The sequence below is a fragment of the Bradyrhizobium sp. USDA 3256 genome (genome assembly GCF_054058275.1).
The window spans coordinates 789,437-904,779 of sequence record NZ_JBSSAE010000002.1; the positions used below are offsets into that span (position 1 = coordinate 789,437).

Below are 115,343 nucleotides of genomic sequence, written 5' to 3' on the forward strand. Positions count from 1 at the left end.
CGCTGCGCGTCGGCCAGGTAGGCTTCGCTCCGGCGCAACTGCTGTTCCACCTGCTTTGCCGCCGTGATATCCGTCGCCGCGCCGACAAACTCGGTATCACCAGACGCGGTTCTCGTGGCCCGTGCCAGCGCGTGAATGTGCTTTACCGACCCGTCAGGCATCAGCAGTCGGTATTCGTGCTCGAAATCCTGACCTCGAAACGCTCGATCCTCGGCTCGATACGCTCGATCCATAGTCTCTTGGACCGAGGCCCTGTCTTCTGGGTGGACGCGATCCAGGACGAGTTGCGCTGCTGGTTTCATTTCCGGATCGTACTGGAAAAGCCGAAAAAACTCCTTGGACCAAAAGATCTCGCCGGTGACTTCGCTCCAGCCGAAGCTGCCAGTATGGCTCAATTCCTGCGCCTGAGCCAGATGGGCCTCGCTCCGCTGCAGAGCAAGCACGGTCCGCTTTCGCTCAGTGATATCTTCGCAAGCGATGAGGACGATGGGTTTGTCATCCGCCCACAGCATGGCTTTGGCGTTTTCGCGCACCCAAAGCACCGAGCCGTCCTTCCTGACCTTCTGGATATCCCAGGTGTGCGATTGGCCGATATTTGTAAGGCACTCTCCTATGCATTTGCGGACAACCTCGCGATCTTCGTTCCGAAAGACATTCAGCACGGATAGGCCGACTATTTCCTCGGGCGCATAGCCGAGTTGTGTCGCACCGAAAGTGTTGACGTTGAGGACCGTTCCGGCTTCATCAACCATGAAGTACATAACCGGATTATGCTCAAAGATCGCGCGCCAGCGTTTCTCGCGGTCGCGCAAATCAGCCTCGCTCTGCCGTAGCTTTGCTGCGATCTCACGTGCAGTCTCCCTTTCGTGGCGGACGTTTCTGATCAGGTGCGTTCCGACAATTGATGCGGTAAGGAAAGCGACAAGCGCCAGAAGGTCTTGGGGGTCATCGATCCGGAGACTGAATGTTGGTGGCGTAAACAAATAGGTCAAAACCGCGACGGAGATGATGGAAAGCGCGGACGATGAAAAGAAGCTGCCCATCAGCGAAAACAGCAATATCACCACCAGATAGGCAAACGCTGTCGCTGCGAAATGGCTGTGAACGTATACGGAAGTGAGCGTCACAGCCGCCAGCGTAACGCTACCGAAAATAAGCTGGGTTGCTGAATTGCCGAATTTGGTGAGCTGGTTATACATGCTTGTAGCCGTCCACCATTCTCTGGCGAAAGAGGTTAACATGTTGGGCAAAAATGCGGCAATTCCCTTCGCAGCGAACAGTACTTTGGAGCGGTGCCGAGAACGGTCGGCGGTCACTGAACTCAGCATGAGCCGTAGGAAGGCGCATTACAAACGTTCGTATAGTTCTTTTAAACCTTTCAATATCGAATGCTAACAACCGTGTCCGAGCTATGTGCCTCGAGCTTCTTGGCCCTCATATCTCCTTCCCACCCGATCGATTGCTGGAACGGATCGTCGTGAACTCGCCTGCTGTAGGCGAGGACTCTCGACTCTTCCAGACGACAAGCCGGTCAAGATCACCGTCGGACTGCCGGCCGCCGTTCACCGTGATCTTGTTGCTTATGCCGAAGTTTTGGCGAAAACCAATGGTGAAGCCACAGCGCCCGATCCGATCAAACTCATTGCGCCCATGCTGCAGCCCTTCATGGCAACGGATAAAGGATTCAGAAAGGCGAGGGACAGCGCGTTTGATCGGTCCTCTGTGGTCATCTGCTGTTGTTCGTAGCGCATCACTCACGCGCCAAACCGGGTCAGTCGCCGCCGTACTTCCGTCGTCGGAAGCCGGCATCGAGGATGCGTGGAAATGGCAGTCAACCCCGCGTGCAGCCGGTTGAGTTCGCAGTGGTTGCCGTCTGCGAGCTGATCGAAAATCCATAGCACGCCGTGCATTTGCAGACCGACCGAGGTCGCCAACTCGCGCAGACCGCCGTCGCCGGTCAAAAGAGTCCATTGGCGTGCCTCTGCGATGGCAAATGCGAACGTGTCTGGGGTGGCGAACGCCGTGGGCGCGGCGGTCGGGGAGATCGCGCTGACGCGCGGCGCGACGGAGGCCCTGCAACTCCTCATCGATGGCTACAATAGGTTGAAACCCGGCGACACGATCTCGACTATGATTCGACGCAATATGCGATGAACGCGCTCAAGATCCGGCGCGGGTCGAGGTCGTCAAGTTCGACGTGCCGGAACCAGCGAGCCGACAATCCGCTCTCGACGCTTACGCCCGCGCACTCGAGACAAACCCGAGCACGCGACTTCTGCTGCTCACCCATGTCAGCAGCCGGACGGGCCTCGTAAGATGATGACTATCGTGCCCAGGAGCAGCCTTTTCATCCTTCTCGACCCAATCCGAGGTCAACGGTCTTGAGGGGGGCACGGACGCAGATGCATGCCACGTGTCTGTCTTCTTGATCAATTGATAAGGTTGGTACGTGACTGGAAAAAATGTGTCCGGCTCTGCGAGTGAATGGCTCGTCTTCTTCTGTGCGGATTCACATGAGTTTGTCGCGGCAAGCCGTGTTGCTATCGTCGATAGGCCTGGCAGCCATCGGATACACTGACGGGATTTCGCGTAGCTGACATGTCGGACGAAATCGGCTCGGGTCGTCGCCAAGTATTTCGGCGATACCCGCAACAAGCCGTGAGCCTGCAGGAACCAGTCATCCGCAACGCGGCTGGAATAGATGCCTAGTGCAGGCCGCAAGGGCTCACAGTAAAGGCATTCCCGGCGGTGCCAGGGCGCACCAGGGACGGTGATCGTTCCTCTTATTGGAATTCAATTGATTGAGTTCGGCTCTTTAAAGGCCGACATTGCTGTTCAGCCGGCTTGACGCGTCATGGGTTGCGAGGTGATCCACTCGTCTAGCTCCGAGCGCCACTGCGGAGAAGCTGCCGATAACCGTCATCTGCTATCCACTTCGCCCGAGCGAGATGGCTGTCAAAAGCGCGACGCGCCCGATCCCATTCGTGAGCAGGGTCAACGTGAAGAACAACACGCGCTACCTCGCGCCAATCTGCACCCTCAGCATCAGCGTCAAGTAGCCGCCAGTATGTAGCCAAGTGTTCCTCGTCATAGACCGTCAGGCTCGCACCCGATGGTGCAATGTCATCGACGGTCAAATCGAGCAGCGGTTCCTGCACTGAAAGGTCTCCCGGGCAGCCTTAGGGGCAACGAAGGGGATTGTCGCGAGCTTGGAGGCGCAGTCGCAATATCCTCCGATTGTGGAATAGTTTTGGTGATGCCTGAGACACTTCAGGTGATGCGCTTTACGCAACGACATCTGAAACGCTTCACTGTTGCGCGCTTGTCACTGGACTGGTTTGGCATGCCACCGATCATGAGCTTGAGATGCATGTGATGATTCTCGAGGTTGAGGGATCAACCAATAAAAGCGGATTGAAACTCGCGGGCCGGCGTTATCCAGGTGATATGGCCGGTAGCTCCTGGCTCCTCTATTGCGTCGAGGACCATTGAGTCTCGACACGTCAGCAATGCTTCGCTTGCATCGGACTGAAGCGAGGAAACCAAGGTCGTCTTGCCTCAAAATCCGAGATTCGGCAGCTCCTTCCACGACCTCGCCTCCGATCTTGGATGAATAAAGCAGTCTGGCCACTTGGCGCGACTGGTCAGCTTCCCGAAAGCCAGCCCTGCCATCCTGGCGTTGTGGGGATATCTCTCGGGGCTGATCTGCGACTGAATCAAACGCAAACATCGTCAAACGGAGTTTTGAGATGGTTCGAATTCATGATGCGCTCGACACGGCAACGTTGGCTTATGGCAGTACATCAGGCGCTGCCCATCAAGATGAAACCATAAACCAGCACGCCTTTGACCAACAGCTGGACGAGATACCGCCGGAGCTGGATGAACCAGGCGGTGCAGGTTCTGCCCATTTTATTGCCTCGGACGAGGCGGCAGATGTGGTCAACCTACAACCTGATCTGAAGCTTGTCGTCATTTCGAACCGCATTGCACCCTTCGATCCCAATAAACCACAGACCGGTGGCCTTGCCGCCGCCCTCGAGCCGGTCGTGCAACGGTCCGGCGGGGTGTGGGTCGGCTCCTCGGAAAACCGCGGCGACGGGACCCAGGTGCCCCTGCCACTGGTCGAGACTGGTGCGGGATTTGTCGCCAGGCTCGATCTGCCGGCCGCTGACCATGCTGGCTATTATCGTGGTTTTTCGAATTCGACGCTGTGGCCGGCATTGCACTCCCTGCCAGATCGGATGTCGGTCTCGGAAGACGATTATGAATGCTATCAAAGGACCAACAGTTATATTGCGGGTGCGGTCTACGACGTACGAGATTGGGACGTATTCTGGGTGCATGACTATCATTTGCTTCCGCTCGGAGCCCAACTGAATGAGCTTGGCATCGACCGGCCAACCGGCTTTTTCCTTCACACGCCGTGGCCCGAGCCCGATATGGTCGACCGCGTGCCCAATCATCGCGAACTGATGAAATCGACGCTGAAGTATGACCTGGCCGGATTCCAGACGAACCGAGATCTGAACAACTACTCGGCGTACCTCCGAACCCATTTCGGACTGGAAACCAAGGATGGCGTCGTCACCACGGAGCGCGGTCAGACGCGGCTGAAAAAGTTCCCAATCGGGATCGATCCCAAGCAGTTCGCAGACTATCTCGCTGCAGATCTCTCTCCTGCAGAGCAAGAAAAAGTCTCACCACTGTTGCAAAACTTCGAGGGATCCAAGTTTGCGATCGGCGTCGACCGGCTCGATTACACGAAGGGTATCGACAAGCGGGTCGAAGGGTTCAATCAGCTTCTAAGGACGGAGCCCCACAGCATCTCGCTGTTGCAGATCGCACCGTCCTCACGCGCCGATGTCGAGCAGTATCAGAAATATAAAGACGACGTGGAGAGCGCGATCAACCGCGTCAATGCCGAGCATGGCACAGACAGGTGGAGCCCGATCCACTACAGGAACGATTCGTTCAGCCAGGCGGCACTCGCGCGTCTTTACCGCGCCGCCCATGTCGGCGTCGTAACCCCGTTGCGCGACGGCATGAATCTCGTGGCGAAAGAATATGTTGCGGCACAAGACCCGAAGGATCCCGGCGTGCTGGTCCTATCCAAGTTTGCGGGCGCAGCTGAAGACTTCAATGAGAACGAAGCGCTTCTGGTGGATCCAAACCACCCTGAAGAGATCGCAGCCGCTATTTCGAAGGCGAGTCACATGCCGCTTGAGGAGCGTGTCACCCGCTGGCGCTCGATGATGGACAAGATTGAATCCTATACTATCCACGACTGGGCGGCGGACTACGTTAGCGAACTGGACAAAAGCCGCGTCACTGTTCCGGCTGATCAGTTCCACCATCTCGGTCTTGGCTGGACCAACGAAGGTCAAATGCCGCTGTACCAGAATTATACTGAGGCTCTGACTGCCTTCAACGATGTCGACCCCAGGGATGCCGCCTTGAAGGAGGCTGCCTATGCAGATGTTAAGTCAAGCTTTGAGGCGCTGGCGGCTCCACTGATGCATACGCAGAACAGACTCTGGGTCCTGCCGGAACCGGACAGCTTCGCCTAGTTCTGCTCGCCTAACAGTCCGATGCCGAGGAGGCCTGACGGGGCGAACAGCACACGGCGGATTGCGCTTCTGGTGCAGGCGAGAGGCACAATACAGGTCTGGCGGCTGGCGCGATTCCTTCGGCCCGCGCTGGCCCGCATGACGAATGGAACGTCTCAGCGGATCCTTACAGTCACGAATCGGAGATCGCCATGCGCACTGCCCTCAGCTTGATCGCGATCTGGCTGCTGATCAACGTACTGCTCTATGTCATGCTGACGCGCATCGACAAGTCTGTCCGATGATATAGCTCGGAAGATTGTACCTCGCATTTGGAGGTATGCGTTCTGACGGCGGGTGGCGAGCGGTCCTCTGTTCCGGAACTTGGCCGCAAAAGATCAGACGGTGCTGTCTGACACTCGGTCCTGCCGACATCGCCCTGTCTGCTTGGCAACCAATGTCGACAAGCGGACATCGTGGTGCACCCTAAGCGGCTGAAACTTGCGGCGCTTTGGTCGGCATGCAGCTTGCAGTGGACGGTCCGGGAGATAGCGCGAGCCGAGCCATGTCATGCGTTGCGTACTTTCCGCAGCTTCTGCTTGACGCGCCAGGCCCGCGTGGCCGCACGACCTCAGCCGGAGCAAGTCCATGAACACGTCAGTCCTCTCCGCAGCGCTGCTTTCGATTGCCTGCTTCCCCTCCGCTGCGCTTTCACAGGAGCGTTCACTTTCACAGGAGCGAAAGGCTGCGACGGTCACCGAAGATCCATTCCTCTGGCTCGAGGAGATCGAAGGACAGGGCGCATTGGCATGGGCCCGTGCCGAGAACGAGAAGACACTCGGGGTACTCCAGGCTGATCCCCGCTATCGGGTCTTCTACGAACAGGCGCTCTCTATCTTGCAGGCCAAGGATCGAATTCCATACGTCTCCCTGGGACGTCACGGGTTGGATAATTTTTGGAAAGATGAGGACAATGTGCGCGGCATCTGGCGGCGCACCAGGCTTGAGAGCTATCGTCGCCAAGACCCACGGTGGGAAACCATCCTTGACGTGGACGCCTTGGCGGTTGCCGAGAACAAGAACTGGATCTTTCAAGGCGCCAGCTGCCTTCCGCCTGAAGAGCGCCTCTGCCTGATCAGCCTTTCCGACGGCGGCAAGGATGCCGCATCCATGCGCGAGTTCGACCGCGAGACAAAGAGCTTCGTTGCGAACGGCTTTTATCTTCCAGAGAGCAAGCACAGCGTCAGCTGGGTCGATCGTGACACGCTCCTTGTTGCAGGCGACTGGGGCGAGGGCTCTTTGACGCAGGCCGGCTACCCCTTTGTTGTTAAGGAGCTCAAACGCGCTCAGCCGTTCAGCGAGGCGCGCGAGGTCTTTCGCGGCGAGCCGAACGATGTTCGGGCGATGCCCCTGGTACTTCGAGACAGTGAAGGTCGTGTTCATGCGACGGGGGCCATTCGCGCAATCGGGTTTTTCGAGCATGAGTACGTGCTCTTCCGCCCCGATGGGGTCGTCAAACTCAATCTGCCGAAGAAAGCGGAGATCGTAGGCCTCGTGAATCATTGCCTGCTTGTGAAACTTGACGAGGAGTGGACGCCGTCGGGTGATGTCAGCTTCAGTGCCGGCTCGCTGATTTCGTATGACCTGACCGAATGGAAACAGGATCCACTGAACGCCAAAGCCTCGCTTGTCTTCAAGCCTAGGCCTCGTCAAGCCCTGAGCGGGCTAAGCTTCACAAAGAACCTGTTGATCCTGACGATCCTGGATAACGTTCAAAGCAAAGCGTTCGTTTACAAGTACGATCAGGGAGCCTGGTCGGCGACGCCGATCCAGCTACCGGAACATACCAATGTCAGCGTGACAGCCGCTTCCGACGAGGCGGACCAGGCCATGTTCGCCGTCTCAAGCTATCTCAGGCCAACGTCAGTCTGGTATTTTGATGCCGAAACTCAAAAACTCGAGGAATTGAAGACGACACCTACTGCGTTTGATGCGTCCAAGCATGTCGTAGAGCAGTTCGAAGCGACTTCGCGTGATGGCACGTCAATTCCCTATTCCTTGGTGCTACCGAAGAACGCAAGATTTGACGGCGCCATTCCGACCCTTCTTTATGGCTATGGCGGGTTCCAGGCTTCGCTTCTGCCCTCTTATCTAGGCCCTGTGGGGCGGCTCTGGCTCGAACAGGGTAATGCCTATGTCGTTGCAAATCTGCGAGGGGGCGGCGAGTTTGGCCCGCAATGGCATCAAGCGGCCCAAGGCGCAACGAAGCAGACGACGTGGGATGATTTCATCGCCGTTGCCGAGGACCTGATCCGCCGCAAGATCACAAGTCCGCGTCGGCTCGGAGTCATTGGCGGCAGCCAGGGCGGGCTACTCGTTGGCACCGCAATCACTCAACGTCCCGAGCTCTTCAACGCGGCGATCATTCAGGTACCGCTGTTTGACATGCTTCGATACACCAAATTGGGCGCCGGCGCCTCCTGGATCGGCGAGTACGGTGATCCAGCTTTTCCCGACCAGCGCGCGTGGATCGACGGCTACTCGCCCTATCAGAAACTGGTGGCGGGCAAGCCATACCCGGCGCCTTTAATTCTTACCTCCACCAAGGACGACCGTGTGCATCCCGCGCACGGCCGCAAGGCTGCAGCAAAGCTCGCCGCCCTGGGCCAGCCTTACTTCTACTACGAGAACATCGATGGGGGGCACAGCGCGTCGGCCAATCTCATCGAAATGGCGCGTCGACTGGCCCTTGAATACACCTATGCATCGAGGCGGCTTTGTTCTGAATAAAATCGCTGCACGGGCTGATGAACCGTGCCCACCATTTATGATCCCGACGCCACCACGTCCGTCAGCTGAATCATCGAGGCGAGATGCCAGGCGATGAACAGAACCAGGCAATCGACGGACAAGATGCCACAGATTTCAAGGGGAACTGGACGAATTCCCACCACGCTGAAGGTGTTCGAACGCAAGCCCGCAATTTCCAGTTCGTCATGCAATATGGCTGGCCAGGCGCCTGCCCATGAAGGGTCGGCGTTTTGCTGAGCCAAATTGACCCATGAGTTGGCGTTCTAAATCTCAAGCTCCACTCAGGCTTTCTGGAGAAATCGCGCAGCGATCGACCCTGCATCGAATAATATGGAATCTAACTGTGCCTCAGGGATACCGGATCTCAAGTGGTTATGTGCCAGATCGATAGGTCGACCGGCTGGGGCAGGGAGCCGGGCCGTTGAGTTCGCCGTGACAGGCAGATCCGAAAGAAATCTCAGTCGTGGGCGGTCCCGGCAGTAAGCGATGGCGGTCGTCGAAGCTGCAGAAAATCGGCGCACACTGCAGGGCCCCACAACAGCTATCCCAGTGAGAGGCAGGAAAGAAAGATGCGCAAGCTACCGATCCTAAAAAGCCTCCATCTGTTTGAGGCGGTCAGCGAGTTTCCAAGCTTCTCCAGGGCGGCCGAGCGACTGAATATGACGACCGGCGCGGTAAGCTACCAGATGCGCCTGCTTGAGGATTGGTTCGGCAGGAGACTATTCGTGCGCCATAGTTCGGGCGTGCGACTGACATCCGACGGCGAACAGCTCAAGCGCAACTGTGCAAACGCGTTCACCATACTCGAGAAGGGATGCTACGAGCTACGAAGGCGCCATGCAGGACGTTCTGTGGTGGTCGGATGCTCAACCACATTTTTGTCGCACGGCCTGTTGCCCCGTATCGGTCGGTTCCGCAAACTCTATCCGGACATTGACCTTGTCTTTGAAACCGGAGCCGATCTTGACGCGCTCGCTGTTGGTGCGTTGGACGTATTGTTTGTCGCCGGCCCGCTAAAGCGGCCGCTTCCCGTCCGCGAGGCTCACGCTTCAAATGAGATGATTGGCCCAGTCTGTGCGCCAGCTACGCTCGAGGCGATCAAAAGCCCGGAAGATATTCTGTCTATCTCTCTGTTGCACGAGGCCGACAGGCTGGACGCCTGGAGCGAATGGGCCAGCGCAGCTGCAATATGCTTACAAGTATCGCGCAAGGTCGTGTTTGACACATTTTCCTTAGCTTTGGAGGCGGCAAAAAGTGGGCTGGGAGCCGCCATATCCTCGCAAATTCTGGTCAGAAGCAACCTTGAGAAGGGAGAGCTCGTAGCTCCATTCGGCTTCGTGCCGGTCAATCGCTCAATCTACATGTTTGTCAACGGGCAAGCCCGCAATAGCGCGGCTGTCAAACAGTTTGAGCGCTGGGCGATGTTAGAAATACTGGACCGGGATCATCAGCGGTCGCCCTTCGCAGCCCCAACCCGGCAGGTCAAGCAAGCCGCTCAATCGAAGCTTCCCGATCGGCCCCTGCTGGCGTCAAGTCGTTGATGACCATCATGGACCTACCAGCTGCGGACTGTTCGACGGTAAGGCGCAGGAAATCCGTGGCGCGCAGCCAGAAGATCAAGGATTGCAAACACATCGTCGACATAGGCGAGCCCATTCGCGTACTTCGCATCCACTGGTAAAGGCCTTTCCTTCTCCAAAATCAGAACGGGCGCGGATTGATGATCCTGCCCAAGCCTCTCGATGAGCGCGGATCGTGGTCTCGCCCAGGAAATTCGACGAACATCGAGCCTCGCAGCGCGGCTTGGAAACGCCGACAGCAACCCGTCCAACAGCAAGCATTGCCAACAATAGAATTGCCGTCCCGGCAAGGCTGGCTCCTCAAAAGGGCGTTCTAACAAGAACAGCTGATCCCAAGGCATGGTGTGGATCCTTGATCTAGCGATCGGCAGGACATGAAGCTCGAGAATCCCTTGATCTGACCACCGCGAAGGTCGCAACGGCGAAGGCAACAAATGCGCTCGCCGCACATAAAAGAACGATCGTGCCGAGAGCAAGCCAATCACCTAGAAGCGACAAGGCAATGCCATTTCCCGCAACGCCGCTATAGGTGCAACATTGAAATAACCCAGAAAGGCGACCGGCCCGATCCGGAGCCACTGAGGACACCATGTGCGCGTGAGCGGCAGCCGCAAATATCTGGCCGAAACCAAGCATTGCGCTGCTGGACACGATGACCAAAGTCAGGCTGGCATCGAGTGACATCATTGCAAGGCATGCCGCGAGCAGCATTGCAGCCCCGGCGATGGTCGGCAAGGCGCCCAGCCGGTCGTAAATCGGCTTGACGGCTAGGGCCCCCAGCAAGGCAAAAACGCCGTTCGTCATGACGATCGTCAACAGAACGCTTTTGTCGAGAACCCCGTCAGCTGTGGCATGGATCGCAGGATAGACATTGATGATGCCGGCGCCGAGGTTGAGCAGAAAAACAGCCAAGAATGCGGGATAGAGGGGTGCCAAGTCCAGGACGGTTCCGGAAGGCCGCGCCTCAAGCGCGGCTGGCGTCCTTCTGAACTGCTGCTTGATGCCAAGGAGCACAGTCAAGGACAGGATGATCGCCGATATGTTGAAGGCCAAAACGCCAGGCAAGTGCAATTGATCGGACAGCATGGCACCTGCAAACATTCCCAAGAGATAGGTGAGCCAGTCGATATTGGCGATATTGCGTAGCACCGAGATCATGCCGTCTTCCGATGTAATACGACGGAAGAAAGCAACCTCTGCAGACAAATAGACGGGCTGGACCAGGCTCAGGACGGCCATTGCGGCATAGCTCTGAAAGGAATCGGCTCCGTCGCTGCCGAAGATGGCGAGCAGCGCGCATATGCGAACAGCATTGACGATCATCATGGCGGAGATCGGATCGCCCCTGTCGACCAACGGCGACAGCAAGAGGCTGCCAAGCATGATCGGCGCAAAAGTGACCGCAATGCCGAGGCCCGCGGCGCTCATGCCGGATTGCAGAAGGCCGATCAGGATGCCGATACGGAATGCCCATCCGCCGATCTGAATGATCAAATGCGAGAGGTAGACGAACTGCCGTGTGCTCGACCCGCTCATTGTTGACTCAACTCATCGAGGATCATCGGATCGCTTGACGCGGAAGGACAGGTGGATGGCACTGGTTTTGTGACGCGACAGCGGTGCGACGAGCCCGCAAGCCACGACGAACGTTCTCGCAATATGACGGCTTGGCAAAAGGCATCTTATTTACCTATATACCTCCCTTTACTCATGTGGCGTTCGGCCATTCGCGACTATGCCGGCCAAGGCGCTTGCTTTGCCGGTCAGCCCGAGTTGCAGCGCTTGCCGCAACAGCATCCGCTCAACCCCGCCGGGCTTGGAGGTGCAGCACCCATGTCCTTAGCGATCCCCTCTCACGCCGCTCGGGCTCGATGGCAAGAGTGCTATGAGCCGCTAGCTCACGTCGCCTTCGTGGAAGATGCAGAAGCTCGGTCCCGCCGCGAAGCCAGGTCAGCTTGCAGGCTTTTCTCGATCTGCTCCCGGGTGAGGAGGTAGTCTGGATCTCCCCCGATCTCGACAGCCACAGTCGCGTGGTTCAGTGAAATATCTGGCCGGCCCTCGTTGAAGTACTCGATGGCGAGATTGTTGTGGGTGAGCGCATGCAGTGGGTTGAGTTCAAGGGCTCGAACATAGTGCGCGATGCTCTCGTTCGCCTTGCCAAGCTCGGAATAGGCAAGGCCGATATTGCTCTGCAGATCTGGGTTTTTGGAATTGATCTCAGCCGCCGCCAGATAGGACTCCAAAGCAGCGTTCGGCCTATCTTGGCGCAACAAGATGTTGCCCTTCTCGAAGAGAGCTCGCCATTCGTTTGGCTTGATGACAAGTGTCCTGTCGAGATCGGCCAGTGCGCCAGCGGCATCTCCCATTCTGTTGCGAAGTGCGGCCCTGTTCAGGTGAGCCTCATAATAGGGTGGGCAAAGTTCAATGGCACGCGCATAGGCCTCCAAAGCCTCAGCTTCCCTCCCAGCCACTTTCGAAAGCAGATTTCCTAGGTCGTTGTGATACTCTCCATAGTAGGGATCATAGGAAATTGCCTCACGCAACTGCTTCTCAGCCCGAGAAAGTTCGTCGATGAGTTCATAGACCTGACTGGTGTTGTAGATCAGAATTGATTGATGAAGCTTGAAGCGCTCGTCGCCATACGCCTTGAGCATCTTGCCAAGGCCTTCCGCGCAAAGGGCGAGGGCTTCGTCGTACTTCTGCTGTTTGGCCTTGATGTAAGCATAGGCGTTCTCTGCGAACACCTTGATGTAGTCGTACTTGTCGTGCTCCCTGAAATCCCGCTCGATGGTCTCCAGGTTCCGTAACGCGTATCCTTCGGCCAGCGTGAGGTTGACCGGCTGCTGATAGCGTCCATACGTCATTGATTGGGCATAGAGAACCGTTGGCGTGTATCGGCTCGTTGGGAAGGTTTTGTAGAATTCGTCCAGATAGGGAACCGACACCCGCCCGCAGCCGAGTGAGTACAGCACAAAAGCCGCGTTGATGAAGGCGGCATTCACGTTAGCATCCCCGGAGCCGTAGGTGCGAAGCGCAGGATCGGCGAAAATTTCCCCGAAATAGCCAAACCAAAGATCGTACAGGCCAATGCTCTGGAGGATCTGACTTGGTTCTGCAAGCAGCTCCAGACGCTTGTACTTGTCCCGTACCGAGAGCGCATGAATCATCACGAGAGGCGCCTTGCCCGCTAGATAGCGCTCCAGGCATGCGTGGTGCAGCTGCTCGTGCAGATGATCTGCGGTCGCCGGCTCGAAAGTTGCATAGTTTCGCTGCGCGATCAGATCGGACGTGGTGCAATCGGATTCAATGTAAGATTTGAGAAGGCTATGCCGTTCCCCGGTGTTGAGGCTGGCCAGATAGAGATCCACGGTCGCGGTCGGGTCGAGATAGCCGACGACTGGTAATCCTGCCGCTGCGCATTTGCTCAAAGCCTCCGCAATCAACGGATTGCCGCCGCTTGCCTCATAGATCTGCCGATGCTTCTCCGCGGCGAGATCCGGATCAAAGGTTGATCCCAGCTCTTGCGAGCTATATCTGCCGAAATGAACCTCGCTGGCGTCCGGGAAATAGAGGCGTTGTTCATAATCGATCAGAACGAAGCGAAACAGCCGCGCATCGTCGTCCAGCCTGACGAGCAGCTTGATCAGGTTCTTGGCCGAGCCGGACAGGGCAGCCGCCCGATCGATAACGATAATGTGACGCTCGTTGAGCTGTTGGGCGCAGTTGATCAGGAATTCGGCTAGTCCGACCAGGAGCTTGTTTTGATATTCATGATGATAGAACCGGGTACGCTCCTCCTTGCTCGAGGTATTCGTGAGATCCTTCGGCACGGTAAAGGCGTCGCTGTTTAGGAGGGGGAATAGCCGCTTCAAGGATTGTTGTGCCGCCTCAACCAGTTTGGGCCTAGTTTCTTTGGCCCACCTTAATTCGGAGTCAATGAGCGCTTGCAGCCCGGCAAGATAGCCGCCGGTCCGCCAGTCGCCGTCAGTGATAGAGAAGTTAGAATTGGAGCTCGCGAGTGCCGATTTGATCGTTGGCACCGGTGCCATGCCCGCTTCCGTCTTCAAAATCGTAATCGGACTGAGCTCGACGGATGCTGATATGGCTGAAAGCACGCGCTGCTGGATCAGATCAACCATTTTACTCTCCCGAACTGTCACAAAAGAGGGTGGTCGAAACGACCACCCTCCGATGCCGCTATGCTCTCATCAGGTAGATGCATCCAAGGCATCCGTCGTACCAACCTAGAGCGTACCCGTGTACGGAGTGGTGGTGCGGATCGTGGTCTTGATCTCAGCGATCTTCTTTTTCATCACATGTTCCTTTCCTTCTCTGGCACGCCAGACCCAAGCGAAATCGCGGCCAGTCGTGCAGGACAAGAATAGTAAATTGCTGCAGCAATCCGCAGCGAGATTCCTTGGCCGTCGCTGTCAAAAAGATTGAACGCCCGGCTCGGATTGGCTGCCCGTTCCGTTTGCGATGCGTTCAGGTAGCGATCTCGCTCTCGGCTGCCTTGGGCCGGGCCTAAGGATGAACCTCGTCGCAAGGAGTGTCGCGAGGATAGGCACCTTGTGCGCTCCGCTGCTGCACCTGAACCTCCTGGTGGCTGGCTGATGACAGCCTTGAACTGGTGCATGTATCCGTTGTGAGGCTGCCAGTGACGGCAGCGTGTTGCTCTGAGCCGGGCTTTCATCGGGTACTTGCGCCGCAAGCTCCCTTCGCAGAGGGAGCCAAATTGGCTGGCGCCAACCATTCCGGAAGGCTTCCGGTGAGACAATGGCGCGGTTCAACGTATAACAGGTGGGGGCAGGTGTTGGGCCAGAACCGGTCAAATATGGACCTCGATCCGAGCAGCCCTACCAGAAGTCAGAGTTTCAGCGCTAGCCGACTTTCCAATAAGGTGCGCGGGCGCTCTCATTTCGGATTTGAGCAACCGCAGGAGTTTGGCTGATCGCATGGCACACTCGCGCGATGCGATCAGTCTTCCTGCCTTTAGCGGTCTGTCCAGCCGCCACCTTTGGTGCCATCGATCGCCACGATCTGTACCTACCTCGCAAATGACGAACGACATCGATGGCTAAGCAGATACCCGCGCTGACCGGTATCCGGTTTGTCGCGGCAGCAGCGGTGGCATTGTCTCACGGCGGCGGCCTGTTCCTGCAGGGACCCAGCCTCGGACTCGATATCAGCGTCGGGACACTCGGCCTGCTCGGAATGTCGGTCTTCTTCACGCTGAGTGGCTTTGTCATTCAATATAATTATGGCGGCTCGATTGTGGGCAGCCCGCGGAAAGCGATCCCGGACTTTCTCGTGGCGCGCATAGCGCGAATCTATCCTCTATTCATTGTTCTCTTTCTCGTCGAGTTGCTGACCGGACCGATGGTCTGGCCATGGCTTCTCGGAACCAAGGCGCCGGCCGAAGGATTCTCAGCGCACCTCGTCCCGTTTCAACTCGGGATGGTTCAAACCTGGTTTTTCGCAAATGTCGCCGGTGTAGCGCCCGTCTGGCAGTACGAGGAGGTCGGCATCGTCTCCTGGTCGGTGAGTACCGAATGGTTCTTCTATCTCGTGTTCCCGCTCGTTTGCCCTCTGCTTGCGCGGATCAGAACTGTGCCCGCCGCGGTTTTGTGCGCCATTGGAGCCGTCGCAATCGAGCTTGGCATCGACCTTATGGTGCTCATGCTGCAGGACCGCATCAACCTGTTTGCGCTTCATGCCTATGGAACGGAAGCGGCTCTGCCGAACTGGAAGAACACGCTGATCCTCTGGATCGTTTACTTTTCGCCGTTTTGCAGGGTGTGGGAGTTCGTTCTCGGCTGTTGCTTGGCAAGGCTCCATGAAGTGTGGTCGGCGCAGGATCTCAGGCCGTCTCGCGCTCTGCTCGACATCGCAACGGTTGTTGGCGTCGGCGCGATCGGCTGGGTGTTCTGGTTTACCGCCCACAAGCCGCCATTTGGGGCTTCCATGAGCCTGTTCGATATTGCACGCAACAATATCGCCCTATCGGCGCCGGTTGCGCTCATCCTTGTCGCGGCGGCTCAGCCCAGCAGCACTGTAGGACGGCTGTTGTCAGCGAGGTGGCTTGTCTTTCTGGGAGAGGCCAGCTTTGCCCTCTACCTTATACACATCATCATCTTCCGGCGTTTTCCGGTGGTGCGTTGGGAAACGGCGAGCCAACTGCTTGGTCATCTCGGTGCGCTCGCACTTGCTTTCGCCCTGGCGACGTGCGCCGCGATCCTGTTGCATTTCGGCTTTGAGGTACCGGCTCGCAGGCGAATTCGCGGCGCCTATCAGGCGGCCTCGGCGGAACAGCGCAGGCTCCTGGTGCGATTGGGAACCGTCGGCTTTGCCGCACTTGTTGGTGCGGCGGCCGCGTATGCACTGCGGAATGCGACCGGAGATGCCATCACGCAATCGGGTATTTCGGTCGTTTCCGGTACGTATGGCGGCAATTGCCGCTGGATGTCAGCGCGCGGCAACACCACGGATGCGCTCGCAGAAGCGTGTAATGGCAAGAGCGAATGTACGTTTCGTACAGAGGTGGCACGGATTGCCGATCCTGCGCCGGGTTGCGCAAAGGAGTTTGTCGTCGCCTGGTTCTGCAAGGGAGACCGCAGCATTCGCGCAAGCTCGGCTCCAGATGCGCATGCGACGTCGTCGGCTCTGCAGCTCTCTTGTAACAACGTGCGATGATTGAGCCGCGGGCTGAACGCCCATCCGGATCCCGCCCCTGAAGCGAAGATCTGCGACGTCAGGGTCTTGCTGCCGGCCGTCGCACAAAAGAGTCAGCACTTTGTTCATCGGGCAAGAAAGTTGCAACTGCCGCGGCGGACGAGCGTCGTTTTGCCGCCCACCTTGATGGCTGCGAGAGTCTTCGCTAGATCACGAAGGTTCACTGATGGAGATGCCGCCGTGGCAATGGGTATTGTGAAGTGGTTCAATTCGACCAAAGGTTATGGCTTTATTAGGCCGGAGGACGGAAGTGCCGATGTCTTCGTGCACATAAGTGCCGTCGAAAAGGCCGGTTACACCACCCTCGAAGAGGGAGCCCGGGTCAGTTACCAACTCAAGACCGGACGTTCGGGCAAGACGTCAGCCGAGGATCTTAGGGTTGGCTGATCCAGTTCACCTCTGGGAAACTTCTGCCTGCAAGGCGTGTTCTCGCACCTGCGTCTGACGATGTCTTGTTCTGGCGGGCCGGGCGTTTGCCGTACGACTTCCAACCATCAGGCTGTCTCGCATACGGCGTGACAGTTTGATCTTTTCGAGCCATCGATCTCCATCACACAGTTCCAGGCTTTGTCAGCCTGCTACAGTGTGGGCATGGCAAGGTCGGCAATGAACGGTACGAACTGTACGCTCGTGCCCAACAGGCCAAGAGGTGTAAGCCGCACACGCCTCGCCCGAAGTAACGATGCACCAGCCGGTGATCAAAGCGTGATGCCGTCGCGTATGAAGGAGTTCGCAAAGCTGAGTTCGCCCGTTATGGACGATGCTGTCCTGCGGCGCCGCGGCTGCAGGTCTGTTCTGCTACGCGACGTCCGGGATCGAGACTGGTCCGCATGAGCTTGATGCGTCGCGGCGAGGTCAAATTCCAGGAAGCCGGGCTCGAGGTTGGCCAATATAGTTGAGGTTAACGGCGCCATGTTGTTGACGATGCACCCCTGACCTTGATCCATTGCAGGGGAACTGCACACACAGCCCATCGGAGACACGGAAAGTGTCCTTCCAGCTGACCGTCCTGAAAGTGCTGGCCGGTCAACCCACCGGGCGGGCCTCTATTGCCGAAGTCCGGCGCGCCGTGGAGATCCTGATGAACAGCGGCCATGATTGGACCGATCGCATGAAGCGGTTGGCTGAGCATGCGCCGGATCTGAATATCTTTTCGGCGAAATTCGTCTTTCGCGATGCTCTCGGTTGGGAAATTACGGAAGACGGGCGGCAATTTCTCTCCGCGCTCGAAAAGGCCGTTGCCGATCAAAGAGTGCTGCCTCGATCAACGATCAATACCTCGCGCAGCGAAGTCGCTGCGCCAGCGGACACGGACGCCGCAAGTTCACTCGTTCCGCCGCGCGGTCGCCGTCAGAGGCCGCGGCGACGTCGCGGGAAGAGCGGATCCAATCGACGTACAGCATGAAGTGGCGTGGCTTTAACTGTCACCCATGCGAGGCGCGCGGCACTTAACTTGAGGCAAAAATGTCATCGTTCTCGCGCAGCATCGATCGGATCTACATAGGTTGTTGATGGCCCGGAATGATTGTCTTTTCCGACCGGTATGCCTGGGACGAAGTCGAAACCCTTGCTGTTGTCGACGACAACCATCTGCCGTACCTGTCCATACCGAAGTCGAGCGGAAGTCCATACGCGGCGGAGGCGATTGACGCCTTTATCGTGGCGCTTCCCGAGAAGGTCTACTACCCGGCGGACGCCGTTGATCGGCTGGCTCCTGCCTTGTTAAAGCTTGGCCCCGCTATTGGTCTGCCGCCAACCAACGACATCATCATCCGCTACTTCATCACCACGGGCTCTTCTTATCGCCATTTCGCGCGAGAGCATGCCTCGGAATTTGATCCGAAGCTCCTCCAGTACATCATGACCCTGCCATACGCCCAATTCATATGGGTGGTGGAGTTTTCGACGGAGGAACAGTGGGCTAATGCAAGGGTTGAGGCGCGAGCGGTTATTGACGCGACGGCCAGCTTGCGCGAGCCAATGCCCCTCTGGTTGTTCCACAGCCGCGACGGTGCTTCAACCGCAAGAAGGCTGGCCAGACCGCTGCCGGAATGGGTGGCCTGAAACTTGCCGATGCCGGTCATGCAGGGTTCTCGCGGATGGACCGCGACTTGCGACCGACCCAGAAGAAATAGCGTTATCGACGGTGGAAGAGCCCGTTTTGGACTTCAGGGAGATCACGATGGCTGGCGATGCAGACGACAAGACCAATGAAAGACCTGAAGTGCTTTAGGGGCTTGCGCCCGTCGACGCCGCGCTGCTGCAGGAGTTCCTCAAGGAGATGGACGAGAACGTGATTCCCGACATCGTCAAAGTCGTGGAGGAGAGGCGTCTGCAGGCGGCTGAAAGCCGTCAATGGCAGCTCAAATGCTGACGGAGCGGCTTACTTGGGCTTACTTGAGTGGTTTCTTCAGCCGCTCGTACGATCGCTTCCACTGCTTCTGCAGCGTCCGCGTCCAGGGCCGGATCAGCCCGCAAAAGGCTGGAAATTTGTACCATTGGCTCCGGCTGGCTCGCGCGATAGGGCGCGTTGACAAAATCCGAGGGGTTAAGTCCAGAAGGAAGGTTCCCAGCACAGGCACCTGATCAAGGTCAAAGTGAACGAGCGCCCCGTGAAGCTGCTGGGTCCGCATGAAACTGGCGAGCAGATCAAGCTCACTGCGATCAAGCAGGCGTTGAAAGCGGCAAGCACTATCTGTTGGATCTCGTCCTCGACGATGGCACCCATCGCCGCATCGAAGACCATGAGCGGGTAGAGCTTCACGATCACATGGTGTTCGTGGCGCGCAAGCCCGAACATATCGTCACCATCACCGTCAATGAACAGCCGGCGAGCCTCGAGGGCCACTCCGCCACCGGCACAGAGATCAAGGTCGTTGCAATCGCTCAAGGCGTGGCGATCCAACCCAACTTTGTGCTGCAGGAGGAGCTGCCCAACGGCACCAGCCGTATCGTTGGCGACAACGATATCGTCCGTCTGCGAACATCTTCGGTTCACGGCGATTGCGCCGGACGACAACTCTCAGGCAGAAATTGCCATGAAAGTGGAAGTTTCTGCCGCCATCGAAGATCTGAGGAAGCAGTTTCCCGCTGCCACCCTCAACACGCGAGACGATGGGCAGGGGGGCGTATATCTAACGGTCGAACCGTCGCGTTGAGCGACCGGTTCGTCCCGAACAAGACATGGGTGGGGTTTCATATCCCCGCGCAATATCCTTATGCCGACATCTATCCCATGTTCATCGGTGGGGACGTCCGGCGCGCGGACGGTCAAGGCTTTGCGCCGCCGGTCACTACGGGGCACGCGTTCGAAGGAAGGTCGGCTTTGCAGATCTCCCGCCGCAACAGCATGGCCCAGAACGGCAAGCAAAAAGTTTGCGCGAAGGTGCTCAAGGTTTTGGATTTTTTGGAAAGATCATCGTGATGTCCAAGTGCAGGCTCCACATTGCCCGTTCGGACTACGAGTTACTCTGGCATCATCTCTATCAGGAGGATAGAGATGAGCACGGAGCCATCTTGCTTGCGGGTCTATCCGAACTCGACGCGATCCCGCTCCTCACCGTTCGTGAAGTGCATCTGGCTAAAGACGGAATCGACTATGTCGCGGGCAAATTCGGTCACCGTGCTCTAACGCCCCAGTTCATCCATCGGTTGATTACGCGCGCGCGACGAGCGGCTTGTCTATTTGGCCGTTCACAATCACGGTAGCGATCGGCAGGTCGGATTCAGCGATATTGATCTCGATCTCATGAGCGGGGCTATCCCGCTCTGTTGCAGATCGCCAAGGGCATGCCGGTCGGCGCTCTGGTGTTGGGTCGGCGGGCTATGCAGGCAGATCTCTGGATGCCAGACGGCAGCCGTCGCGAACTCGACCAGGCGAGCGTCATTAGTATGAAGATTGATCGCCTCGCTCCCCATCTGTCGAGAAATCTGGGTTCGACGACCAATATGACCGCCAGATTCGTATGTTTGACCGTATGGGCCAGCAGACCTTATCGCGCCCACGTTGCGGTGGTCGGCCTAGGCGGCATCGGTAGCCTTCTTGTGGAATATCTGTCGCGCCTGGGCGTCGGCCATTTCACGCTGGTTGACGACGATACGGTTGAAGCTCCAACCTCGCACGGTTGATCGGGGCATCGCAATCCGATGCTGAAAATCGGACGCCCAAGGTTCAATTGGCACGGCGCCTGATCCAACAGGCCAACCCAAGTGCGCACATCGAGCACTTCGCCGCGGATGTGGCGAAGGCTTCGGTCGCGGGCCGCCTCAAGGGTTCCGACTATATCTTCCTTGCGGCGGACTCGATGCGGGCACGCCTGGTCGTGAACGCGTTGGTCCATCAATATCTCATTCCAGCCGTTCAGCTGGGCTCAAAAGTCCGCGCCGATGAGCAGGGGCAGGTCGTCGATGCGTTCAGTGCCATTCGTCCTCTTCGTCCAGGTGCAGGGTGCCTTTGGTGCAATCAGCTCATCGATCCCAATCTCCTGGCCAAAGAAGCCAAGACGGATGCGGAACGCAAGGCGCAGGCCTATGGCGTTGAGGAGCCAAATCCCAGCGTGATAAGTCTTAATGCGGTCTCCGCAGGGCATGCCGTGAATGATTTTCTCATGGATTACCTCGGTCTACGCGCTGATCGCCCGTTGCACTACCAGCACATCAATGCCCTGACCGGAAAGCTGCAGCTGGTCGAACCGCGTCAGGATGTTGATTGTCCGGGATGCTCGACAGGCGGGATGCGGTTCGCGCAAGGCGATGGCGTAGATCTGCCATGTATGGAAGGCTAGCGCGCGTTCCGCCGTGTTGATCTAGATCGTAGCCAAAGCAGCCATAGGGCATGCCTTTCGTGAAACGCGCTTCGCCTGTTGAATATTGGCGGGCGATAGAAAGCTTGAGGCAAACCCGATAGCGCCTTGAGTGCGTCTCTTGGCAGCGAAGGGCGCTTCGCGTTTCGAGACTCAGCCGATGATTGGCGCCGCGCAGCATGGGGATCGGCAAGAGCCTGCTGCTTGCAGGCGATCGGGACGCTTGAAATATCGCGCAAGGGCTGCCGCGCACATTCGCCGCGAGAGCAGGCCTTTGTCGGATATTTGCTGCGCCGGATGTCGGCATTGAAACTCAATGCCAGAAACCTCACACTGCGCGGCGCTACGAAGTGCCTGCTGAGCCTGCCGAATTTCCTTCGGCACGCGATTTGCTCTGTTTACGGCATCATCACCAATCGCAGTGCGCTGGTCTTCGGGACGGACACCGCGTCGCTGTTCGCGTCTGGCCCGTCCGACGACAATGACTTGGCGCTCGGTTGTGGACCGAGAAAATGCAGGGAAGTGTTGGACGCGATCTAGAGTGCTTGTTTTGGGTGCCACAACAATTGCGCTCGTCGCGCGCGGTGCAACGAAAGCGGCAGACCTTGAGCTGAGCCAGGAATGAAATTGCCACCGGCGGCGTGGGACAGGCCCGGAGCTATATTGGCGGACACACGTCGGTGGCGGGTAGGCTCGAACCTCGTTCACCTATCCTTGCGGTCAATCGATCTATGACGATGCCGACACGTTCGATGTCACCCAGCGGCACAACCCGCACCTGTCTTTCGGCTAGGAGCCGCATGTCTGCCTGGGCGCTGCGCTGGCGCGCCTGGATTGCGATGCGCCTTCGCTTCTTCGCTGTTGGTGCGGCTGGAGGATCTGGCGCTGACCATCGCCGCGCAGGACGTCGTCTCCATGTCGTCTTGCTCATTCGCTGCCCGCAGCACCTGCCGCTACCTTCCGCCCTTCCATCGCTCAGAGAGTGAAGTGCCAACATGTCCGAACAACCCTTACCGACGCTGCCGATGTGGCGCGTCGATCACATCGAGCCCTCGCCCGAGATGTTGGCGCTACGCGCCAACGGTCCGATCCACCGCGTGCGTTTGCCGTCCGGGCACGAAGGCTGGTGGGTGACAGGCTACGACGAGGCCAAGACGGTGCTGTCTGATGCGGCGTTCCGGCCAGCGGGAATGCCGCCGGCGGCATTCACCCCCGATTCGGTGATTCTCGGTTCGCCGGGGTGGCTGGTCTCGCACGAGGGGAGCGAGCATGCGAGGTTGCGCACGATCGTGGCGCCGGCCTTCAGCAGCCGCAGGGCGAAGCTGCTCGCGCAGCAGGTCGAGGCGATCGCCGCGCACTTGATCGAGACGCTGGCGGCCCAGCCCCAGCCCGCCGACCTGCGGCGCCACCTCTCCTTTCCGCTTCCGGCCATGGTCATCAGCGCGCTGATGGGCGTGCTCTACGAGGATCACGTCTTTTTCGCCAACCTGTCCGACGAGGTGATGACGCATCAGCATGAAAGCGGCCCGCGCAGTGCGTCGCGCCTGGCCTGGGAAGAACTGCGCGGCTACATTCGCGACAAGATGCGGGACAAGCGCCAGGATCCGGGCGACAACCTGCTGACGGACCTGCTCGCGGCGGTCGACCAGGGCAAGGCGACCGAGGAAGAGGCGCTCGGCCTGGCGGCGGGCATGCTTGTGGCGGGGCACGAGAGCACCGTCGCGCAGATCGAATTCGGCCTGCTGGCCATGTTCCGCCATCCGCAACAGCGCGAACGCCTGGCCCGCGATCCGTCCCTGGTGGACAAGGCGGTGGAGGAAATCCTGCGCATGTACCCGCCGGGCGCGGGCTGGGATGGCATCATGCGCTATCCGAGGACCGACGTGACCATCGCGGGCGTACATATTCCCGCGGAGAGCAAGGTGCTGGTCGGCCTGCCGGCGACGTCGTTTGATCCGCGCCATTTCGACGACCCGGAAACCTTCGACATCGGACGCGACGAGAACCCCCATCTGGCGTTCTCCGACGGGCCGCACCACTGCATCGGCGTGGCGCTGGCCAGGCTGGAGCTCAAGGTCGTGTTCGGTTTGATCTTCCAGCGCTTTCCCGCGCTGCGCCTGGCCGTGGCGCCCGAAGAACTGAAGTTGCGCAAGGAGATCATCACTGGCGGATTCGAGGAGTTCCCGGTGCTCTGGTGATGTGCGGACGCCGCAGGGAAGCGCGATCTTCTTTCGCAATTTGCTGGCGCGCCTGGCGCTCGCCGGTCAGATCAGCCAGCCAACAGGTAACCAAGATGGACGTGCAAGAAACCACGGCAGTATGCCGGGACGCCTTTGCCCAACTGGCGTCACCAGCGTGCATCGATGACCCGTATCCGTTCATGCGGTGGTTGCGCGAGCACGATCCGGTGCATCGCGCGGCATCGGGGCTCTTTCTGCTGAGCCGCCACGCCGACATCTATTGGGCGCTCAAAGCCACAGGCGATGCGTTTCGGGGACCGGCGCCGAGCGAACTGGCGCGCTTTTTCCCGCGTGCGGCGAACAGCCTGTCGTTCAATCTGCTGGCGTCGACGCTCGCGATGAAGGAACCACCGACGCATACGCGTCTGCGCCGGCTGATCTCGCGCGATTTCACCATGGGCCAGATCGACAAGCTGCGGCCGAGCATCGCGCGCATCGTCGCGGCGCGCCTCGACGGCATGGCGCCCGCGCTGGAACGCGGGGAGGCGGTGGACCTGCATCGGGAATTCGCGCTGGCCTTGCCCATGCAGGTCTTCGCCGAGCTGTTCGGCATGCCCCAGCACGACATAGTCGGGCTCGCCGCCGGCATCGGCGCCATTCTGGAGGGCCTGAGCCCGCACGCCAGCGATCCCAAGCTCGCCGCGGCGGACGCGGCCAGCGCCAAGGTGCAGGCCTACTTGGGCATCCTCATACAGCGCAAGCGCATCAATCCCCGCCACGACATCGTGTCGATGCTGGTCGGCGTACACGACGACGATGCCGACACGCTGTCGGATGCGGAGTTGATCAGCATGCTGTGGGGCATGCTGCTGGGCGGCTTCGCCACCACTGCTGCGAGCATCGACCATGCGGTGCTGGCGATGCTGGCGTATCCCGAACAGCGGCACTGGCTGCAGGCTGACGCCGTGGGGGTTAAGGCATTCGTCGAAGAAGTCCTGCGCTGCGATGCGCCCGCCATGTTCAGCTCCATTCCGCGTATCGCCCAGCGCGACATCGAACTGGGCGGCGTGGTGATCCCGAAGAACGCGGATGTGCGCGTGCTGATTGCGGCCGGCAATCGCGACCCGGACGCCTTCGCCGATCCCGATCGCTTCGATCCCGCGCGGTTCTACGGCACCAGTCCTGGCCTGTCGACCGACGGGAAGATCATGCTGAGCTTCGGCCACGGCATCCACTTCTGCCTCGGTGCGCAACTGGCCCGGGTGCAGTTGGCCGAGAGCCTGCCGCTGATCCAGGCGCGCTTCCCCAGGCTGGCATTGGCCGAGCAGCCGACCCGGGAGCCCTCCGCATTCCTTAGGACGTTTCGCGCACTGCCGGTGCGGCTGCATGCGCAGGGGAGCTGAGATGCGCGTCGTGGTCGACCAGGATCTGTGCGGAACCACCGGGCAGTGCGTGCTGACGCTGCCGGACACCTTTCGCCAACGCGAACCGGACGGCGTGGCCGAAGTGTGCGTGGCGACGGTCCCGCAGGCGCTGCACGCCGCCGTGCGGCTCGCGGCCAGCCAGTGCCCGGTCGCCGCCATTCGGGTCATCGAAAGCGACGCTGGCGATGACGAGCGCGCCAGCGCCGACCCTGCGCCTTCTCAGGCCGAGGCCGAGCGGCATGCCGCGAAAGACCAACGCAATCCCAGGAGGACACGATGAGACGGTTTGAAGGCAAGGTGGCCGTGGTGACGGGCGCCGGCGCCGGCATCGGCAAGGCATGCGCCCTCGCCATCGCGCGCGAGGGCGGCAGCGTGGTGGTGGCCGACATCGATGGCTCGGCGGCCATCGCCTGCACCGCGCAGATCGCGGCCGAAGCGGGCCACGCGCTGGCCCTGACCATGGACATCGCCGAAGCGCGGGCGGTGGCAGCACTGTTCGAGACGGCGGAGCGGCACTTCGGTGGCGTCGACCTGCTGGTGAACAACGCGAGCGCCATGCATCTGACCCCGCGCGACCGCGCGATCCTCGAGCTGGACCTGGCGGTCTGGGATCAGACCATGGCAATCAATCTGCGCGGCACGCTGCTCTGCTGCCGGCAGGCCATCCCACGGATGATCGCCGGCGGCGGTGGCGCGATCGTCAATATGTCGTCGTGCCAGGGGCTCAGCGGTGACACCGCACTGACGTCCTATGCCGCGTCGAAGGCGGCGATGAACATGCTGTCGGCCTCGCTCGCCACCCAGTACGGTCATGCACAGATCCGCTGCAACGTGGTTGCGCCGGGTCTCATCATGACCGATCGTCTCCTTGCCAAGCTGGACGAGGGCATGCAACGGCATCTGCGCCGGCACCAGCTCTTGCCGCGCGTCGGCCGCCCCGAGGACGTGGCCGCGCTGGTGGCGTTCCTGCTCTCCGACGATGCTGCGTTCATCACCGGCCAGGTCGTGTCCATCGACGGCGGAATGCTGGCGCATGTGCCGACGTACGCCGACGGCGGCAACAGCCGCGCGGCGCGGCCTGCCAGCGACACCGCCGAAGCGGCCGCGGCGCCGCACGGCTGATGAACATGCTGCTCAACCCGCTGAACCGCCGGCACCGGCTGCGGCACGACATCCCGGTCGTGCCCGGCGCTTTCCCGCTGGTCGGGCATCTCCCCGCCATCGCCAAAGACCTGCCGCGCCTGCTGCGGCGCGCGGAACGGACGCTGGGCAGCCACTTCTGGCTGGATTTCGGCCCTACCGGACACCTGATGACCTGCATGGATCCGGATGCGTTCGCACTGCTCCGGCACAAGGACGTGTCCTCCGCGCTGATCGAAGAGATCGCGCCCGAATTGTTCGTTGGAACGTTGGTCGCACAGGATGGCGGCGCGCACCGGCAGGCGCGCGATGCGATCAGAGCGGCGTTCCTGCCCAAGGGCCTGACCGAGGCCGGTATCGGCGACCTGTTCGCGCCGGTCATCCGGGCGCGGGTGCAGGCGTGGCGCGACCGCGGCGAGGTAACCATCCTGCGCGAGACCGGCGACCTGATGCTCAAGCTCATCTTCAGCCTCATGGGAATCCCCGCGCAGGACCTGCCGGGATGGCATCGCAAGTACCGGCAACTGCTGCAGTTGATCGTCGCGCCCCCGGTCGACCTGCCCGGACTGCCCTTGCGGCGCGGCCGCGCCGCCCGCGACTGGATCGACGCGCAATTGCGCCAGTTCGTCCGCGACGCGCGTGCGCATGCCGCGCGCACCGGGTTGATCAACGACATGGTGAGCGCCTTCGATCGCAGCGACGATTCGCTCTCAGATGACGTCCTAGTCGCCAATATCCGCTTGCTGCTGCTTGGCGGTCATGACACCACCGCTTCGACGATGGCCTGGATGGTGATCGAGCTGGCGCGGCAGCCTCTCCTGTGGGACGCCGTGGTCGAGGAGGCGCAACGCGTCGGCGCAGTGCCGACCCGGCACGCGGACCTGGAGCAGTGTCCGGTCGCCGAGGCGCTGTTCCGCGAAACGTTGCGCGTGCATCCGCCGACCACGCTCCTGCCGCGTCGCGCGCTGCAGGACTTGCAACTCGGCCAACGGCGCATTGCCGCGGGCACCCATCTGTGCATCCCGCTGCTGCATTTCTCGACCTCGGAGCTGCTGCACGAGGCGCCTGACCAGTTCCGCCTGGCGCGGTGGCTGCAACGCTCCGAACCGATCCGTCCGGTGGACATGCTGCAGTTCGGTACCGGCCCACACGTCTGCATCGGCTACCACCTGGTATGGCTGGAATTGGTGCAGTTCTGCATCGCCTTGGCTCTGACCATGCCCAAGGCCGGGGTGCGGCCGCGATTGCTGAGCGGCGTCGAAAAAGGCCGGCGCTATTACCCGACCGCACATCCGTCCATGACAATCCGCATCGGATTCTCATGAGCTGGCATCGCATGCCCCGTGTGGCGAGGCAGCGGCGCCGGCGACGCGCCGCATTGCTGCACGCGGTACGCGCGCTCCATGCGACGCCGGCAACACGGTGGCGGCTCGCCGCTCGCCATGGCCGTCTCCTGTCAGGTACGAGGACATGAACAACAAGCAGATCGGTTCTACGCGACACGACGAGCGAACTGGCGTTTCCGCGATTGGTGGTTTGGGCGCGCAGGCGCGCGGCACATCCGGCAGGCTGCTGCCGGAGATCTGGATGCAGGACAGCGCAAATCGGGTCGAACAGGCGCTGGCGCGACTTCTCTGCGCCGAAGACGACGGTGAGACAGAGCTTATGGCGGCGATGCGCTACGCCACCTTGCAAGGCGGCAAGCGGACCCGCGCCTTGCTCTGTCTGGCTGCCGGCGCACTGGCCGACACGCCGGCGCACATCCTCGATGACGTCGGCGCCGCCATCGAGATGATGCACGCCTGTACCCTGGTCCACGACGACCTGCCGGCGATGGACGACGACGTGCTTCGCCGCGGCCTTCCGACCGTGCACGTCAAGTTCGGCGAAGCCACTGCGATCCTGGTCGGCGATGCGCTGCAAGCGCACGCCTTTCTGACTCTGGCGAGCCTGGATGCGCCAGGCGACAAGCGTATCGCGCTCGTGCGCGAACTGGCGCAGGCGGTGTCCGCCGAGGGCGCCGCAGGCGGGCAGGCCATGGATCTGTCGCTGGTTGGAAAGCACGTCGAGCTGGACAGGATCGTGGCGATGCACCGGATGAAGAGCGGAGCGCTCGTGCGCGCGTCCGTTCGCATGGGGGCGCTATGCGCCATAGCGGAGGATACCGCGCACGCTGCACTGTACGGTGCGCTCGATCGCTACAGCGCCTGTTTCGGGCTGGCGTTGCAGGTGATCGACGACATTCTCGACGCGACAGCGGATGCCGCGACGCTGGGCAAGACCCCCGGCAAGGACGCAGCGGCGCAGAAGCCGACCTGCGCGTCGATCATGGGGCTGCAGGCAGCGCGCCAGTTCGTGCCGGATCTGTTGCGCGACGCCGCAGAGGCCATCGCCCCGCTTGGGCCGCGTGCGGAACGCTTGGCCCAGCTCCTGCAGCGGGCCAACGCGCATCTGCTCAAGCACGCGCCATGCGCATGAGCGCTCCCGTCCGCAGGAGCCGCAACTGTGCCGGAGTCCGCGGCGCCGATCGCAGCGGTTGCCCAGCACGGCTGCGGCGCACTGCGCGCAAGCCTATGCGGCGGACCGGCGCCAGCATCGGGGCGCTTAGCCGGCGGAGCAGGGCGGCCGTCCGGCGCTGCCCATGCGACGGGCCTGCGGCGGGCGACGTGCGCGGTCCTGGCCGATCCTGGTCCTCGTCAACCCTCTGCAGAAGGAACATCCCGCGTGAACGCGCTGTCCGAACAGATCCTTTCCGAATTGCGCCACCTGCTGAGCGAGATGAGCGATGGTGATGGCGGCAGCATCGGTCCGTCCATCTACGACACGGCGCGAACTCTGCAGTTCCACCGTAACGTCACCGGTCGGCAGGACGCATACGCCTGGCTCATCGCACAGCAAGAGGCCGATGGCGGATGGGGAAGCGCGGACTTCCCGCTGTTCCGCCACGCGCCCACGTGGGCGGCTTTGCTGGCATTGCGACGTGCTGATGCTCTTCCCGGCGCTGCAGACGCAGTTAAGGCTGCAACCCGCTTCCTCCAGCGCCAGCCCGATCCCTACGCGCATGCGGTGCCGGAAGACGCGCCGATCGGCGCGGAGCTGATCCTGCCGCAGTTTTGTGGCGAGGCCTCATCCTTGCTGGGCGGCGTGGCGTTTCCGCGCCACCCGGCGCTGTTACCGTTGCGGCAAGCGTGCCTGGTCAAGCTGGGGGCGGTGGTGATGTTGCCGAGCGGCCATCCGTTGCTGCACTCCTGGGAAGCCTGGGGGACGTCACCGACCACCACATGCCCTGATGACGACGGCAGCATCGGCATCAGTCCGGCGGCGACCGCCGCGTGGCGTGCGCGCGCCTTGACACAGGAGAGCACGCCGCAGATCCGGCACGCCGACGCGTATCTGCAGGCGGCGTCGCGAGCGACGCGCAGCGGCATCGAAGGTCTCGTTCCCAACGTCTGGCCGATCAATGTGTTCGAGCCATGTTGGTCGCTGTACACCCTGCATCTAGCCGAGCTGTTCGCGCATCCCGCGCTCGCCGAGGCGGTGCGCGTGATCGTCGCGCAGCTCGACGCCCGCCTGGGCGTGCGCGGTCTGGGCCCGGCCTTGCACTTCGCTGCCGATGCGGACGACACTGCCGTTGCGTTGTGCGTCCTGCGCCTTGCAGGCCGCGACCCGGCGATCGATGCGTTGCGCCATTTCGAGATCGGCGAGCTGTTCGTCACCTTCCCTGGCGAGCGCAATGCCTCAGTGTCGACCAACATCCATGCCCTGCATGCGTTGCAACTGTTGGGAAAGCCCGGCGCCGGCACCCGCGCCTACGTCGAGGCCAATCGCAACCCGCACGGTCTATGGGACAACGAAAAATGGCACGTTTCGTGGCTGTACCCCACCGCGCATGCGGTCGCTGCGCTGGCGCAAGGCAAGCCCCAGTGGCGCGACGAGCGCGCACTGGCGGCGCTGCTGCAGGCGCAGCGCGACGATGGCGGCTGGGGCGCCGGTCGCGCGTCCACATTCGAGGAAACCGCCTATGCGCTGTTCGCGTTGCACGTGATGGACGGGAGCGAAGACCCGACAGGGCGCCGGCGCATCGCGCAGGCGGTGGCGCGTGCGCTGGAGTGGATGCTCGCCCGCCATGCGGTGCATGCATTGCCGCAGACGCCGCTGTGGATCGGCAAGGAACTGTATTGCCCCACCCGGGTCGTGCGCGTGGCCGAACTCGCCGGGTTGTGGCTGGCGCTTCGTTGGGGGCGGCGCGTCCAGGCCGAGGGAGCAGGAGCGGCGCCATGATCCAGGCCGAACGCGCGCTGCAGCAGGTGCTGGAGTGGGGGCGTTCCCTGACCGCCTTCGCCGACGAGCATGCCGTGGAAGCGGTCAGGGGGGGCCAGTACATCCTGCAGCGCATCCAGTCGAGCCTGCGCGACACCAGCGCCCGCACCGGCCGCGATCCGCAGGACGAAACGCTAATCGTGGCGTTCTATCGCGAATTGGCGCTGTTGTTCTGGCTCGACGATTGCAACGACCTTGGCCTGATCGCGCCGGAGCAGCTCGCCGCGGTAGAGCAGGCGCTCGGGCAGGGCGTGCCATGCGCGCTCCCCGGATTCGAGGGCTGCACTGTGCTGCGCGCTTCGCTGGCCGCGCTCGCCTACGATCCTCGCGACTATGCTCAGCTTCTCGACGATACCCGGTGCTACTGCGCGGCGCTGCGCGCGGGACAAGCGCAGGCGGCAGGGGCGGAACGCTGGTCCTACGCCGAGTACCTGCACAACGGCATCGATTCGATCGCCTACGCGAACGTGTTCTGTTGCCTGTCGTTGCTGTGGGGGCTGGACATGGCGAGTTTGCGCGCGCGTCCGGCGTTTCGCCAGCTCCTGCGGCTCATCTCCGCGATAGGGCGCTTGCAGAACGATCTGCATGGATGCGACAAGGACAGGTCGGCCGGCGAGGCCGACAACGCAGCGATCCTGCTGCTGCAGCGCTATCCGGCTATGCCTGTGATGGAGTTCCTCAACGACGAGCTGGCCGGCCATACGCGCATGCTGCACCGGGTGATGGCGGAAGAACGCTTTCCCGCGCCGTGGGGACCGTTGATCGAGGCCATGGCGGCTATCCGCGCGCACTACTACCAGACCTCGACCAGCCGCTACCGCAGCGACGCTCCGTGGGGAGGCCAGCGTGCACCGGCCTGAACGCGCGGGAGGCAGCGGCGTGCGCGCGCTGCCGTCGGTCCGATCCGACGCAACATCCTCGCCCGATGCGACGAATGGAGGGAGCATGAGCGACATCGCCCCAAGCCGGCGCGAGGACGACCGTCCGGACTTCGTGCTGGATCGGCGAACGGCGCCGGGCACGGTCGCCGCTGCAAGACGCGAGCTGTCATATTAGAGACGACGGCGCCAATTCTGGCTCGGCCTCGATGCTCACCAGCAGGCTTGGATTGTCTCGAGGGCAGTTTGCGAGGGCGAAGATGGAGTCCTTCAATCGAGCTTATAAGAGGCCTGAAAGAACGTACCCAGTGCTCCTTGCTGTACTTTGCAAATGGCGAGTGAGCGATGCAGCCGTTGCGTGACAGCCTATAGAGTGGCCGCGCCATCGGTCCACATGGCCCGATAGCGGGCGCCGAGGTTGATAGTTTGGTGAGGAAGTAGGACAAGCACGCTTTACCTGGACTCCGCCGCCACCATAGCCGCGTTAGAGGCAAGCAGGGTGTCTCTGAATTGGTGCGAGGAGGACGCAAAGCCGTACAGCGGCAGCGGTTTCGCCGGATCTATGGCGATATCTTCGCAAGATTCTCGACGTTTCCTTCCTTGCCGGGCCTCACGCGCATATCGCGCTCGAACGCCTCGCAGCCGAGGCGCTGATTACGCAGGAGTTTGCGACGGCGCTCAAATACGCCGATCGACTCATTCGAGTTTCACCTCCACCAGCAGCTCACTGCTTCGTTCTCCGCGCCGAAGCCGCTTGGAGGCTTGGACGTAGCGAAGCTGCGCTGTCCGATCTTGCGCGGGCCTTCTTGTCGATCCTTACGATGTCGGCGCCAACCGCCGGATGCTGGCGTGGGCTGCCGACGAACGGCGACTGGCCGCAGCCAGTAGAACGGCAAAGGCCTATGCACAAGCAGGTGGCCCGGTCGAAAGATCATGCTGGGTGACTGGCCCACATGTTCCCTGACACTGCCGCCAATTTCACAAATCCCTTATAATCGTACCCTCGATGCCAACGCTCGCATCCCTGCACATAATACAAATAATGGGCGACCGTCTGTGGCGGCGCGAACCATCGTTACCGATCGTCATCGCCGGGGCGACCTGCGGCGATGATCGCCTGATGCCAGAGCCCAATGCCAGAGCCATATCTTCGTCACGGGCACGATGGCTGCGGACGAACTGGGCGATGTCCCGAGACCGCATAATCCGGGCTGGATTCTCACCGATTTTGAGCAGCCCATCTTCGGCCAAACGAACGGCTGCGTATTGAAGCGCGACATTTTACGAAAGTCGATCGCGATGCGCCCCAACTGCGGTCTCTCAGCACCACAGCGAAACTTGCGTGACGCTCTATGTTTTCGCGGCTGACCGCAGCATCTCGGTCTGGGCCGTGGCGTAAAGTGTTCGCCAAGCCTCCTGCAGCTCCTGGGTGAATGAGGCGCCTAACTTGCGCTCAAGGCTCCACATCAACGCCTCGCCCATTGCGACATAGTGCGATAGCTGAACGCCAAGTCTGGCGTGCTTATGACCTGAAAGCGTGATCAGCGATTGGAATATCGGTCTCTCGTCGAGTGAGGCGACCAGGGCCGTGATCATATCCAGCACCTTCATCCGCCGCCGCTCGATGTCTCCGGCGAACATGTCTTTTGCATCGGGATCTAGTTCGACGAACCGGCTGTAACACAGGTCAGCGATGTCGCGACGGATCGGCCACATCGCGTCGAATGATATCCCTATGAGGTCGACCTGCTCGGGCGTCATTGGTCAGACAAGCAGCCTCGTAAAGAATGGCGCTGTGATTTCAGTGACCGACAGCGCCTTCTCATCAGAAGTGACGATGGTGCCAAATTCGTGGTCGCGGTTCCGGCAGTGTCAAAGGTGCTGGACTGGATTGATGCCATGTGAAATCTCACTCTCGTGACCGTACATCCTTACGTCGTTCCTAAAAACGATCTAGATCAATGATTGCTAATCACGTGAGTCTAAAGTTCGCCACATAAGGTCTGCTGGGCTTTGTGACAGAAGCGTTTGACAGATGCCAAACTCTGATCTGCGGACTTGATCCACTTGGAGGACTTCGGGTTTCTGTTGTGCAGGTCGATGAAGGTATAGCTGTCGGCCTCGAGCTGCCTGACGGTGGTGTAAACGCCTCGCTGGATCTGCTTTCGGGTGAGTTCGGCGAACCAAGGCTCGACCTGATTGTCCATGATGCGGCAGTCGGCGTAAAGTGGACATGATAATGCGGCCGGCGGGCGAGCCACGCCTTGATCTTGGGCGTCTTGTGGGTGGAGTAGTTATCCATGACGATATGGCCATCGAACCCTTCAGGAACTTGAGCATCGATCTTTTTTAGAGACTTCAAGAACTCGTTGCCGTGCTGCTTGTAGCATTTGCCGATGACGAACCCCCAGGCGACGTCGAGCGCGGCAGACAGCGATGTCGTACCATGCCGGAAATAGCTGTGCGTGCGACGCTCTGGCCCGCCAGGCATCATCGGCGAGACCGGCTGCTCGCGATCGAGTGCCAGAACCTGGCTTTTCTCATCGATGCTGAGGACAAGGGCTCGGTTTGGCGGGGATAGGTAAAGGCCGGCGATATCGCGCACCTTGTCGACGAACAGCGGATCGCTCGACAGCTTGAATGTCTGGCTACGGTGCGGCTGCAAGCCGAACGCCGCCCACATGCGGCGGATCGGGGTAGGGGAAAAGCCGGTTTCCGCAGCCATGGAGCGGATCGACCAGGGCGTCGCGTCGGCCGGCGTCAGCCGCAACGTCCGCTCGATCACGGCCGCAACCTGATCGTCGTTGATGGTGCGAGGGCGACCAGGGCTGGCCTCGTCAAGCAGACCAGCACAGCGATCCTTCAAAAATCGGCGACGCCACTTGCCAACGGTGTGTTCATGGAAACCGAGTTCAGCAGCCACGGACTTGCTAAGGCAGGCCGTCCGCACGCCGCAGGATCGCGCGACATCGCTCAGATAGCGACCGGGCAACACGATGACGAAGAACTTGCTCTCCAAGTACGTCCGCTCCTGCTGCCACAAGCGCTCTCCTTCAGAGGTCCGAGCGTCCTGTTATGTGACGAACTTGCATTCCAGATGACTAGCTTGAGAGAGGAGCAACGCGCGTCTAGGATTCTAGCTCTCCGTGTGATCTAACGCTTCCGTTCTGGCGAAGATCAATCCCAGCAGGGCTTTTTTCATTCTCTAAACCCAGCCTCGTATCGACTTTCCTAGCGGACCAAGATTGCCATGTGACCATCTTCTCCATCAATTCCCAAGGTTGGTAGTTGACTGAGACCTAAGCAGCCGTTGGGCAACGCATAACGCGGTTTGGTTGTGAGTTCCACGCTCGCTCTTGATGCGATTCACGATGGGGAGTGGTAGGTCACCGATTGGTAGTTTCAGTTTTTTAGACGACTCATGCGTTTCATGTCGTTGTCATCCGGGAAGCGCAGGATATGTATGTCCTTGCTCTGGTCACCCAAAAAGGCGGTAGCGGCAAGAGCACGCTGGCGGTCGGAGTTGCAGTCGCAGCGATGGGAAACGGGGAGCGCGTCGCAATTGTCGAGGCGGATGCACAAGGCACGATTTCAAAATGGAAAGAGCGGCGCGGCCACCCCTATCCGCGGGTCGTTCGGATTTCCGATCCCGCTGCAATAGAAGGGGCTCTCGTTAGCCTTGAAGCTGAGGGAACCTGGCTTACGGTCATCGATACCGCGGCCACGAACAATGCACTGGCCATGCTCGCCATCGCGAAGGCCGATCTTTGCCTGATCCCGGTGCGTCCGAGTCTGGCCGATATCGAAGCTGTGATACCGACGCTGATTGCTATTCGTAGGCTCAACCGCCGATTCGCTTTCGTCCTCAATCAGACGCCACCACGGGGCTGCCGCTTGAGTGAAGCTGCAACGTCGCTCAATTCGCTCGGGGTGCTTGCGCTTCCCTATGTCGGACAGCGCAATGACCACCAGGATGCGCTTGGGGCAGGATTGGGCGTGACCGAGCTTGCAGAAGAGGGAAGAGCCTCGGAGGAAGTTCGTGAGCTGTGGCGCTGGGTCTTGAAAAAGCTTGTCGAGGGGTCGTTAGATCATGAGTCACACGCAAAAACGGCGCCGTGCTAGCCATAAGCGCTGTGTGCGACGCTCGCTGGTGGAGCTTACCGCGGCGGCGAGCCGAGCCGTTGACGATGGCCTGTTTGTGTTGTCCAGTGGGATTGCTGTTTCCAATCCGCGATCGGAGCACACAGGTGAGAAGACGTCTGATCAAACAATGCTTGCGAGGCAAGTGACGGCTCCGAATCCCGTTGCGGTGCTTGAATCTCGGAATGCGGCGGCGCCGCGCAAGGACGAACTCCTAGATTCCGACACTACCACCGAGATGATGGTGAGGATTGCCAACCTCGTGGAAGCACGGGTGGGAAGCAGAGCGGCGTCGAAAGACATCGGCGGTTCCGGTCTTGAAGGCAGTTTTTTGACCATTCTCAGAGAAGCCGCAACGGAGTTCCGCGCGGATGCGGCCGAGTTGATCGTGCAGAAGGAACCAACCGACAGCGCGGGGCAGCCGCAACTGCGATACATGCGGCGGCTCACTGACGAGGCGGTCAGATTGCTGGACGATCTTCAGAGCGGCAAGCTGGAGAATCAGGCGAACTTTATCCTGAGCGAATGCTTCAGAGAAGCCGCCAGCGCATTCTCTATGATCAATCAGCAGCTCAAGCGCGACGGTTATGCCGCGAGCATTGATCCATCAATTTTCATCTGGCTTGCCAATATCACTGAACCGGAGACGCGCGACACCGGGACCATGCGGCTTGAGATCGTACCCAACCACCGAGGTCGTCCGAGCGCATACGCGCGCCAAGTCGCTCAATTCATCTGGCACCTTGTCGAGGGGCAAGGCTGCCGGCGACAAACCGCACATCGAGCCGCGCTCACGAAGTTCACCATAAGCGCGAGTTTCGCCGAGACCGCCTATGCCTTTTGGGAGCCGATCTTCAAACGGGCGGGGCCGCACGTGAAGATGCTGACCCGCATTTCAGATCCAGAAATGTAAAGCTAAGCAGCGTGGGCATTTGGCGTCCCGATTTGACTGAGGCGAGGCCCCTGAGAGGACTGCCCGGCACCTTCGTCCGAGCTTTGGACGCACGCGATCGGCCCCTGATGACCGCCGCAGCCCTCTCCTGTGCCGCGTCCAGGACGCCTTGCGCGATCTCACACGTCTTCGCGCGGCAAATGATATTGATCTGGCCGCAGCTTCTCGGACTTCGCTCCGAACTTCTCTCGGCGTACTTCTCCGAGAATGACCTCCAACCGGCGCCGCGCTTCTTCCGACGTTGCCAGCGCCGCTTGATGTTCGCTCAATGCTGCCTGCGCTAAAAGTGCCTTCAGGCGTTCATTCTCGTCGCGAAGCGTCGCGGTGCTCATGCGCCATGTCGAGCACATCTGCGCCGACGGCGCCATGCCCAACTCGGCACAGAGTCATTCTGCCGCACTTATAGAGCGATCTGTGGACGCCGCGCTTCCTCCGGGCAGACCAACCGCCAATCCAGGCCCTCAAACAGCGCGGCAAACATCGCCGGCGATGTCCGCATCACGCCTTCCGCAATCTTTGGCCACACGAACTTGCAACCCTCGAGGCGTTCATGCGCTAGGCCGTTCGATCCCACACTAGAATCCTGAGCCGGTTCGCCCGTTTCGACCGGAACACGAAGGCTGCACCGCTGAACGGATCGAGACCAAGCATCTCCTGCACCTTCGCAGCAAGCCCATCGTGCCGCAGCGGAAGTCGGCGGGCCACGTCGCGATGTAAATCTTCGGTTCGGAACCGGGGACAATCATCGTGACGCCCGCACCGCGGATCAATCGAGACAGATGCTCCCCATCTATCGCCGCGTCCGTCCGCACGACGAGGCCGCCAATCGCAATCTCGAGCTTGACTGCCGGAGCGTTCCGCCGACACCGGTCGCAACTGATTGGAGGGTGATAAGCCTGATCAATCCGATGCTCCGTACGCATCCGACGGGCGCCGTCTTGTCTGAGGCGCTGTAATTGGCCAAGCGTGTAACCTTAAGTCTAGCTTTAAGGTCATCAGGCGATGCGGGTCGAGGTTTTAGGCGGGCTGGAGCGGCGGCGGCGCTGGTCGCAGGATGACAAGGCGCGGATTGTCGAGGAGACATTGGCGCCGGGCGCAAAGGTCACTGCGGTTGCGCGTCGCAACGGCGTAGCGGCCAGCCTGGTGTTCACCTGGCGTCGACAAGCGCGGACATCCGAGCAGGCCGTACCATCTTTTGTGCCGGTGCAGATCGCCGCTACGGAAGCGGAGGAGACTCCGAAGCTCTTATCTGCGGGTGATGGCCGAGGGCGGTCTGTGGCAGCAGCCGCGCGTATTGGTTTGATCGAGATCGACCTTGGCAACCGGCGACGCATCCGAGTGGACGCGCACGTCGATCCGGAAGCGCTGGCGCGGGTCCTCGAGGTACTTGAGCGCCGATGATTGCCATACCGGGTAATGTGCGGGTGTGGCTTGCGACCGGCCACACCGATATGCGCCGCGGCTTTCCAAGCCTTGCGCGGTTGGTCCAGGAGAGCTTGAAGCGTGATCCGCACGCTGGTGATCTCTACGTTTTTAGGGGCCGCCGCGGCGACCTGATCAAAATTATTTGGCATGATGGCCAGGGCGCGTGTCTGTTCACGAAGCGGCTGGAGCGCGGGCGCTTTTTGTGGCCGTTACTGGCGGACGGCGTTGTGACGATCAGCGTTGCGCAGCTATCGTATCTTCTGTCCGGAATTGATTGGCGGATGCCGCAGGCAACCTGGCGTCCACAGGCTTCCGGTTAAATCGAGCGGGATTTTTTGCGACGAATATGGTTGATTCGTCTTCGTGACGACGCCCTCCGATCAGCTTCCCACCGACCTTGCCGCAGCACACGCGATGATCCTTGCGCAGCGCGAGCAGTTGACGCTGGCCAAGAGCGAGGTGACCGTCGGCCGGCTGGAGATCGAGCGACTGAAGCTGATGCTGGCCAAGGCACGGCGAGAGCAGTTCGGGCAATCTTCTGAGCGCGGCAAGCTGCTGGTCGAGCAGCTTGAACTCGCCATCGAGGATCTTGAAGCGACCCAGGCGGAGCAGGAGATCAAGGCCGAGCTTGCAGCGCCGGGAGCCGCCAAACAGCAGCGCGTGCGAAATCCACGGCCGCCGCGACCTCCGTTACCGGACAATCTTCCGATCGAACGCGTCGTCGAACCCGCTCCTTGCGTATGTGGCAAGTGCGGCAGCGAGCGACTGCACAAGCTCGGCGAGGTGGTATCGAAGACCCTGGAATGCGAGCCGCGGCGCTGGAAGATTATCGAGCATGTCCGCGAAAAGTTCTCCTGTCGAGATTGCGAGGCGATCACAGAGGCTCCGGCGCCCTTCCATCCGATCCCGCGAGGCTTTGCCGGGCCGAACCTGCTGGCGATGGTGCTGGTCAACAAGTTCCTGCTGCATCAGCCGTTGAACCGACAGAGCAAGACCTATGCCCGCGAAGGGATCGAGATCGACGTCTCGACCTTGGCGGATCGGGTCGGCGCCTGCGTGGTGGCACTCGATCCCATTATTGAGGCCATCCGGATCCACGTCATGAGCGCGGAACGCATCCACGCCGACGATACGACGGTGCCGGTACTGGCCAAGCTTAAGACGGTTACCGGCCGGATCTGGACCTATGTTCGCGATGACCGGCCGTTTGGCGGCACAGGTCCGCCGGCGGCCCTGTTCTACTACTCACGCAACCGGGCTGGAGAGCACCCGCAAAGCCATCTTGCCGGCTATGTGGGCCTGATGCAGGCCGACGCCTTTGATGGATATAACCAGCTCTACAAGGCGCAAAGGAAGCCAGCTCCGATCCTTGAAGCGGCCTGTTGGAGCCACGGTCGCAGAAAGTTCTTCGACCTGGCGAAATCTGGAGAGGCGCCGATTGCCAGCGAGGCCGTGCGGCGCATCGATATCCTGTTCGAGATCGAGCGCACTATCAACGGCAAAACGCCAGAACAGCGGCTTGCGGTACGTCGAGAGAAGTCCGTGCCGATCGTTGCTGATCTTGAGATCTGGATGCGCCAGCAGCGGACCTTGCTCTCCTCAAACAATGATACCGCAAAGGCGATCAACTACCTGCTTAACCGCTGGGCGGCGTTCACTCGCTTCTTGGACGATGGCCGCGTCTGCCTCTCGAACAATGCTGCCGAACGAGCGTTACGCGGTGTGGCTGTCGGGAGACGAAATTGGACCTTCGCCGGTTCAGATGCTGGCGGCAATCGTGCCGCCGCCGTCTATACCCTGATCGAGACCTGCAAGATGAACAACGTTGATCCGCAAGCCTGGCTCGCTGACATGCTGGCCAGGCTTCCAGATCACCCCGCCAACAGTGTCGCCGACCTACTCCCGTGGAATTGGAAGGCGACCCGACAGTCCAAAGCCGCTGCCGCCTGAGCGCCACGGCTGATCGGCGCGCCTGCCCGGGGTGCTGACCGGATGCGTACGATGCTCCGGGGGGGGGGGGGACTACTTCGCAGTAGGGCACTCCAGAGTGCTTCGGCTACATCAAAGATTGGGTAGAGAAAAAGGTTAGGCGTCATCTGGCGCACGCCCGGAAACGACAGGGCTTCGGCTGGGAACGGTGGAGCGTTAGCTGAACTACCAAGCGATTCCTGGGAATCTAAAACGGCTCGGCATGTTCCGCGCCGAGGTCTGCCGGGCATGGCTGCGCTCGCTTCGTCGACGCAGCCGGCGCTCTCGATGACCTGGGATCGGTTCCAGCATTACGTCGGGCGATACATCCCGAAAGTCCGCGCCTGCCATCCGCATCCCAATCCACGGTACGCGCCATGACCTAAGGCAGGAGCCGTATGCGCTAGCTCCGCAGTACAGATCTGGGCGGGGGGCGCTGGGAAACCAGCGTCCCTACCGCGACCGTACTATCTCTCGACCGTGCTCGATGATTTCTCGCGCTACATCGTTGCTTGGAGGCTTGGCCGCACGATGGCTGCCTCCGACGTCACCGCCAAACTTGACCAGGCACTCCTGGCCTCTGGCCTCCGACCGTGGCACCGTCGCACACCGGCCGAGGCTTCTAAGCGACAATGGCTTGAGTTACGTGGCAGACGATCTGGCCGGTTGGCTCGAAAACAAGGGCATGCAACATGTGCGCGGCTGTGATGACCCCAGACCCAGGGAAAGATCGAGCGCTGGCACCTAACCTTGAAGAACCGCATTCTGCTCGATCATTACTACCTGCCCGGGTGACCTCGAACGGCAGATACGGGCCTTCGTAGAACACTACAATCACGTCAGCTATCATGAGAGCATCGACAACCTCACTTCTGCCGATGTCTACTTCGACAGGGCTGAGGCCATCCTCGCCGACCGAAAAACGCATCAAGCGCAACACCATCGCAAACCGACGCTTGCAGCATCAATTGCGAGCAGCTTAAACTCTAACTCCTGATGAGCCAGAGCCTCCCTTCTCGAAAGGCCCGATCAGTCCCAAATTATGTGACGACAGACAACCAGACTCGTAGTGCGGCTTGGCCTCCGGCAGTTTTAGCAAAGCCAGCATCAGCAAACATCTTCGGTACACCAGTCCATGCGAAGGCGCTAGGAAGTTGCTTGCCAGCCCGGGTTGCCACCGGATATCCCTCGACGACGGCGGCGCCGGAAGCTTTGGCCAACTTTTGCGCTGCGACCAGCAGTCGTGTGGCAAGGCCACGAGCTCTGTACTTCGGGGGAATGTAGAAGCACACGATGGACCAGGTCTTGGCCGGCCGCTCACGCCGGAGCGCGCGGACCGTGGCAAGGCGGGGGAAATCTTCGTACGGTCCAACGCAAACCCACCCGATTGGCGTTGTTTCCTCGAACGCGAGCAGCCCATGAACTTTTCCGGACCGCACCAGCCGGTGGAACTGCGCACGCGCATTGTCACCCCGGATGTCGTCCCAGGTTCGTCCGCCGCGTTCCACTCGCCAGTACATGCACCAGCATCCGCCACAGGCACCTTTGTCGCCAAACAGGGCCGCGATTGCCGGCCAGTCCTTGTCGGTCAAGGGCCGGATGACCAGCTTCTTGAAGCACGATCCGCTCGATTCGGCCTCGCTGTGTACGGCAATTGTCCTTTTCTTTGCCTTTGCCATTAAAGTCATCCTTTGATCGATATTAAGCGTAGCCGAGCTTCCTCAGCCGCCCCATTATCACAGCCTGGTCAAGCTGGATGCTGCTAGCCTTCGCAACGCGCGGGCGCTTGCCCTCCACGAAGAATACCTCGAACACTTTCTCGTGGACTACGGGACCGTGGCCGAAATATCCGTCTTCGCCGAACAACTCGCCATGGTCGGCCGTAATGATGAACCAAGAGTTCGGCGGCGCCTTCTCGATGAGGGTAGCAACGACACCATCGAGATGTTCGATACAGGCGACCTGCTTTTGCCACAGCGGCCGCAGCGATTCGGTGTCGAACCGGATTCTATTTTCTGCCCCCGGTTGCGCCACCCCACCTCTGTTCTTAAGGAAATCGTCGAGATCGCGCCAGACGCCGTGAACGCCAGGTATCCGCGGCAGATCGTTCGGCCCCTCATGGGGAAGCGCGTACGGATAATGGGTCTCGCCCGCATTGACGAAAATGAACTGCGGCTGCCGGGAAAACCGCAGTTGCGCCACGATTGCGGCGAGATCGTTATGGGTTGGCATCAGCTGGAAATGATCGAAATGTTGCGCGATCGGCGTATGCGGGTTCAGAACAGGCAGCGATACGTAAGCCTCGGCGCGATAGCCAATGGAGCGTAGGAAGGCGGGCAGCGACAAGGAAGGCGCGAAATCCGCAAAGGAAATCTCCTGAGCATCGTCTCCGATGCGACGTTGCCAGAGCGACAGATCTTGCCGATGGACATCGGCAGCGAGTACTCCGGGCGCGTTGGCATGAGGCGGCAGACCCATCATGAAGGCGTAGTGGCTCGGTGCGGTCCAGCTCGCATAGCTGAAGCGCCGTTCCGTCGAACCAATGCTGTCGATTGCGGGCGTGGACGCCGCCATGAAAGCGTCGTAGCGTGCACTGTCGAAGACCAGCCAAATGATGTTGTTCAGCATGATTCTCCTCCAGCACGGATCGAATCGGGCGCCTGCTGTGGACAGCGCTCGTCGACGAATTGAGTCAACCTGCGCTCCCGCCCTTCGGCGGAGCGCAGCGCACGATCGGCAAGTTGCGCATATTCGGGTCGATCGAAAGCTACCGACTTGATCAGTAGATCGCGCACTCCGGAGAGCTCGTCGAGCTGCCGCGACCACAAGCAGACCTCGGCGGCGAACAGTTGATCGTCGAGAGCAGCGCTCGCGAAATTGAAGAAGGCATAGAGATAGGCGCGCAATCCTATCTCGGCTCGCAGTTGTAGGGCGGCTGCGCGCCGGGCTCCGCCCGAGATCGCGAGCGGCCGCGACAGCGCTTCGACCGCACCATGGCGGAATTTGGCCATCCTGCCCAGCGTGTTCGCACTCATGGCGTCCGACACCAACCCCGATAATCTCGACATGACGCCGCTGTGATTACGAATGAGCGGGTCTACGACTAGGGCGACGGTCCACCACCGTTCCCTCAATGGAATGCCGGCATAGAGCGGCTCACGCTCGATATTTTCTGGCACATGCGAATTCCGCGCGTGATCAAGATCGGAAAGTTCGATCGGGCCGGCGTATTCCGGCATCCAGACGTCAATGATGTCGGCCATTCCGGTGTCGATGGCCAGACGATCGACGATCAGCGTCCGAGCGCTGTGCACCCGCTGCCAGGCCGGCCGATAGGGCAGGTAATAACTGTCCACCGCAGCAATGATGGACTGACCCAACTCCACGCGATCGTAGGCGTTGTCTCGACCGTCCTCGGCATAGTCGAGCTGGATGCCGGCGAAGTTCAGGAGCTTTTGTGCGTAGAAGCGCCAGCCGCATGGGAGGTCAAACTCGGCGGCCGTCGAGGAGGGATCGAACTCGGCAAAGCCCCAGACACAACCCAAGCAGGGGGCACTCGGTCGGTCCACGATCGCATCCAGAATGATGTTCAGGTTGCGAAGGGTGCTCGGGACTAGAATTCTCGACGAGGCGAAGTCAGGCATGCGGGAGGCCCTCGGTCAGCAAGCTGATGGCGAAGACATGCGCGAGCGGATTGGCGTGAAGCGTGATGGAGCGGGGCCGAATCTCCGACCTGAACGGTGCCGCGACGGCAAACAGGCATGGACATAGATGATCCAGCTCATAGTCGGGATAGTGCAGGTGCGTCGCCCGCCAGCTTTGCTGCTCCTGCCGGGTGTGCTTCGGGACGAGCCAGTTCGGCAGGACTACCCGCGTGATGTACTCGTCTCCAAATACATCCGAAACCTTGAACCGTAGTTCCTGATCGCCGAGCTCTCCGAAGCCGAGAATGGCCGCTGCGCGCGCGCTGGTCGCTGCATTGACTTCAACGGTTTGCTCGAGCGCTTCGATGTGGTCCGGCGTTCCTCGCTGCTTCCCCGGCAGTCGAAACATCGCGCCACCAATCAGCAGGTTACTCCCAAAGGGAATCTCTTCTGCGGGGAAGCTGTTGCACCAGGCATTCACAAAGCCGGCCCGGCGGTCGGCATCGAAGGTCGCCAAGTGCGCGTTGATATAAGGTTCGAGATCAAGACAAAGGGATTTCATTGCAGCACGCTCACCGCTAGGGACGAGGATTGCGCGAACAGATGGGGCGCCATTCCGTAGCATTCGCCTTCGATCGGATCGCATATGCAGGCGGGCCAGGGCGTCCCGATGGTACGAACATCGTCTCGCAGGATCTTTGAGGTATCGATTGCGACGGCGACTCGCTCTTCGCCCCAAATCGGACGGTCTGCGTCGACGAGATACCAAGTCGCAAGCCAGGACGAGCGCGACAGCGTGGGTTCGACCTCCGCTGACAAGGTGTCGAACACGATGACCGGGCCGGACGGATCGGGCATCTTGCGCTCGCATCCGATCGCAAGATTGCGTTGCCGCATGTTGTAGAGCGCGTTCACCGGGCGTTGCCAGACCTCGCTGCGCTGAAGCAGCATGAATGCGATATCATCACCTTCATCGCGGTGTTCGGTGCCAGTGCCGAGGCGGCTTGCCGTCGCATTGTCCCGATGTTGCGGGGGATAGGGCGATTGCCCGGTATCGCAAACTGTCAGCTCACTATCGAACGGCCACGCCGCCGCGTCGATCGCGCCCGGGATACCGTCAAGGATGAAATTCACCAGCGCGAGCGTTGCCGACGGGCCGAACGTCAGCAGCGGCTTGCGAGGAACGTCGGCCCACTTGATTGCCTCCGCGACCAAGGGAAGGTGCGGCGATGGCAAGCCCTGGAGAATGCTGCCGTTGGCATGGACGATCGAATAGGGCCGAACATTGCCGATATCGATGACGTGCCCCATCTCGGCGACGAGCTGGCTGCGACGTCCCGGTGGCAGCCTTGCCGAATGACGATGCCATTCGTCCCTCGCCAGGTCGGACAGCCCGGCAGCATCCTGGTCGCAGGCACCAACTGCCGCGCGTCCAGCATTGGCCATCACGCGATGCGCGAAGTGATGGATGATTTGTCCATCGCGGCAGCGCGCAAAGACGATCGTGCGGTCGATAGTCATCGTGCGATCCTCAGTTGCGAGAGTAACATGGCGGGAGCCATCGTACCGACGTCGTAGAGGATCTGGCCGTGCTTGCCGCACAGGGCATTCGGATTGAGCTCAATGCGATCGCCACGCGCGATGCACCGCGCCAGCACGTCGATCCGCTCGGTGACCCGGCCGTCGCCGACGAAAATTCCCGTGCGGCGGCCCGATCTGACAAGCTCAGCTAGCACGATGCGGGCCTCGATCTCAAGTCCGCGCGAAAAGCCGTGAGAGAGATGGTGAACCAGCAGGCCGTCCCCAAGGCAGTCCACCAACTCGTCCTGCGACCGGGTTCCGGCCGGCACGACGAGGTTGGAGAGGCGGGGGATCGGTTGTTGGGTGATCTGCGCCGCGCGGGCGTTTGCGGTTGACAGCGTTTGTGCTGTCCGGGCCGAACCGCGACCATGAAGTTGCTGGACCAGAACGCCGCCGTCGACAATCTGTGTCGGCCCGACCGCGACCGTGCCTTCGTCGTCGACGCCGTAGCGCGCGGCAGCGCCGCGTGTCGGATCGTCAAACACATCGAAGTCGTCGGCCGCAAGCCGGCATCCAAGGCGATGACGCAGGTCGATCGCCGCGGATGCGGCAGCCTCGGAAAAATGACCGATGGCCTCGTGCGCGACAACGGCGGCAGGCTGCGGCGCCAGCACGACCGGAATATCGCCGGCGTCGACTGGTGCGGCCGTTCCGGCGCAGCGCGAGACCCACTCCACACGAGCGCGCTTCGGGCCCTCTGCCATACCCGCAAGGCCGTCACCAAAGCCGCTCCAGCCCAGTGACATCGTGCGTCCGTTCGCAAGCATGATCCGGCCCGTCAAAGCGTGAACATCGATGGCTCTCGATTGCCAGTCGTCTTCGGCGTCGGTCATCTGCCTGCAGGAGACCAGCCGGCTGTAGCGTAGCGAAAGCGGTGCCGTGATCGACGCGGAGAAATCCAGCAGCGCCGCGGTCGCCTGGTCTGAATCGGTCATACTCGGCGGTGACACCGACGGCATCTGCCAGTTCGCCGGCGCCGACGACGTCCAGGAGCTGACCGTGCCGCGGGGCAGCTCGTCGCGACAGGCCTCGAATGTCACCGTTCGCGTGCGAGGCAGTCCATGCGTCACGAAGTCGATCGTCAGCAGCGCGCCGATCTCACTGCTTCTGCGACGAGGCTGCGCCGGTTGTGGTGACTGCACGGCATCTCTCCCCGGCGATCAGCCAGCCGCCCGAAGCGGGGGGACACCCATGCGCGCCAGCGACACTTCGCTCACGACTGTGCTCCAGAGACTATGACGCGCCGTGAGTGCGACGATCGCGGCCCGCGTGGCCTCCTCCCATTTCTCGCGGTCGTTGCCGCAGAGCTCGGCGAGCATCTGGATCGCCATGGGTGCGTGATGGTCTTCATCCAAACCGATATGGCGATCGAGATAGGTAATGAAGGTTTTCAAGCGGCCGCCGTGCTGCTTTTGCAGGCTGCCGACCAGCGTCCGGAACATGTTGGGAATCGGCTCTTCGCGACCGAAGGTGAATGCGGCCGCGACGACATGGGTCTTGCCGGAGCTGATGAGCTCGAAGGTCTTGTCGACGAAGGCGCGCGCACCTACCGGCGCGCCGCAGTGGTAGAGCGCCTCGCTGACCGGCTTTCCGCACGCGACCGCTTCAACCATGACGTCGATCGCGCGCGTGTTAGCACCGATCTCGATCATCGCCTGGCGATACAATTCATAATGGCTTGCGGGATCACCTTCGACCTCATCGGTTTCCTCCTCGAGAACGATCTCGTTGATCAAGCGCCGCAGCTTCGGCGAGCCGACCGGAATCCAGGGAATTTCGGTGCAGGTGAGCGCTTTTTGCAGCGACTTGAGCAGCGACATGAAGTCCCAGACGGCGAAGACGTGGTGCTCCATGAAGATCCGGATGTCGTTGATGTCCTCGAGACTCTGATAGATGCTGTGCTCGGCAATCTGCTTGCGCGATATCTCGAGGCGACGCAGCAGATTGTACATTTCCATGGCTGACATTGGCGTTACTCGCTATTGAGCCGCAGTTACAAAGGCATCCATGAGCGGCCTGCGCTCTTCCGGGGCGTGGAGGAGGATTTCTTCTGGATCTTCTTTCCCCAGGAAGCGCGTGCACATCGAGCGGCAATAGGCGCCCGCATTGTGGAAGGCGATCAGGTCGCCCACCTTAGGATGGGGCAACGCCGCACCGCGCGCGAGAAAGTCGCGCGAATAGGTCGAGTTGCCGGTAACCCAGACTGGCAAGGCCGCGGGCGGGCGCTGCTGGCTGTCGACGATCTCGCAGGGATGGCGAGCCTTGTCGGGGTGCAGTAGCATGCGGGGAAACTGGACGACACTCGCGGCGACGCCGGCAAGGATGCGATCCGCACGCGGCTTGACGTCGGTCACGCGGGCAAAGAACCAGCCGATTGGCGCGCAAAGCCAGCGTCCTGGCTCGACGATAAGGGTCACCGGACGACCGGTCCTCTGTTCGAGCCACGCCATGATGGCGGCGGCGCCCGCGCCGTAAGCCGCGAGATCGAACTGGCGAGAAACGAAATCGTCAGCAATGCCAAAGCCGCCGCCGCCGTCGACGTACTCGAGGTGCGGAAGCTTGACCGCAACGGACGACAGACGCTCGAGCCCGTCCAGCAGAGTGTCCGGATCCAGGATGTCAGTGCCGAAATAGCAGTGCGCACCGGTGACACGCACGTTGCGCGTGGCGCTGACCGCAGCGCCGACTTCGTCGGCAAGCAGCCCGAACCGATAGGACGTTTCGATTGCCAGCGACGGTGTTTCGATTGCGCTGCCGACGTTAACGCGGATTCCGACCGACGTACCCGCCGGTGCGATGGCGTCCAGGCCGGCCAACTGAGTTGCGGAGTCCATGACCAGGTGGACGCCGGCATCCAGGCACATCCGCATCTCATGACCGGACATGTTGCTCGCAGCATAGATGATCCGCCGGGCCGAGAGGCCGGCGCCAAGCGCGAGGTGGAGGTGCGCTGGGGAGTTGACGAATACGCCGTGTCCGGTCTCGGCGATGGTGGCGAGAACGCTCGGATGATCGTTGGCCATCGTGGCGAAGTGGATGCGCCGTCTCCGGATCGGGAGTGCGTCCTCGATCTGGCGCAGGCGATCGCGCAATATGTTCAGGTCATAGACATAGCCGTTGGCCTCGATGTGGCATGCGGCGGATAGAACATATGGAGGAATCATCATGTCCGGAGTTCCCTCAAGAGGTTGCTAGACGTCAGCGCCTGGACGATTTCCACGGCCTGATCTAAGGCTTCGCTCTGCGGGAGCGTGGAGTCGTTCAGGGCAACCCGCACCAGCTCGTTGCGTGGACTTGGCGTGCGAGCGCGTTCCAGCACGCGCCGCGCCGCGTCGGAGATGACATGGGTGTTGACGGTTCCGCCCGGCTCGCGCGCGAACACGACCCATTGCGGCAACTCGATGTCGTTGGCCGCCTGCGGCCTGCCGCTGACAAGACGACCAATGTCGGTCTCGAACGGAACGATGAGGAAGGGGTGTCCTTGCCCGATCATATCCGACAGCAGTCGTTCCGGATGCGGGAGCGTGTCCGCCGGTAGCGCGGCGGCAGCGAGTTTGGCCGCTTCATAACGGACCAAATTTCGCAGCGGCTGATCGTCGATGCCGAGCAGTGGCATCTCCGCGGAGATGAAGTCGATCAGATCGCCGGCATTGCCGTGATGATTGGCTCGCCACGGTCGCTTGTCATTGCGTTTGCCGATCCATGTCGTCCAATGCTTGAACAGTGTCGCCGGTTCGTCGTAGTAGGGCAGCAGGTGCGGCCAAAGCCGCCTCAGCAGCACGATGTGCGGCGAAATTTCCTCCGCTGCCGAGATGAATTCGTGAGGCATGTTGGGCGTGGCGAAGCGATAGTGGCTCGCGAATAGGTTGCGATCGCTTTGGCTCAATTGGTCGGCCTCATCCCTCACGGCCGGCTGCAGTGGCAGGTCGAGATAGGCTGCGCGGCGGTCGATCCCGGCCTTGGCATTGTTGAACATCGGCGCGCCCGGGAACGGGCACAGGGTAAAGATATGAGCCCGGTATCCTCCGACCTCCAGAAAGTCGAAGAAGCGCGCGATAGTGTCGGAGAACGTCTTCTGGGTCTCCTCAGGATAACCGACGATGAACCCGGTCACCGGGCGGATGCCGCAGGCTGCTGTTGCGCGCACGATTTCGCGCGACCAATTCAGGTCGAGACCCTTGCAGATGGTCTGCTGCATCTCCTGCGAGCCTGTCTCGATGCCGTAGTAAATTTCGACGCATCCTGCCTCGGCCATGTGCTCCAGGAGTTCGGGGTCGATGACGTCCGTGCGTGTCGAGCAGGTCCAGGTCACGCCGAGTTCGGCGGCCTTCATTGCATCGCAGAATTTGTGCGCCCATTTTTGGTCGCAGGTGAAGATATCGTGCGAATAGTTGAAATGACGCCGGCCCCAACGGTCGCGCAGCAATCGCATTTCGCTGAGGATGCGTGGGATCGACTTCATCCGGTAGCGGCGTTCCCAGAACGGCGCGGTGGCGCAAAACGCGCATTTGAAGGGACAGCCGCGACCGACGTCGAGGTAGAGCGCCGAATGTGCGGTCTGAGCATACGCATCGAAATCCGGGATCGGCAGCCGGTCCAGATCCTCGATGACCTTACGGTCTGCGTTGTGCTGGATGGTGGTGCCGTCGCGCCAGGTGAGACCTTGGATGCCTACCGGCGTGCGGCCTTCCTCGAGCGCGGCGATGTACTCGGGGAAGGTCTCTTCGCCCTCGTTACGTACGACGAAATCTATCGCCTGGTAACGCTCCAGCAGAAGCCGCGCGGTCGGCGTGACAGCAGGTCCGCCGAGGCCGACGATCAATTGGGGGGCACGAACCTTGATCCGCTTGGCGATGGCAATGGTGTGATGCAGTGAGTCGGCATCCGTCATCAGCCCGACGAGGTCGCCACCGCCTTGCACGACGGTCTGGGCGACGTTGTCGTAGAAATCCTCATCGTTGGGAATGGCGCCAGCATTGATGAGCGTGTTCAGTTCATGGACGTGCACGCGCCAGTTGGCGTTCTCGACGTTGCAGGCCGCCTTCAGCGACAACAATCCGACCGGAACAAAGGCCTGCATGGTCAAGCGACTGCCCGGGATGGCATCGAGTGGTCTTGCGCCGTGATCTAGATGCAGACTGGTCGCGAGCGATACTTGCATGGCGGATAACCTCTATCGCGCGTCAGCGTCGGCTACTGCCGGCGCTGCCTTGACCTGATGACGCGTCACCGGAATGGCCGGCTCGGCGTGGATGTGCGCCTTGAAGAGCTCCTCGCGGCGCAGGATGCTTGCCTTCTGAAAGTCGGTGGTGCCACAGCCATCGAGGCGCCCGTGCAGGACGCTCGAGCTGCCCGGGCAGCGGCCGGTGCAGAAATAGCGGCGTTCTCTGATGGAGCAGCCGTTGCAAGTCTCGGTGAAACTGTCCCATGTGATGTTGCGGATGTCCCAATATCCGTTCCAGATCTCGGCAAAGGAAGTCCAACGTGCATTGCCGGCACAGAGCACCTTGTTGCCGGAGCAGGTGCTGCAGGGGTAAACGTCACCGTTTGAATTGACGTAGCAAAGGCCACGGCCGCTCATGCAACGTCGCGTCGCGTAGACCATCGTCAGCAGGAAGTTGAAGACCTTGCCGGCGCACAAGCCGATTTTCGGATCGCGCACCCGCTCCCATTCCTCCTCGGCGATCCAGAAGCGTGCGGCGCGCTCGACGTCGTCGACGCCATTGACGAGATGGCGATTGAGCGAACCCCGCCCCATTGCGACGAAGGGCACGCTGCGTAGGCTGATGTCATTGTCGATGGCCCATTCGATGATGGCTTGCAGAGCGTTGACATTCTGACTTGACGTCGTGGTCATGATGCTTGTGTTGAAGCCGGCTTGTTTCATCATTAGCAGCTTGCGCGTGACGTATTCGAAGTCGGTTGCCCCGGAATGCGCGCCCTGGCCGTGTAGATGATCGATGCTGACGCTGATGATGACGTCATCTCGCGGGAGCTTGGCCAGCAGTCGTTCCGTGATCGGCATGCCGTTGGTGGCGAGGCCGACGGTGAATCCGAGCCGGTGAGCGTGATGGACGATGTCGACGAAGTCCGGGTGCATGGTCGGCTCACCGCCGGTGAGGATCACCGAGAAAACGCCCATGGCGGCCCACTCGTCGAGCAGGCCCAGAATACGTTCGGTCGGGAGTTCGCCCGCGCGCGCGACACCACCCTCCACGAAGCAATGCGGGCAGCGTAAGTTGCAGGCCCGCGTCAGCTCGATCCAGGCCATGAGCGGCGCATCAAAGTGAAAGTCGGTAGGTACTTCCAACTGAGGGACGAGATGCGCGCTGCAAGCCGCGTAGTCGGCGCCGTTCTCAAGCAACTGCGCCGCCGCTTCGTCGAAGATACCCACAAGACCATCCGGAAACGCTGCCAGATAGCCAAACGCTTCCTTCCGCCAACGGACAACTGCACGCGTGCGTGCCGGTACGTGATCGTGGTGAGCTCCATTCAGCGGGGTGAACATTGGCGGCATCACGCGGCTCCTTGATGCAGCAGCGCGACGATCCGGTCGGCCAGCGAGTTTGCGTCGAGGCCGACCTGTGCGAGCAGCCATCGCGGATCGCCGGCCGGAAGGAAGCGGTCGGGCAGTGTGAAGCACGAGACGTTGAGGCCGTAGCTGGCAAGTGCGACCGTGACGGCCTGCGCGCCGCCGCCAACGGCGCAATGATTTTCGATGACGATCGGGCGCTGGGTGCGTCGGGCACTGGCAAGGATCTTCTCGGCGGCTAGTGGCTTGATCCGCACGACGTGAAAAAGGTCCGCGTGAACATCCTGATCGGCCAGAATACGGACGGCTGTGAATGCCTCTTCAAGAAGATTGCCAATGACGACAATGGTGACCCTGGCATCTTCTGTGGCAGCGTGAACCAGATGCGTGCCGTCGCCGCCCTTGGCTTCGTCAGCGCGTCCGGTACGCATGCCATGGCGCCGCAGGCGCAAGTAAGAGGGACCGTCCTCGGTCATCGCCTCGCGCATCGCATTCTTCAGGTCTTCGCCATCGGCGGGTTCGTAGACCTTGAAACCTGGCAAGGCCGTGAAAGTTGCGAGATCGTCGCTGGCGAAGTGCGACGGGCCGTTACGACCGTCGAACACGCCGCAGGAGCCGCCGACCAAAAGGACGGGAAGCTTGGGCAGCGCGATGGAGATCGCGATCTGGTCATGCGCGCGGCGGGCCAGGAAGTTGGAGAAGGAGTGCACGATAGGCCTGAAGCCGCGTCGGGCAAGGCCGGAGGCAAAGCCGACCGCATTCGCCTCGGCAATACCGAGATTGACATACCTTTCGGGAAAGGCGACCTGAAATAGATCTGATTGCATCGAGGTGGCCAGACCGGCGTCGACAACGATCGCATTGGCGTGCTCCGTGCCGACGTTCCGGAGTGTGCGAGCGTAGAGTGGAGCGTCATTGGACATCGCGCATCTCCGCAATGAGCAGTCGCTCGATAAGGTCGAGCTCGGCGTTGTCGAGTGGCGACGGATAGTGGCTGTCGACCGCGTTTTCCAGGAAGGGAACTCCGCGGCCCTTGACCGTTTGCGCAACGATCAGCTTTGGCGTGTCGGGGCAGACGTCGCGGATCTCCGCAAGCAGGCTGAGCAGGCCTCGAAAATCGTGACCATCCACGGTATGGACCTGCCAGCCGAGCGCGGCCCATGCACCCTGGAGATCGTCGATCGGCATGATGTCGCTCATCGTACCGTCCTGCTGCATGCCATTGGCGTCGACGATGGCGAGCAGAGTTCCGAGCTTCAGGCGTCGCGCAGCGATTGCGGCTTCCCATGGTTGGCCTTCGTTGAGCTCTCCATCGCCGAGGATGACGACCGTCCGCTCGTCACTACGGCCACTCAGTCGGCTAGCATATGCGAAGCCCAATCCAATCGACAATCCTTGCCCGAGCGATCCCGTGCAGACGGAGCCCTCTGGCAGAACGGTCTCGTTTGGATGAGGCTCGAGAGTGCTGCCGTTCTGCCCGAACGTCGCCAGCGTGGCGTGGGAAATGATACCCGCCTCCGCGAGCGCACAATAGAGCCCAAGTGCCGCGTGTCCTTTCGAGAGCACCAGCCGATCGCCTTCCGCCGTTACGTTGGTCGAGAAACGTCCTTCGGCGAACAGAGCGCTCAGGATTTCGACCAGGGAAAGCGAACTACCGAGGTGGCCTTGGCCGGCGACTGCGTGAGTCCGCAGTATAGTAATGCGCAACCGCGTGCTGCGAAGGTCGAGAGCCTGATTGTCATCGAATGGGCGCGGGTGCTCGGTCATGGTTCAGAACATCCGTGCGGAAGCCGACCACGGCGTCGTTGACGGCAAGTCGGCGGCAAAGCGCTCGAAGATCCGCATGTTCGACGCGAGCTTCTCGATCGTTGCCACATAGGCATCAACTACCTCGGGATTGGCGAGAACCGCCTGTGACGGCATGCCGATCACCAGCGAGTCGCGGATCGCCCGCAGCGCACCGGGAAAGCGCTCGATGCCATAGTCGATATCCTCTCTCCCGTGGCAACGCCAAGGACAACCGCGACCGTAACCGACGCGCTGGCGGATGAGGTCATGACCCGGCAATGGCTGGTTCTGAAATTCGACCAGAAACAGCCCCTCGGCATTGAACACACGCTTGAGCGCTTCGTGCGCCTGATCGAGGGTGACCGAGAGGCCTGCGACCTCCGGATCGAATTTGAAGCGATACATGTGGTAGCAGTGCTGTCGGTCCTGTGGCACAAACGGTGGCGTGAACCCACGGATGAGGGACAGCGAGGCATCGAGCCTGGCGGCGCCCTCCTGCCGGGCCTGCGTATATTTCTCGAGATGGAAGAGCTGACGGCTCACCATCACGGTAGAGAGTAAGTTGATCCGGTAGTTCCACCCCATCGTGGCCCCGATCAACTCGTAGCTTCCATCGGGCTTTACCGCCTCGCTGAATGCCTTGACGGCTGCCGCGCGGTTCCGGATGTCACGATTGTTGGTCACGAGAACGCCGGCCTCTCCGGCCGAGGGCAAGTTCTTGCCGGCCATCAGGCTCGCGGCGCCGACATCGGCCAGGCCGCCGACAGGACGGTTGCGATAGGTCGCCCCCACGGCCTGCGAAAAGTCTTCAATGATTGGAATGCCGAGCCGGCGTCCGACCTCGCAGATCGCGTCGATGTCGCAGGGCAAGCCGTGGAGATGGACAACCATGATCGCGCGCGTGCGCGGCGTGATCGCCGCCTCGACGCTCTCGGCCGTGACGTTGTAGGTCGCGGGATCGACGTCCGCGAAAATCGGAATCGCCTGGTGATGAATCACCGCGGCGGCGCACGCAATATAGGCCAATGCCGGGACGATGACCTCGTCGCCCGATTGCAGCCCTAGCCCCGCGATGGCGCAATGCAGCGCAGCCGTGCCGCTGTGCACCGCAAGCGCGTAACGCGTGCCTGCCATCATGGACATCTCGGCTTCGAATTCGCGCACCCGCGCGGTCGATGCCATCTCAGTGTACAAGCCGGTTTCCAACTGGCGGGTGACGGCCTCGAGATCGCTGCGATCCAGCCGGGGCCAGCGGGCCATCATCATGTGTCCCTTGCGCACGACGGGATCGCCACCGTCGATAGCTAGCTGAGGCCGGGTGCTGATAATCGGTGCTTTGGCGATAGTCACGGATTAGACCTCCAGCGGTGAACGCTTGGCAGAAACGTACGGCGGATCGGCCAGGATCGAATTGATTGGGGATCCGTCAATGTCAGGTGGCGAGGCCATACCTAGCGCTGACGAAATGGTCGGAGCGACGTCGACGATCGAATGCAGGCGTGATGCGTGTCTCCCGGCCACAAAGGCGGGACCAGCTGCGAACATCAGTGTCTGCAGACGCGGATCGAGTGGCCAGAAATGATCGTGTCCGCTGGTGAACTCGGTCCAGGGGATCGTAATCTCGAACATCGGTCCCGGATTGTTGCGCGCCTGGTAGCCGCTGCTCAGGCAAAACACGATGTCGCCCATACCTGGTCCGTGCGCACCGAGAGCAGCGAAATGATCTCGTGGTGCGGCGATGTGGACGACGCGCTCGCCGTTGCGCGGGTCGGAGATATCGAGCAATCCCGCGCAGAGCTCGTCGATCAGTGCGCCGGCCTGGTCGCGGTGAACGATGCCTGTGGGTTCGCGCCCCGCGACATTGAGATACACGCCATTGCCGAGCACGCAGGCGCGGGTGCGACCCCAGTCGACTTCCGCCGGGTCGTCGTCGCGGAAGCAGAGGTATCCAGCCTCGGCGAGCCAGCAATTGAACCTGACCGTAGTGTGATGCAGGTCTTGGCCGTGGTCACCCATTACAATGACGTTTGCGCTTTCACCCACCGCGTCGATCACAGTTGCGACGAGCTGGTCGGTCAGCGCGTAGATATGCCTTAGTAGTCCCTCCGCTTCGTCGGCGCGGTTGGGTTCGAAGCGGGGATGGCGGGGGTCGATAGCCCCTTGGAGAAGGTGGTGCGCCCAATCGACGATGTGGGTATGCACCATGTATAGGTCCCACGGTTCGTCGCGGAGAATCGAGCGGGATATACGAGAGAGCCAATCGATGTTGAGCTGGCAGCGGTCGACGTGCGTAGCGATGTCGATCGCGCCGGAGAATAGCAAGGAGGGATCCGTCTGCTCTTCGATCGGTCCGGCAGCGCGAAGGTGTTTTTGCCAGAGCGCATCTGGATGCGAGTGGCCGTCGAGTTCGTGGAGGGGGGTATTGAAGAGCTGGAACGATACTGGGCTGGTCTCTGCGGCCAATGTCTTGAAGCGCAGCGCGCAGCGGCGCAACACGCCGCGGCGATTGACCGCCTCGATCTCGATGGGATTGCTCCATTCTCCACGCAACAGCGTCATGACAAGGTTGCTCCAATCGGCGCCATGCGCGATCGAAAGGGTTGGTCCGTCCTTGCCTTCGGATACGGCGAGGTCGAAGCAAACCGGCGCATGACCCCAGGTGTTGGGCAATGAAAGCCGACCGAACCAGACCGGCGCGAATTGCTCAGGCGCCTGACCTAGCCAGGGAGCAGCCTCCGAGATGGTGGCGTCCTCGCTATCCGGCCAGCTTCTGGTGCCTGACGCGGCCGTCTCGTGAAGGCATGTCAGTCCACCCCATCCCGCCGCGCCGTCCACCCGCAGGGTTGCGGCAGATGGATAAGAAACCGGAAACTTGACGACGTAGCTCGAGAGCCCGTTGAGACAAGCTGTCTGCCAGAGAGGCTCGGCAGTCATCTGTTCGGCGTAGACACCGCTGATGCGATCGTCGAGCCGCCGTCCGGGTCGATGCAGCAAAAAGCCTTCGATTCCGTTCTTGGACGGATAGCATCCCGTGCTCATTGCCGTCCAAGCGACCGGAGTGGTCGCCGGCAGGGTCGAGATGAGGGGAACGCGAGCGCCACGCGCGACCAGTGATGCGAGAGCTGGCATTACGCCGTCACCGAGATAGTGCTGCAGCGTCGATGGCGAAAACCCGTCAATACCGACAACTGCGATCCTCGGTCGAGCGTGGCGTTTCATCGGAATACTTCCTGCGTTGCCGATCGCTTGGTCTACTTCGGCGTGCCGACGGCGGCGGCGGCGGTGGCTACCCGCTCCTCGAGCAGGGTGATGGCTTCGGGAGCGCGACCCTGGACCGGCACGCCAACGGAGGCGAGCGGCGAGGTATGCAGGTGCGCGATCTCGAGCCCACCTTTGCCTTGCACCACCACCAGCGTGGCGCGCAGGTTGGCAGTGCCGCCGCCGGCCGAAACCCGGTTGTGATACGACACGACGGCCGCATCACCGATCACCCGAATTTCAGGCGAAAGAATCTGCGAGCGGCGCTTCTCGCCGAGAAACTGCTCCTCGAACCCGCGGCGGAACTCTTCGAGGCCGTCGATGCGGGTGGGCGAGGAGATCGAGAAGAACGATGCGTCATTGGAGAAAGCATCGAAGAAGGTCTTGTCACCGTTCTCATATGAGGAAACCCACCTCTTCAAGAAGGCGCTTACGTCATCAGCTTTCAGAGCCATTGGGACTCTCCGTATTGATCAAGATTGGACCGCAGCGAGCGATCGCACCATCGCGGGCTCGCCGGTCTCGAATTCGATATCAAGCCAAGGCCTCGCCGCGATCACGTGTCGATTTCACCAGTGTCACACCCCGAGTGGCTATCGCACACGGACGAAGCAACTCATTCGAGCGGGTGAGGATCGACGGTGCTTGGAGAAGTGTTGCTAAACCTATTTCGAAATTGAAGCTTCGAGTCGATTGGCTATAGAGGAAGATGCTTCGGCTGGCGGACGAACAACGGGAGCGCATCCGGAAACACTTTCCGGAAGAGCACATTGCTGATGGACGGCTGGGCCCGCTGACCTTGCCCCGCGGGCTTAATCCAGTTTGAAGTTCGTTCTGGCCCACGACAAGGACCAGAGCATGAAGCGCAGCCGCTTTTCGGAAGAGCAGATCATCGGGATTTTGAAGGAGCACGAGGCCGGCGTGTCGGTCGCCGATCTGTTCCGCAAGCATGGCGTCAGCGACGCCAGCATCTACAAATGGAAGGCCAAGTTCGGCGGGCTGGAGTCTCGGAGGCCAAGCGGCTGAAGACGCTGGAGGATGAGAACACGCGGCTGAAACGGTTGCTGGCCGACGCCATGCTGGACAACGCCATGCTGGACCACGCAGCCTTGAAGGACCTCGTGGGAAAGAAATGGTGACGCCCGCGGCCAAGCGGAAAGCTGTCGCCCATCTACGGGAGTCCTTCGGGATGAGCGAACGGCAGGCGTGTAAAGCCATCGGCTGTTGCCGAATGACCATGAGATACCAAGGTCAGACAATGTCGGCCTTCGCCAACGCATGCGAACGATCGCCCGAGAGCGGCGTCGCTTCGGCTATCGACGCCTGCATGTTCTGCTCAAGCGGGAGGGCTATGTGATTAACCACAAGAAGCTGTTCCGGCTCTACCGGGAAGAGAAGCTTGCGGTGCGTCGCCGTGGCGGCCGCAAGCGGGCAATCGGGACCCGGGCACCGATGATGGTGCCGATGGCCCCCAACGATCGCTGGTCGCTCGACTTCGTGTCGGATCAGCTCACGGACGGCCGCCGCTTCCGCATCCTGACCGTGGTCGACGACTGCACTCGCGAGTGTCTGGCGCTGGTGGCCGATACCTCGCTCTCGGGCACCCGGGTGGCGCGGGAATTGGACCGGCTGACGAACGAGCGCGGCAAGCCCAGGATGGTGGTCAGCGACGATGGCACCGAGCTCACCAGCAACGCCATCCTGACGTGGGCCGACCAGAGAGCCGCGTCGCCTGGCACTACATCGCGCCGGGCAAGCCCATGCAGAACGCCTTCATCGAGAGCTTCAACGGCCGGCTACGGGACGAGTTGCTCAACGAGACGCTGTTCACGTCCTTGGCCCAGGCCCGTGTCGCACTTGGTTGTTGGCGGACCGACTACAACGATGCACGACCGCACTCACAGCTCGGATGGAAGACACCATCTGAGTTCGCCTTCACCTGCAACCCGCGTCGGGATCTGGCGCTACGCTACGCCGAAGGCTCCGCGCCAGCTCCCGTCGCTACCACCGCCCGCGCGGGCAAATCCAACAGCCGGAGCGAACTCAGAACTGGATAAATCTCGGGGGCAAGGTCACCGCAAGCCTATTGCGACACGCCAAGTTCTGGAAGCCGTTCTTTGAATTCTGAATACAGGCGCGCAGTGGCACATGCCGCCGCAGTGCTATCCGAACTATAAGACCGTGCATCATCGCTCTGAGAATTGGCGCCGCAAGGAAGTGTTGCGACGCATTCTGACCGATATCGCCAACGAACTTCGCGATGAAGGTGCGCTCGATGAGGAAGATTGTTTCATCGACGCAACCTTTGCGTTGGCCAAAGGCGGCGGCGCAGAGGTCGGCCCGACGAGACGTGGAAAAGGTCTGAAAATCATGGCGATTGTGGATCGCCGTGGCTTGCCGCTTCCGGTGAGCACCCATGCTGCGAACCATCACGAGGTGCGCTTGGTGCAGCTCTGTTTCGATTTCTAGATGATCGAGGCTAGCACTACTTTGGCAGTTTCGTCAGTTTAGTGAGCCCGTCAGGATTCCCGAATCGATTTTTCAATGATTCATAGGGGGCGGCTTTTGGAGGGGCCGACCATGGGGAACGCGACGTCGGACCGGGAGGACAAACTCGAATGTTGGCTGAAGCCATTTCTCGATCGCTTGGGTCATAGGCCGGCGGCGAATGTGTCCGCTTTACATTGCGGGGTTGATCGGCCCTGGTGAGCGCAAAAGCATTCAGCCGATGGCGGAGCGCTTTGCCGCGGGCGATTACGATCAATTGCGTCAAGTTGGTCTGGCCAGTTGCGACGCGCGGACGTCCCCGCAAGCGGTGCATTCCGGACATCCTGTCGAGGGCAGCGGAAGACATGCTCGCCGATGCCAAGTGGCAAACTGTGAGTTGGCGAACCGGAACCAAGGGTCGATTGAAAGCCCGTTTTGCCGCCGTTCGGGTGCGGATCGCCGACGGACTACCGCAGCGGATCAAGGGTAAGGGCCAGCAGCATCTTCCCGGCGAGGAGGCCTGGCTGATCGGCGAACACAGAACCTCAGGGGAGAAGAAATACTATCTCGCCAATCTGCCGGCCGCGACAGATCCGCGCACGCTAGCTGCCACGATCAAGGCTCGATGGATCTGCGAACAGGCGCATCAGCAGTTGAAAGAGGAACTCGGGCTTGATCACTTCGAGGGACGATCCTGGCAAGGTCTTTATCGTCACGCACTCATGACCATGATCGCGTACGCCTTCTTGCAACACCGTCGCCTCGCACAAGCGGAGCGGAAAAAAGAATCAACGGACCCCCGCCTCAGCCAAGCTTGCCGGCCGTACGCCACGCCATCGTCGATCTCATTCTTCGACTGCCATCCCCGCGATGCCCATATTGCAGAAGACGAACCCGTGAAAAGCCGCAGCGCAAGTAAATCTGCCAAAGTAGTGCAAGACGAGAGAATCTGATCGGCGATCGCGCCTATGACAGCGATGCGCTTCGATGAAGAGCTGCGGTCACAGAGCACCGAGATCGATCGCCCCGCATCGTTCAAACCGGGTGAGGTCGCTCACTCAAGACCGGCGCAGGCTCCGTCGTTACACCCGGCGCTGGCTGGTCGAACGCTCTTTCGCGCGGATACAGTGGCGCCTGTTGGTGCGTTGGCAGTTCTATCCGCAGAACTTCCTCGGCTTCGTCCAGCTTGCTTGCCTGCTAATCCTGTTTCGCCAACTTTGAGATAGGTTCTAGTGACGCGAGGAACCGTCCGGCGAAAGCTCGTCCAGCAATTCTGCACAAATCGCAAGAAGTTTGGAAACAGTCAAGCGCAGTTCACCTACTCGATCCGTCGAGGCGACCGACGATTCGGATGTTTGCAGGCGCGGTGTTCTCGGCTTTATACGCCGCGTCAGACCGAGAGAAGAGAGGATGAATTCAGCGTCGGCGCTCAGCGGAACTCCGAGGTCATCCTTGAGAACGCGCCGACAAAGATCGACCTGCGCGAGGGCAAGGCCGTTCTTTCCCGTCGCTAAATAGGCCTTCACGAGCGCAAGATGTACGGTCTCGACATAGGGATCAATCTGCAGGAAGCGGTTGGCGTAGAGAATAACTTTGTCCGGTTGAGCTGCCTTGGCAAAATATTCGATGAGCAGTTGCAGCATATCCAGATGACATTGCCGAACGTGGGCACGTGCCTGGTGCAACCATTCGGTGTCCATATCCTCAAGCAAATCTCCGCGATAGAGGTTGACGGCATTTTCGATCGCCGTGACATCGAAGCTGCGGAATTCCTCGACATGACTCGGAATCGCCTTAAAGACGCTCTCGAATTCGGCCAGGTCGATGTGAATGTTAGTGTCGGCGTCGATCCGGATGTCGCCATTCTCCTCGATGCGAACGATCTCGTATCTTTGCGTGCTTCGTGGCGCGACGTGATTGATGCGCCACAGAATCGTGCTGAGCCGGCGTCGGTGTGCCTTGTCGTAGTTTGCCGACCAAAGCAGATCGACGATCTCTTCCCGCCGGACACTTCGACCGTAGCGAAGCACGAGCAAAGCGAGCAAGGTTCTGGAGTGCTGTGATAGCCGGCGACCGTAAGATCGGCCGTTGCAGATCACCTGGAAGCTTCCGAAGGTACGAATATTACAGAACACGGCGGCACCCAAAAGAACCAATGCAAACCCTCGCTCGCAGCAACGAGCGCAGGGCGCTTAAACTCTAACCCCTGAGGGAGCCACCCCTGCGAGCCGCCTAATTAGCCTCAAATCATTTGACGACGGAGAACGTTTACGCCGCTTGTGCGGCGCCAGCATCCGGTCGGCTCTTTGCTGAGATGTTTCGTTGTCGTGCAACACATCGAGGCTGCAGACGCGAGCGATCGCCGCGGCGCGGCGCGAGATTCGCTGATGGTTCATGGATTTTGCTTTTAGCTCTGATGTCGGTAGCGGACTGGTTGCCGGGGTCCAGAAACCGTAATCGTGAACGGCCAATGTGCTTTTGGGGTGCCCCTTGGACATGGGCACCGTCCCCGCCGAACGGGGCTGTTAGAACGCTGATGGCCACTGAATGCTATCTCGGGTTCCTGAGGCCCAAGGGTACGGTTGCATACAACTTATACGTTTGCAACGTGAAATGTTCTACCCGAGGTGCGACGAAACCGCGCGCTCTCGTAAAACGGTTGCAAGGCTCGATGCTGGCGGAAGACACGTTGGTCGATGAGGAATGGTTCGTGATCCCCTGGGTTCTCGTGCCCACGGCCCCGCCCGGTCTTACAAACCCGAATTGCTCAAGCTCCTTCCGAAGCGCGGACAACGAACCTGCAAACCGTGCTGTCGTGGCTCTACTGCACTAACGATCAAAAGCCCGCCACGGACATAGACGCAAAGTAAGACCGTATGGTGCGCCCCGACGGCGCGTATTACCAGTGGAGGAAGCATCCACCCAGAGAATTGTCGATTGATCTGGTAGCTGACGAGCGGTTTGGACGAGCAATCGGACAGACCGAAGCCTCGTGACAAAGGTCGCTTTGGGCGGCCGAGCAATCCAGCGGGCGGTAACGTGAGTGAAGCCTGAGCACGCCTCGAAAGTTACGATGCGGACGCCGACCCGATCGTATGGCGGGGAAGGCCGTGCGGACAGGGAAGCAATCGACATATGCACCTGTCTGGTCCGCCGGGGTAATGGGCATGGCACGCTGGAAAGGTAATATGGGTAATCGGGGGAGACCCGTCGGCGACCGCATCAACGCTGTCCTCGCCGCTGCGGGCTATAATTTCGGCCTGCTCCTGCGATGGCTCGCAGAGCTCATGCACGCCATCATCCGGGCGCTCGCCGAAACTGTCCCGGTTCAAAACATCGCTTAAACCGGCAGTCGCCCTCGTTCTTCACGGAGGACTAACTCTGAATTAGGACACGGGCCTCGGAATACGGACAGTACCCAATTTTCAACCAGTCAAACCCGCCCACCGCGCGCTGTTTTCGGGCCTTTCCGGGGCCGTTTTCAGCCCCTTCCATGCGTGCGATCCGCCGGGGCCTACCATATCGACCGCCCACAATGACGCGGCGAGGGTTGAGTGGAAACAGGATTGACAGCCTCGCAACTAGACGGCCGTTTCACACCCCAAGCCCGTGGTCCGCGAGCACCTGACGCGTCAGCGCGCCCTTGATCTCGCGGGCGATCTCGTCGCGGATCTGCGCTCCGAACTGCCGCTCGGCATCGCTGTTCCCGATCAGGTCATGATCGGCCAGCCGTTGCTGGAGGTGGCTGTCGAACTCCTCGCCCATCGCCTCGACGAGACGACCCTGCATCTGTGCGTGGGCTTCGGGCGCGATCCGGCTTACCACCGTTTCCCAGGGTTGCCACCGGGTTGCCAGATAGTAGGCAAACCCCGTCGCCTCCTCGTGGCGCACCCGCGTCTCGGCCGTGCTGAGGTCGTAGTCTGTAACCCAGGAGACGCCGAAGAAGCGAATGTCCGGGGCGATGTGCCGTAGCTCCAGCCGCTCGCGCAACTTGACCTGATAGGCGAGATAGACTTCGATCTCGTCGACAAAGCGGAGCGAGTCGACCTTCTCCCGGGCGATCTGCTCGAGCGCGTCCAGGCGGAACAGGATGCGGCCCTGTTCGACAAGATCACCAAGCCGATTGTCATAGGCGCCATCCTCGACGTCAGCGTTCAGGCGTGCGGTCTGCATGCTGTTCCAGGTCAATGTGATGCGATCCTCGCAGCTCTCGCTCGCCCCAAAGGCCAGCTGAAAATACTGCTCGCGCAACCGCGGCCTGATCGCCGCCCGCTGCAGGTCCTCGATCACGGCCTGCCGGAACTGGGGATTGCCGTAATTCACAGTGTCCCGCAGCCTGTCGAGGAAGCTTGCGTATACCGGGGCACCCGCCTCGTTGGCGAAGTTTTGCCAGGCGGCCAATGACTCGGGCGCCTCCTCGAGCCAGTCCGCCACCACTTCGGGCAGCGGCCGCGCTTGACTCTCCGCTGCTCCCCCGCCCATTGCGAAGAAGACCCGAGGGCCGACATAGCCTGGCGCGTTCAGGGCTGTCGCCAGATTCGTCAGCACCCTCTCGGTCAGCGGATTATCCTCCAGATAAACCGTACACCCACAACCTAGCTGCGTTAGCAAGGTCTCCGGCAGGCTGGTCAGCCGGTTGTCGCCCGCCTCGAGCTCCTGAAGCTCGGTCGGGAGGGCATCGGGCAGGCTGGTCAGCCTATTGCGGCTGGCATGAAGCCTCTGGAGCTCAGGCGGGAGTGTCTCGGGCAGGCTAGTCAGCCGGTTGTCGCGGACGGACAGCAACTGAAGCTCGGCGGGGAGGCTCTCAGGCAGGCTAGTCAGCTGGTTGCCGTCGGCTTCGAACTCTTGGAGTTCGGGCGGGAGGGTGTTGGACAGACTAGTCAGCTGGTTGCCGCCAACGGCAAGTAACTGAAGTCCAGCCCGGAGGATCTCGGGCAGGTTGGTCAGCCGATTGCCGCGGACGTCGAGGTTCTGGAGCTCGGCCGGCAGGGTTTCTGGTAGGCTGGTCAGGTGGTTGCTGACCACGGCGAGTGTCTGAAGTCCCTCCGGAAGTGTGACGGGCAGGCTGGTCAGCCGGTTGGCGCCAACTTCGAGCATCCGGAGTTGGGCCGGAAGGGTGTCGGGCAGGTGCATCAACTCGTTGCCGCTGACGTTGAGCGACCGGAGATCGGGCGGGAATGCGGCGGGCAAGGTCGTCAAGCTCAGGTATGGCAGCTCCAGACGCGCGTAGACGTCGCCGGCCTCTCCCCAGGCTTTGATTCGTCTTACCGCCTCTTGCCGGTCCTCGCCTTCTATCTGCTCCTCGGCGCCAGCCCAACTGTTCAGGATCTGGTCAAGCTGCGATGGCCAGAGCACGGGGGCTTCACCGTTCGTCGGATTGCTGACAGAGCCGGTGGCGGAGGCCCACCCGTCGCTCAAGGCTTCGACCCTCTGCGCCGTTGCCGGGGTGTGCCGGTGTGCTTCTTCTGAAGTATTGCCATCGCCCGCCCAAGGCTGTCGGTCGAAGCTCGATGCCCCGAGATCGTGCCAATAGTCCGTCTGACTGAAACTGCCGCCCAGCGATTGCCCACCAGGGCCGCACGGATCGTCGCGATGGATGAATGGCATCGCACGTCCCGATAGGTTGCCAAGACGTCAGGATTCCGCTCGCCTGCAACAATCGCTCGGATAATCCGCATGCCGGTTGCGCCCGTTATATCCGTGATCACATGATGGAGTTGCAGATTCACCTCAATCAGGGCCTTCTGCATATGCTGGATATGGGCGGCGGCATATTCCACCAGCCGCTCCCGTTGGCGGAGATACGCGCGCAGGGTTGCGATCTCGGCATCAGGTCGGAAGCTGCCGCGTAACAGGCCATAGGAGTGAAGCTGGCGCAACCATGCGGCATCGCTGACATCGGTCTTGCGCCCGGGCACGTTCTTGGCGTACCGCGCATTGACCAGAATCACCTCAAACCCGCGCTGCTCCAGGATCTCGTAGACCGGGATCCAATAGACCCCGGTGGATTCCATCGCGACACTCGTCACGCCGCACGTTTTGAACCAGTCCGCCAGCTCATGCAGGTCTTGCGTGAATGTGCCAAAAGAGCGCACAGGCACGTCGGTGCAAGCGGGGTTCACCGCAGCCATGTGCATCGTTGATCCGATGTCGATGGCGGCGGCCCCGACGTTGGCCGGCTTCAGTTCCGGACGGTCGCCGGCCGTCCTCTTCTTCTGCATGGCAATCCTCCATTCAATGATGAGCAGGAGGGTCTGGGCTATGCCAATCGTCATCTTCCTAATCGGGATCGTCGCCAGGGCGACGTCACCACTCTCAAGTTCGCATGCACCCATGGACCATGTTTTTTAACGGGGATTGTACCTCCAATAATCGAACGGCCGCTACCCTCCCAGCCGCCGAGGATAGCACAAGGCTGTTTCTACCCCGCACAGGCGCGCCACCGTGCTGGACAGTTTTTTAGAATGTCGCGCTCCATGCGCAGCCGCTCGTTCTCTCGCTGCAAACGCGCGATCTCTGCCGCGTGGTCCGCCGACGGCAGCGTCGCCTGCGTTGTGGGGCGCCGCGTCGCCGCCGTCGGCTCCAGCCGGGCCCCTCGCTGCTCCACCCACCGCCGCAGCACGGAATCGCGCAGGCCAAGCTCCTTGGCGACAGATCCGATCGAGCGCCCGCTCGACGCTACGAGATCAACCGCTTGCCGCTTGTAGTCGTCCGTAAACGACCGACGTTGACGTCCTTCCATCCGACACCTCCTGGCTCTTCGAGCCTACTACAGGTGTCCATCAATTCGGAGGAGGTTCACGAGGTTGAGAGAAAGGGCCGGCAGAGCGGCAAGTACAAGAAGGTCTGCACGACCGATCTCGATGCAACGATGGCCACAAATGCCCGAAACCGTCGGCTGAAGCCCTCTTACAAGCAACACACGGCCGTCGATGACAAGGTCGGGGTCATTTTGGACGTCGCGGTCACAACTGGACAAACGAACGAAGGTGAGATGATCGAGCCGCAAGTTGATGAGGTTGAAGCGATTACAGGCATCGACATCAAAGCGGTCACCGCCGATGCCGGCTATGCTTACGCCAAAGTCTACGGCGCTCTCGAACGGCGCGGCATCGATGCCCTGATCCCGGCTAAATCTGAACCAATCAAGAGTCGCGTACCTCTCAGACGCTTCCGGTACGGCGCCAAGCACGACATCCTGAAATGCCCGCGAGGGCGTACCTTGCGCCCCGCGCGACCCATCAAGCACGGCCGTTTCTTTTACTCGAAGGCAAAGGATTGTGCCCGGTGTCCGCTCAAGGGTGACTGTCTATCGAAGGGGAGAGTTAATAAGGGCAGTTGTTGTGGGTAACGATTATCCCGCACTGCTCCGCGCCCGCCGCCGTCGCGAGCGATGGAGCTGGCAAGATCGACGGCTCTATCAGCGCCATCGCTGGCGTTCAGAGGGCTTCCATGGCGAAGCCAGGACCTGGCATGGGCTGGCGCGCGCCATACGGCGTGGTCTGCCGAACATGAAGATCCAGGTCTACCTGACGCGCCGCCATCAACCTCAAGCGGCTGGCAGGCGCTCTGGCTGCACTCCTTTTGCGCTCGATCGTTTCCCCTCGAAACGCCGCGGTCAGCATCGCGAGTGAATGGGCCGGTTACTGCATCGAGCGAATCCATCAACCACTTGTTCAACGGCCCCCGGGTGCACTTCATGCGTAACGCGCTGGCGCTTGCCGGCAAGAGCGGGCGGCGCGCCGTCTCCGCCTTCATCGCTACCACCTTTGCCCAGGGTGATGCCGAGACTGCCAAGGCGCAATGGCGAAGGGTCTCCGACCAGCTCCGCCCCAAGCTGCCCAAGCTTGCCGGCTTCCTCGACGACGCCAAGACCGATGCGCTCGCCTACATGACCTTTCCGCGCAGCGTTGGACCACACGGACCCATCTACCAACTGGAACGCGACGTCTTGCACGTGCGCAGGCCAGCGACCCGTCGCTAGACCAGGCGTGCAGCGGCTGGTGAAAGTGGATGCCGCTGCGAGAGCAGGCGCCGAAAATGCCAGTTTCTGGCTCAATAAATGCTTCTTTGAAAGTTACCGCTTCTCCGAGGATCGATGTGTGTCGGGATCGGCGAGAGCAATTGATCTTAGTGTAGTCAAAGGGAATGACGCGATGAAAGAAACGGTTGACGATCGCCTATTGGCCGCAATTGATCGGCTGGCAAAATCTTCCAGCGAGGTTGCCAAAGCTTTGTCGACGATGCTTAGCAAGCAGGACATTGCAAATGAACACCTTCGCAAACTTGTAACCGCTGCGGAAATGTACGGGCTACCCAGAACAAACCATGGCTTGTTTCGTGCTTTGTCTGTGATTGCGCAGGAACAAGCCATTGAGATAATCCGCACAGAAATGACTGATGCTGTGTTTTTTGCCGATCATGATGAGTTCAGGCTTGATGCCTTGTCGAAAGCGGGTGCGGGCGTTGTCCTCGAATTCGGCGTCTATAGCGGTTACACGATCAGCACCATGGCCGAGCGATTTCCAGAGCGGAAGTTTTATGGCTTCGACAGCTTTACTGGCCTCCCGGAGCGCTGGAACGGATACCTTCCAGTGAACTTCGATCGTGGAGGTAAGGCGCCTAACGTTCCGGAGAACGTAGAGCTTATTATTGGACTGTTTGATGAGACGATTCCGGTGTTTGCTCAGCGCGAGCTTCCCATTGCGTTCATCCACGTCGACTGCGACATATATTCAAGCACAAGAAGCATCTTTACGGGGCTCAAGTCTCAGATTCGTCCGGGATGCGTTATCGTGTTTGACGAATACTTCAACTACGTAGGGTTCGAGAAGCATGAAAGATTAGCATTCGACGAATTCATCCGTGAAACCAACTATGGTGTCAATTGGATATCGTATTCGGGGCAACAGGCCGCTTGTGTACTGACGACGAGTGCGTAGTCCGTACAAGCCGAATACGACTGCCTGACGCAACGTCTGCGTGCCATGTATGTCGACAAACCTCGACGGCCGGATCGACAATACAATGTATGACAGGGTGTTAGCGGAATGGGGCAAAGAGCAGGATCGCTGCTCGCGGGAGATCGCTTGGCACCAGGTGGCCGAGCGCTCGTACAAGGACGAAGGTGCGACGCTGCCACGAATGCGCAGCGGCTTTTAGAGAAGCGGCCGCTAGGTGTTTAGTCCTGGCATTCGCTGGAGCGGGTTGAGTTTGAATCGTTCCGGCTGGGAAGTCCAGCATTTGCAGGTGTATTCGTAGGGTGTGAGGCCCCTCAGGGTCTTCAGCCGTCGAGCGTAGTTGTAGGCGGCGATGAAGTCGGCAAGGTAAGCTTCGAGCTGATCGTGTCGATCGTAATAGTGGCGTTGGACGGTCGCTTCCTTGATCGTGCGGTTCATGCGCTCGACTTGGCCATTGGTCCAGGGATGCTTGATCTTGGTCAGCCGATGTTCGATGCCGTTTTCCTGGCATCGCATATCGAACATATGCGTCACGTATCTTGCCGTCGGACCGTCCGCATAGCGCGGCGGGAAGGTGAACTGGATTCCATTGTCGGTGAGAACCGTGTGGATCTTGTAGGGGGCAGCCGCGATCAGAGCTTCGAGGAAGGCCACGGCTGAGGTCCTTCCCGTCTTCCTGACCAGTTGCACGAAGGCGAACTTGCTGGTGCGATCGATGGCGACGTAGAGGTAGAGCTTGCCTTCAGCGGTCTGAAGCTCTGCGATATCGATGTGGAAATAGCCGATCGGGTAAGCCTTGAACTTCTTCTTCGAAGGCTTGCTGCCTTCGACCTCCGGCAATCGGCTGATGCCATGGCGCTGGAGACAGCGATGCAGGGATGATCGCGTCAGATGCGGGATGGTCGGCTGCAGGGCATAGAGGCAGTCGTCGAGTGGCAGCAGCGTATGCCGCCGGAAAGCGATGATGATCGCCTCCTCCTCGATGGAAAGGACTGTCGACTTGGCGTCCTTGGGGCCTGTCGAACGATCGGCGACGGTCTCGCGCTGCTTCCACTTCGCGACAGTCTTCTGGTTGATCCCGTAGCGCTTGGCGAGGGCTCTCAGGCTCTCTTGACTATTTTGTATTGCTCGACGGACTGCCTCCGTCGTGGTGGCGCAGCCGTGTAAAACCTGTCCCATAGCGCATCCTTCGAATCGCGCGAAAAGAATGCACCATCAAAGCTTGGGACTAAACACCTAGCCCCCGTCGGGGCTCTCCTTGTTTGTTGGGCTAATGCACAACGCCGCCCGCTTGAAATACATGCGGACGGCGCTGGCTCTAGCCCCAGGAGGGATCGTGCAAAATCCTGATGAGGATAAGTCTGCACGAAGCGCGCGCAGGTTTCACGCCGAAAAGGAGTAGTTTGCCTCCGTAAGATCCCGGTACCCTGGAGGAGTAGGGGGAATTAGATTTCTGGCCCGGCGACGTCGCTTGCGCGGAGATCGCAAGACGTATCCTTGAAGTGGACTGAGGGCGCAGCCCTCGCGCGAGCCATCCAGCGATGCGCAGGGTGGGGACACCTTCTCGCAAGCGGCAGAATGAGATTTGCGCCGGGGCCGCGCGAAAGCGGTCCCGGCGCATTGCGGAAGGTTTGGCCGCGGCGCCGCCGTTTTCGATGGAAGCAAAGCCGCGACTGTCCGAAGGCCCCGACTAGGCGCTGCGCCTGACCTCGGCTGTCATAAGGCTTTCCAGCTCTTTCTCGGCTTTTTCTTCGGTCATGCCGCTTACAAGAGCAACTTCTTCGGACAAGCGATCAACCGCCGCCGTGTAGAGTTGCCGTTCGGCGTAGCTCTGGTCTGGGCTGGTAGCGCGTCGGTGGAGGTCGCGCATCACTTCAGCAATGGCGACAATATTACCCGAATTGATCTTGCTTTCGTACTCTTGAGCAAGTCGAGGCCAATTGCCTCGCCCCCTATGAGGTGGTTGACCCAGGATTCGTCGTATGTGCTGGATGGAGTTCGGATCGGATAGGTGACGCATACCGGTGTTTGTCGCTTTGCTCGTTGGAACGCGTAGCGTCATCTTGCTCTTTGCGAAATAGATGACAAAGAACTCAAGGCGAACGCCAGCCACCGTTTGCTCTTCAACGGCAACGATTTGTCCGACACCGTGCGCTGGGTTAAACGATCGAACCAGTTGCTTTGAATCCAAAGCGCGTTTCACTGCTCTGGCTTTCATTCGCTTGATCGGCAGAAGTCATAGCTGAATGCGTGGGGACCGAATGGTTAGGTTAGTCCTGGACTGATTGTCAAAATTCATTTCGCAACTAGCTCCAATCACGAATTGGCTTGCCGCCAATTCTGGCGCTGATCAATGAACGCATTAGAAACAAACTGGTGGGGCTCCAAAAATGTCGCCCCATTTATTCCTCACCAATAAGCTGCGAGCGCGAGCGCCGCCACGATAATGACGCCGCCAATGTCCATTCCGTTCGATGGCGTGGCTTCTTGGCAACGTGTTCACAGCCTGCGAATCCAGCAGTTGCCATGCTTGCAGGCAAGTGTCTGACAAACCCGGCGTGCGAATGAGAGACACAGGGAACTTTCGGCCAATGCGCCGACATGCTCGCGCCCAGAATGGCTCTGCAGCTCTACCAATGAAAGCCGCGCCGCCCGGCTCAATCTCTAGACCACAGCTTGAAGATCGAGGGGGCTCCGGTTGCGCTGGCCGGTCGTTGACTGCCCCACGCGATCCTGACGGAATTTTTTCGCTTCATCGTCAACATAAGTTAGGTGAGTCACGGCAATGCCGCTCCACATTCAGCGGGGCTTGAATTCAAAGCGACCACATGGCTCGATGCGCTTGCACCCCGCCGCTCAGGATCGAAACTGTGAGACGTACCTGGAGGCGCCTTGGACAACTATTTTTCGCCGCCATGTTGCTTGCGGCGGGGACAGCGGCCGCCCAGGAGGACAAGAAGACCGACGAGGATAAGCCGACCGACCCCGACAGGGGCGAAAGCACCGTGGAGGAAAAGACGCTTGGTCTTCTCTCTAATCCCTTGCAAAAGTACGGCGTCAAATTTGCAGCCACCTATATCGGCCGGCATCGAGGCTTTGCCATCCACCCGTCTCGATGAGGTCTATTTCGAAAAGCAGTGGGGCAATAAGAAAGTCTCGCTAAAGGTGGGACAACTCGCGGCCGACAGCGAGTTCTTCAACACCAAATACACCGGCGTGTTGACAAACGGCTCGATGTGTTGGCCAGCGATCACCTCGCTGGATCTGCCGAGCGGCGCCGCCATTCGATGGGAGCCCGTCTTCTCGTCAACTTCACCGACCAGTTGTCTGTTCTTGGCGGCATCTTCGATGGCGACCAGGCCGGACCCGGCCCCGGTGATCCGCAAGAGTGCGACCGCTATGGCCTCAACTTTCGCGTCAACGATCCGCCCCTCCTGCTCCGTCAGATCCAATATGCGTGGAACAACAAAAAGGGCGATCCTAATCCTGCTGGCCAAATCAAATTCGGGGCTGGCGACGTTTTGGGTCTTTCGCCGATCAGAGATTGGCGTCCAATGGTGTCTCGCTCGCCTCCCCAACCAGCGGTCACGGTGCGCGGGCAAAGGGCTGCCTGTCGAACAGGACAGCCCTCGCGATGGTCTTCAAACTGGTCGAAGGAGCCCAGAAAAGCCGGCGCCGTCTCGATGGTCACAACCGGTTGCCAAAACTCGTTCTCGATGTGACATTCAACGATGGGGTCGAGGTCATCGTCAAACAGATCGACCGTCAGCCCGCAACCGCGGCCGCTTGACCGGCCCGGCCGTCACCAAATTTTGGCGATAGCTCGTGCGTCGCGGCACGTCCAAGCCCGCTTGAGTGCCTCGCTCTCGCGCTCAACCTCATGCAATTTCGCAGCCGCAAGTCGCGGGTGAAATGACCCATCAATGGGGGCATCCCCCCAATCTCATGACCCAATCGTGACACGACACACAATGGTGAGAATACAACATTTCCTCCAATGCGGTACGAAGATGGCGGTGAAACGCGTAAACTAAACCATTTCTGCAGGATCGCACAATTGGCATGCCAATTGCTTGTCACGAATTGTCGGATGTCGAGGAATAAACGCGATTCTCCGACATTAATACAACGTCGAGTGACACTCGACCCGATCGCGTATCCACGCGCCGGGGGCTAACGCTTAGACTCCGTCTAATAAGGGGATGGGAGTATCTTGATGCTTGAGTCAGTGCGGGAGGGTCTTGTATCCGAGGCACGAGTGCAGTCAGAAAAGATGGTTCCCTCCGATGCTACGCTCATGAACTTCATCGAATGTGCGCGCTTCGTCCCAGAAGAAGAGTTGCAGGCGAATGACATCACGCAATACCAAGTCACGAAGTTCTATCGCGAGCACATTCAAAAGAACCGATACTACGAGCAGCTGAAACACATAGTCGAGCCTTCGCTCAAGGAGTTCGAAAGTCCCGGAAGCCTTGACACGAGCGGCGAGCACGCCAACACCGTCGTGCCCGGCTTGCAACACAAATACCCGCAGACAGGACTGCTGCTCGTCACCGATCGCTGTGCATCATATTGCCGTTACTGTTTCCGCAAGCGCATTGTCGGCATGGATTCCGACGAGATCGCGCCGGATTTCGCTGAAGTGGCTCGCTACATCGGCGCGCATCCGGAGATGAACAATGTGCTGCTCTCGGGCGGTGATCCGTTCATCCTAAGCACCACCAAGCTCGAAATGATCGTCGACCACCTGCTGCCGATTCCGCATCTGACCTCCATCCGCTTGGGAACCAAGATGGTGGCCTTCTCTCCCAAGCGGCTGGAGGATCCGACCCTCGCTGCTCTGTTCCGGCGCATGCGCGAGGCGGGCAAGACGCCGATCATCGTCGCCCACTTCGATCACGTAGGCGAAATCTCGTCCGAAGCAGAGCATTGCATCCGCGGGCTGCGCGCGCATGGCGTCCAGTTCCTCAATCAGACGGTGCTGCTCGCGAACGTGAATGACGACCCCGCGATCATCGCCGACACCTTCGCCAAGTGCCATGAGATCGGCGTGCGGCCGTACTACCTATTCCAGGGGCGACCAGTGAAAGGTGCGTCGCACTTTCAGGTGCCGCTCGCCCGCGGCATCGAGATCGCCAAAGGGGCTAATCAGCTGCTGAGCGGGATCCAGAAAACGTTCAAGTACATCATGTCGCATTATACCGGGAAGATCGAAATTCTCGACCTCGGCGACGATGGCCGCGTGTACATGCGCTACCACCAGAACAAATATCTGGACAAGCTCGGCAAGATCTTCTCCCGGCCGTATGTTGAGGACGCCTACTGGCTCGACGATTTGCCGGAAGCCTGACCCGGAGCGCTCGCGATGCTGATCGCAGATCGAGAGCGCAGCGGCGTTGCGCCCGCGGAGGGACGCAAGCCGGCAAGCCGGGCAGCGGTGGTGACGGCCTTTCCGCTCGCCACCCAAGCCGGGCTTGCCACATTGCGTGCGGGCGGCAACGCCATGGACGCGGCGGTCGCCGCCGCGTGGGCGTTGTCCGTCTGCGAACCGAGCGCGTCCGGGCTGGGTGGACAGACGTCGATGCTCGTGCGCCGCACCGACGGATCAATCCGGATCATCGACGGACAGTCGCGCGCACCCGCAGCGGCATCGCTCGAGACGATCACGGCAATCCAGCAGCGCCGCGGTCATCGCGCCTGCACGGTTCCGTCGGCTCCCGCGACTCTCGACTGGGCGCAGCGCCAATATGGCGTGCTCAGTCGCGCCCAGGTGTTGGCGCCGGCGATCGGGATCGCGGAAGACGGCTATCCCATCACGCAGCTGCAGCATCGGCAGTGCCGATGGGTGGCCCAATATCTACGCGCCGGCGCGGCGGCGGAGTTGTTCCTGGCGGACGGCCGGCCGCCGCCCGCCGGCTCAACGTTCCGCCAGCCCGCATTGGCGGTCACGCTCCGCGAGCTCGTGCGTCGCGGCATCGAGGATTTCTACCAGGGCTCCATTGCCCGCCGGATCACGGCGGACATGGCGACGTGCGGCGGGCTCATCACTGCCGCCGACCTCTCAGCCTGCGCTCCGCCGGTCGAGACAGATCCGCTGTCGGTCGAGTACGCCGGCTGCCGGATCGTCAGTGCTCCGGCGCCGAACGGCGGCCCGCAGCTCCTCATGGCGTTCAACCTGTTGAAAGAGCTCGCGGAGCACGGGTTTGCGAGATCGGAAAGCGGATGGCGCAAGGCGCTCGCCCTTGCCGTGCCGGCGGCGTTCAGCGAACGCGAGCACATGAGCTCTCAGCAGCCCGCGCTAACTTTGCGCGACTCGCTGAGTCAGGATCATGCAAGGCGGGTTGCGGCCGCGATTGCTGGCTCGCGAAAGCTCGCCTTCACGGCCGATTGCGCGGAAGAGCCCGGCGATACAACCCATCTGGTGGCGTGCGACCGGCACGGCATGATCGTCAGCCTGACTCAGTCGATCCAATCGGTATTCGGCGCGAAGGTCGCCCACCGCACGCTCGGCTTTGTCTACAACAATTATCTCTGCACCTGTCCGCGCACACCGCATGCTCATGCGCTAGCGCCGCGGTGCCGGCCCCGCTCGAACATCGCGCCGACGCTGGTGTTGGGCGGCCCCGCCGCAACGCCATTGCTTGCATTGGGCGCGGCCGGCAGCCGCCGCATCATCTCGGCCATTCTCCAGGTCACGTGCGACGTCATCGATCACGGCCGTGACATCGTTTCGGCCGTCGATGCGCCGCGCGTGCACGGGCTCGTGGGCGGCAAGGTCTGGATCGAGCGGCCGGCCGCGGACGACGCCTTGCTGAGTAGCCTCCTGGCGAGCGGGCGCGAACCCGTCATCCGGTCACGCCACAGCTACGCCATGGCGGCCGTGCACGCGCTGCAGTTCTCGCCGGACGGCGGCGTGACGGGGGCGGCTGACCCCCGGCGTGACGGAACGGCGGGAACGTTCCAGTGATCGAAAAATCGACCACCCCGCCCGAGTCGACGGGCGCGATAGCTAGGACCGATTGGCTCTTGGTCTTCTTGTTCGCGCTTCCGGTCGGGATCGCGCTAGCGAAGATTCCGGTCTTCCCGACCGCCGCCGTGACGACAGGCTTATTCTCGCTTGCCGACGTGCCTGCACATTTTCACGCCGCGGCCGAAAATGTGCTGCTGGTAGCGCTGGGCGCCGTGATCGTCGCGGTTTTCCGGCTAACGCTCGGCGTGAAGGTCCTCAGCTTCTTTCGTCCCATCCTCCTGGCGATGGGGTTCAATATCCTGGGTATTCCGATCAGCCTCGCGTTCGTTCTAGTGGTGCTTGTGGTCATGGTCGGGCTTCGCCGGCTGCTCACGACCAATCACAGCTACTCGCGCCTCGGCGTGCTGTTGAGTCTCGCCTCGACGTGTCTGTTCGTGCCGTTGATAATCGGAAGTTGGTGGAATATCGCATGGCTGCGTGAGATTTCCCTGTTTCCCGTCATCGCGCTGTGCTTGACCTGCGAGAGCTTCGCCAAGGTGCTCGACCAGGACGGTTTGGCCGAAGCCCTCTGGCGGACACTGATGGCGGTGATCGCGGCCGTCCTGATCGTGAGCTTGATCAAGCTGCCGGGCACGTTCAAGTTCTTTCTCCGATTCCCCGAAATGGTGCTGGCGCTCGCCGGCAGCATTCTGCTGATCAACAAGTATCTCGACGTTCGCTTGTTCGAAGGCATGAACCCGTTCGTTCGAGAAAAGACGGAACCCCTAGTTGAGAAGCGGATGCCGACCCGCGGTGGTCGGAGCAAGTGATGACTTGGAATATCAATTGGAGTCTGACATGCGCACAGCTGTCGTTTGGAACAGCGATCGCTTGGGAGTGATCAACCGGTTCGGACAGATATGTCCCGAGAAGTACGGGCGCAACGCCGTCGAAAACGTGATAGCGGCCCTGCGCGACGGAGGGCATGAAACCCTCCTTTGCGAGGGTGATAAAACCCTGCTCGCCACGCTGGAGCGGTTCATGCCGCCGGATCGCCAGGGGCGGCCGTCAGGCATCGTATTTAACATGGCCTACGGAATTCAGGGAGAGTGCCGCTACACGCATGTTCCGGCCATGCTTGAGATGGGAGGCGTTCCGTACACCGGGTCGAGCCCGCTCGGCCACGCGCTCGCCCTGGACAAGGTGATCACCAAGGAGCTCATCCGTGCTGCCGGCGTCCCGACGCCGAATTTCCAAGTCATGCGGGACGGCACCGAGGCGGTCCGCGAGCTGCAGTTTCCGGTGGTGGTGAAGCCGCGTCACGAATCGACGAGCTTTGGTCTGCAGCTCGTGCACGAGCCGGCTCTGTTGAAGCCTTCCGTGGACGCGATCGTTGCGCAATACGATCAGGATGCGCTGGTCGAAGAGTACATCGACGGCCGCGAAATCTGCGTCGCATTGCTCGGCAACGAAGTGATCGAGACCCTGCCGTTGGTAGAGCATGATTTCGCCGACCGGCCCGTTCGCCTGATCACCTGGGAGGACAAGTCGCATCGCGCTGCGGCCGAACCCGAGAAAATATGTCCGGCCCTCGTGGACGAGGACCTCGCAAAGCGACTACGCGACATTTCAGTCGCGACGTTCCGCGCGTGCTTCTGCCGAGATTATGCCCGCGTTGATATCCGCGTGGACCGCGCCGGACAGCCGTTCGTGCTGGAAATCAATTCCATGGCGGCGCTCGGGCAGGGCGCTTCGTATGTGCTCGCCGCCCGCGCGGCGGGCCTGGGCTTTCCGGCGCTGGCCAATCGCATCGTCGATGTCGCGCTGGCACGTTATGCATTGTCCGACAAAAGCGGAGCCCATTCCTGCGCAGCAACTTGCGTTGAAGGCCACTGCGGCCAAAAAGGGGCCCTCGGAGCTGTCGCCGGACGGCCGCATGAACGACAAGCGCCAGCTTGAGGCGAGCGCGAACTCGCCGTGCAGCATGGTCGCGTCCTGAGTCCGGGCGATCAGCTCGTCGCGGGGCCTGTGCGGCCAGGCTCGGCGGCATCGTCCACGAAGGGCCGCCTTGCGCCGAAGTGTGTGCGATCCTGATCACCGGAACCGATCAGGATCGTCATCGCGCTCGTCCATCGCGCTCTTCTACCAATTGATACAAAGGCCGGACTTACCCCGCCTGCGGCGAAGCCGTCACCGTCGAACGCACCTTGCGGCTTCGCTGAGGGCAAGGAGCATTTTGATTCCTGTCGTGTCGCCGGCCCATCTTCAGTCGGCACTACCTCCACGCTTGTTCCTTCTCGCTAGAGTCGTCCGTTCATCGTAAGCGGGGCTCCGAGGCCCATCAGATTGTTTGTGCGTAGACCTATGAGCACCGTTAGAAGAGTCATCTTCTGCAAGGGTGCTCACAATGGACGACCATTCGGGCGACATAAAACGACCGTTGACGCAGCGTATCGAAGTGTACGCTGGCGGAGGCCGGAAGCAGTGGCCGGATGATTTGAAGGCGCAGATTGTCGCGGAAAGCCTTGAGCCGGGTGTGATTGTAACAGATATCGCACGCCGCCATGGCTGCCGGCCGCAGCAGGTGCATGACTGGCGGCGCCGGGCGGGTTCAGGTCAACTGGTGCTGCCGGCTTCGGCGGATACAGTAACATTCGTGCCTTTGGTGTCGGACACGTCGCCATCGGCGGCTGCCGCGCCCTCCGGATCGCCGGAAGCTGCCGCCGTACGATTGAATCCCTGGGGGCCCGGGTGGAGGTGTGCGGAACGCGTCGGCTTGCCGTGCTGAGTGATGTGTTTGTGGCGTTGCGCCGGACACGTTCATGCTGACGGCTCCCGCTGGCCTCATGATTTACGTTGCAACCGACCTGTAGACTTCAGGAAGGGCGCGGATGGCCTGGCGCTGTTGGCGAAGGAGACGCTGGGCCACGATCCGATGAAGGGCGTGGCGGTGGTCTTCCGTGCGAAGCGTGCCGATCGGGTGAAGATCGTCGTCTGGGATGGCAGTGGCCTTGTGCTGTATTGGAAGCGGCTTGAGGGCAGCGCCTTCAAGTGGCCGCCGGTTGTTGACGGCGTCATGCGAATGAAGTTGTCGGCGCTTCTGGCCGGCATGGATTGGACACGCATGCATGCGCCTCGAATCCCGCAGCCGAAAGCGCTTGCGTAGGAGATAAAATCTTCGCTGCATCGAGGCGCGAAGCATGGCAGACTCGGACCAATGAGTGATTTGCCTGATCAGCTGCCGAGCGACCCGGCCGAGTTGCGTGCCTTTGCCGCGGCTCTGCTGGAGCGCTGCGCCAGGCTAGAGCGGTTGCTCAAGCTTGCAAAAGACGCGCAGTTCGGTCGATCGTCGGAGAAGCTAGTGTCCTGAGTCACAAGTTCGCAATCGTAGATTCGCAGTAGATTCGCGTCGCTGTGCCAATGATGGAGGCAAACAGCGACGGAGTCTCCAATGGCGGTCCAGCAACTTGCCCCCCCTGATTGAGCGACGACGAGCGCGCCGAACTGACGTCGCTGACGATGCAGCGGAAGACGGCACAGGCGCTGTCGCTGAGGGCCCGGATCGTGCTGACCTGTGCGGAAGGTGGTCAGAACACGGAAGTGGCGGCCAGGCTGGGGACCGGCAGACCGTAGGCAAGTGGCGGCGGCGTTTTATGGAGCAGCGCGTGGCCGGGCTGCACGACGAGCCGCGCTCCGGCGCGCCGCGCACGATTGACGATGCCCGCATCGAGGCCGTGATCGTGAGAACGTTGGAGAGCTGCCCTGAGAACGCCTCTCATTGGAGCTCCCGCGACATGGCGAAGACCAGTGGCCTATCGGTGTCGACGGTCCAACGCATCTGGCGAGCCTTCGGGCTCCAGCCGCACCGGATGGAGAGGTTCAAGCTCTCGACCGATCCGAACTTCGTGGCCAAAGTGCGCGATGTTCGTGGGCCTCTACGTCTCACCGCCGGAGCACGCCATCGTTCTGTGCGTGGATGAGAAGTCCCAAATCCAGGCGCTGGACCGCAGCCAGCCGATGCTGCCGATGCGTCCCGGCCAGGCGGCCCGAAGGAGCCATGACTACAAAAGGCATGGCACCACATCGCTGTTCGCCGCCCCTCGATATTGCGACCGGACGGGTCATTGGCAAGTGCTACGGGCGCCACCGCACCGCCGAGTTCCGCAAGTTCCTTGACGAGATCGAAGCTGCCGTACCGCGCAAACTCGACGTCCATCTCGTCATGGACAATTACGTCACGCACAAGACCCCAATGATCCGCAGATGGCTGGCCAAAAGGCCGCGTTGGCACGTGCACCTGACCCCGACCAGTTCGTCATGGCTCAACCAGGTCGAGCGCTTCTTCGCACTCCTCACCGATAAGAAGATCCGGCGCGGCGTCTATCGCAGCGTGGCCGCCCTCAGGGCCGACATCGCCTCGTTCATCGAACGACACAACGCCGATCCCAAACCGTTCCGATGGACCAAATCCGCCGATGAATGACATCCTTGCTTCCATCGAGCGCTTCTGCCGTTACAATGCCCCGGCAAAACACCACCCGATGTTGCGAACTTCTGGTTCAGGACACTAGACGCTGATCAGCTCCAGCTTGTTCTGGAGGATATCGATCAGGCCGTCGCCGCTCTCGAAGCAACCGATGGTCGCGTCGATCCCAAAACACGCGAGGAGAGAGCTGCCGAGCGCAGGGCCAATCGTGGTCAGCTGCCGGAGCATTTTGCCATGCATCGTCGAAACGCTGATGCCGACTGCAACCTGCTGCCCGTCCTGCAAAGGCGATCTCGTTGAGATTGGCCGCGATGAGAGCCAAAGGCTCGACGTCGTTCCGGTGCAGTACCGGGTGATCGTCACCCGCCGGCCCAGACTGGCCTGCCGCGCCTGTCATGGTGTCGTCCTCAAGCACGCTGCGCCGGAGCGACTGATCAGGGGTGGATTGCGGCTGGTCGCGCATGTGATTGATGCCAAGTATCATTGGCATTTGCCGCTTTACCGCCAGGCGCAGATGCTGGCGACGCACGGTATCGCCATCGACCGTTCCACACTCGCCTTCTGGGTCGGCTATGCCGCCCAGGAATTGAAGCCCTTGTGGCGCCGTCTGCGCGAGATTTTGCTCGCCTCCGCGAAGCTTTCCGTCGATGAGACCCCGGCGCCGGTGTTGGATCCGGGGCGCAGCAGGACCAAAACCGGCTACTTCTGGGCACTCTCGCGCGATGACAGGTCTTGGGCCGGACCTGACCCACCGGGCGTGGTCTACGCCTATGCACCGGGCCGTGGGGCCCTCCATGGCTTGAGCCTGCTTGAGGGCTACCGCGGCATCATCCATTGCGATGGCTATGAGGCTTACAAGATCATGACCCGAGAGACGGGTGCGGACGCACTGTCCGGCACGCTCGCGTACTGCTGGTCGCATCTACGGCGCCAGTTTGTGAAGATCGAACGCGAGGCTTCGCTGGCGCCGGCTCCGGTTGCCCGCGAGGCCTCGAGCGCATCGCCCAGCTCTACGCGGTCGAGAAAGCCCTCCGCGGCCGATCTGCTGCTGAGCGTCGCGCGGGCCGACAAGCACATGCCCGGCCTCTGGCTGCAGCCTTGAAGCAGTGGTTTGAGGCAACGCTTGATCACCTTGCGCACAAGAGCGACACGGCGAAGGCTTTGCGTTATGCGCTGCGTCATTGGGACGGCCTGACGTTATACCTTGATGACGGGCGCATCGAGAGGCCGCCGCGGCCAAAGCAGGGTTCTCTAAGGCGAGTGCATACCGCATAGAAGACGACTCGCGCCCGCCATCACAGAAGAAGGCGCCGAGGGGCCGCCGACGGTCCGATCCGCTTGCGCCCTATTGGGACGCCGAGATCATCCCGATCCTGAAGGCGGCGCCCGGCATCCGCGTGATCGGCGTGCTGGACGAGCTGCGCCGACGGCATCCCGACCTCAAGGCGAACATCCGACGCACGCTGGAGCGGCGCATCCATGCCTGGCGGGTGCTCAACGGCCCCGAACAGGACGTGATCTTCCGCCAGGAGCACGAGCCTGGCCGTTTGGGTCTGTCCGATTTTACCGACACGAGTGCGCTCGGCGTCGCCATCGCGGGTGAGGCGCTCGATCACCGGCTTTATCACTTCGGGCTGGCGTTTCTCCGGCTTCGAGCATGCCCACGTCGTGCTCGGCGGCGAAAGCTTCGTCGCCCTGGCGGAAGGCTTGCAGAACGCTCCGTGGCCGCTCGGCGGCGTGCCGCGGGAGCATCGTAGCGACAGTCTGTCGGCGTCGTTCCGCAATCTGGCAGCCGACGAGCGGGAGGATCAGACGCAGCGCTACGCCGCGCTGATGGGCCACTACGGTATGACATCAACGCGCAACAATGCGGGCATCGCACACGAGAACGGCTCGATCGAGAGTGCGCACGGCCATCTTAAACGAGCGCTGGAGGATGCGCTGCTGCTGCGGGGCACGCGCGACTTCGCCAGTCTCGATGCCTACCGGGCTTTTGTCGACGAGATTGTCGGCCGGCGCAACGCCAACCTCGTCAAGCGGATCGCGCTCGAGAAGGAGGCGCTGGCGCCACTGCCGAAAGGCCGCACGACCGACTTCGAGGAGAAGGTGATCCCGGTGACGTCGTCGGGCGGCTTCATTTTGCGGCGCGTGTTCTACGGTAGCGCCCGGCAAGATGGGTGGCCATCGGAAGCCCGTACTTGAGCCGCATCGCGCCTTCATCAAGGAACGGATCAGTCAGACGCCGCATTTGACGCTTCACGACCTAAAGGATGAACTCGCCGCGCGCGGGATCAAGGTCTCCCACAATGCGGTTTGGCTATTTCTGCGACGCGAAGGGCTGCGGTTCAAAAAAAACGCTGCTCGCCCTCGAGCGAGCTCGCGCAGACATCGCGCGTAGACGCCAGCGCTGGCGTTCATGGCAGGCCAATCTCGATCCCCGACGCCTGGTCTTTATCGACGAGACCTGGATCAAGACCAACATGGCCCCACTGCGCGGATGGGGGCCAAAAGGCGCGCGGGTGCGTCTGCGATTGCGTGGATTTTCGTGTTTCGGCTGCCGCGTGAGCGGCCAATAGCCTGCTTGTGCTCCCCCTTTTTGCCCCCGAGGCCGAGCGGTGCGCCGTAACTTGCGTGCTGTCGATTATCTGCGTGGCGCTCGATCGACCGCGCGCCGCAAGTTCGCGGAACAACCGCTCCCACACGCCGCGTTCGGCCCGCGCACGAAGCGCTTGTAGATCGTCGTCGGCGGACCATATTCCGGCGGGCAATCGCTCCATCGACAACCGCTCTTGATCACATGCAAGATGCCGCTAATCACTCGGCGGTCGTCCACGCGCTCTTTGCCGCGCACGTCTGTCGGCAAGTAGGTTCGATCTGCCGCCACTGATCGTCGTTCAGCCAGAATAGATTGCGTCGCATCGACGTTGCCCCCGAATCGTACAGCAATGGAATCAGCAAGCTATTCAACCGGCAATGATTTTATTGGGTGCTGGCCCTAGTATCACGAACATCAATCCGCGACACATCATTCATGTCAGCTATGGAGGCAAGAATGAATACGGCGCTGAGCTTTCGAATGTTCATCTGATCGACGGCTCCGCCGAAGCCGTGATCGGCGCTTTCCACCGGAACAGCGAAGCATTAGCGCCGATCATCTCAGCTTTTCCAGGGTTTGGTACATTCATGCTATTGAGAACGAGGTAGGGGAATATGTTGAGATCGTTCGACAGCCGATAATCGGGTGGCGTTGCATTTCAAATTCGGCCCCTTCGCCAATAACCGCGAGTGGCGACGAGCGCCTATCAAATCCGGGTGCAGTCTTGAGCCCGAAAGGCAGGATCACCATTCAGCACTGAGAGCATTACGGCAGCGTGGAGGATTGGTTGAAAGACCTAAATGAGCGTCGTTTGTGCGACTAGCAACTACCAAGCTTGGTAGTAACTTCCGACAGCCGTGAAGACTAACCTCGCGAGCGTGTCAGCAGAGCCATCTTCTCGATGTCGAAAGCGCTAACCATGCTCTCAGCAGCCGAAATTGCGGGCGCTAAAAAGCGTGTCAACTATCAACACGCAAGAGTTGAACATGGACACGACGACTGTGTGAGGATTGCCTATCATTGGCTGGACGCACAAATACTAACCAAGAGGATGTTGGGTCGATCATACCCTTTAGACAAGATCATAGAGGTTTGGGGCGGCAGGCACATTGCTGCGTCCGATGTAGCAGTTGCCGCTGAATTGCACCCAAGAATCCGAGGCAAATACCCTCACTTCAATATCAGCGCTCGCCTAACCTTCCCCTCCGGTCGTCGGCTTGCCAACATTGCGGAGGCGAGAACGCAAGACCACCACCTTACGACGCTACACATTGTCGAAACATACGGTCGGATCGAGGAACCGTAGGAAGTGGGGCCGGCCCAATGCGACGTGGCCAGTACCAACCCTCGTCGATAGATAGAATTTCAATCGCTAAACAGGCCGAGCGACATTCCGAGAACTGGCTATTCCAGTAGTCCTCACAGAACTCTCAGCCGAGTTCGGGATTGAATGACGGCGCCCGGAGCAGCCCGATTACGGCACCTCCCTGAGACCCGCGACGTTGATCTGCAGACGCCATCGGAAGTATCCTAGCGCCGAGCAGGCCTTGTTCAAGACCATGAAGTTCAGATCGCAAGGCGCCACGCCATCGGCCAGCACTTGACTCTGCCAGAAATGATCGTCGATGTTTTGGTTGCTCGGCTGCAATAAATTCTCGAAGTTGGGTGTCGCGACGGTCAGGGCTTGTCTCAGGACAAACTCAAAGGGGGAAAGGACACCAGCGTGCTCCTGCGCGATCCCATAAAGCGCGACGATATGCTCACCTCTCAAGGCCAACGCGTTTCCACGGATGCGCAGATGGACGCCAGGCGTGACGGCCAGATCGAGATGGCCGTCATTGGTCCCGAGCGGCCCGCCATCGCGCGTGGCCAGCACGTAGATATGCTCACTGTCGATGCGTACGGGCGCATCGGGCGAGAGACTGATATTCGGATACCGTGACAGCAGTGTCTCTGCGTCGACGATGATGAGAACGGCAACGTGAGACTCGGAGCGCTGTCTCTTGGTTGAGGACCTTTTTTGGGCCATTGCTGTTTCCCTTCCTCCCGACCGTGGAGTGCTCGGCAACCGCCGGAGCTTCCAAGTGCTTGGGGCCGGCCGAACTGGATGGGGCTGACGGCGGATCGGTCTTACTCGAGAGCGACGAAAAAAGCGACAGCTGGTCGATAAGGTCGATCCGCCATGGAGTCGGGTGAGGTCGGCACGCGTCCGTCAGCAAGCTTTGAACCTACCATTTCATGCCACCCTCGGAGTAGACGGTGGGCGGGATCATGGCCGTTGCCTCGCGGCGCGGTTTCTTCGATGCCTTGGTGATCATCCGAATCAATTATGGATGCTGATGAACGGATCCCACGAGAAGTATCCCAGCGCGCTGCAATTGCGATCGACGATCATGAAGTTGAAATGGTAGGTAACTCGTCCAATAGCCAATGTTTCCGAGGACCAATAATAGTTGGCAATTGTCTGACATGTCGGCACGGACGGATTGCTAGGATTGGGATGCGCGAACGAGGCCTCCGCCTTCCGCGGGGTCGGCGTCGAGATCAGCTCGTTCCCTACGTTTCCGATGAAGCGATAGAAGATCACTGACTTCTCGAATCCAAGGGAGAGGCTGGTCTCGCGCCAACGAATCAAATCCCCAACCTGGGCCTTCAGGTCGAGCTCGCCGCCCGCTTGTCCATGGAGCACGTTGTCTTGATTGGTGATCATGTAGACATGGCGGGGCTCAATGAGAGTGGGGCTGTCTGGTTTTTTGCTCGGATTCGCGTACTTCTGAAGAATGGATTCCGTATCAAAAGCAACAAGAACATCTGTGACTCTGGACATTAGGCTTCTCCATTGCAAAGAGGAATGTTCGGCTTTCGCCGAGCCTCAATCCATCGCCGTAGACCATTGCGATGGCTGATAACGCTGTTCGTTGAATTGCGCGGCTTCCCGGTTCATCTGGACTTGGTTCTGCCGAGTAGGCTTGAGCTTCCGTGCGTGATCATAGGATGATTTCTCCTCAGGTCGTGCGCGTTGCAGGAAACGTGCATTTACCGTGCCAAAGAAGAGGGGATTACTTGGAGAGCGACAGGATGGCGCTTTAGCTGCCATGTCGCATATCTGAAATCGGCCAGTGGAGAGCGCGATAAATTTCCCGAGAGCAACCAACCGCCCGCGCGACAAATGTTTCCTCTTACCCACCACAGGTAATATGCAACACGAGCAGAAGCCCCCCGATATCGAGGGCGTCGTCGCTACATCTCGATTCTGGAGCGCTCAGCCGTGGGAGTACTGTAACCACTGGCTCTGAGGAGGGTGATGCGCCGCATAGATGACAGCTTTCGGTCTTCGTGTTTATCCAACTCCGTCGTGTGGGAGCGCATACCACCCCACGAGAAAGCAGTTGGGCCGATCGCCGTCACGCGCAAAATGTTCATGTTGTCGCGTTCATGCGCGTAGGATTTAAGACGTTCGGCGGCAAGCCGCCACAAACGGGCCGCGATTTCACGGTCGCGTCGCGAAGAAACTGGTTTCGCTCTCGACGCGCGGCTCGCAAAGCGTGGCATGCCAATTGCTTCGCTACGACGCACTGATATCAAATGGGTGAGCGCTGCTGCTGCTGCTTTTGTCACAACAGCCCCACTTGTATGAGTGTAGCGGGGAGCAATTCGTCTAACGCAATCTAAAGCGGCATAATCGTCTCACGCTGCGATGACGACAAGACAGTCTTGCGTGAACGTGATCCGTGCGCTCAAGTTCAATGCATAATCATTTTGTGTTTGCTGCGCTGAGGGAAGCAACACTTTGGTTGCGCCCGCCTCACACGTCCTTACGATCAACCGAAGTATCCGATTGGTATTCGCGTCCTCATTCATAGGGGACGCTTCGCGCGGCACGAATGTTGAGAGCAGTGCACGCCGGGATGTTCAGCTCGCATGCGGCGCGGACGAAGGCATCTTGGTGGACACTCCGAGTCGCGCGGTCCGATCCTCCGACGCTGTATTGCGCCGAGAAGGTATTTGGGTCCTTCCGGTGGCGTTGGGGCCGCGGGTGACGCGCGACCCGGCCTTTGGCTAGATACAAAAAGATCAAAGCGACTTTCTGTTCTTGGATCGGTTGCAGGGGGGCCTGGCGCTCGCCGAATAACATCAAACTGCGAATTTCCAGCCGATAAATCGCGGTTCTCCGCCCCACTCGTTCGTGGATGCCGGAAGGGATACCGGATCAGCCTCGAAAGAAAGAAGTACGGATTTACACCGGATGCTCGAAGGAGTGTACACCCAATGATCGTTATCGGCACCAAGGACTATATCGGGTCCGAAGACCATCGTGGCCCGTCATCTCATCGAACGCCACGGGTTTGTGCGCGGCCGGTTTGCTGGCGCGCTGCAGGACATGCTGCGCGCCTGTTTGCGCTACCGGCTCTGCGATGAAGCCACCATGGAGCACATGATCGAGGGTGATCTGAAGGAGAAGCCGACGCCCTGGCTGGGCGGTCGGACGCCCCGGCACGCGATGGAAGGGGTGGGCGGCATTTGGGGCCGCGACCAGATGGGCTCGAACTTCTGGATCGGCACCGAGACCGACAAGCTCTACATCGAGACTGACGTCGGATGCGGCTGATAGAACCGGCTGGAGCGGTTCTCTCGAACACGTGAGGCTGAATGAGCGGTCCTCCTTGTTCTCGAGCCTCGCGAGATCCGGCATGATTGTACTGCGAACCTGCGAGACGCCGTTGTTCAGACACGACCGAGACGCCGCTCTTATGATCGCTCATGAGTCACTCGTCACTCAGCAATGCGCGCGTCGCACGCTCGCATCCGGCCCGATCGCGGGTCGAGCTTGACCTCGAACGAGACGCGCGCGCCCACCTCAGGCACCGTGCCCAGCGGCAGCGCAGATGCATGGAGGAATACGTCTGCACCGCCATCATCTGGCGCGATGAAGCCAAAGCCGCGATCGCGGATCCATTTCTTAATCGTACCCATTGCCATCGTCGTTCAGTTCCTGAGTTAAGGTGGCCGCGCGTATCGCAGTTCATCCGTGCTGACATCGCGCGAGCCGGGACGGCATGACACCGCGCCCGATTCTCGAGAAACTCGCCGCACGGCGCATGTTGCGTAATCAGCACACGATTGCTGTCTGTTGCGGCGGGACGCTCTCATGTTGCCGATTCGAAGTCGGCTTCACGAGCTCGACGAGCGTCGGCCCCATCATCTTGACGTTGTTGCGGAACCAGTGGCGCGCCCCAGTCGCAGCAATGTCGCCGTGCTGCGTGCCTAGATACAGCACCTGAACGAACCACGGTATGGCTGCGCGGCCCCGCCTCAATCCGATGGTTGCTGCGATACGCCGTCTTCGGCGGCGCGGAGTTTGCATAACAACCCTTGAGCTGCTGGTGTTTGTCAATCGCCACCAAACGCAGCTCGGCCAAGGCGCAACCGCGAAAGTACCATGACGCAAAAGCAGATCAACATAACGGCCATCTTGGCAATGGCAGGATGGACCGCATTCTGCCTCTATGTGGGCTGGTACTAACGTGAGCGCCGTTATCATTCGCGATCCCAGAAGAGGATTCCGCTTCGCATACCCGAGAGAGTGGCTGGCAACGCCATGTTTACGCGCGCGAATAGTTGTGGTCTGATCCGATATACGCCTTCAGGACTATCATGACTCCTCCTATTTTATCCGCTCCAACCCCTGAGTGCCCGGGGTATGAGGCTTGCACCAACCAGCTCTCTCGAAGACCTCCCCACTTCGATCCATTCGCGTTTTCGACCGGGCAAGGTATCAAGCATTTTTTGGGCAATTGGCACTAGGCGCACCGCTGCGGAGTTCGGGTCGCGATCGGCCTCTTCAAGAACTTTAAGGATGGCCTTTTTCGGACTCCGCCCGCCCCGACTCGGTGAACCTGCTGTTCGCAAAATACTCGAAACAGGCCCGGAACACCTAAGCGTGGCCAATGATCGTATGTGCGGGCCGTCTCGTCCCGCTCAGCCACTGACGGAGATACTCACAGCACTCTTGGCTGCCAAGGTCGAGAAGGCCATTACCTTCAATCGCCTAGAGCGCCGCCATGCCGGCAATCCCGCGTCGTATCTCTTCATCCTGTTTTCGAACCATTTCCGGATTGCTTGCAACGGCGTCAACGGCTGGCTCATAGTCGATGCCTGTGCCGATCCGGCTCGATGGAACGGAACCACGTTTTTTATCGAGGGCATGTGCGGCCATGGCCTTCTCTCCGCGTCCCGTAATATCCATCGCTCGGCGATCTTTCTTGCCTCTTCTGGAGACGTTGTTCGCCAAGACTCCTTGAGCGATTCATTAACGCAGTATGAGACGTCAGCCTTCAGGCCGCACGTGCGTGCCATCGCTGCGAGACGCCCGGCGTCAATGAGCCGCGTCGCGATGTTGGTCTCTGCGTTAATTTGCCGAGGCCTTCGCACTCTCTTGCACGTTTCGTTCATTCGACTCTATGTGATCAAACCAGGAGCCGGGGGGAAATGTCGCGATACGCTTGGCAAATAAGGATTGCCGCTCCCAATCTTGTCCCTCGCGTCTCTCGAAGGCGATGACCCCGTTACCGGTATAATACTGGGGCCCTGGGATATTGCAGTTCACCAAGAACAGAACGCGCCACTCAGTCATGCAGGCTAAAAATAGGCCAAGACAAAGTGCTCGCCTTTTAACCGTTTTCTCCATCTGCCGAGGATCCTTCCTGATCTCTGCCGACGCGTCGAACCAAACGCTGGACTGGGCATCAAGCGCCTTCGCTCGAAGTCAGTGGCGACGTGACGCTAGCGCCCGCCATATTTCGCACGAGCAGCCGTCGACCATCTACGTCACGCGCCACTAACTTCAGTGGCTATCCACGGCTTCAAGTTGCGATGGTAGCCGTGCCTAAGAGAGGGCGCCTTAGGCATGCTGAGGCTCTGCATTCTTCGTGCCAGGCAGCAATCCGCAATTCGAGCCGCGCAGTTCGCGTCGCTTGAGCCGGCTTTGTCTATTTTCAGACGCGCGTGTCACGATGCCCAGGGAAGCAGCTCGTCTAGTCGGGCCATAGGCACCGGGGTTCAACTACGGACAGTGCCCGGCGCCGCATGATGCATTTGAGGTGTGCGATCCGTCCTAACGTTCTAGTCGCAGGCAGTCGTCGAGGCTCAGAAGGTTGTCGGGAAGAAAACGATCATTCTCGGTCTTCAGGTACTCGCGACCATCGTGGGTTTTGACGACCACCTTGGCCATCTTCCCTTGTTCAGTGACCTCATAAGCGTCCGGATCGCGTTTTACGTTTGCGATGGCTGTCTCTTCCGGGTGTTGCCACCCTGAGCCGCCGACGGCTTGAATGCGCCGATGGCGGTCTTGATGGGTGGGCAGCTTGACAATGCATGTAATACGGCGAGTCATAAGCCACTCCTATTTTGTGAGCCGAAGGTCGGACTGCTGGCGGAGAATCGGACACGCTATCCGCTCATGCTGCCACATGGTTGGGGCTCGCCCCCCTCCTTGAAATGGTGGTGGTGCGGTTCGCATGATTGAGTATCCGGACGTGGGCATAAACAGCGCGAGTCGCTGCCATGCCAGGCGTTGGCAGCGTGCCTACAAACGGCAAACGCCGCCCGCTTAAAATACATGCGGACGGCGCTGGCACCGAGCACCAGGAGAGGAGAGGAAAACCCTGGCCCATTTGATGAGGTCAATAACGGATAAGGTTCAGAAACGCCATTCCGTATGACTCCGGTGCTGTGGATGGTGGCTGCGGACGATCCCGCTCGAGGGTGTCGTTAAATTTCGAATTGCAGACCCGGCATAGGACGCCCGCGAGGCGCCAAACGGCCGCCGAGCGTCTTCTTAAGTCAGCGCAAAACTGGGTGCCGATCGAAGTATTCTGTCTTTTCGATTTAGTCTGACTGAGTCACAAAACCGCCGGCCAGAATCAATGATGGTTGCAGCATGGACCATTAGCCGATGAGGCCGACATGAGCGGGCGTGGCACGAAGACGAGCGAGAAGCGATTTGAGGCGTATTTGGAAGGGCTTGCCAGTGTCATCGGTCATGCTGATCGGAAGGCGCCGCTGCGCGACTATTGCGTCGGCCTGATGGCCTGTGGCGGTCGCAAGAGCGTGGAGCCGATGGCGGCGGTGACGGCTCCGGAGCGGATGGCGGCCCAGCATCAATCGCTGCTGCATTTCGTCGGCAGCGGCTCCTGGTCGGATGAGAAGGTGCTGGGCAAGGTACGCGAGATGGTCCTGCCGGCGATTGAACGCCAGGGCCCCATCGAAGCCTGGATCATCGATGACACCGGATTTCCCAAGCAGGGCCGACATTCGGTTGGAGTTGCACGGCGATATTGCGGGCAACTCGGCAAGCAGGATAATTGCCAGGTGGCGGTGTCGCTGTCGATTGCCAACCACCACGCCAGCCTGCCTGTCGCTTACCGCCTCTTCCTAAGGAATGGACTGAGGACCGCGATCGGCGGCGCAAGGTGGGCATTCCTGCCGAAGTCGGCTTCCAGCGTCTAGTCATGTCTCAGCACCCCGGTTGGGACCCGATAGCACGCGCAAGGCGAGTTTGGTCTGAACACCGGTCAGAATATCCTGCTCTTTTTCCGCGTTCCTCATAGCAACGATATCCTTCCCAGTGCCTGTACGGAAATCTCGGGGGAAGCTCCTGATAGGAGAGCACTGGAATTCCGTGAAACTCGGCTTCGATGATCATACGGACATATCGACGTATATCCATCGACGTTAGCAGCACCGGCTTGTGCGGCTGCTGGTCGAGGTTGCCCGACACCTCCCGTACCTTGTCATTGATCTGACGTGTTGTGCGCACGTCGAGGGCGAGATAGCTGCCAGCAGACGTCTGCCGAATTGCATTCCGCACCGTATCTTCCACTTCCGGCGTGAGAATGTAGGTAAGCGGCAAGCTGAGGCCGTTAGGCGGCGTGGTTCCATGGCATAAGCGCGTCGATTTCGCTGCTCGGCCAGCCGTTGGCGATACGCTGAAGTGTTAGGGCAAGCCAGGCGAACGGATCGACGTTGTTCATTTTCGCCGTCTGCAGCAGCGTTGCGATGGTTGCCCAGGTTCGTCCGCCGCCGTCGCTGCCCGCGAAGAGGCTATTCTTTCTCGTGATTGTTTGTGGCCGGATGGCGCGTTCGACGATGTTGGAGTGTGTGCCTTGCCAAGGCGCACTGTTCTCCCTGGTGAAAGTCCAGGCCGGCAAACTCTCGCTCCAGCCGGAAGTACTCGGAGCGGGTCAGGAGGCGACGAATGACCTGAAGCACTCTGAGAAAAGGCCCCTTCTGGGGGTCATCGGTCCGCGCGGGCCGCAACTTGCGAGTCAACACTGAGCAGGCTCCGAAAGCGTCATCGTGGGAGCCGACCCGCCATTCTAACGGGGAAGGCCGGCGTCCGGGGGGAAGCGAGCGAGAAAAGCACCCCAGGATCCCACCGGAGTAGTGGTGGCAGCACGCGCGGGACATGGACAGTGGGCAACAAGGGAAGTCTGCTGCCGACGAAGGATGATGAGTCCGGACAACGACGAACCCGTGAGGGCCAGCGTCGGCGGCGGCAGATGGCGGATGGGTCCGTACTACCTATGACACCGGGTAACGCCGGAAGAGGGAAGGGACCCTGACTTGTATCAAGCGAGAACGAAGCGGAGAACACGGCGATTGACGATGAGTCTAGCAACACCGGAACTAAGCGTTCAGAAGCTGCAGAGCTCGCTACAGGCGAAAGCTAAGACCGAACCGGCATACCGCTTCTACTCCCTGTGGGACAAAATCTGCCGACCGGATGTCATGGAAGAAGCTTACCAAAGGTGTCGTGAAAACGACGGCGCTCCCGGGGTGGACGGCATAACATTCGAACAGATCGAAACCGAGGGACAGCAGCAGTGGTTGGAAAGTGTCAGACAGGAGCTGAAGGACGGCACCTACCGTCCCAACCCCCTTCTGAGAGTATGGATACCAAAGAGCAATGGCGGACGCCGACCACTCGGAATCCCGTGCATTCGTGACAGACTCGTCATGATGGCCACGGTCTTAGTGATCGGTCCCATCTTCGACGCGGACCTGCTGGACAACCAGTATGGATTTCGTCCGAAGCTGGACGCCAAGATGGCCGTGCGCCGTGTGTTCTGGCATATCAAGGACCGGGGACGCCGCGAGGTAGTCGATGCAGATCTACGCGACTATTTTACGTCGATTCCACACGGTCCGCTGATGCGATGCCTGACACGACGGATCGCCGACGGACGACTCCTCTCGACCATCAAGGGCTGGTTGATAGCTCCGGTGATCGAACAGAGCGGAAGACGGACGATACGGACGGCAGATGCGCGGAAGTTTAAGAAAGGGACCCCGCAAGGCTCTCCTCTGAGTCCATTGCTGGCGAACATCTACTTCCGACGCTTCCTGCTGGCCTGGCGCGACCACGGACACCAAGAACAACTCGACGCCTACGTCGTCAACTATGCCGACGATCTCGTGATCTGCTGCCGCCCCGGCCAAGCCGAGGCGGCGATGAAGCGAATGACGGTACTGATGAACAGGCTCGGGCTGGAGGTGAACGAGACCAAGACCCGCATCGCTCTACTGCCGACGGAACGATTCACATTCCTCGGCTACACGATCGGGCGGTTCTACGGAAAGGATGGACAAGCCTTCATCGGCACGCGTCCGTCCAAGAAGGCGGTCATGAGATTGCTCCGACGAATCCACGAACGCACGACGCCGCAGTGGTACCCGGACACACCGGAGAACACTGTCGTCGTCATCAGTCGCCTTCTTCGTGGCTGGTGCGGCTACTTCGACCAAGGTCCTGTCATGAAGACCTATGACTTCATCAGGCAATACGTCGATAGGCGTCTGCGGCACTGGTTGATGCAGCGAGCAGGAAAACGTGGCAGGGGCTTCAAAGAGTATCCGCAGGATTACCTGCATGATACTCTCAAACTCTTCCGCGTCCCGACTCGTCGTAACGACCGATCGAGCGCGAAGGCCTGATGAGACAAGTGAAAGCCGGGTGCGGGAAATCTGCATGCCCGGTTTGACGAGCGGCGACTGGAAACGGAACTATGGCGCGAACTGCGACACCGGCAACTGGCGAAAGCCGCCGGACCAGTAAAGCCTCGCGACCTACGGTCACCGCGCCAGTCGTCGACTCTACCGAGCTCGATGCGGCCATCGGTCAGGAAGCGTTCGAAGATGGCACGGCGCGAGACGGCATAACGGATCGCCTCGGCCAATTTTGATTTGCCGGAGATCCGCCGCAAGGTCTGCTGCCAGAGATCGAAGAGATCTGTGACGATCGCCGCGGAGGCTTGCTGGCGCGCGGCAACGCGAGCGTCGGGGCTTTGACCGCGCACGGTTTTCTCGACCTGCCAGAGCTTCGCCATCCGCTCGACCGTCGCCGTTGCCACTTCTGAGCTCCCAGCAACATGCAGCTCGTAGAACTTGCGCCTGCAGTGTGACCAGCAGCCAGCCAAGGTGATGCCATCATTGCCGCGATCGGATCGCGCGAGCTTGTTATAGGCGGCATAGCCATCCACCTGCAGGATGCCGCGATAACCATTGAGGTGTCGGACCGCGCATTCGCTGGCGCGGCTGTCTTCGAAGCGATAAGCCACCATCGGCGGACCGTTGCGGCCAAAGGTTCGGTCATCTCGGGCATAGGCCCATAAGTAGGCCGTCTTTGTCGATCCGGAGCCCGGAGCGAGCGTCGGCAAAGTGGTTTCGTCGGCAAAGACCCGTTCGGCCTTCTTGACCTCGCTGAAGATGTAGTCGGCCATGATCTCGAGCTCGAAGCCGAGCTTGCCCATCCATTGTGCCATCAGCTGGCGGTCCAACTCGACATGATCGCGGGCGTAGATAGCCTCCTGCCGGTAGAGCGGCAGGCCATCGGCATATTTGGCGACGGCGATCTGGGCCAGAAGCGCTTCCGTCGGAATGCCTCCTTCAATGATATGGGCCGGGGCCGGCGCCTGGATGACGCCGTCCGCGTTCTTGAAGGCATACTTGGGACGGCGCGTGACGATCACACGGAACTTCGCCGGCACCACATCCAGGCGCTCCGACACGTCCTCGCCGATCAGCACCTTCTGCTTGCCTGCATGCTCAGCCAGCTCGTGCGGCTCAATGACAGTTTCGATCCGTTCCAGATGGGGCGCAAAGCCCTTGCGCCGACGCGGTGCACGCGTGCCATCCGCCTGCGCACGGCCCTTGCCGACCTGGGCCTTGATCGCAGCGATGCCGGTCTCGATCTCCTCGAAGACGAAGGCCTGCTGTTCATCGTCGCCGTTCGCCGAGCCGAGCTTTTCCGATCGTCGGCCGAACCGGGCGCGGTCGAAGGCCTTCAGGATCTGCGTCAGCCGCTCGATGCGCGCATCGGCATCGGCGCTGCGGGCCTTGAGATCGGCGACCTCGCTCTCCAGAGCATCGGCGCGGGCCGCTTTCTCGGCCATGGCAAGAACCATGGCCTTCAGCGTCTCTACGTCATTCGGGAGACTAAGATCAGGCGGCGTCATTGACCCGACCAGAGCACATTTTGCTCCGTTTCTCTTGCCCTTTCAGGCCGCTGATTCACTTCGCCGCAGTGCTTTTACCCAACAATCTCCGGCCGCTTGACCGCCACGGTCCGGACCCGCTTCCAGTCCATCCCATCCACCAGTGCCATCAACTGCGCGGGGTTCATCTGTACCCGATGATGTCCGATCCGCGGCCAGCAGAACCTCGCCTTCTCGAGACGTTTTAAATAGAGGCACACGCCGGAGCCATCCCACCATACGATCTTGATTCTGTCGGCTCTTTTGGCCCGGAACACATAAAGCGCACCGTCGAACGGATCTGAGCCCGCATCGCGCACCAGCGCAACAAGCCCATCGATACCCTTGCGGAAGTCGACGGGATGGCTGGCCAGGAACACCTTCACGCCGGAGGGGATCATGCCGAACGTACCGCCCGGATCACCCGCTGTAGCTGCGCCTCGTCGACGTCCACGCCGGCGCGCACGATCACCTCGCCAATGGCAATTTCGATCACCGCGCCTGACACAGACGCCATCTCACCCCCGCAACTCGAGTGCCGCTCGCGATAATGTCGTTCCGCCCGAGCGTCACGGCGCCACGCGAACAGCTGCGACGGGTGAATGCCGATCCGACGAGCGATCGCCGATACGCTCGCGCCAGGCTCCAGCGCCTCTGTCACAATTTGCGCCTTGAACTCGTCCGACCAGCGTCGACGAAGCTGCCGCGGCGCTCCCTCAAGACGGTCGGCGACCGCTTCGATCATATGGAAGGTTCTAGTTCCAGAACTAGGCGCAGACATAGAAGCTCACATCGGCTCACAAACTCAGCAGCCGATAGCCGATTGCTCACCCCTTGCGCCAGACGGGGTCTCTTTTCCGCTTACGAATGTAGGCTGGTAGCAGGTTTATGCCGAAACAGTATTGGAAACAGATTTGCCGTTTGAGCGCACAACGCACATGCTCGGTCAGCATGACGGTGTCCTTCTCATTTTGGGTCGATGCGGCCAGTGCCGTGAGGATGGTGCGCATTACGCAACGAAACGCCTTCTGAGATCAGTCTCTGCAAGACCTCGGAAATTTTCTGCAGAGATGCTGAACGCAGCACCTCCTTTACGAGGTCTGGAAAGGGCGCTTCCATGCGGGTCAGAAGAATTTTTGTTTCCTGGATGCCAATGAACTCCTCGGCGTGCCTGCGCAGAACGCGACTAACATGGTAGCCAAGAATCTGATTCGATTCGAAGAATGGGATGCTGGCAGCTCGCAACGACTCGCGATGTGCAGTGCCTACCCAGACTACTTCAATCTCAGGCAGAAAGGACCTGTCCAAAACAAATGGAATGCCCATAGTCTCGAGGTTCTCAGGGGTATCGCGCGCCAAAACATGTTGTGACCACAGTCGTCCTTCACCATAGGGCATTTCATTCACCATGATGATGTACGTTCCATCCTTGCAGCTGTCGTTGACCCGCACATTGATCTCTGGAAGAGGGACACCGAGATCAAGAAGTAGTGCCTGCCGCACGTTCGCCAACTCCTCATTTAATAGATCGCGCTGGATCATGGCTTGAACGTCGTGACCAATGTCGACCATCAGAGGTACGGTGAACGTGATGCCATCATCGGCTGCTCCTCGCCCGGCCGATTCGGCCGGCGCCGTTAAGATCCCTCTTCGGTTCGGCGAGTAATCCAATGCCCGTGACGAGGGCCGCCGAATACGCTGCAGTTGCCAGCCGCCGCCCCCAATCGCTACTGCTAGGATCATGAAGATCGTCATAGGGAAGCCTGGCACGAACGAAAACAGGAAGAGAATGAATGATCCAACGATCAAGGCACGTGGCTGTGCGCTGATATAGTCGCCAATAGGATTGCCCAGATCGGCGCCTTTATCTTCATCATTTACTCTCGTGACGATAAAGCCTGCCGTGATCGCGGTGAAGAGAGCCGGTATCTGACTAACAAGCCCATCCCCGATGGTCAGGATCGCATAGACCTCGAGCGCCCGATCCAATACCATTTCCTTTTGAAGCAAACCAATCGTGATCCCGCCGACGATGTTCACGGCAATGCTGATCAAGCCCGCGATGGCGTCACCCTTGAGGAACTTCATGGCGCCGTCCATAGCACCATACAGCTGACTCTCGCGCTCGATCGCAACGCGGCGCCGACGTGCCTCTAGAATATCAATGCTGCCGGCACGCAAGTCGCCGTCGACGCTCATTTGCTTGCCAGGCATCGAATCCAGAGAGAAGCGTGCAGCGACCTCGGCCACGCGCTCAGATCCTTTCGTGACCACGACGAACTGCACAATTGTCATGATCAGGAACGTGACCGCACCCACCACGAGGTTGCCGGCCACCACGAAGTCGCCGAAGGTCTTGATGATCTGGCCAGCGTCCGCGTGCAGCAAGATGGTGCGTGTCGCGGCGATGCCAAGCGATAGCCGGAAGAGCGTCGTCAACAACAGCACCGACGGGAAAGAGACGAACGCAAGGGGGGATCTAATATAGACCGCCACCATCAAGAGGAGAGCTGAGATTGCTAGATTGAGGGCCTGCAGCACGTCCATAAGGACTGGCGGTAGTGGAATGATCATCAGGAAAATGATCGTGATCAACAGCGCCGCAAGAACAATATCATTGCGGCCGGTCGCACCCGTCAGGATTCTGCTGAGATAGGTCACACTGGCCACCTATGCGGCTTGCCTCGTAGCATCGCGTGATCCGAACGTCTGTTGACAGACCTCGCTTCGACCAACACCCGCAGCACCCAGAATCGGTGCTCCCGTCGCGTAGCTGAAATTGCTTCGTGGCGTAGCGGTCTCGTTGCAATCCGCTGCCTACAGCAAAATAGGGATGGCCATCCATACCGTAGAGGTATGTAAGGATCGACCGGTGCATCGCGCTCGTCGGTCGGGACTGATGGGCGGCTCTGCCATCGGAAGGGAATATCGAACAGAATCCGATTGCGCTCTGCATGAGAGACGGCGAGCGCGTCGTGGATCACGACGCGGCCAGGCTTCACAACGTGCTTCTGGACTGAACAGCCTCATGCGCGTCCCGTCAATTTCGCAATGCGGAGGCACCGCACTACGCGCGATCGGCGTCGCGGAAGTATCGATCGTCGACTTCAGCTCGACGCTCGGTCGCTGTAGCAGTGCAACATGCGCAGCGAATGTGAAGACCTCTCCGAGGACGGTGCTCGGCGCCGTAACATTGGCTTTCCGAAGTGGGCCGATGAGGCTGGGAGCACCAGTCCAGGCACCGGCGAGGCACACTAGGCGCGTGGCGTCCGGCACCGGCGGAAATGCGGTCCGGATTCGTGGAGCGTGGCTAGCCCAAACATTCGCAGATCCATCCTTACTCTGGCCGGGAAACAACCATCGCCCAAGTGTGACACAGATAAACGGATCGTCCTGAACGAGGTCCAGCGGCATCCATTCCAGCCAATCACTTGCGATAGTGACATCGGGATCGACGGTCGGTTCTGCGATGCAGCGCGTTATTGCTCCTACGCACGGCCTATCAAGCCATTCATCCGAAATCGCCGTTGAGGTCGTCACACACTCCCAAGTGCCTGCCGCAGTCACGAAAGTACCTTCGCAATCTGCTTCGCTCCGATGCCATCGTTTGTGATGCAAGCCAAGAATACCGCGTCGGCGAGACCTGCGTCGCTGTAACCGTCGGATGTGTATACGTAGGAGCCATGTATCTGTGCGAAGCGCCCATACGGCATCAGATCCGACGCGCCGGACCACGACAGTAAGCAGTTGTCCGTGAACAAGGCTCTAAGCGATTGAGCTGGAGTCTGTTTTTTCGATTCAGAGCCGTTTGAGATTGCAGGGATTGGAGGGTTGAGACCTACAAACCCCGGAAATTCGTTCGTGGCTTCCCCTTTGTCGCGAGCCGTGATTCTGTGGTGCATCGGAGAGGACGATGCGACCGAAGAAGCACAAGACGACGGGATCAAATGATCTGTTCCGGGCGCGGCTGGACCAGATCATCAACATGAAGCACGAACTGGTTCTGCTCGCCGGCAAGGTCGACTGGACTGGATCGACGGCGAGATCGCTCCGCTCTACAGCGAGAACGGCCGGCCCGGGATCGAGACCCGCTTCATGATCGGGCTTTTGCTGCTCAAGCACATTTACGGACTGTCCGATGAGGGAGTGTGCGAGCGCTGGGTCCACGACCCGTATTTCCAGTTCTTCACGGGCGAAGAGTTCTTCCAACACGCTTTCCCGCACGAGCGTTCGGACCTGAGCCATTGGCGCAAGCGGCTCGGCGACAAGCTGGAGCTTTTGCTGGCTGAGAGCCTGCGGGTGGCGCACGAGGCCGGCGCGTTGCGCAGCCAGGACCTCAAGCGGGTCACGGTCGACACCACGGTGCAACCGAAGGCCATCGGCTTTCCGACCGATGCCAAGCTCTTGCATGCGGCCATCAGGGGGCTCAACCGCCTGGCGAGACAGCACGGCGTCAGGCTGCGGCAATCCTATGCTCGCGTGGCCAAGGCAGCCGCGATGATGGCGGGTCGCTACGCTCATGCCAAACAGTTCGGGCGGCATCAGCGGCAGTTGCGTATCCTGCGCAGCCGGCTGGGCCGGATCATCCGCGACATCCGTCGCAAGATCGAGGGCCAGCCAGCAGAGGAGACGTTCGCACTCTCGCTTGGCCGAGCCAGCCAGATCCGCTCGCAGCAGCAGCGCCAGCGTGGCTGGAAGCTCTATTCCTTCCATGCCCCGGAGGTGGAGTGCATCGGCAAGGGCAAGGCCGCCGCGCCCTACGAGTTCGGCGTGAAGGCCTCCATCGTCACCAACAACCGCCGGGCCCCCGGTGGCCTGTTCGTGCCGCACGCCAAGGCACTGCCCGACAACCCATACGACGGTCACACCTTGCGGGACGCCATCGACCGCACCGAGACACTCACCGGCTGTTCGATCGAGCGGGCCTCTGGATCGACCATCATATCCAGGTCGATGCGTAACCTGCGGACATCGCCCAACGATATGGAGAGGTGGATCCGTTGGTAGCTATCCCGTTGACTTTTGCTTAAGTACTACGCCGCCTCCGGACGAATACGCCATGTCGCGCCGGGTGTGTATGCCTTCGTCCCGCCGCACCTGGATCCGGCGAACTTCCATCCCGACCGGATAACTTCACGAACTTCTGGCCTGGAACTGGAAGGCCGCACGCGAAGCCGAAAAGCGAGCCGTGGCATGACGAAGCCGAAGCAACGGCGGGGAACGCGAAAAGCACGCAAGACGACGATGCGGACCATGCCATGTCGTTCGAACGGCTCGGACAATGGATGAGCGAGCGCGCCAGGTCGCCGACGCTTCGGCATCCGCGGGCGGCGTCGCTCTCCATGCTCGACGGCGCTGTGGCCGCGGTGGTCGCCGGGCCGGTTTCGATGGCCTCCGAGGAATGGGGTGCCCGCTCCTCGGCGTAGATCCCGACGCCTTCAATCATGACACCGAGGAGTTTTCGGCGATCGCCGAAGTCGACCCGCAGCCCTGGTGCATGGGCTTCTACACCGTCATGAAGCTTCGGCTTCTCGTCTGGTCGCGGCTGCTCTCCGCGAACTGAACCGAACACCTTATGCTGCGGCCGATCTTGGTCCATTGCATCGACGACGCCGGTCGGCCCTTGCTACCCCCGGCCCGGCGCACGCTGTGAACGCAGCCTATCGTGCAAAACGCCTGGCGCGACATTCCAGCAACCATCGAGGCCCTGCGGCAGTTCTGGATGCCTATACGCTTCAAGCGCAGTGCGTAGGCGGTCCGTACCAAGCCCGTGGCCCTCTCGTACCATCTACATCGAAGCCATCATCCTGCTGCCATCTCAGTTTTAGCCTATAACGAGAGGTTCTGGTTCTGAGGTGGCTTAGGTGACGGCCTAGTCGCCATAAGCTCCGCGATCGCGGCAAGCACGGCGCTCGTTTCGGTCTTCCCGTCAGACCAGTCTCGGAGCGCCGCTATCGCGTTCTGCAAAGCCTCTTCACGGGTCACGGCATGATCTCCACGAAACTTCGCGCTTGGAGCCGAGCCCGCTAGACCTCCAAGCCTACAGAAAAGACACACGGACGGAAGAATGCGCCGTTCGTGCGAGTTACCGGTCAAGACCAAGCTGTCTTCGCGAGGGCCGTCACTAAGGCCGCCAAGCTCATACGTCTCTCAGCAACCGGCGTGCCAGGCGAACCTGGAATAATAGTGCCAAAATAGTACGCTTCGGCGCACGGCGCGTGCGGATTTCCGACGTGCATGTCATCAACTGGACATCGTTGAGCGAAATCAGACGTGCGGCGCTCGTCATGGTGTACAACGATCAGCTCGCGGGGCTCCACGCCGAGAACAACGCGATGAGACCCGTGCTGAGCCAATAAGAGACACTCCGTGACTCTAGCCCCGCACAATCCGCCCTGACAACCGGCTCACCTTGATTTTCCAATTGAAAGCGACCGACCTGGACGAGGACTTGAAAGTCGAGGCAGAATGCGGTTTCGCTGCCCTAGAACAAAGCTAGCGTAGAAGCCACCCCAGGCTGCAGTCAGCAGGATTTGGAAGACTGTCAAATGACGCGTAGGGATGGGCCGCGAGTGCCGCGAATTTTTGCGCGGCTGATATGGCGGCCTCGCTGCCCCACTTCCGCGAGACGTGCTTCGCCGGATGCGTTTTCAGCACGGAAAGAGCCAACCGGATGATAATTCGCCCGAGCTGGTCGATCAGTTCGTCGAACGCGACAACAAGATCATCTTCCGAACGGCTCGGCCGCGGCAGCGGCGGGACGTTTCGAATGGCCAGCGCTACTTTGCCGACCACTTCGTCCACCAAGCCCAACTATCTCGCCGGCGCGCGCGTCGAGGTCGTGCCATGGAATGCGGCGCGTCCCCGCGCGCGGCGCTCGGCGGCAAGGAGTGCGTGTCCGTGAGCGCCTTTCCGTCAAGCAGTCCTTCAACATAGCCGGCGATCGTGTCGGCAGCCATAATCAGAGCTATGTCGAGCGTGCGGATTTAGTTTCTGGTGACAGAGTCCTTCATGGCCAACGAGCGCGGCGATGGTGACTCTGTGAAGCCGAGATCATTCGCGAAGCTGTGGCGTAAGAGTGCGGCGTGATATCCGAGAGCGTCGAATCTTCGAAAATCTGCTTTCAATGATTCGCGAAGCCTCCAAGCTTTCATTTAGGAATTGCCCGTATGTTTTGGGCATGACCAAGCGCGTGATTTCAGTTCGACTTTCGGACGAACGCCTCAAGCAACTTGATGAGGTGTGCAGCCGGCTGGGCATGAACCGCTCGCAGGTTCATCGAAAGCGCGGATCAGTTGATTGCCACGCTTGCCCATGTTGCCGGGATGGAGCGGGCCAGACACGGACGGTCCTTTAAATAGAAAGGCTGCCGATGTCGGCTCGTCTTCGATCGTCAAACGCGCGGTCTGCAGGTCGGATTTCTCGCCACCCCAATCCTTCGATACATAAGGCTCCCCGATAATGTCAGCGAAGGCTTGTTTCACCGCTACCTCAGGCATGCTCTCGATTGCTTTGAGGTCGGCTGCTGTTGGTTGGGGACTGTGCTCGACCCGTGAGAATTGATCGATGTCCTGCGCATAGACGCGGATCGACGTTGCAATAGGCATCGGAAGGGGACCGGCAGCTTCGATCTCCTCGCCGATAATGTAAGGAAAAACCTCAACTCTATGTCCGTGAAATTCGAAATGACCGGCAACAAGCATGCGCTTCTTGCCCTTTAATACCCCGACAGAGGTTGTCGAGAAGAAATGATCGATGCTCATCTCTCCAAGCATGTCGAACTCGGTCGCCGCTAGAGGAATAGCCGCTTTCAGGGTGGCGTTCCTAGGCGGCTTTCCTTCTTGTGCCCGCCTGATCGCCTCGGCTGCGCCGGAAAACGTGAAGACGCCCCAGACGAAACCCAAAATGCGTTTGTCGTCGACATCCTTGGTGGCAACCACCTCGGCGAGGTTTGAAAACCGACCTTGTCGCAACAGGTCTTGAGCTGTCGCGGCAACGTCTCTCATTGCAAGTACCCGATCGCCCGAATTCTCGACGAGCGGGCTTTGCGCTTCGATCGCGAAATTAACGTCAGCGAGTAAGCCAAGGCGCCGGCTGTTGAGATAGTACGGAAAAAGTCGATGGCGCTCAAAGCCGGCCATGGTCAACGCACTCCAATACTACGCTTTCGCGTTGTTACCCCGTTGGTCTCTGAAATCCCGCTAGCGCAATGCTGGATACGCCCCGCCAACTCATCCGGCCTCCCGTTCCGTGCTCATGCTGTCTTCCAGTAGCGGCAGGTCTAAGCTCGGAATCTCTGGCATGGCCTTGCCCGCGATGGCTTGTAGGTCTCCGACCATCCCCACCGTGCTGTCGATAACCGCTAGGATCTGGGTTTCCCGTTTCGCCCACTGCCGACCCATGAACTTCCGTTCCTTGTCGAGATCCTCGCGCATATCGTCGAACTTCTCAACGACGGCTTCCACCCGCTGTCTGAATTTCGTCCCTGTCAGGTAGTTGTAGACCTGCTCCATCTTCGTTTGCTGACCTTGCTGGACCAGTCGTGAACTGCTGACGTCGATCAGAGCCTGGCGGAGCGCGACCGCCACAGGCAGCGCACAGCGAGGATGAGCCACCCAGACACCGTCCACCAGGTCGAACTGCTCAATATGCTTGGGTAGGGCGTGGGAGATGATCAGAGCGACGTCAGCGCCGGAGCGGCGCTGGTCGTCACGCAGCTTAGCCAGCCACCCGTCGCTCCAGGCTTTGGTTCGCTTGGTCTCCCAAAGGATGATGCCGGCGGGTTGGCTGATCGATCCGTTGACCTGCTGGATAACGTCCGCGCCAAGCTCGCCTTTGCCGACCGGTTCAATCGTATCGGTTGGAAAGCGGCCGCGAAGCAGCTCTTCGAGTTCCAGTTCGAGGACCTCGCCCTGCGACTGCTGTGAGCCCTGCTCCGCCTTCCGCTTCAACTCTTCGATGGTGCGTGTCATCGACTCGATGGTCTGGTCCTTTTCGGCGACGCGCAGCCGCGCGGCTTCATCAGCTTCCTGTCGCGCTTTGGTTTGAATCGGTTCAACCGAGGCCTGGACACGCTTCTCGACGGTCAGATCAAGCTCCCGCTTCTCTTCGTCGAGCGCCCGTTGCTTGCGCAGCAGCTCAGCTTGCACCTGCTGCGCTTCCGCCAGCTTGGCGTTGTTCGCTTCCAGCATTTGCCGAAGCTCGGCCAATTCGTTGGTGCGCGCTAGCAGTTCAGCTGCGGCTGCATCTTTGGCTTTCTTGGCTTCCGCAGCGACGAGTTGACTGCGCTCAGCCGCCAGCCGGCTGGCCACCTGGTCCGCGATCTGCTCACGATCCTTCTGAAGCTTTTCCCGCTCTTGCTGGAGCACTTCGGTCTTTCGTGCGACCTCCGCGTCCTTGCTGGCGAGCTGTTCCTGGAAACGTTGGCGTGTCTCCGAGAGCAAGGGCGCCGCGAGAGATTCCGTGAGCCGGATCTCGTGGTTGCAATTGGGGCAATGCAGGGTGGGTTCATGCGCGGCTCCAGCCGCGGTCGCCTTGAATGTCATGAACCCTCCCTTTGGTCTCGCTAGGCCGGAATAAACGTGATCCGGCCGGCTTCGCCGCGCTTCCGATGCGGCTTTACCGTGATTTCGACATCCTGATCGAACGCTGTCAGCATCCGCAGCAGCTTTTCCACCGAAACCAGCTTGAAATGCCCCCGCAGCAGCTTGGACAGGTCGGGTTGCTTCATCTCGACCAGTTTGGCGGCTTCGGTCTGGGTAATTTCCCGATCAGCCATCAGCCGTTTCAGCTGAACGACGAGAGCGGCCTTGAGCTGATGCTCCTCGGCGTTCGGTAGGCCGAGATCAGCGAAAATGTTGCCGGAGCCCCGGCTATGGGCGGGCAGCTTCTTCTTCGTGCTCATCATCGGTCTCCCTTGGTTGCCTTGTGGATGGCCTCGGCGTCGCGCAGGCGCTGCCGGACCAGGTCAATGTGCCGCTGCGGCGTGGCGATGCCGCTGGTGGACTTCTTCTGGAACGCGTGCAGGACGTACAGGACACCCTCCAACCGCGTTGTGTAGACGGTTCGGTAGGTGTCGCCGTCAAAGTTGTCGCAAATCTCTAAAACGCCGCTGAAGCCCTTCAGGGGCTTCGCATTGCGCGGGTGTTCGCCGAGCTGCGCTTCGAAAAGGGACTGGCCGATCTCGCTTCGGACGGCCGCGGGAAAAGCCCGCAGGTCCTTCTTGCTCGAACCCACGAAAACCGTGGGTTTGATCGTGCGCAGTAGATCATTCACGGGGTTATAGTAATATATCTATAGGTCGCTGTCAACGGCTACGCCGTGCGCTAACTCAGCTTGCTGACATCCTGATAGAGGGCGCGCAGGTGGTCGTCGGACATGTCCAGGATGGGCTCGTACATAAACGAATTCAGTTGGATGTTTTCCGGCGTCATCAATACGACCCGTTGAATGACCCGCACGGCGCCATCGTCGCAATCCTTGCACGCCTGATAAAGCGACAGAAGCCTGGTGGTCTGGAGCGCCTTGATGGCGTCAACCTTTTTCTGGTCATTGATTTTCTTGACCATGAAGCTCTCTGCCGAGAAACGCGCGGCCAAGGACAGCACGATCTTGTTCTCAAGCTTCGAGGTGCTGCCATCCTTGATGCATTGTGCCGCTTGCGCCTGAATCTAGGCCATCACCGTGTCACCGGGTTTTTTCCAGGCGCCTGTGCCGCCAAACAGCCCGGTGTAGATCTTGTCGAGATCGGCCTCGGTTATCGAGGCCGTATCCGCCTTGCAGTGGAGGAGGGAGGTCAGGCGCAGGTAATCGGGGTCATCTTCACCCTTGGTATATTCGATCAGGTTGCGCATGAACGGTATCGACGCGATCCGCTTCATGGGATCATTGAAAAACGCCTTTTTCCAGTCGCGGACGAACACATTTTGGATGCCGGAGGCGCGCGCCAGCTGCAGGCCGGCTTCGCTCTTAGACGCCATGTAGCATTGCGAGTAGGGGACGAGCAGCCGGCTGTTGATGGTACGGAAGAAGTCGAAGTTGTGCGTCAGAATGAGTTGGGTGAAGATCGCGTCCTCGCCGATTTCCATCAGGTACTGGATGATGGCGTATTTGTTTTTATAGTCGAAGGAGTCGGCGATGTCGTCGACCACCAGCAGGGTCTTCTGCCCGGATCTGCGGCGTGCCTGGATCTCGAAGATGACGTTGAGCACATAGAGGGCCTTCTTCTCGCCGGTGCTGAGGACCTCGACCAGCGATTCCTTTTGGACCTCCGCTGAATCCTTGCCGTCCTCGAAGCGGAACCCGAGTGACAGCATGGGCTCTTGCCCGAGCATCACCGAAAGGCGGTTCTTGGCTTCCAGCTTGAACGGCACGAAGAACCGGCTGTTGAAGACGTCGATGACCTCTTCCCACTGCGTGCGCTCGGCCGCGGCTTGAGCCTCGATCTCGGCCCGCCGCTTTTCCGCAGCCTGGAACTTATCGACGACGTCGACATATGCGTCCCAGTTGGCCTTCAGATAGGATTTCCAGACCTCTTCCCGGAATTTATCGATATTGGAGAGTTCCGGCAGAATGTGCTCGTTGTTGGAGACATATTCATCGAATTCCCGCACGGTGGCATTGCGCTGGATGAGCTTCTCCAGATCGCCGAATTTCTTGCGCAGGTCCTTATCGCTGGAAATCTGCTCTTTCTCGGCCTTGATAAGCTTCTCAAGTTCCTTTTCATCCCCGATGTCGATCGTCTTGTCGGCATTCAGGCGAATGGAGTGCTTGGCCTTGAAGAAGCCGTTATCCGCGAGGCTCTTCGCGATCGTGGCAGCATTATAATAGTTGAAGACGCCCTTCTTGAAATAGGTCGAGGCGGCCAGCAACTCGTTGTATTTCTTGATGTAGGATTCGATCGCGGTCTTGACGTCCTTGGTGTTGAGGAGCGTCAGTACCTTTTCGTCGAAGATGATGTCGTAGTTGATGTCCGCGAACGCCTGCCCTTTTTGGGAGGCGAGTTCGTCCCTGATCCGGATCAGGGCCCGATAGAATTGCTGTTCCTCGCGCGTGAAGGTGAGCGATATCTCCTTCTCGATATCCTTTTTGGTGCCGGACTGCGCTTTCAGCGCTGCGAGCAAGCGCTCCTTGGCGGCATCAATGTCGAGGTGAAGTTTTTCATACTCCTCCCGAAGTGGCGCATTGACGAGAAGCGTCGATGTCCTCTCGGTGTGGCCGAACACCTCGTCGTAGGGCCGGACCACCAGTACGCATTCCGGGGCAATCTCAGTCCCGGTTTCGTCGATGACCTTCCGGGCGGATGGGCGTTCGGGGAACACGCGGTCTCCTGAAGCCTTGCCGTCCGCGATGTCCTGAAAGGTCTTTGCCAGGGACGATTTCATGGCGCCGTTCGGCGCATAAATGGCGCAAGCGCTGCCTGAGCCGAAATCGAACTGTTCCTTGAGCGCCTTGATGCCGTAGCAGTGCTGCAGCTCGACGTTCAGCTGTTTCATACGTATTCCCCCAGCGCTCGCCCTCGACTTACGAGCGCTACCCGATTCAAGTTTAGCGCGCGCGATCACCGTCGTGCAATCGCAATTGCGATTTTGCTTCCTCGGCATTTGGTCGAGTCGAGTGCCCCGTTGAAGGTCTGCACCAACCCGGCCGGTAAGGTCGGGGTGAATAGGCCCGTAGCGCATGCCGGCAAGGCATCCACCCGCATCCCGAAGGCGGGGCCCTCGGGCGGAGCCTCCTTGCCTGCCCGCTCAGACCTGCGGGCCTTGAATTCTCCCGACCGGCCGCGATGGCGCAGCCGACAACAAGGGAGATACTCAAATGCTCAACGACACCAACGCCGAGAAAATCCGCAGCCTCAACGACAGCTTCAGGCGCAACCTAGTTTTCGGCGGGACCGTCCTGCTTACACCCGGTGTGACCAGCCTCAAAATCGACCGCCAAGCCGAGCTGCTCGAAGCGGTGCGCAAGTTCGACAACTTCACGCCGGACAACGATCCACACGGCGAGCACGACTTCGGCGCGATCGACCTAGGTTCAGACCGCTTCTTCTTCAAGGTCGACTACTACGACCAGACCGGCTCGATGGGCTCGCCCGATCCGGCCGATCCGACGGTCACCCAGCGGGTCATGACCATCATGCGCGCCGACGAATACTAGGAGGCGCCGACATGACCAAGATCCCCAACGTCAACGACCTTTGCGACGCCATCAGCGACTCCACGCTCGACGAGCACACCCAACGAGTCCTTATCGGCAGCTTGGAAGCGGCCGTCTTGATCGCCGCGAACGCCCTAGCTGAGCACTACGGTGTTGTTGCCAAGCATGCCGAGTACGAAGCCGGCTGCGGCGGGCTCTGCGTAAACTTCTATCCAGCCCACGAAGGCCAGGAATGCCCGGACGTGATCGACGCTGGCGACGAAGCGGCGACTGGCCGTGAGGCCTGCGCACCGCAGCCATCAAAAAGAGCGCCCGTGGGCGCTCTTTGCGTTCGCTAAACGATTCTCCTCGGCAGCCCGATGATCTTGCCGCCGATCTTGGCATCGGCCGGTATCGGTGTGACCTCCGTGCCGGTGAGGTCGAGATTGCCGGTCACAATTAATCCGTCCGGCAACTCCTTGAGCCCGGTGTCCTTGAGGATCAGGTCGCCGTTGATGGTCACGCCTTTGCCGATCTTCCCCAAGAGGACGCCGGTCATGTCGATACCCTCGGGGCTGTTCGTGCCATCGAGAGGAAAGTCCCACCGATAGCCCGGCGGGTTATAGCCCGGTTTCAATACCAGCATTGTTTGACTCCATGTATCTTCCACCGCGCCTGGAGGCGCGTGGTATGGATGAAACGGTATGTGGAAGTGGCAGCAGTATGGGACAGCGCCGATGGATTTCAATCCTTGTCGCGGTCAACAGAATCCAGCGCATGAGAAAGGGGCCCAGCAGGCCCCTTCTGTCGCTATTTGCCGATGAAGTTCGTCACGGCCATGCCGAGCATCTTTTCGGCGATGGGCCGCGCGTCACGGCCTTCCTCGACGAAAAGGTTGATGAAGCCGCTGTACCCGTCAGTGCTGCGGAACTGGACGAGGTAGTTGTCGCGGCTGCCGTACATCTTGCAGAACGCCACGTCCAGATACGGCGGATAGCCCTCCACGATGTTGCAGCACTCATAGAGGATCGTGCGGCTCTCCCTTGTCCACCGTGACCGACGCAGGTGCTTGCACTTCGGGCAGTGAATGGTTGGACGTTCCATCGCTATTCCTCCCATTTGCCCCGTGTAGTCAGTCAGAGCCATGCCGAGCATCTTTTCGACGATGGGGCGGACGTCGCGGCCCTGCTCGACGAACAGGCTGATGTAACCGCTGTAGCCGTCAGCGCTTCGGAACGGGACGTGGTAGTTGTCGCGGTTGCGGTACTTCTTGGTAAATTCCACCATCAGGTACGGCGGGTAGGGCTCCACGACGTTGCAGCACTGATAGATGATCGTACCGGCCGTTTTATCGAAGGCCACCGGCGCCGGCTGCTCGCACTTCGGGCAGTGAATGGTTGGCCGTTCCATAAACCGCCTAGGTGCTGACCGCTCGTTACTCATGTTCTCCTCGTTGGCCCCCGAATCACGCCGGGACGCAGGATGCGGGGCACGAGGCCCAAAAAGTTCAGTTACAAGTTCAGTGTGAGGCGTAGCGTTGCTACTGCAAGGGGCGGGCCGCAATGGCGATGCAGCGGCGTAGCGCGCGCGTCACCGATAAAAAAAGCCCCGCTGGCGCAGGGCTCAGATGTAGGCCATGCAACAATACAGGCCTGCCGACAGATTACCGCAGCGGCGACTCGCCGACAACAGCGCGTGACGGCACGGTATCTAAGGAAAACAGCGCAGGGGTTGCTGCGCGCGTCCGCTGGCGCGGCCGTGCTCGCACCCCTTGCTGACCAACACAACCAATGAAAGAATGACCATGACCATGACCATGACCCACAATTCATGGATTTGTACCCTCACCATCGACACAGCCACGCCCGATGCCATTCAGGCGTTCCGCAAATGGCTCAGCCAGTACGGCCCACCGGTGCCGCGCCGCGATAGCGACGTCATCGCCAAGTACGTGAGCACCATGCTGGCCGCCTGCGCCAAGTCGCGGGGCACCGCTGCGGCGTTCAGAGCAACCAGGGCCCGGCCCATCATCACCGCGCCCTGGCGCCACGATGCGGCCTTTGAACAGGAACCGACACCCTTGCTGGCCGAGCTTTCCCCGCAGCGTAGGCGTCAGCTCAACGGGCTCGCCTATTGTGCCTTCGGCGCCCTTATCGTGCTCGCCTGCATCGTCACGTTCGTCCTCTGACATGCAGGCCCGATTGACCGACTTCCCTGATACCGCACCAGCACGGCGGGTGCCGCTTTGTGCATCCCGGCTCTTGCCCATGGGCAAACAGCCCGTGATGATACATAGGTATCTTAGGAAAAAAGAGCGGCTGCTGCGCGCGGGCTGCTGCGCGCGGGCCGCTCGCGCGGCCCGTGCTCGCATCCGCTGGTATTATGATACCCCGATGTCATTCGAACACCACGCCCGGTGCGATGTGGGCTTGCAGCAGTTTCAGATCGCCTGTGCTGGTGTCGTAAGCGTAGAACTGTCCAGTTGGCAGCTCGGTCGGCATCACTGACAGGCTATCGAGGTCATCGCCGAGATCGAGCAGCGCTCGCGCGGTGTGGCGTGCGCCTTGGCGCATCACGAGCCGCCAGTTGAGATTATTGAGCAGCGCGCTGTCGACGGAATCTGTCGTATGGCGCTGCGCGGCGATGACAATATGGATGCCGAGAGCGCGCGCCCGGCGGGCCAGGCTCACCAGGTTTGCGGCCAGGCGCTTGGCCCGGGCCTTCTCCTCCTTCTCGTTCGCCGTGTCGATCGCCGACTGCACTTCGGCGAACTCGTCGATAACCAGCGCGACGCGGCCGTGCATTGGCCAGTTCTGCAAATCATTTTCGCGCATATAGGTCTGCCGCTCGTCGGCCAGGCGCATCAGGCCCTCGACCGCGCGGGCATAGGCCACGACGAATGCCGTTGTGAGCATGTCGAGCTCCATGATGGCGTCCATGCTGGTGTCGAACTTGTACGCCGGCAGGCGCTTCTGCGCATGCTTCAATGCCACCAGGGACGTGAACGAGTTTGACATCCGAGAAAGCTGTAACAGCTCTTTCTCGACAACTACCAAAGCCGCGCTTCCCGTGTCGGCCATCGACTGGAAGTTGTTGCGCCACTTCTCGGGGAGGAGAGGGAGCGCCTCCTCTGGCAGCATGTAGTAGTCATTTTGGTCAGGCTCGGTAGCGACCTCCTGCACGTATGCTCATTCGATCCGTCGCGTCGGCACATATGTTCACCGCCAATCGAGGCGTTCGGCATCCTCGTCGTGAGCCTTCGCCTGATGATCATAGTTCTTGGCAAGGTTTTCGAGGATCCCTGAGGTGCGGGGCCAGTCAAAGGCCGTGGCCTCGGACCAATCGCGATATTGCTTCGCCAGCTGACGTTCCTGGTCACCGCCGGCACCGTACGCGCGCGAGGTCACGCCACGGCGGTTGGATTTCCCGATCATCACCCCGGTTTCCAGATCGCGGCTGCGGATCGCCTCGATCACCTCGCGGACCGAAACGGCGGGCCAGATGCCGTCTGCGTCAATCCTGGAGGCCGAGAGCAGCTCGCCGATCTTCTGATCGGCGACCAGACCGCGGCCCTTGGCGTGGGCGAGCTTGCGCGCCTCCTTGATCCATGCCTCGAGCTTGGCGCCGTCGATCGATCCATCGGCAGCCGTGCCCGGGATCACATCCCACAGCCGCAGCAGCCGGAACGCCTGGCTCGCGACATTGCGGGCCTGCTCCTCGTTCTCGACGGGCGGATCGGCCACGCCGCTATCCTGGCTGGGCCGAAAGATCGCCGTGATCAATTGGACAAAGAGATCAGGGTTGATCGCGAGCTCCGACATGATCGCCTTCGCCTTGCGCGGCGAGTGCTCGAACATCGGCAGGTATTGCCATTCGAGCTGCGCGAGCGTCTTGGTGGGCACGTCATCCGCCTCGTCCAGCCGCTTGAAGATCTCCTGGGCGTAATGCTGGAACATCGTCCGGTCGTTCATCTCCAGCTCACCCTCGACCGGCTGCCGCACAGCCTCAAACAACGCTCTCGTAAGCAGATCGGAGGCGAACGTCCGTCCGTCGTGCAGGTGATAGCCGATGAAGTGCACGGCCGCGTGAGTCCGGCCGGCCGCAATCAGCTTCTCGACCGCATAGGTGGGGTCGGTATCGTCCTCCTTGCTCCACAGGATATTGAGCCGTTTCCAATACGAGTCCTCGATGGCCTCGCCGGCCCGCCTGGTGAGGGCCCAAACCCAACCCGTTGCGGGCAGCGCCAGAAGGATTGTCAGGACCGCCTTGTCACCCCAGGCCTCCCGCAGCGCCTCATCGAACAAGCCTTCGGCCCACTCACGGCCGGCAGCGAAATACCAGGTCCAGACGAGTCCCCGCGCGAAGGTCTGATCTTTCTCGCGCTCGCTGCGGAGCGCGCGCACGAGAAGCTCTTTGCGGGTGTCCTCAGGAAGGCTGGATTCCGCGATCGACTGCCCGAGATAGCCGGGCTCACGGACGACATCGATCAAGTCGAACAGACTTTCGGTCCCGTGATCCTGCAGGAACTTTTCTGCGGCTGCCGCCCGCTCCGACTGAAGCAGCTGCCGGTCCTTCTGCCAGTCGCCGGTTGGGGCGGGCAGGAACACCGAGGTCTCGAACAGCCAGGCAATGCTTTCGATGGGGTCCAGCGGCGCAAGCGCGTCATAGATAATCTGAAGGTCCGCGATGTCTTCATCCGGCAGTCCCCAGTCAGCATTTGGGAAGCTGCGCTGATGGTGCAACACGCCCCTGAGGTTGGCGCGCAGCAGCTCCCGATCCTCCTTGATGAGGTTGCCATCGGCGACCTGCTTCAGCTGCGTGGCCGCCGTTTTACGCCTGTCGCCCAGATCGCTCCAACGTTCGAGTAATGTGACCCAGCGGGCGGCATTCGAGCCAACGTCGTCGAGGAGGCGGTCCAGAACAGCTTCGGCGCCTTTGCCGATCAGCTGATAGGTGACAACTTCTTTCTTGTCGGTGGAGAAATCGCGCCAGCGCGTGGACGCCACTGACGAAAAGGAATCGTGGCCGGTTGGCAGAATGCCCAACATCAGCCTCCACGCCGGATTTGGATAGCGCTTTCTGATGCGGTCCAGAACTTTCAGGCGCTGGCTGAAGGTGGCATTGGTCTGCGGGCTCCAGAGCAGGAACGTGGTGCGCAGGCTGGCGGCGGGCCGGTTCAGAGAGCGGCTACTGCCGCGATCCACTTGATCAAGCCGCGCCAGCACAAGTGAAACGTGGAGCAGGAGCTGCGGCGACCACGCGAGCGACTCCAGCGCCCACAGCAGGTCCGAGAGATGCTCGGCGCTGCCAAAGATCGGGCTTTCATCAGAACCGAACAGCGTCGAAATCGGCGGAACCTCGTTGTCGAGGCTATCCTCCACGGCCGAGAGGAATTCCTCGGGCGAGGCCTCGGCAAGCAGCTGGAAATCCCGCGACAGGGACCACCAGCGTTGTCCGTCCGCGCCCCGGAGCACCTTCCGTACGACGGTGTCTGGATATTGCGACGCATTCGGCACCATCGCCGCGCGATCACCGAACAGTGCCAGCAGGATGAGGGTTTCACCCAGGCCATGCCGCAGGTAGGCGGAATATTCCGGCTCGATGGCACGCATCGACGCGTACCAGCGGTCTTCCGGGCTCAGCGTGTACCGCGGATCGGCCACACTCAATACATCGATAACCGCGGCGCGATAGCGCTCAATATCCGCAACCGTGAAATGGGCTGCTAGCAGCAGCCACGCGTCGCGGGGCGAAGTCACCTTCCAGGCGGTGCCGACCTTGCGAAGCGGGCTGTCAAATTCCCCGACATACGGCGTGATGCTGGCGATGAAGGCCTCATAGGGCATCTCCGACAGGCGCGACATGATGACCTTGTCGGCTTCCCGGCCTTCGTCCCACATACCGGCCAGCAGCGCGGCGAGTAACGGCCGGGAGACCGTGCCCTGAGCCCATTGCGGCACCCGGCTGGCGACGCCCGGCATCAGTCGACGCAGGATCGCCAAGCTGCGAGCGGAGTCGCGCGCAAAGGTCTTCGCCTTATCTTCGGGCACGCCGCTGTCGATCAGGGCCGCTTCGATACCGTCGCGTGAAGGCCGACTCAGCTTCCTCACGGTGCCCTGGGACCCAGGGCTCTGCCCAAACGCGGCCAGGACGTGGTGGCCCTTCGCTGCGATGGCCTCTGCGACGCCTGCCTCGGGTTCGAGGATCACGATGATCAAAGGCGTGCGGCTGCTGGCGAGATGTCGGGCTGCGTCAGAATTCGAGGCGACGACGCAACGCGCGAAATAGTGCTCCGCGATGTCGGAAGGAAGCTGATTGATCGTGGCGTAGGCGAACGCTGCCACTTCCTCGGAGCTTTCGCCCTGGAAGGCGATCGCCGAATGCTGACCGCGCAGCCAGCGGAGCAGGGCCGCACTGTCTTCATCCCGGTCGCTGAGAACGAGGTCGGGAGGCAGCGGCCACTGCGTGGCGAGCGACCACTCCGACCACACTTCTTCCAGTTGGCGCACGCTAGGTGGACGCTTGCCGAGGGCGGTCGCCAGCCATTGCCCGACCGCCGGGTATTGCTCGATCCAGTGCACCAGGTCGGTGCCGTCATAAGCCCTGACGTCTTTCCAAGCGCCTTCGGCGCGTTTTTGCTGAGCCCATTCGTCCTTTTTCGGCCAGGGGCGCGGTGTGACGAAAACGAAGGTCGCTTCGCTCTGCGCAAGGCCGAACGGTTCCTCGATTCGCTTCGAGTAATCCTCGTTGGCCTTGCCGGCGATTCCCTCGCGCTGCGTGCCGATCTCCCACCCCGTGGCCCCGGCGGGCACATATTCGGATGCGGTGATGGCTTGGGTGGTGCCGTCCCAGCCTGCAAACTGGACGGCTTCATCGGAAGGGAAATGCGGCGAGGCGCCGCCGCTCGCGCGCACCAGTTTGGCGATCAGCGTCGGCATTGAAGCCTGGCCGTCGCGGCGCTCCGCCCATTGAGCCAGGTCGGTGCCGTTCACATATCGGATTGGCGCGCCGGACTTGGTCAGCTCGGCAAGCATCGGCAGCGCCGGTCCCAGGACGGCGCCCCCGGCCGGAAATGTGATCCCGGCACGTTCCAGAGCCGCGCGCATGGCCTCCGCGTTCTGCGGAACCGGTGTGCGGCGACTCCGTTCGAAGTCGGCCACGGTGGAGGTTGCGACGTTGGCATTGGTCGCAAGGTCCTGCTGCGACCACGCCAGGAGGGCCCTCGCGGCGCGGGCCTGCGCGGGGGTGAGGTCGCGGTTCGGGGCGGAACTCGGCTTTTTCATGTCATATTATTTATATGACGTCCTATTTCCGCCCGCAAGGCTTTGACCATGAAGAGAAAAATGCCCTTAATCCAATCATGAAGTGATTGGAATGGCTTGAAGATGAAGAGATTAGCCCCATACTCCAGTGAAGAGGTGCAGGGCTATGGTTTATATTCACGAAAGGCCGGAGTGGCCGGACTTCGAGTGGAACTCCGAAGAGCTCTCTGAA

Annotated in this window: 91 protein-coding genes and 23 pseudogenes (2 of these 114 running past the window's edge); 57 read left to right on the forward strand and 57 right to left on the reverse strand. The window is 60.4% G+C overall.

Annotation, left to right across the window (positions count from 1 at the left end; translation table 11 throughout):
* Positions 1-1,199 carry the 5' end (the start) of a PAS domain S-box protein gene (locus tag ACVWY5_RS05380; RefSeq protein ID WP_028336640.1) on the reverse strand. 1,492 nt of this gene lie to the left of the window's left edge, so the window shows 1,199 of its 2,691 coding nt (coding positions 1-1,199); it begins with the start codon at positions 1,197-1,199; its stop codon lies off the left edge, out of view.
* Positions 1,200-1,458: 259 nt separating this feature from the next.
* Between ACVWY5_RS05380 and ACVWY5_RS05385 the strand changes: the two genes are divergently transcribed.
* Both ACVWY5_RS05385 and ACVWY5_RS05390 read left to right on the forward strand, forming a co-directional pair.
* Complete coding sequence (locus ACVWY5_RS05385) at positions 1,459-1,746, forward strand: DUF2274 domain-containing protein (RefSeq protein WP_080667208.1); 288 nt, start codon at positions 1,459-1,461, stop codon at positions 1,744-1,746.
* A gap of 240 nt (positions 1,747-1,986) precedes the next feature.
* Positions 1,987-2,154, forward strand: a complete 168-nt coding sequence (locus ACVWY5_RS05390) for a hypothetical protein (protein ID WP_321177036.1) — start codon at positions 1,987-1,989, stop codon at positions 2,152-2,154.
* Positions 2,155-2,879: 725 nt separating this feature from the next.
* On the opposite strand, the gene ACVWY5_RS05395 is transcribed toward ACVWY5_RS05390, so the two are convergent.
* Positions 2,880-3,158, reverse strand: a complete 279-nt coding sequence (locus ACVWY5_RS05395; RefSeq protein WP_080667203.1) for a DNA -binding domain-containing protein — start codon at positions 3,156-3,158, stop codon at positions 2,880-2,882.
* Between the two features lie 591 nt (positions 3,159-3,749).
* Between ACVWY5_RS05395 and ACVWY5_RS05400 the strand changes: the two genes are divergently transcribed.
* Both ACVWY5_RS05400 and ACVWY5_RS05405 read left to right on the forward strand, forming a co-directional pair.
* A complete protein-coding gene (locus ACVWY5_RS05400; RefSeq protein ID WP_321177037.1) occupies positions 3,750-5,570 on the forward strand; it encodes an alpha,alpha-trehalose-phosphate synthase (UDP-forming) in 1,821 nt (606 codons plus the stop codon).
* 627 nt (positions 5,571-6,197) lie between these two features.
* On the forward strand, positions 6,198-8,339 hold the full coding sequence (locus ACVWY5_RS05405; RefSeq protein ID WP_028336639.1) for a prolyl oligopeptidase family serine peptidase: 2,142 nt from the start codon (positions 6,198-6,200) through the stop codon (positions 8,337-8,339).
* A 35-nt stretch (positions 8,340-8,374) separates the two neighbouring features.
* Here ACVWY5_RS05405 and ACVWY5_RS05410 read toward each other — a convergent pair whose 3' ends face one another.
* Positions 8,375-8,602, reverse strand: a complete 228-nt coding sequence (locus ACVWY5_RS05410) for a hypothetical protein (RefSeq protein WP_456671647.1) — start codon at positions 8,600-8,602, stop codon at positions 8,375-8,377.
* 327 nt (positions 8,603-8,929) lie between these two features.
* Here ACVWY5_RS05410 and ACVWY5_RS05415 point away from each other — a divergent pair, with 327 nt between their 5' ends.
* On the forward strand, positions 8,930-9,901 hold the full coding sequence (locus ACVWY5_RS05415) for a LysR substrate-binding domain-containing protein (RefSeq protein WP_051376283.1): 972 nt from the start codon (positions 8,930-8,932) through the stop codon (positions 9,899-9,901).
* 14 nt (positions 9,902-9,915) lie between these two features.
* On the opposite strand, the gene ACVWY5_RS05420 is transcribed toward ACVWY5_RS05415, so the two are convergent.
* The 3 genes from ACVWY5_RS05420 to ACVWY5_RS05430 form a co-directional block, all read right to left on the reverse strand.
* Positions 9,916-10,281: a DUF3088 domain-containing protein gene (locus tag ACVWY5_RS05420; RefSeq protein WP_080667202.1), complete on the reverse strand. Its 366-nt coding sequence runs from the start codon at positions 10,279-10,281 to the stop codon at positions 9,916-9,918.
* A gap of 16 nt (positions 10,282-10,297) precedes the next feature.
* Positions 10,298-11,476: an MFS transporter gene (locus tag ACVWY5_RS05425; protein ID WP_028336638.1), complete on the reverse strand. Its 1,179-nt coding sequence runs from the start codon at positions 11,474-11,476 to the stop codon at positions 10,298-10,300.
* A 362-nt stretch (positions 11,477-11,838) separates the two neighbouring features.
* The gene (locus ACVWY5_RS05430) at positions 11,839-14,079 is read right to left on the reverse strand and encodes a tetratricopeptide repeat protein (RefSeq protein WP_028336637.1); all 2,241 of its coding nucleotides are present in this window, start codon (positions 14,077-14,079) and stop codon (positions 11,839-11,841) included.
* A gap of 934 nt (positions 14,080-15,013) precedes the next feature.
* On the opposite strand from ACVWY5_RS05430, the gene ACVWY5_RS05435 reads away from it, so the two are divergent.
* The 15 genes and pseudogenes from ACVWY5_RS05435 (at position 15,014) to ACVWY5_RS05505 (ending at position 31,398) form a co-directional block, all read left to right on the forward strand.
* Complete coding sequence (locus ACVWY5_RS05435; protein ID WP_028336636.1) at positions 15,014-16,633, forward strand: acyltransferase family protein; 1,620 nt, start codon at positions 15,014-15,016, stop codon at positions 16,631-16,633.
* Positions 16,634-16,852: 219 nt separating this feature from the next.
* Positions 16,853-17,059, forward strand: coding sequence for a cold-shock protein (locus tag ACVWY5_RS05440; protein WP_028336635.1), 207 nt, complete (start codon positions 16,853-16,855; stop codon positions 17,057-17,059).
* 601 nt (positions 17,060-17,660) lie between these two features.
* Positions 17,661-18,077, forward strand: a complete 417-nt coding sequence (locus ACVWY5_RS05445) for a hypothetical protein (protein WP_321177039.1) — start codon at positions 17,661-17,663, stop codon at positions 18,075-18,077.
* Between the two features lie 116 nt (positions 18,078-18,193).
* The gene (locus tag ACVWY5_RS05450) at positions 18,194-18,736 is read left to right on the forward strand and encodes a hypothetical protein (RefSeq protein WP_028336633.1); all 543 of its coding nucleotides are present in this window, start codon (positions 18,194-18,196) and stop codon (positions 18,734-18,736) included.
* A 634-nt stretch (positions 18,737-19,370) separates the two neighbouring features.
* Positions 19,371-20,096 carry a hypothetical protein gene (locus ACVWY5_RS05455; RefSeq protein ID WP_321177040.1) on the forward strand — a complete coding sequence of 242 codons (726 nt, stop codon included), beginning with the start codon at positions 19,371-19,373 and terminating at the stop codon, positions 20,094-20,096.
* 524 nt (positions 20,097-20,620) lie between these two features.
* Positions 20,621-21,456, forward strand: a pseudogene (locus ACVWY5_RS05460) (HesA/MoeB/ThiF family protein).
* A 222-nt stretch (positions 21,457-21,678) separates the two neighbouring features.
* The gene (locus ACVWY5_RS05465) at positions 21,679-22,014 is read left to right on the forward strand and encodes a hypothetical protein (protein ID WP_028336630.1); all 336 of its coding nucleotides are present in this window, start codon (positions 21,679-21,681) and stop codon (positions 22,012-22,014) included.
* A 455-nt stretch (positions 22,015-22,469) separates the two neighbouring features.
* Entirely contained in the window at positions 22,470-23,672 is a 1,203-nt protein-coding gene (locus ACVWY5_RS05470) for a cytochrome P450 (RefSeq protein WP_028336629.1), read from the forward strand.
* 95 nt (positions 23,673-23,767) lie between these two features.
* Entirely contained in the window at positions 23,768-25,057 is a 1,290-nt protein-coding gene (locus ACVWY5_RS05475) for a cytochrome P450 (protein ID WP_028336628.1), read from the forward strand.
* 1 nt (position 25,058) lies between these two features.
* Positions 25,059-25,358 (forward strand): ferredoxin, encoded by a 300-nt coding sequence (locus ACVWY5_RS05480; RefSeq protein WP_028336627.1) that lies wholly within the window; start codon positions 25,059-25,061, stop codon positions 25,356-25,358.
* Positions 25,355-26,200 (forward strand): SDR family oxidoreductase, encoded by an 846-nt coding sequence (locus ACVWY5_RS05485; RefSeq protein ID WP_028336626.1) that lies wholly within the window; start codon positions 25,355-25,357, stop codon positions 26,198-26,200. Before ACVWY5_RS05480 ends, ACVWY5_RS05485 begins: the two co-directional genes overlap by 4 nt.
* The gene (locus ACVWY5_RS05490; RefSeq protein ID WP_028336625.1) at positions 26,200-27,543 is read left to right on the forward strand and encodes a cytochrome P450; all 1,344 of its coding nucleotides are present in this window, start codon (positions 26,200-26,202) and stop codon (positions 27,541-27,543) included. Before ACVWY5_RS05485 ends, ACVWY5_RS05490 begins: the two co-directional genes overlap by 1 nt.
* 145 nt (positions 27,544-27,688) lie before the next feature.
* Positions 27,689-28,696 (forward strand): polyprenyl synthetase family protein, encoded by a 1,008-nt coding sequence (locus ACVWY5_RS05495; protein WP_028336624.1) that lies wholly within the window; start codon positions 27,689-27,691, stop codon positions 28,694-28,696.
* A 246-nt stretch (positions 28,697-28,942) separates the two neighbouring features.
* Positions 28,943-30,499: a hypothetical protein gene (locus ACVWY5_RS05500; protein WP_028336623.1), complete on the forward strand. Its 1,557-nt coding sequence runs from the start codon at positions 28,943-28,945 to the stop codon at positions 30,497-30,499.
* Complete coding sequence (locus ACVWY5_RS05505; RefSeq protein WP_028336622.1) at positions 30,496-31,398, forward strand: terpene synthase family protein; 903 nt, start codon at positions 30,496-30,498, stop codon at positions 31,396-31,398. Before ACVWY5_RS05500 ends, ACVWY5_RS05505 begins: the two co-directional genes overlap by 4 nt.
* Positions 31,399-32,766: 1,368 nt before the next feature.
* Here the strand turns inward: ACVWY5_RS05505 and ACVWY5_RS05510 are convergent.
* Both ACVWY5_RS05510 and ACVWY5_RS05515 read right to left on the reverse strand, forming a co-directional pair.
* Complete coding sequence (locus tag ACVWY5_RS05510) at positions 32,767-33,177, reverse strand: globin domain-containing protein (RefSeq protein ID WP_028336621.1); 411 nt, start codon at positions 33,175-33,177, stop codon at positions 32,767-32,769.
* A 221-nt stretch (positions 33,178-33,398) separates the two neighbouring features.
* Positions 33,399-34,459 (reverse strand): annotated as a pseudogene (locus ACVWY5_RS05515) (IS630 family transposase).
* A gap of 416 nt (positions 34,460-34,875) precedes the next feature.
* Here ACVWY5_RS05515 and ACVWY5_RS05520 point away from each other — a divergent pair.
* Together ACVWY5_RS05520 and ACVWY5_RS05525 are read left to right on the forward strand one after the other, a co-directional pair.
* Positions 34,876-35,538, forward strand: a complete 663-nt coding sequence (locus tag ACVWY5_RS05520) for a nucleotide-binding protein (RefSeq protein ID WP_028336618.1) — start codon at positions 34,876-34,878, stop codon at positions 35,536-35,538.
* Positions 35,507-36,469 carry a hypothetical protein gene (locus ACVWY5_RS05525; protein ID WP_321177041.1) on the forward strand — a complete coding sequence of 321 codons (963 nt, stop codon included), beginning with the start codon at positions 35,507-35,509 and terminating at the stop codon, positions 36,467-36,469. Before ACVWY5_RS05520 ends, ACVWY5_RS05525 begins: the two co-directional genes overlap by 32 nt.
* Positions 36,470-36,627: 158 nt before the next feature.
* Here the strand turns inward: ACVWY5_RS05525 and ACVWY5_RS05530 are convergent, their stop codons facing one another.
* Together ACVWY5_RS05530 and tnpB (ACVWY5_RS05535) are read right to left on the reverse strand one after the other, a co-directional pair.
* Positions 36,628-36,876 carry a hypothetical protein gene (locus ACVWY5_RS05530; protein ID WP_028336616.1) on the reverse strand — a complete coding sequence of 83 codons (249 nt, stop codon included), beginning with the start codon at positions 36,874-36,876 and terminating at the stop codon, positions 36,628-36,630.
* A 187-nt stretch (positions 36,877-37,063) separates the two neighbouring features.
* On the reverse strand, positions 37,064-37,375 hold the full coding sequence (tnpB, locus tag ACVWY5_RS05535) for an IS66 family insertion sequence element accessory protein TnpB (protein WP_456671648.1): 312 nt from the start codon (positions 37,373-37,375) through the stop codon (positions 37,064-37,066).
* A gap of 135 nt (positions 37,376-37,510) precedes the next feature.
* Here tnpB (ACVWY5_RS05535) and tnpA point away from each other — a divergent pair, with 135 nt between their 5' ends.
* The 4 genes and pseudogenes from tnpA to ACVWY5_RS05555 form a co-directional block, all read left to right on the forward strand.
* Positions 37,511-37,909, forward strand: a complete 399-nt coding sequence (gene tnpA / locus ACVWY5_RS05540; RefSeq protein WP_028338270.1) for an IS66-like element accessory protein TnpA — start codon at positions 37,511-37,513, stop codon at positions 37,907-37,909.
* The gene (gene tnpB, locus ACVWY5_RS05545; RefSeq protein WP_028338269.1) at positions 37,906-38,253 is read left to right on the forward strand and encodes an IS66 family insertion sequence element accessory protein TnpB; all 348 of its coding nucleotides are present in this window, start codon (positions 37,906-37,908) and stop codon (positions 38,251-38,253) included. The genes tnpA and tnpB (ACVWY5_RS05545) overlap by 4 nt, the downstream gene beginning before the upstream one ends.
* Positions 38,254-38,347: 94 nt before the next feature.
* On the forward strand, positions 38,348-39,883 hold the full coding sequence (tnpC, locus tag ACVWY5_RS05550; RefSeq protein ID WP_431017467.1) for an IS66 family transposase: 1,536 nt from the start codon (positions 38,348-38,350) through the stop codon (positions 39,881-39,883).
* A 483-nt stretch (positions 39,884-40,366) separates the two neighbouring features.
* Positions 40,367-40,884: pseudogene (locus tag ACVWY5_RS05555) on the forward strand (transposase); the annotation flags it as partial.
* Positions 40,885-40,941: 57 nt separating this feature from the next.
* On the opposite strand, the gene ACVWY5_RS05560 reads toward ACVWY5_RS05555, so the two are convergent.
* Genes ACVWY5_RS05560 through ACVWY5_RS05630 form a run of 15 tightly spaced genes read right to left on the reverse strand, consistent with a single transcriptional unit; the run spans position 40,942 to position 57,159 of the window.
* Positions 40,942-41,580: a GNAT family N-acetyltransferase gene (locus ACVWY5_RS05560; protein WP_321177225.1), complete on the reverse strand. Its 639-nt coding sequence runs from the start codon at positions 41,578-41,580 to the stop codon at positions 40,942-40,944.
* 22 nt (positions 41,581-41,602) lie between these two features.
* Entirely contained in the window at positions 41,603-42,529 is a 927-nt protein-coding gene (locus ACVWY5_RS05565) for an alkaline phosphatase family protein (RefSeq protein ID WP_063616682.1), read from the reverse strand.
* On the reverse strand, positions 42,523-43,545 hold the full coding sequence (locus ACVWY5_RS05570) for a cysteine peptidase family C39 domain-containing protein (protein ID WP_028338057.1): 1,023 nt from the start codon (positions 43,543-43,545) through the stop codon (positions 42,523-42,525). The genes ACVWY5_RS05565 and ACVWY5_RS05570 overlap by 7 nt, the downstream gene beginning before the upstream one ends.
* Positions 43,538-44,107: a hypothetical protein gene (locus ACVWY5_RS05575; protein WP_028338058.1), complete on the reverse strand. Its 570-nt coding sequence runs from the start codon at positions 44,105-44,107 to the stop codon at positions 43,538-43,540. The genes ACVWY5_RS05570 and ACVWY5_RS05575 overlap by 8 nt, the downstream gene beginning before the upstream one ends.
* Positions 44,104-45,147 (reverse strand): hypothetical protein, encoded by a 1,044-nt coding sequence (locus ACVWY5_RS05580; RefSeq protein ID WP_321177224.1) that lies wholly within the window; start codon positions 45,145-45,147, stop codon positions 44,104-44,106. The genes ACVWY5_RS05575 and ACVWY5_RS05580 overlap by 4 nt, the downstream gene beginning before the upstream one ends.
* Entirely contained in the window at positions 45,063-46,268 is a 1,206-nt protein-coding gene (locus tag ACVWY5_RS05585) for a metallopeptidase TldD-related protein (protein WP_038381832.1), read from the reverse strand. Before ACVWY5_RS05585 ends, ACVWY5_RS05580 begins: the two co-directional genes overlap by 85 nt.
* A gap of 18 nt (positions 46,269-46,286) precedes the next feature.
* Positions 46,287-47,093, reverse strand: coding sequence for a DUF3050 domain-containing protein (locus ACVWY5_RS05590; protein WP_028338061.1), 807 nt, complete (start codon positions 47,091-47,093; stop codon positions 46,287-46,289).
* Positions 47,094-47,105: 12 nt separating this feature from the next.
* Complete coding sequence (locus ACVWY5_RS05595; protein ID WP_028338062.1) at positions 47,106-48,293, reverse strand: diaminopimelate decarboxylase family protein; 1,188 nt, start codon at positions 48,291-48,293, stop codon at positions 47,106-47,108.
* Complete coding sequence (locus tag ACVWY5_RS05600) at positions 48,290-50,287, reverse strand: B12-binding domain-containing radical SAM protein (RefSeq protein WP_080667368.1); 1,998 nt, start codon at positions 50,285-50,287, stop codon at positions 48,290-48,292. Before ACVWY5_RS05600 ends, ACVWY5_RS05595 begins: the two co-directional genes overlap by 4 nt.
* Before the next feature lie 12 nt (positions 50,288-50,299).
* Positions 50,300-51,643, reverse strand: a complete 1,344-nt coding sequence (locus tag ACVWY5_RS05605) for a radical SAM/SPASM domain-containing protein (RefSeq protein WP_321177223.1) — start codon at positions 51,641-51,643, stop codon at positions 50,300-50,302.
* Complete coding sequence (locus ACVWY5_RS05610) at positions 51,643-52,581, reverse strand: transketolase family protein (RefSeq protein WP_028338065.1); 939 nt, start codon at positions 52,579-52,581, stop codon at positions 51,643-51,645. The genes ACVWY5_RS05605 and ACVWY5_RS05610 overlap by 1 nt, the downstream gene beginning before the upstream one ends.
* The gene (locus tag ACVWY5_RS05615) at positions 52,571-53,425 is read right to left on the reverse strand and encodes a transketolase (protein ID WP_028338066.1); all 855 of its coding nucleotides are present in this window, start codon (positions 53,423-53,425) and stop codon (positions 52,571-52,573) included. The genes ACVWY5_RS05610 and ACVWY5_RS05615 overlap by 11 nt, the downstream gene beginning before the upstream one ends.
* A gap of 3 nt (positions 53,426-53,428) precedes the next feature.
* The gene (locus tag ACVWY5_RS05620) at positions 53,429-54,796 is read right to left on the reverse strand and encodes a DegT/DnrJ/EryC1/StrS family aminotransferase (RefSeq protein ID WP_152977557.1); all 1,368 of its coding nucleotides are present in this window, start codon (positions 54,794-54,796) and stop codon (positions 53,429-53,431) included.
* A 3-nt stretch (positions 54,797-54,799) separates the two neighbouring features.
* Positions 54,800-56,665, reverse strand: coding sequence for an alkaline phosphatase family protein (locus ACVWY5_RS05625; RefSeq protein ID WP_080667370.1), 1,866 nt, complete (start codon positions 56,663-56,665; stop codon positions 54,800-54,802).
* A 32-nt stretch (positions 56,666-56,697) separates the two neighbouring features.
* Complete coding sequence (locus ACVWY5_RS05630) at positions 56,698-57,159, reverse strand: nuclear transport factor 2 family protein (RefSeq protein WP_028338068.1); 462 nt, start codon at positions 57,157-57,159, stop codon at positions 56,698-56,700.
* A gap of 403 nt (positions 57,160-57,562) precedes the next feature.
* On the opposite strand from ACVWY5_RS05630, the pseudogene ACVWY5_RS05635 reads away from it, so the two are divergent.
* From ACVWY5_RS05635 to ACVWY5_RS05650, 4 genes and pseudogenes are all read left to right on the forward strand, one after another.
* A pseudogene (locus ACVWY5_RS05635) lies at positions 57,563-58,761 on the forward strand (IS3 family transposase).
* Positions 58,762-58,852: 91 nt separating this feature from the next.
* Positions 58,853-59,173 carry a hypothetical protein gene (locus ACVWY5_RS05640; protein WP_051376384.1) on the forward strand — a complete coding sequence of 107 codons (321 nt, stop codon included), beginning with the start codon at positions 58,853-58,855 and terminating at the stop codon, positions 59,171-59,173.
* A gap of 199 nt (positions 59,174-59,372) precedes the next feature.
* Positions 59,373-59,423 (forward strand): annotated as a pseudogene (locus ACVWY5_RS05645) (hypothetical protein); the annotation flags it as partial.
* A 46-nt stretch (positions 59,424-59,469) separates the two neighbouring features.
* Positions 59,470-60,091, forward strand: a pseudogene (locus tag ACVWY5_RS05650) (transposase); the annotation flags it as partial.
* A gap of 329 nt (positions 60,092-60,420) precedes the next feature.
* Here the strand turns inward: ACVWY5_RS05650 and ACVWY5_RS05655 are convergent.
* The 4 genes and pseudogenes from ACVWY5_RS05655 to ACVWY5_RS05670 all read right to left on the reverse strand — a co-directional run.
* Positions 60,421-61,347 carry an AfsR/SARP family transcriptional regulator gene (locus ACVWY5_RS05655; RefSeq protein WP_080667330.1) on the reverse strand — a complete coding sequence of 309 codons (927 nt, stop codon included), beginning with the start codon at positions 61,345-61,347 and terminating at the stop codon, positions 60,421-60,423.
* A 1,438-nt stretch (positions 61,348-62,785) separates the two neighbouring features.
* A complete protein-coding gene (locus ACVWY5_RS05660; RefSeq protein ID WP_321177163.1) occupies positions 62,786-64,609 on the reverse strand; it encodes an NEL-type E3 ubiquitin ligase domain-containing protein in 1,824 nt (607 codons plus the stop codon).
* A 143-nt stretch (positions 64,610-64,752) separates the two neighbouring features.
* Positions 64,753-65,412 (reverse strand): annotated as a pseudogene (locus tag ACVWY5_RS05665) (IS110 family RNA-guided transposase); the annotation flags it as partial.
* Between the two features lie 212 nt (positions 65,413-65,624).
* A pseudogene (locus tag ACVWY5_RS05670) lies at positions 65,625-65,933 on the reverse strand (transposase); the annotation flags it as partial.
* A gap of 42 nt (positions 65,934-65,975) precedes the next feature.
* Here ACVWY5_RS05670 and ACVWY5_RS05675 point away from each other — a divergent pair.
* The 3 genes and pseudogenes from ACVWY5_RS05675 to ACVWY5_RS05685 form a co-directional block, all read left to right on the forward strand.
* Positions 65,976-66,778 (forward strand): annotated as a pseudogene (locus ACVWY5_RS05675) (transposase); the annotation flags it as partial.
* A gap of 97 nt (positions 66,779-66,875) precedes the next feature.
* Positions 66,876-67,094, forward strand: a pseudogene (locus tag ACVWY5_RS05680) (transposase); the annotation flags it as partial.
* Positions 67,095-67,182: 88 nt separating this feature from the next.
* Positions 67,183-68,133 (forward strand): class I SAM-dependent methyltransferase, encoded by a 951-nt coding sequence (locus ACVWY5_RS05685; protein ID WP_321177616.1) that lies wholly within the window; start codon positions 67,183-67,185, stop codon positions 68,131-68,133.
* A gap of 231 nt (positions 68,134-68,364) precedes the next feature.
* On the opposite strand, the gene ACVWY5_RS05690 is transcribed toward ACVWY5_RS05685, so the two are convergent.
* Both ACVWY5_RS05690 and ACVWY5_RS05695 read right to left on the reverse strand, forming a co-directional pair.
* Positions 68,365-69,330: an IS481 family transposase gene (locus ACVWY5_RS05690; protein ID WP_028337816.1), complete on the reverse strand. Its 966-nt coding sequence runs from the start codon at positions 69,328-69,330 to the stop codon at positions 68,365-68,367.
* Positions 69,331-69,841: 511 nt separating this feature from the next.
* Positions 69,842-70,369 carry a CarD family transcriptional regulator gene (locus ACVWY5_RS05695; RefSeq protein WP_051376388.1) on the reverse strand — a complete coding sequence of 176 codons (528 nt, stop codon included), beginning with the start codon at positions 70,367-70,369 and terminating at the stop codon, positions 69,842-69,844.
* A gap of 652 nt (positions 70,370-71,021) precedes the next feature.
* Between ACVWY5_RS05695 and ACVWY5_RS05700 the strand changes: the two genes are divergently transcribed.
* From ACVWY5_RS05700 to tnpC (ACVWY5_RS05755), 12 genes and pseudogenes are all read left to right on the forward strand, one after another.
* Positions 71,022-71,270, forward strand: coding sequence for a hypothetical protein (locus tag ACVWY5_RS05700; protein ID WP_321177165.1), 249 nt, complete (start codon positions 71,022-71,024; stop codon positions 71,268-71,270).
* Positions 71,248-71,367: pseudogene (locus tag ACVWY5_RS05705) on the forward strand (carbohydrate porin); the annotation flags it as partial. The gene ACVWY5_RS05700 and the pseudogene ACVWY5_RS05705, both read left to right, overlap by 23 nt.
* A 71-nt stretch (positions 71,368-71,438) precedes the next feature.
* Positions 71,439-71,603, forward strand: a pseudogene (locus tag ACVWY5_RS05710) (carbohydrate porin); the annotation flags it as partial.
* Positions 71,604-71,746: 143 nt separating this feature from the next.
* A pseudogene (locus ACVWY5_RS05715) lies at positions 71,747-71,941 on the forward strand (IS256 family transposase); the annotation flags it as partial.
* A 507-nt stretch (positions 71,942-72,448) separates the two neighbouring features.
* Entirely contained in the window at positions 72,449-73,501 is a 1,053-nt protein-coding gene (locus tag ACVWY5_RS05720) for a KamA family radical SAM protein (RefSeq protein ID WP_028337821.1), read from the forward strand.
* 15 nt (positions 73,502-73,516) lie between these two features.
* On the forward strand, positions 73,517-75,118 hold the full coding sequence (locus tag ACVWY5_RS05725) for a gamma-glutamyltransferase family protein (protein ID WP_028337822.1): 1,602 nt from the start codon (positions 73,517-73,519) through the stop codon (positions 75,116-75,118).
* Entirely contained in the window at positions 75,115-75,930 is an 816-nt protein-coding gene (locus ACVWY5_RS05730) for a 7TM domain-containing protein (protein ID WP_080667332.1), read from the forward strand. Before ACVWY5_RS05725 ends, ACVWY5_RS05730 begins: the two co-directional genes overlap by 4 nt.
* A gap of 28 nt (positions 75,931-75,958) precedes the next feature.
* Positions 75,959-77,059, forward strand: coding sequence for a D-alanine--D-alanine ligase family protein (locus ACVWY5_RS05735; RefSeq protein WP_080667336.1), 1,101 nt, complete (start codon positions 75,959-75,961; stop codon positions 77,057-77,059).
* A gap of 448 nt (positions 77,060-77,507) precedes the next feature.
* A complete protein-coding gene (locus ACVWY5_RS05740; RefSeq protein ID WP_080667333.1) occupies positions 77,508-77,888 on the forward strand; it encodes a transposase in 381 nt (126 codons plus the stop codon).
* 3 nt (positions 77,889-77,891) lie between these two features.
* Positions 77,892-78,266, forward strand: a complete 375-nt coding sequence (gene tnpB, locus ACVWY5_RS05745; protein ID WP_456671649.1) for an IS66 family insertion sequence element accessory protein TnpB — start codon at positions 77,892-77,894, stop codon at positions 78,264-78,266.
* A 314-nt stretch (positions 78,267-78,580) separates the two neighbouring features.
* A pseudogene (locus ACVWY5_RS05750) lies at positions 78,581-79,583 on the forward strand (IS630 family transposase).
* An 84-nt stretch (positions 79,584-79,667) separates the two neighbouring features.
* Positions 79,668-80,849 (forward strand): annotated as a pseudogene (gene tnpC / locus ACVWY5_RS05755) (IS66 family transposase); the annotation flags it as partial.
* A 32-nt stretch (positions 80,850-80,881) separates the two neighbouring features.
* On the opposite strand, the gene ACVWY5_RS05760 reads toward tnpC (ACVWY5_RS05755), so the two are convergent.
* Positions 80,882-81,202: a hypothetical protein gene (locus ACVWY5_RS05760; protein WP_321177166.1), complete on the reverse strand. Its 321-nt coding sequence runs from the start codon at positions 81,200-81,202 to the stop codon at positions 80,882-80,884.
* A 52-nt stretch (positions 81,203-81,254) separates the two neighbouring features.
* Here ACVWY5_RS05760 and ACVWY5_RS05765 point away from each other — a divergent pair, with 52 nt between their 5' ends.
* Both ACVWY5_RS05765 and ACVWY5_RS05770 read left to right on the forward strand, forming a co-directional pair.
* On the forward strand, positions 81,255-81,788 hold the full coding sequence (locus tag ACVWY5_RS05765) for a hypothetical protein (RefSeq protein WP_321177167.1): 534 nt from the start codon (positions 81,255-81,257) through the stop codon (positions 81,786-81,788).
* Positions 81,733-82,141: pseudogene (locus ACVWY5_RS05770) on the forward strand (IS630 family transposase); the annotation flags it as partial. The gene ACVWY5_RS05765 and the pseudogene ACVWY5_RS05770, both read left to right, overlap by 56 nt.
* Here the strand turns inward: ACVWY5_RS05770 and ACVWY5_RS05775 are convergent.
* From ACVWY5_RS05775 to ACVWY5_RS05790, 4 genes and pseudogenes are all read right to left on the reverse strand, one after another.
* Positions 82,089-82,505 (reverse strand): annotated as a pseudogene (locus ACVWY5_RS05775) (IS5 family transposase); the annotation flags it as partial. The pseudogenes ACVWY5_RS05770 and ACVWY5_RS05775 sit on opposite strands and share 53 nt — an antisense overlap.
* Before the next feature lie 1,151 nt (positions 82,506-83,656).
* The gene (locus ACVWY5_RS05780) at positions 83,657-84,211 is read right to left on the reverse strand and encodes an AidA/PixA family protein (RefSeq protein WP_051376392.1); all 555 of its coding nucleotides are present in this window, start codon (positions 84,209-84,211) and stop codon (positions 83,657-83,659) included.
* Positions 84,212-84,505: 294 nt separating this feature from the next.
* Entirely contained in the window at positions 84,506-85,009 is a 504-nt protein-coding gene (locus ACVWY5_RS05785; RefSeq protein WP_028337824.1) for an inclusion body family protein, read from the reverse strand.
* A gap of 413 nt (positions 85,010-85,422) precedes the next feature.
* Positions 85,423-85,800 (reverse strand): hypothetical protein, encoded by a 378-nt coding sequence (locus tag ACVWY5_RS05790; protein ID WP_321177168.1) that lies wholly within the window; start codon positions 85,798-85,800, stop codon positions 85,423-85,425.
* Positions 85,801-86,497: 697 nt separating this feature from the next.
* On the opposite strand from ACVWY5_RS05790, the gene ACVWY5_RS05795 reads away from it, so the two are divergent.
* On the forward strand, positions 86,498-86,791 hold the full coding sequence (locus ACVWY5_RS05795) for a hypothetical protein (RefSeq protein ID WP_051376393.1): 294 nt from the start codon (positions 86,498-86,500) through the stop codon (positions 86,789-86,791).
* Positions 86,792-86,955: 164 nt separating this feature from the next.
* On the opposite strand, the gene ACVWY5_RS05800 is transcribed toward ACVWY5_RS05795, so the two are convergent.
* From ACVWY5_RS05800 to ACVWY5_RS05810, 3 genes are all read right to left on the reverse strand, one after another.
* Complete coding sequence (locus tag ACVWY5_RS05800; RefSeq protein WP_028337826.1) at positions 86,956-87,162, reverse strand: cold-shock protein; 207 nt, start codon at positions 87,160-87,162, stop codon at positions 86,956-86,958.
* A 1,069-nt stretch (positions 87,163-88,231) separates the two neighbouring features.
* Positions 88,232-88,474 carry a hypothetical protein gene (locus tag ACVWY5_RS05805; RefSeq protein ID WP_456671650.1) on the reverse strand — a complete coding sequence of 81 codons (243 nt, stop codon included), beginning with the start codon at positions 88,472-88,474 and terminating at the stop codon, positions 88,232-88,234.
* A gap of 822 nt (positions 88,475-89,296) precedes the next feature.
* Complete coding sequence (locus tag ACVWY5_RS05810) at positions 89,297-89,575, reverse strand: DUF3892 domain-containing protein (protein WP_028337829.1); 279 nt, start codon at positions 89,573-89,575, stop codon at positions 89,297-89,299.
* A gap of 572 nt (positions 89,576-90,147) precedes the next feature.
* Between ACVWY5_RS05810 and ACVWY5_RS05815 the strand changes: the two are divergent.
* Positions 90,148-90,680: pseudogene (locus ACVWY5_RS05815) on the forward strand (IS701 family transposase); the annotation flags it as partial.
* Between the two features lie 17 nt (positions 90,681-90,697).
* On the opposite strand, the gene ACVWY5_RS05820 reads toward ACVWY5_RS05815, so the two are convergent.
* A complete protein-coding gene (locus ACVWY5_RS05820) occupies positions 90,698-91,093 on the reverse strand; it encodes an FHIPEP family type III secretion protein (RefSeq protein ID WP_456671651.1) in 396 nt (131 codons plus the stop codon).
* A 10-nt stretch (positions 91,094-91,103) separates the two neighbouring features.
* A pseudogene (locus tag ACVWY5_RS05825) lies at positions 91,104-91,337 on the reverse strand (transposase domain-containing protein); the annotation flags it as partial.
* Between the two features lie 511 nt (positions 91,338-91,848).
* Here ACVWY5_RS05825 and ltrA point away from each other — a divergent pair.
* Positions 91,849-93,177, forward strand: coding sequence for a group II intron reverse transcriptase/maturase (ltrA, locus tag ACVWY5_RS05830; RefSeq protein ID WP_028338260.1), 1,329 nt, complete (start codon positions 91,849-91,851; stop codon positions 93,175-93,177).
* Between the two features lie 164 nt (positions 93,178-93,341).
* Here the strand turns inward: ltrA and tnpC (ACVWY5_RS05835) are convergent.
* The 4 genes and pseudogenes from tnpC (ACVWY5_RS05835) to sctV all read right to left on the reverse strand — a co-directional run.
* Positions 93,342-94,697: pseudogene (gene tnpC, locus ACVWY5_RS05835) on the reverse strand (IS66 family transposase); the annotation flags it as partial.
* A 74-nt stretch (positions 94,698-94,771) separates the two neighbouring features.
* On the reverse strand, positions 94,772-95,116 hold the full coding sequence (tnpB, locus tag ACVWY5_RS05840) for an IS66 family insertion sequence element accessory protein TnpB (protein ID WP_028338262.1): 345 nt from the start codon (positions 95,114-95,116) through the stop codon (positions 94,772-94,774).
* Complete coding sequence (locus ACVWY5_RS05845) at positions 95,113-95,460, reverse strand: transposase (RefSeq protein ID WP_028352414.1); 348 nt, start codon at positions 95,458-95,460, stop codon at positions 95,113-95,115. The genes tnpB (ACVWY5_RS05840) and ACVWY5_RS05845 overlap by 4 nt, the downstream gene beginning before the upstream one ends.
* Positions 95,461-95,542: 82 nt before the next feature.
* Positions 95,543-97,289, reverse strand: a pseudogene (sctV, locus tag ACVWY5_RS05850) (type III secretion system export apparatus subunit SctV).
* 1,339 nt (positions 97,290-98,628) lie between these two features.
* Here sctV and ACVWY5_RS05855 point away from each other — a divergent pair.
* The 3 genes and pseudogenes from ACVWY5_RS05855 to ACVWY5_RS05865 all read left to right on the forward strand — a co-directional run.
* Positions 98,629-99,641, forward strand: a pseudogene (locus ACVWY5_RS05855) (IS5 family transposase); the annotation flags it as partial.
* Between the two features lie 332 nt (positions 99,642-99,973).
* Positions 99,974-100,141, forward strand: a complete 168-nt coding sequence (locus tag ACVWY5_RS05860; protein WP_244481916.1) for a hypothetical protein — start codon at positions 99,974-99,976, stop codon at positions 100,139-100,141.
* Positions 100,117-100,278, forward strand: a complete 162-nt coding sequence (locus ACVWY5_RS05865; protein WP_321177204.1) for a hypothetical protein — start codon at positions 100,117-100,119, stop codon at positions 100,276-100,278. The genes ACVWY5_RS05860 and ACVWY5_RS05865 overlap by 25 nt, the downstream gene beginning before the upstream one ends.
* 932 nt (positions 100,279-101,210) lie before the next feature.
* On the opposite strand, the gene ACVWY5_RS05870 is transcribed toward ACVWY5_RS05865, so the two are convergent.
* From ACVWY5_RS05870 to ACVWY5_RS05905, 8 genes and pseudogenes are all read right to left on the reverse strand, one after another.
* On the reverse strand, positions 101,211-101,522 hold the full coding sequence (locus ACVWY5_RS05870) for a hypothetical protein (RefSeq protein ID WP_321177205.1): 312 nt from the start codon (positions 101,520-101,522) through the stop codon (positions 101,211-101,213).
* An 86-nt stretch (positions 101,523-101,608) separates the two neighbouring features.
* A pseudogene (locus ACVWY5_RS05875) lies at positions 101,609-101,859 on the reverse strand (integrase); the annotation flags it as partial.
* Between the two features lie 79 nt (positions 101,860-101,938).
* Positions 101,939-102,856 (reverse strand): hypothetical protein, encoded by a 918-nt coding sequence (locus ACVWY5_RS05880; protein ID WP_028337982.1) that lies wholly within the window; start codon positions 102,854-102,856, stop codon positions 101,939-101,941.
* 90 nt (positions 102,857-102,946) lie between these two features.
* The gene (locus ACVWY5_RS05885; RefSeq protein WP_028337981.1) at positions 102,947-104,260 is read right to left on the reverse strand and encodes a DUF2130 domain-containing protein; all 1,314 of its coding nucleotides are present in this window, start codon (positions 104,258-104,260) and stop codon (positions 102,947-102,949) included.
* A gap of 20 nt (positions 104,261-104,280) precedes the next feature.
* Entirely contained in the window at positions 104,281-104,622 is a 342-nt protein-coding gene (locus ACVWY5_RS05890) for a helix-turn-helix domain-containing protein (protein WP_051376412.1), read from the reverse strand.
* Positions 104,619-104,990: a type II toxin-antitoxin system RelE/ParE family toxin gene (locus ACVWY5_RS05895; RefSeq protein WP_028337979.1), complete on the reverse strand. Its 372-nt coding sequence runs from the start codon at positions 104,988-104,990 to the stop codon at positions 104,619-104,621. The genes ACVWY5_RS05890 and ACVWY5_RS05895 overlap by 4 nt, the downstream gene beginning before the upstream one ends.
* 50 nt (positions 104,991-105,040) lie before the next feature.
* Positions 105,041-105,322, reverse strand: a complete 282-nt coding sequence (locus tag ACVWY5_RS05900; RefSeq protein WP_321177206.1) for a hypothetical protein — start codon at positions 105,320-105,322, stop codon at positions 105,041-105,043.
* A gap of 63 nt (positions 105,323-105,385) precedes the next feature.
* Entirely contained in the window at positions 105,386-107,395 is a 2,010-nt protein-coding gene (locus tag ACVWY5_RS05905) for a phage infection protein (RefSeq protein WP_321177207.1), read from the reverse strand.
* Positions 107,396-107,531: 136 nt separating this feature from the next.
* On the opposite strand from ACVWY5_RS05905, the gene ACVWY5_RS05910 reads away from it, so the two are divergent.
* Both ACVWY5_RS05910 and ACVWY5_RS05915 read left to right on the forward strand, forming a co-directional pair.
* Positions 107,532-107,870 (forward strand): DUF3768 domain-containing protein, encoded by a 339-nt coding sequence (locus tag ACVWY5_RS05910; protein WP_028337978.1) that lies wholly within the window; start codon positions 107,532-107,534, stop codon positions 107,868-107,870.
* A gap of 11 nt (positions 107,871-107,881) precedes the next feature.
* A complete protein-coding gene (locus ACVWY5_RS05915; protein ID WP_028337977.1) occupies positions 107,882-108,208 on the forward strand; it encodes a hypothetical protein in 327 nt (108 codons plus the stop codon).
* Here ACVWY5_RS05915 and ACVWY5_RS05920 read toward each other — a convergent pair.
* Positions 108,205-108,495 (reverse strand): hypothetical protein, encoded by a 291-nt coding sequence (locus ACVWY5_RS05920; RefSeq protein WP_028352393.1) that lies wholly within the window; start codon positions 108,493-108,495, stop codon positions 108,205-108,207. The genes ACVWY5_RS05915 and ACVWY5_RS05920 overlap by 4 nt on opposite strands.
* 164 nt (positions 108,496-108,659) lie before the next feature.
* Complete coding sequence (locus ACVWY5_RS05925) at positions 108,660-109,292, reverse strand: hypothetical protein (RefSeq protein WP_321177208.1); 633 nt, start codon at positions 109,290-109,292, stop codon at positions 108,660-108,662.
* A gap of 361 nt (positions 109,293-109,653) precedes the next feature.
* Here ACVWY5_RS05925 and ACVWY5_RS05930 point away from each other — a divergent pair, with 361 nt between their 5' ends.
* On the forward strand, positions 109,654-110,037 hold the full coding sequence (locus ACVWY5_RS05930; protein ID WP_321177209.1) for a hypothetical protein: 384 nt from the start codon (positions 109,654-109,656) through the stop codon (positions 110,035-110,037).
* Positions 110,038-110,245: 208 nt separating this feature from the next.
* Here the strand turns inward: ACVWY5_RS05930 and ACVWY5_RS05935 are convergent, their stop codons facing one another.
* Positions 110,246-111,031 carry a hypothetical protein gene (locus tag ACVWY5_RS05935; protein ID WP_321177210.1) on the reverse strand — a complete coding sequence of 262 codons (786 nt, stop codon included), beginning with the start codon at positions 111,029-111,031 and terminating at the stop codon, positions 110,246-110,248.
* 36 nt (positions 111,032-111,067) lie between these two features.
* Positions 111,068-115,132 (reverse strand): helix-turn-helix transcriptional regulator, encoded by a 4,065-nt coding sequence (locus ACVWY5_RS05940; protein WP_028337972.1) that lies wholly within the window; start codon positions 115,130-115,132, stop codon positions 111,068-111,070.
* 145 nt (positions 115,133-115,277) lie between these two features.
* Here ACVWY5_RS05940 and ACVWY5_RS05945 point away from each other — a divergent pair, with 145 nt between their 5' ends.
* On the forward strand, positions 115,278-115,343 hold the start of the coding sequence (locus ACVWY5_RS05945; RefSeq protein ID WP_028337971.1) for a Fic family protein. 1,050 nt of this gene lie beyond the right edge of the window; 66 of the gene's 1,116 nt are visible here — the first part of the coding sequence; the start codon lies at positions 115,278-115,280; its stop codon lies beyond the right edge, outside the window.

Coding starts and splice junctions, on each gene's coding strand:
- ACVWY5_RS05390 (WP_321177036.1), top strand. CDS start 1,987: ATGGCAAATGCGAACGTGTCTGGGGTGGCGAACGCCGTGGGCGCGGCG.
- ACVWY5_RS05400 (WP_321177037.1), top strand. CDS start 3,750: ATGGTTCGAATTCATGATGCGCTCGACACGGCAACGTTGGCTTATGGC.
- ACVWY5_RS05405 (WP_028336639.1), top strand. CDS start 6,198: ATGAACACGTCAGTCCTCTCCGCAGCGCTGCTTTCGATTGCCTGCTTC.
- ACVWY5_RS05415 (WP_051376283.1), top strand. CDS start 8,930: ATGCGCAAGCTACCGATCCTAAAAAGCCTCCATCTGTTTGAGGCGGTC.
- ACVWY5_RS05420 (WP_080667202.1), bottom strand. CDS start 10,281: ATGCCTTGGGATCAGCTGTTCTTGTTAGAACGCCCTTTTGAGGAGCCA.
- ACVWY5_RS05425 (WP_028336638.1), bottom strand. CDS start 11,476: ATGAGCGGGTCGAGCACACGGCAGTTCGTCTACCTCTCGCATTTGATC.
- ACVWY5_RS05430 (WP_028336637.1), bottom strand. CDS start 14,079: ATGGTTGATCTGATCCAGCAGCGCGTGCTTTCAGCCATATCAGCATCC.
- ACVWY5_RS05435 (WP_028336636.1), top strand. CDS start 15,014: ATGGCTAAGCAGATACCCGCGCTGACCGGTATCCGGTTTGTCGCGGCA.
- ACVWY5_RS05450 (WP_028336633.1), top strand. CDS start 18,194: ATGATTGTCTTTTCCGACCGGTATGCCTGGGACGAAGTCGAAACCCTT.
- ACVWY5_RS05470 (WP_028336629.1), top strand. CDS start 22,470: ATGTCCGAACAACCCTTACCGACGCTGCCGATGTGGCGCGTCGATCAC.
- ACVWY5_RS05475 (WP_028336628.1), top strand. CDS start 23,768: ATGGACGTGCAAGAAACCACGGCAGTATGCCGGGACGCCTTTGCCCAA.
- ACVWY5_RS05480 (WP_028336627.1), top strand. CDS start 25,059: ATGCGCGTCGTGGTCGACCAGGATCTGTGCGGAACCACCGGGCAGTGC.
- ACVWY5_RS05485 (WP_028336626.1), top strand. CDS start 25,355: ATGAGACGGTTTGAAGGCAAGGTGGCCGTGGTGACGGGCGCCGGCGCC.
- ACVWY5_RS05490 (WP_028336625.1), top strand. CDS start 26,200: ATGAACATGCTGCTCAACCCGCTGAACCGCCGGCACCGGCTGCGGCAC.
- ACVWY5_RS05495 (WP_028336624.1), top strand. CDS start 27,689: ATGAACAACAAGCAGATCGGTTCTACGCGACACGACGAGCGAACTGGC.
- ACVWY5_RS05505 (WP_028336622.1), top strand. CDS start 30,496: ATGATCCAGGCCGAACGCGCGCTGCAGCAGGTGCTGGAGTGGGGGCGT.
- ACVWY5_RS05510 (WP_028336621.1), bottom strand. CDS start 33,177: ATGACGCCCGAGCAGGTCGACCTCATAGGGATATCATTCGACGCGATG.
- ACVWY5_RS05520 (WP_028336618.1), top strand. CDS start 34,876: ATGTATGTCCTTGCTCTGGTCACCCAAAAAGGCGGTAGCGGCAAGAGC.
- ACVWY5_RS05525 (WP_321177041.1), top strand. CDS start 35,507: ATGAGTCACACGCAAAAACGGCGCCGTGCTAGCCATAAGCGCTGTGTG.
- ACVWY5_RS05530 (WP_028336616.1), bottom strand. CDS start 36,876: ATGGCGCCGTCGGCGCAGATGTGCTCGACATGGCGCATGAGCACCGCG.
- tnpA (WP_028338270.1), top strand. CDS start 37,511: ATGCGGGTCGAGGTTTTAGGCGGGCTGGAGCGGCGGCGGCGCTGGTCG.
- tnpB (WP_028338269.1), top strand. CDS start 37,906: ATGATTGCCATACCGGGTAATGTGCGGGTGTGGCTTGCGACCGGCCAC.
- tnpC (WP_431017467.1), top strand. CDS start 38,348: ATGATCCTTGCGCAGCGCGAGCAGTTGACGCTGGCCAAGAGCGAGGTG.
- ACVWY5_RS05560 (WP_321177225.1), bottom strand. CDS start 41,580: ATGGCAAAGGCAAAGAAAAGGACAATTGCCGTACACAGCGAGGCCGAA.
- ACVWY5_RS05565 (WP_063616682.1), bottom strand. CDS start 42,529: ATGCTGAACAACATCATTTGGCTGGTCTTCGACAGTGCACGCTACGAC.
- ACVWY5_RS05570 (WP_028338057.1), bottom strand. CDS start 43,545: ATGCCTGACTTCGCCTCGTCGAGAATTCTAGTCCCGAGCACCCTTCGC.
- ACVWY5_RS05575 (WP_028338058.1), bottom strand. CDS start 44,107: ATGAAATCCCTTTGTCTTGATCTCGAACCTTATATCAACGCGCACTTG.
- ACVWY5_RS05590 (WP_028338061.1), bottom strand. CDS start 47,093: ATGTCAGCCATGGAAATGTACAATCTGCTGCGTCGCCTCGAGATATCG.
- ACVWY5_RS05595 (WP_028338062.1), bottom strand. CDS start 48,293: ATGATGATTCCTCCATATGTTCTATCCGCCGCATGCCACATCGAGGCC.
- ACVWY5_RS05600 (WP_080667368.1), bottom strand. CDS start 50,287: ATGCAAGTATCGCTCGCGACCAGTCTGCATCTAGATCACGGCGCAAGA.
- ACVWY5_RS05605 (WP_321177223.1), bottom strand. CDS start 51,643: ATGCCGCCAATGTTCACCCCGCTGAATGGAGCTCACCACGATCACGTA.
- ACVWY5_RS05610 (WP_028338065.1), bottom strand. CDS start 52,581: ATGTCCAATGACGCTCCACTCTACGCTCGCACACTCCGGAACGTCGGC.
- ACVWY5_RS05615 (WP_028338066.1), bottom strand. CDS start 53,425: ATGACCGAGCACCCGCGCCCATTCGATGACAATCAGGCTCTCGACCTT.
- ACVWY5_RS05625 (WP_080667370.1), bottom strand. CDS start 56,665: ATGAAACGCCACGCTCGACCGAGGATCGCAGTTGTCGGTATTGACGGG.
- ACVWY5_RS05630 (WP_028338068.1), bottom strand. CDS start 57,159: ATGGCTCTGAAAGCTGATGACGTAAGCGCCTTCTTGAAGAGGTGGGTT.
- ACVWY5_RS05640 (WP_051376384.1), top strand. CDS start 58,853: ATGCCGCCGCAGTGCTATCCGAACTATAAGACCGTGCATCATCGCTCT.
- ACVWY5_RS05690 (WP_028337816.1), bottom strand. CDS start 69,330: ATGGGACAGGTTTTACACGGCTGCGCCACCACGACGGAGGCAGTCCGT.
- ACVWY5_RS05695 (WP_051376388.1), bottom strand. CDS start 70,369: ATGAAAGCCAGAGCAGTGAAACGCGCTTTGGATTCAAAGCAACTGGTT.
- ACVWY5_RS05720 (WP_028337821.1), top strand. CDS start 72,449: ATGAACTTCATCGAATGTGCGCGCTTCGTCCCAGAAGAAGAGTTGCAG.
- ACVWY5_RS05725 (WP_028337822.1), top strand. CDS start 73,517: ATGCTGATCGCAGATCGAGAGCGCAGCGGCGTTGCGCCCGCGGAGGGA.
- ACVWY5_RS05735 (WP_080667336.1), top strand. CDS start 75,959: ATGCGCACAGCTGTCGTTTGGAACAGCGATCGCTTGGGAGTGATCAAC.
- ACVWY5_RS05740 (WP_080667333.1), top strand. CDS start 77,508: ATGGACGACCATTCGGGCGACATAAAACGACCGTTGACGCAGCGTATC.
- tnpB (WP_456671649.1), top strand. CDS start 77,892: ATGTGTTTGTGGCGTTGCGCCGGACACGTTCATGCTGACGGCTCCCGC.
- ACVWY5_RS05780 (WP_051376392.1), bottom strand. CDS start 84,211: ATGGCCCAAAAAAGGTCCTCAACCAAGAGACAGCGCTCCGAGTCTCAC.
- ACVWY5_RS05785 (WP_028337824.1), bottom strand. CDS start 85,009: ATGTCCAGAGTCACAGATGTTCTTGTTGCTTTTGATACGGAATCCATT.
- ACVWY5_RS05800 (WP_028337826.1), bottom strand. CDS start 87,162: ATGGCAATGGGTACGATTAAGAAATGGATCCGCGATCGCGGCTTTGGC.
- ACVWY5_RS05810 (WP_028337829.1), bottom strand. CDS start 89,575: ATGACTCGCCGTATTACATGCATTGTCAAGCTGCCCACCCATCAAGAC.
- ltrA (WP_028338260.1), top strand. CDS start 91,849: ATGAGTCTAGCAACACCGGAACTAAGCGTTCAGAAGCTGCAGAGCTCG.
- tnpB (WP_028338262.1), bottom strand. CDS start 95,116: ATGATCCCCTCCGGCGTGAAGGTGTTCCTGGCCAGCCATCCCGTCGAC.
- ACVWY5_RS05845 (WP_028352414.1), bottom strand. CDS start 95,460: ATGATCGAAGCGGTCGCCGACCGTCTTGAGGGAGCGCCGCGGCAGCTT.
- ACVWY5_RS05860 (WP_244481916.1), top strand. CDS start 99,974: ATGTCGTTCGAACGGCTCGGACAATGGATGAGCGAGCGCGCCAGGTCG.
- ACVWY5_RS05865 (WP_321177204.1), top strand. CDS start 100,117: ATGGGGTGCCCGCTCCTCGGCGTAGATCCCGACGCCTTCAATCATGAC.
- ACVWY5_RS05880 (WP_028337982.1), bottom strand. CDS start 102,856: ATGGCCGGCTTTGAGCGCCATCGACTTTTTCCGTACTATCTCAACAGC.
- ACVWY5_RS05885 (WP_028337981.1), bottom strand. CDS start 104,260: ATGACATTCAAGGCGACCGCGGCTGGAGCCGCGCATGAACCCACCCTG.
- ACVWY5_RS05890 (WP_051376412.1), bottom strand. CDS start 104,622: ATGATGAGCACGAAGAAGAAGCTGCCCGCCCATAGCCGGGGCTCCGGC.
- ACVWY5_RS05905 (WP_321177207.1), bottom strand. CDS start 107,395: ATGCGCTACGGGCCTATTCACCCCGACCTTACCGGCCGGGTTGGTGCA.
- ACVWY5_RS05910 (WP_028337978.1), top strand. CDS start 107,532: ATGCTCAACGACACCAACGCCGAGAAAATCCGCAGCCTCAACGACAGC.
- ACVWY5_RS05915 (WP_028337977.1), top strand. CDS start 107,882: ATGACCAAGATCCCCAACGTCAACGACCTTTGCGACGCCATCAGCGAC.
- ACVWY5_RS05920 (WP_028352393.1), bottom strand. CDS start 108,495: ATGCTGGTATTGAAACCGGGCTATAACCCGCCGGGCTATCGGTGGGAC.
- ACVWY5_RS05925 (WP_321177208.1), bottom strand. CDS start 109,292: ATGAGTAACGAGCGGTCAGCACCTAGGCGGTTTATGGAACGGCCAACC.
- ACVWY5_RS05930 (WP_321177209.1), top strand. CDS start 109,654: ATGACCATGACCATGACCCACAATTCATGGATTTGTACCCTCACCATC.
- ACVWY5_RS05940 (WP_028337972.1), bottom strand. CDS start 115,132: ATGAAAAAGCCGAGTTCCGCCCCGAACCGCGACCTCACCCCCGCGCAG.